Below are 115,343 nucleotides of genomic sequence, written 5' to 3' on the forward strand. Positions count from 1 at the left end.
CCCGGAGTTAGTTTCATCTCAGAAATATTTTTAAAAGTGACTTGGTCATAGATATTTTGACTGTTTCCTTCGCCAGTGAATTCATTATTATCTTGGATCGTAATGGCTTTTAAGTGGATTGGCTCTCCATATACAGCTATCCCGCCTCTTTTTTTCTTGTTCTTTGACGACTTAAGGCTTACATTGGAAACTTGAATTCCGCCTTCTTCAGTTTGTGTAAACCCCAAATAAGCGTCCACACCGTTTACTTGATCAACGATGACCTCTGAGCCTCCTTCAAAACTGGCAGAACTGGATATTAACCTATTATTAATGAATTTGGTGTTGCCCCATGTGACAAAGTTGGTACGGTCAAACTCATTATTTACCACAGTTGCACCATAATAATTGGGATTTATCGAAAACCCCACCCCATCCTTACGATTAGGTCCAAAATAATTATCCTCTACCGTTGCATTTCCCCCATAAGAAAATACCATTTGAATGACGTTTTCCAAAAAACGGTTACCCTTTATTAGAGTATTAATGGCAGGGTAAAAACCTGGCTCAATATCGATGCCGCTTTCAGGAGCCGTTCCTTTGGTATGATGGATTTTATTATTAAGTATTTGAATGTTTTCTGATGCCCCAACCGTAATTCCCTGCCTGCGGTTATAACCAATATCGCAATTCTGAATGGTCATATTTTCTGTTATTGCCACCGTCATCCGATTGACTTTAACACCTTTAGTAGAATGAGCATTAAAAACCACCTTGAAATAATCTGCATCCTCTGGTATATGAGAATACCCCCAAGTGGAATTATATCGCTGATTGCCATCCTTTTTGATAAAGGTATGATCCTTTCGGTAATAAAATAAGTCATATGTCCCCTCTACACCTTCTGGGATCCACATCATTAGATTCCGGAAATGGGGGTCTTGGTAGACAGAATGGTTAAAATTCGATACTTCATAATTATTGGAGCGAATTTTACCATCTTGCGGAATGGGCTGGCCATTTTCGTTTATACCTCCCAGTTCAAGATCCTCTTCTGTAATATATTGGCCAAAGACTGTATTACCTCCAATTTCTATACCGTCTCCTGTGAATTTTTCAATTTTTACACCTTCTATAACCACATCACTGGGCCCAGCTGTTGTAATGCCGTTGCCCCATTCATGTGTACCATCTGTTGCTTCACCTTTTTGAGTATAATCATGGGTATCCCTGTCTCCACGTAATGTACCACCTTTAATTGTCACATTCTTTATATCAGGACCGAGGTAAAGTGTAGAGTAAATTTCAAATCCATTTGTTTCTTTTTGAATCACTGCTTTATCATCCAGCAAGAATGTCATATTCGATACTAGATTTATTCGAGCGCTGGCATCAAAATCTGACTTTCCTTTTGTAATCAGATAGATGCCTTCTGGAACATAAAAGGCCGTATACCCCTGATTACTGGCCCATTGCAACGCTTTGTTGATTCCTTCTGTTGTCTCCTTTGAATGGGTCCCATCATTGTGAACACCCCATCTATGTAATTCTAATGAATATTGGTTTCCTTTTTTAGGAATTGATTTTTCCTTTTCTACTGATTTTTGTGCAGGAACCCGTTCTGACTGTTCTTTATCTTTGGTTATTTTCGGAAATTTACATGCACTCAGAATGAGAAGAAATCCTAAGACGATGATGAGGTATGCAAGATTTTTATTCATTTTAATCATATCATCATCCTTTTTATTAAATAGTCGACCTGCACCATCACCTTATGCCTGAAACCTGTTCCGATACCGGAGGATTTTTAAAATCATCACTTTAAAAATGGATGGAATTTCCTTCATAATCACATACCTTAGCCCATTGCTAAAATTTTGCGCAACTAAATAATAATAATGGGATACGATAAAAATAATTAGTGTGAGTACTAAATTAAATACAAGATGGCTGCGCAGCTTCTGTAAATCAAAAAAATGTAAAGTTAAATAAGACATACTGATAAAAAGGATATGTGTAACATAAATACCAAAAGTATTAGCCCCAATACTAGCCATAATGGTACTTTTTCCGAAGTTTTTGTTTTTTAGAAGTAACGTAAATAAACTAACTGTTAATGGAATAGTGGAAAGATAATAACCGATTCCTCCTTGTGTTCCATTAAGCATTTTTACAGTTACATAGCTTTCAATCATTTGTAATACACAAGAGAATAAGAAAAGATAGAGTAAAGTCATCGATTTTACTTTATCTATAATTGGCTTTATTCGTTCGAAATGTTTCGAGATATAAGAACCCAAAGATACGTAAAATACCCCAAAAAAAAGCGCATCTCTAGTATCTATCGGCAAATGAAATATTCCAGAATAAGTCTGGCCAAAGAGCCCTAGTAAATTTAGGACAAAGCTGATAAATAGCAAAAGATGCAGTTTATTTATGGAAATAAATAAAAATAAGATTCCTATTGACCATATGAGTGCGGTTAAAAACCATAAATGATAAGCAGTATCACCAACTCCGTAATAAATCACACTTAAATCTGGAAGTGATTTTATATAGTCTACTGCCGCCGCTTTAACAGAGTTTCCTCTCACCAAGGCAAAAACGATCCCAATTACAAGGTCGTAAAAAAGATAAAAGATGTACCAGCCAACAAATAATCTTATTAGGTTAAACGTATAGGATTTAAAATAATTAAATTTCTTTAAATTTGTCTTTACCTTTTCTCCAAATAAAAATCCTGAAACAATAAAAAAATAGGGAATAACAAACCTAGGAAAAGCTAATAACGAAAAACTTATCTCCTCAGATTGTGCGGCATTAAAAGTGACAGTGTGAAAATAGACAACTATTAATATTGCAATACATTTCATTGAATCTATGGAGTAGATTCTTCCCAAGCCTTTATCCTCCTTTAGGATGTGTTTAGAATTGGAGTTAGTGTGAAGATGTGTTTGATTTCATACTCTTCACTTATTGAATAAAGCCTATTTTTTCTCTTATATAGTTTTCTAAAAAATTTTTGTAGTCAACCTGCTGTGACAAAAGATGATCTATTGCTTCTCTTACAGCTCCCATTCCTCCCTTAGATTTACACACTAAGTTTACAGTTTGTTTAACAATTTCTGCACTATCATTTGGTGCAGCTGAATATCCTACTTTTTTTATGATGGGCAGATCATTAATATCATCCCCCATATAAAATACATCAGTTAAATGAATACCCAGTGAGATAAGGATTTCATTTAACACTTCCTCCTTATTTCTAATTCCTTGATAAACATAATCAATATTCAACTCGCGGCACCGAATATCGACTGATTCTGATTGTCTCCCTGTAATAATTGCTACCTTTAATCCACAATATCGGGCAAGACTTATTCCCATTCCATCCTTTACATGAAAACTTTTAAACTCTACTCCATTTGAACCAATTATTAATCTTCCATCTGTCAGCACACCATCTACATCGAGTACTATTAATTTAATTTGAGGTATGGCTGTCATACTAAAAACCTAACTTCGTAATATCGTGTAAGTGGATCATCGCGATTGGTTCATATTGCTCATTAATCACAGGCAAAACATTTATCTTTAAATTTTCCATCTTATTTAATGCCTCCACAGCTAGAGTAGCAGGGGTCACAGTAACAGGCTGCCTATTATATAGCTCCTGAACAGTAAGGTCCATTATGTTATCGCCTTTAGCTAACATTCTCCTAATATCGCCATCTGTAATAATGCCAACAAGTTTGCCGGTATCATCAATAATACTGGTGGCCCCTAAACCGGATTCTGTCATTGTAAAAATGATATCTTTAACGGTACTTGTGTAGACTGACTTCGGATTTCTCTGAGTAATATCAATAATCGTTTCAACAGAGAGCAATAATCTTTTACCTAGCGATCCCCCCGGATGATAAACCGCAAAATGTTCTGAGGAAAATTTCCGTGCCTTTAACAGCGCAATGGCTATTGCATCTCCTAAAGCAAGCATTAACGTAGTACTTGTGGTAGGTGCCAACCCAAGCGGACAAGCCTCTTTCACCTTTCCTATACAAATGATTTGGTCAGCTTTATTCCCTAGAGTAGAGGTTTGATTTCCAACCAATGCAATAAGCTTTGCACCAATACGTTTAATCGATGGTATTAATTTGATGACCTCCTCTGACTCTCCACTATTTGAAAGTGCTAAAATGATATCTAAATCTGTAACCATCCCCAAGTCTCCATGAAGCCCCTCCGCAGGGTGCAAAAACAAAGATGGAGTTCCTGTACTGGCGAGGGTAGCAGTTATTTTTCTGGCAACGATCCCTGATTTTCCAACGCCAGTTAAAATCACTCGTCCTTTACACTGAAGAATAGTCTCAATTACCTCAGAAATTTCATTATCTAAATATACAATTAAATCAAAGATAGCCTGACCTTCTTGCTTTAATACCTCTTTGACAGTGGTGATATGGTTATTAACCTTAAATAAACTTTTAGCCATGTAATAACCCCCAGTTTTTTTAGTCAAAAACTCTTCACAACTCGATCAATTTCAATGATGGGTTTTAAGAATTCCTCAAGTTCATCAAGTTTTATCATATTAGGACCGTCTGACATTGCGTGGTCGGGATCAGGATGGGTCTCGATAAACAATGCATCAATCCCAACTGCTGCCGCCGCCCGGGCTAAATAAGGAGCAAACTCCCTTTTACCACCGGTGGTTGTACCCAAGCCTCCTGGTATTTGAACACTATGGGTTGCATCGAATACTACTGGTATATCCAATTCTCTCATTATTGGGAGGGAACGCATATCCACAACTAAATTGTTATAGCCAAATGTAGTGCCTCTTTCGGTTAACAAAATTTTATTATTTCCAGATTCCTTAATTTTCACCACCACATTCTTCATATCCCCTGGGGCTATAAATTGGCCTTTCTTTACATTGACAATTTTATTTGTTTTTGCAGCACTTACTAATAAGTCAGTCTGTCTACACAAAAACGCTGGAATTTGAATAATATCGACAACTTCTCCAACAATCTCGGCTTGACTTGGCTCATGGATATCGGTTGTAATAGGCAGTTGAAATTCCTCTTTTACTTTATTTAATAGTTCAAGGCCTTTATTAATTCCAGGACCTCTTTCTGAATAAATGGAAGAACGATTCGCTTTATCAAAGGAGCCTTTAAAAACTAAAGACAGATTATGTTTTAAGGAGATTTCTTTAAGTACATAAGCAGTTTCCATGACAAGTGATTCACTTTCCAACATACATGGTCCTGCAATCAAGACAAATGGGCGGTTCCCCCCCAATTTAATCCTATCGTTTAAAACTAGTTCATTCGCCATAACATTCAGCTCCTATAAATATCCTAAATTTCTTGCAGCCTCTTTTTGTTGTCCAATATTTGTTGTGCGAAGTCGTAATCTTCTCTTGTATCAATATCAATCGCTTCAGTATCGTCTAATTCTTGAAAGTATGGTTTGAATCCGATTCTTCTTCCATATGTCAAGAAATGCTCCTTCTTAAAGATGTAAAATCCACTTGTCTCAATATATACGGGTTCAATATCTTGCGTCCTCGGAACATCATGAAGGTTATAATTCAATGTTTCTCCTTTGTACCAGACAAAGGTTTGTTTTTTCTGCACGCTTAATGCAGAATCGTAACTTTGGTTTAATACATTACTTAGGGCATTATCTACTGAGTGTCTTGTCATGAATGGTGATGTTGTATGTGCCAGCAAATAAATATCACTATCCACAGTCTCAATAAAAGATTGATAGATTTCACTTCCTTTTACCAAGTCCCCATCAAGACAACTATCTCTTTTAACAAATTTGACTCCTTTTGGCAAATAGCTCATAATCTGTTCATCACTACAGAACACACACACCTCATCGATCTGATTAATTTGCAATAGAGTATGAAAGATGTACCAACTAAGCGAATATTCTCCTAATGGCAGAATATTTTTATGAGGTAATCGTTGGCTATTTAATTTTATAGGCACAAAAGCAACTACTCTCATTCATTTACACCCCAATTCCGTTCGCAATAAAGAACTTTAGAATAAAAAAAATGTTGATACCTGTTTTATTTATCCAATTAATTTTGTGCTTACCTTTTTAAAAGATTCAAGTATGCTATTGATTTTGTGCATTAGTAAACTGAAATGCTTGTGTTGATATGCCTCAATCAAATTTTTATAAAGCATTGACTTCAAAGAATGGTTATAGAAATCAAATTTGACATTAAACCTTTCTTGTGTCGCCCAGTTTTCTTTATAACCTTCATCCCCACGGAGAAAATCTACTGCTTCATACCCTTCCTTACATGCATCTTGTATCAGATAATATGCTAATAAACTCCCTGGTGAATATTTTCGATAATGAATATTCATGGCATGAAGATATAAATAACTCCGCTTCCCGTCTGTCATTCCTATATGAACGACAACAATTTCATTATCATGGCTAATATACGCCAAGTATAAAGAGTTATTTTCAAACAAGTTTTTAGCTGCCTCTAGAACCTGCTCTTTTTCTTCCTCAAAGCGAAATTTGCTGGGTGTATCCGTATACGACCATCTTTCACAATGAAGATCAAAAAATTTATTCAAGATAGGCTCAATTTCTTGTTCCTTAGAAACCCTCCTAAAAACAAGCTTCCCTTCACTATTTAGTTTTCTTTCTTTATATAGAATCTCTTTTAAAAACCTTTTATTAAATTTATTTTTTAATTCTTCAAAATCAGAACTTAAAGGTAAATAGGGACAAACATCTGTCCTTTCTCCTTTTATCAGTGAAGACCTTGATTGCTTTTGTTTTCGAATAAAGTTTGCAAAGAAGGAGTATTCCGGAATATCCCCCCACTCTATTCGGTCCCAGCTAGATTTATCCCTATATAACTTGTTAAAAGCGACATTTAATATTTCATCGGTTTGATAGTTTTTTGAAATAATCGGGAGGATGTAATCAGATAATTCAGAACCAATCGGTTTCAAAGTTCGAAATATTATTTTCGCTAGTCTTGTACGGAAAATATAAAATGGAACAACGCCTACAGTTTTATTCTGATCTTTTATTTCAATAATATAAGGAGTTATTTCCATTTTTTTACTTTTGTAATTCCACCAGCTTTTAAACCATCCAACATCCTGAAAAACTGTAACCTCATAAAATTCATTTTTTAAGATATCCCACTCCGGTATTATTTTTTCAAGACAATTTATATCCCGATGAATTATTGCTTCCATATCATTCACCCAGCCCTTGATTTAATTTAAAGTAAAAGAATTATAGTAAGGTGGTCACACCTGCTGAAGTAAAAGGCTGTTCACTGCCGCTCTCTTTCAACAAATCATCTAAATTGACTCGTTCAAATACCTCGAGCATTCCTCCCCTCGTTGCATTATAAATTTTAATATTATTTCGATCCGCATATTTTTTTGCTACTTTATAAGCACTAATCATCATCTCTCCTGCTGACAAATAAGTTGGATCAACATGGCCATACTCCTTAAAGTGGTGTTTCATATCATTTGAATAGTTACAGTCTGTACCAATTAAATAAATTTCTTTAAATCCCATGTAAACGGCTATTTGTATGAGAGAGTATGTAACCGTATAACCATTATAAACAACCGCAAATGCATTATTGCTAAACCTTGTATTATACTTATGATTTTCAATATGATGGTTTAACATATCCATCGGAAAAATATAGTCATTATTAGTTACTGCAATATTGAGCCTTTCTAGGATCGTATGACTAATAAATTTACATTCAACATCAAGGCTTTCAATTTGCCCACGAAGTCGAGCATAAACATTTTCGTCTTGTATTCCATAATATGTCGGCCGCCAATCCGTTTCATCGAACGCTAAACAGATAGAGTTCATTCCAATTGTGATTTCATCCTTTAATTTTTCCAGATCTTCAATCGTCAGACTTGGTCCAGTGGCAATAATGAAGCATCGCTCACCTTTATGTTTATCTTTTATTTTCTTCAATCTTTTATATGGATTTTTCCGGTCAATTCCAAAAATCCGGAAATATTTCTTCATATTAAAAACAAAAGTTGTTTGCAGGTAAGGATAATAGGAGAATTGAAATTTTCTGATTTTTTTAATACCTGAATAAATAAAGGGATTAGCTTTTAATTTTTCTTTAAATTCCATTCTGCTCACCTAGGTTTTAAGGATAATAGCTCTTTAATATATGGGCCGATTTTATCAGCTATGATGAAAATTAGTGCCGCCATTCTTAAAATCTTCTTCAAGCAGTAAGAATGGACAAATAACTGATTTTTCATTTTCTATTAGTTTGACAGAACCTTTATTCAAAAAATTGGCAAACAAAGAGTCCCCAGGAACATCATCCCATTCTATAACCCACTTCGTCCCTTCCCTTAAAATTTGTTATCTTGGACGTGAAATTGATGATTAAGAGCCAGCATATACAATTTTCATATGTTTGTTCCCACACAATACTTGATCAAGTTCCACTCTTTCAAATACCTCAAGCATGCCTCCTCTAGTCGCATTGTATATTTTAATATTGTGTTCATCGGCAAATTTCTTCGCTTCTTTGTAAGCACATATCATTTTATCTCCAGCCATTAAAAAGGCTGGATCTACATGATTATAATTTTTAAAATGATGATTCATGTTACTGGAATAGTTACAATCAGCACCAAGCAGATAGATTTCTTTAAATCCCATATAAACTGCTATTTGGATGAGGGAGTAAGTTATAGAATAACCATCATAAACAACATAAAAGGGATTCTTGCTAAATTTTGTTCTATACTTTTTATGCACAAAATTATGGTTTAACAAATTAAGCGGATAACTAAAACAATTTTCAAAATGCTTTAATGGCATTGTTATTGTATCACCAATAAACTTACCTTCACATTTTAAGTCAAAGATATGATTTTCAAGTTTTTTAAATACCCCTTTATCTTGTATTCCAAAATAGGTAGGTCTCCAATCAGTTTCACCAAATGCAAGACAGATAGAATTCATACTGAATGTAATCTCATTTTTTAATTTATTCAAGTCTTCAATAGTTAAACTTGGACCTGTTGCAACAATGAAACACCTTTCTCCCAAATGTTTATTTTTTAATGATTTCAGTTTTTCATATTGACTATTCCTTACCAGTCTCGTTACTCTCAATATTTTTTTTATTTGGAAAACAACATGAATAAATAATAAGGGAATATAAACATATTGAACATTTCTTATCAGTAAAATCAAAAAATGAATCCCTTTATATTTTTTTAACGAATTTTTCACACTCAAAATATTCACCGCTTATTAATGGAATAAATTAATTAACATCCAAAAAGAGATATTCTTTTTTTAGTCCCTTTTTCGTTCTATTTAAAGAACAAACCATAACAAAAAAATAACACTAAATACTAAGAGTGTCAATCAGAAATTCTAACCCAATAAAAAGATTGCCTTTCAATCCTATTAAGAAAGAAAGTGCGGTAATTTTCTTAGAATACCCATTATTATTTTTGAAATTTTTAATGAATGGCTGAAGTCTTTTCTTTGAAATTTGACAGTATTCCTTTAATTCATTGTCCATTTGGGATGTATCTGCTTGACGGATAGCCTCACCCATCATATAGTATTGTTCTACATCCTGCGATTGGTGGCACTTTAACATTTTTCTTTTTAAACTTCTCTCCTCTTCAGAAATATCAATACTTATTTCTTCAGAACTAGTGTTGTCTGTAGACAAAAATCTTACGTCACTCGTACCAATGGGCTGTATAGGATTATATTCAGTCCATTCAAAAACATTTTGATAACCTATCTTATGACACACAGACTTAACAACATAACTAGTTAAATCATGATCTCCATGTCCGCCTTCAATACAATGAACATATACACGTCCCGGATTTAATTCTTGGAGAAATGTATGAACGTCTTTTGATATATGCTTTAAGTAGCGTTGAGTTCCGCCATCAGGAAAGCCCAAGCTAAAAATATTTTCTTTAGGTATATTAATGATCGATAGAGCTTGGATAGCCTCAAAGTATCTTATATCAAATTTCTTTTTTGCCTGATCAGCTTTAATATACCAACTTTCAGAATCCCTTCCAGTACCATTTGTAATAAACACTATTTTTATGCTTTCTCCATTTAAACTGTGACGAAGTAAAGTTGTCCCCAACCCAAGTACATCATCATCAGGGTGAGCAGCAAAAACCAATACGTCTGTTTTTTGATTTTTACTATATATTGGGCAATGCCGTCCCAACATTTTGGGATATCTATATAAACCTCTTGTGTATTCCACCGTTTTAATTAACTGATCATTTTTTTGAATATGACTTATGATATGGGACAGCAAGAACAGCTTGATTTTCATAATAGTCCTTTGAAGTGTCTTTTTTTTAGATTCCATTAACCTCGATCCCTTCCAACAAAAATAATTTAACCTACACAGTCAAACAACTTCTTTATTTCATTAGTCGTCGTTACATTGCTGCGTTTTAGGTTACTTTCAAATTTCAAGCGTAAATCTTGATGATAAATAAGCGTCTTAACGGCTCGATATATTTCATTTGCATCAAATTTGACAATAAATCCATTCTCACCTGTTTCAATCTGCTCCCTTGCTCCAACAAAATCAGTTGTTACAATGGGTTTGTTAAAAGCCCTTGCTTCTGCCAATGAAATACAATATCCTTCGTGCCTTGATGATTGAACATAAATATCACATTGCCTAATAAAGTTGTATGGATTATTTTTTGTTCCTAAGAGAATGAGGTCATCCTGCAAACCATACTCTGTGATTAATTCTTCTATTTTTGGCCGGCTGTCACCATCTCCCAAGCAGTACCACCTGACATGCATTCCTTCAGACTTTAGTTTCTGTAGAACTTCAGGAATTATATCTTGGCCTTTTTCTGGACTTAATCTCCCAACAGTGAGAATCCGTAACCCGTTATAATGATCAGTGAATCCTTCAACCCTTTTTGAAAGTAAATCCATTTGGTTTTTATCAACAATATTATAGAAAACGGATGTTTTTTCTTTTAGGTGTGGAAAAAGTTCATTAAAGTGTTTCATTGCATACTTGGAAACACAAAATACTTTGTCATATACGTCATAAAAGTCTTTAAATGGCTCCAATTGTTTAACGTAATTAAATACATCTGAATGAATCCAGGCAATTTTTGTTTTTGCCTTAATATTTTCATTTACAAAGACAACAGGTAACGAAGCTGGTACATGGTAAGCGATTGCAAGGTCATATTCAGTTTCAATCGGCGGCACCCTTTTTGCATAATACCATTCTTTTTTAAACTTGCTTTTTGTCATGTTGGCCAAGGCTGTATACCAACATATTTTCATTACTTGAATAAATTTTCCACTCTTTGCAGCATTCCAAAGCCTTTCTTTGACTGTTTTTTCACAGCCATAAAGGGGCAATATTTTTACATGTTTCGGAATTTCTGATTCAAGCTCACCGCCTGTTCCCATTAATAGAACAGTGATTTCATACTGATCCTTTGGAATAGCCTCAAGCATGGAAATAAGCGCTTTTTCAATCCCTCCCATCACCATTTTCCGCGTAACAATTATAATTTTTTTCAATTATTCCTCACCCTTTTTAATCAATAATGAGAATTAGAGGTATTACTTTGAATATCTCATTGATAAAATGGAAAACTGCTTTATTTAGTTGTAGTGATCTGTATGGCAACTTTCTTTTCTCTATGTAAAGATAAAATTCATCAATTAAATAACTCCAGTCTTCTTTAGGTACCCGAGAATAGGCAATAAGCTCTTCCTTAAGATGTTTTACTTTTAGCCCGCCTGATGATTTCTCCTTGCGTATACGCACCTTCTACATTTTGTGATTGATGGCAAGCTAACATTCTCTTTTTTTGTTTGCGTTCTTCATCTGTTAACTCAATAACATATTCTTTACTATGATGATGTTCAAGAGGCGATAAAAATTTCATTTTCTCTGTTCCTATCGGGTACAATGGACTATACTCAGCCCATTCAATAACATTTTGGAACTGTAAATAATTACAAACAGATTTAACCACCAAACTTACAAGGTCATGATCATTATGCCCGCCTTCAATGCAATGAACATAGATTTTTTGGGGCACCGCTTGATTAATTACGAAATGTATATCATTTGCCATTTCCTTTAAATATCGATGTGTTCCACCATCGGGAAATCCCAAACTTAAAACATTTTTTTCAGGTATATTCAAAATTGATAAGCCTTGAGTCCCCTCTTTATATCTTGTTTCTGCAATTTTTTGTGAGAGATGTTTTTTTCTTCTCCAACTATCCTCCCCCCTTTTAGAACCATCCGTAACATACACAACTGTCACCTTTTCCCCATGTGCTAGATGTCTACTCATCATCGCGCTTAAACCTAAAACCTCATCATCTGGGTGAGCAGCAAAAACTAAAACATCCGTTGGATGAATTGATACTTTTCTTCCAATCATCGCGGTTGGATATCTGTATAGTCCTTTCATATATTCTTTGAATTTAATCGTCTTCTGGACACCGACAAATAATTGAAATAACTCTGTTATTTTCTTTTTTACTAAATGCAAAATTATCACCCGCCTATATGATAAATAACGTTACTCCCCTGAAATCTAATAAAAAACTGCTTCTTACAGAACGAAATATCAGCTTATTTTTTCGACAATACGATAAAACTTTTCCATTTCATTTATTGTGTCGACAGTTTCAGCACTTAGATTTTTTATTAATTTTTCTTTTAATAGTTGATCATCTAACAACCGTTTTATTGCTTCATATATTTGATTATCATCGAATCCGACAATTAACCCTGTTTTTTTATTTGCAATCTGTTCGCTTGCCCCAGTATTCGTAATTATTATAGGTTTGCAAAATGCCCTTGCTTCAGCAACTGTTATACAATATGCTTCATGCCGGGATGGTTGAATATATAGGTCACATTCTTTTATATAAGGGAATGGATTATCTTTTGTCCCTAGCAAAATCAAATTATTTACAAGGTTATACTCCTTGATGTTCTCTTCCAGCTGCAGGCGAATAGGTCCTTCTCCAATACAGTACCAACGAACATTATATCCATTGGACAATAATTTAGATAAAACACTTGGAATTATATCTTGACCTTTCTCCTTAGATAATCTTCCGACAGTTAGTATTCGAATCCCTTTAAATTGGTCATTATAACTTCCATCTTCCATTGACATAAGCTCCATTTTCTTTTTATCTAGAATATTATAAAAAACGGAAATATCATTAGGAAGATCTTGAAAAACTCCCGTGAATTTTCTAAATGCATGGTGAGATACACAAAAAATATAGTCATAAATCTCGAAATATTTTCTAAGCTTCCTTACAAGTCTAGAATGTATCGGATTAGCTAAGTCACTCACATCATTATGAATCCAGGCAATCTTTTTTTTGGCGTTTATATTATTGGCTACAAAGACTAGCGGAAGTGTGATGGGACTAGAATATGAAATTGCCAAATCATAATGGGCTTCATCGATATTTCTTATTTTAGAGTAGTATCCAAATTTTTCAAATTCGGATATTGATCCCCACTTAAGCAGCACCGAACTTAAAATGACATTGAAAGCTGAAAGAAATTTACCCCTTTTTGTATAATTCCAAACCATACTTGCAATCCGCTCACGATTATCAAATATACTCTTTACATGAACATGACTAGGTATTTTATCAATAAGTTCCCCCTTTGGATGCACTACAAAAAGACTCACATCATATCTATCTTTTGGAATTTGTTCCAGCATTGAAATTAATGCTTTCTCTATTCCTCCCATTATCATTTTATTTGTTACAAAGACAACTTTTGTTTTCATCAACCACACCAACCACTCATTTATTATGGCGAACGATAAGCTTTGGAAAATTAACTTTCATTGATTTTTCTTCCAGCGATGTATTCATTTACATAACCGACCGCTTTACTTTATTCTCGAAACCCACTAATCTACCTTTATTTAATTTAAAAACAATGTCACAGTTCTCAATTGTGCTTAATCTATGAGCAATAATAATCATAGTTTTTTCTCCTCTCAACCCATCTATTGCCTTCATGATTTCCTTTTCTGTCTCGTTATCTAATGCCGATGTTGCTTCATCCATAAATAATATTTCAGGATTATGATATAATGCTCTGGCAATTCCAATACGTTGACGTTGGCCGCCAGAAAGCCTAACTCCTCTTTCACCTACCTTTGTTTCTAACAGATCAGGTAAAGATTCAACAAAATCCTTTAACTGTGCCTGCTCTAAGGCTCTCCACACTTCATCATCGTCAATCTTTCCCTCTTCAATCCCAAAAGCAACATTACTTCGGATTGTATCGTCCGATAAATAGATAGTTTGTGGGATATAACCTATTTTTCGCTGCCACATGGCTTTTTGCTCAAATAAGTTTTTGCCATCAACCAAAACACATCCATTTTCAGGTTGAAAAAGCCCAAGGATAATATCAACGAGTGTCGTTTTGCCAGCCCCTGATTCTCCAATAATAGCAACAGATTGACCAATTGGGATTGTTAATGATACATCAGCCACTGAATATTCCCTTTGATTCGGGTATCGGAATGATACCCCCTGCAATTTAATGGAATCAGTAAAAACTCTCCTATTCGTATCTAATAATTTGGCACCAAGTCTTGTATTACCTTTATAAAGAGCAGTTCCTTTATTTTCGAATAAATCCTCATAAACAACTACTAATGCCGGTTTACTATAACGTATAGTTGTAATTAATCCGATCACACGATTAATGGACGGCATTAATCGGAAAGCTGCCATTGCAAATAATGCCATGGTAGAAACCAATTGGGTTGTATTTAATCCTTCAAAAACAATAATTAACATTGTAACCAAAACGACAGTTACCATTAGGGTTTCTATAAAGAGCCTTGGCAAAAGGTCTAACATGCTCATATATCTACTATTGTTTGCACTTATTTGGCTCTGCCGTGTGTATGCCTTTATAAAAAAATCTTCTTTTCCAGATACAATGACCTCTTTACTTGCACCTAAACCTTGATTTACCCATTTAATCATTTCACTGCTTACCTTTTGTTGTTCTTTTCCTAAATAATTTATCTTTTTGCGGAAAAATTTAAAAAACAAAAGAACACTCCCACCCAGCAGAATAGTTGCAGTCATTGTTGCTAGTGGAGCCTGCGTTAGTAATAGAACCAAAATAAATGTTATGGCTAATAATTCCGTAAACAATTGGAATCCAGCTATTACAAGACCATTAAATACTCTTGATACTTCATTATTTACATTTCTAAGTAATTGTGCTGAATTTCGTTGAATATGAAAGGTAAATGGCTTTGTTAAATATTCTTTAAAAAGGCGACTCGACAATTTTACTTTTTGGTTTAAATTTACCTTCATCTGAACAAAGTTATAAAAAAACAAATAAAGGTTCTTCAACACAAAAACCAGCAATAGAAAAATAACTGAAAAGACGATAAAAATAGAAGTGGATGGGAAGTTAAACATCCTATAGATAAAGGATAATACCGGCTGTTCATGGATTATCTTAGGATTGGTTAATATCCCTACAATCGGAATGATTAAACCAATTCCAATTGTTTCAAATAACGCTGCTACTATCATCATTGCAAATATTAAGATTAATTTTTTTTTATCTTTTTTATCAAATAGCTTTAAAAGCTTTTTTATTGTGTCCATTATGTTCCACAACCTTTCCTGGATTACCATTTAAAACCACTTCTTTTAATAGAGGAATTTTCTCTAAAAGGCGGAAATCAGTAATATTGTTATTTGCAAGGTTTAGCTTTTCTAAACTCAGAAAATACTGTATGCCATCCAAGTGGGAAATGCCACAGTTGCTTAAATCCAACTCTTTAATCATAATTAGGTCTGAGATTTTTAACCATTTGCTTTCTGTAGATTTAAAAATTATTTTTCTAACTGCTGCTTCCAAATTCTCATCCAAAAAATTGGCAACTCCAGCTAATTCTGATGTAGTGTAAAATTCCATATCACTATTCCTTGCTTCATTTATTATCGTTTGGATTAGTTTTGTTGTTACGGCCCATTTTCCCCACCTATCAGCCTTCGCTCCTTTTGTAACTCTCGCATCTTTAACCTTTTCTGGGATTATGGAGTGGCAAGTAAAAATGACATTTTTTCCATTTTTCTTGGCTAATTTAATTATTTTCTTTAAATAATGAACATTGCATGAGTAAAATCCATCTAAACAAATAGATGGAGCAAATCCTTCATGATTAAATGAGATTAAATTATCCTTATCAAGGTGACCTCTAGTGATTTTAAAATAATGGGGCGTTATTTTTCTAATATGTTCTTCATCATAACAAAAATGAGGAAAGGCAAATGAAACTGTTTTTTTAAATTTTTCTTTTGTCAGTGAATGTGATTGCTTATCCATCCAATGTAAAAGCCTTTCTATCTCATCTTCAATCCAACGATTCAAGCCATATTTTGTTGAATAATCTGTTGCTCTCACATGCTTAAATCCATGGTGGGCAATTTCATGTCCATTTGCCTGCAAGTCTAACAATTTATCAACTTCTTCTTGCGTATGTTTACGATCTTCTAAAGGATGAATACAGTTGATATTGAAGGTTGCTTTAACATCATAGAAACCTAACAGATTTTTTCCATATCTATGCCATTCATCGATTCTATAGCTATCGTCAAATGAAAGTGCAATCCCTGGTTTATTAATAAAAGGAATAAGTTCTTGACTTGTTTTTTGATTGTTTTCCCCCAAATGCTTAACCATTTTACGGTATAAATACGACCAATACCTCCATTGGTAGAATGTTTTTTTTAGGGAGGAAAAACCATTAAACTTCATATTGATACCACCTTAAATTTTCCTGTTAACTAAAATAGGATCGTTATGATGTAAAGTATTTATGCCTTCTTTCGAATAAATACTTTGACCATATACGATCCAGTTTCCAAACAAGGTAACTCTTTTTTATTAATTTATGCCCATCTACTGCTACAATCCAATCATGATCTTCTAATTTTAATTGATCGATTGTGTGCATGCCATCCTTATTCCACTCTTTATTTTTATTGGAACCGTTTAAAACCAAACCCATTGGTTCTTCTTCATACTCAAATTCTGTTAGCTTTGTAATATTAAATACTCTTACGGCACTTCCATAATTCGGTTTAGTTTCTTGAGTGTAACGGTAAATTTTATCGGTATCAACGATCACTCTTCCCCCAGGTCTGGTAATATTATAATTATTCATAATAAGTGGACTCTGGGGATGTTCCTTCCAATTACTGTCAAGCGTATCAGAATAAAATAAATGTAATTTCCCGCTCTTTCCTGCATATAACCACCATTTATCATTGAAATAAAAAATACTGGAATCAACATAATTGCCTTCAACTAAAACAGAAACCTTTTCCCATTCATAGGGAAAGCTTTTTGCCCTATACAAAATGACTTGGTTTGCTTCACTTGACTCCGGTATCATAAAAAAATGATTTTTAAACTTAAATACATATGGATAAGATAAGTGAAATTTTTCCTTTAAAATCGCTCGATCGTACTTCCAATTTTCCCCATCTTTACTTCTGGCAACACCTACTATCCCTTTGCCTGTCGTTTTATCTAGTATTTCAAAAAACATATAAAAAAGTGATTTATGAGAAAGAATGAACGGATCAGCAATAAACTCTGCAGGTACATCTGTAACATCAGCAGCCTGTAAACTAGGTTTTTTTAGAATTTTTTGGTCAGGCGTTTTGTTAATCAATGAATTAGATCGAAATACTGTAATGGCCCAAATCCCCACAAGCATTTTTTTCTAAGTGTCATCGCTATTGAGACAAAAAACATTAGTAAAGCTAAGGAAAGAAAAAAATACATATAATCACCTATTTTGAGTTTAAATTCATGAATTTGCATATTTAAGGATTTTATTTATTTCAGGATTGCCCATCATGCTTGTGTCTTGTAAATTCTCAGTAAACTTCTTTTGCATCGCTTTATTATTTATTAATTTCACGATCCCATGGTAAAGTTCTACTTCATCAATCCCCACTATTAATCCGTTTTCTCCATTTCTTATTTGTTCTTTAGCAGCTGTAAATTCTGTTGTAACAATTGGCTTTCCTAAACATCTTGCTTCTGCGAGAGTAATGCAAAACCCTTCATGTTTAGAGGGCTGTACATATATGTCACATTGGTCAATGTATGGATATGGATTAGCTGTGGCTCCTAACAGGATAAATCGATCTTGTAAATGAAATTTTGTTATTAAATGCTCATAATGTTCTCGTGCATTGCCTTCTCCAATACAATACCATTTCGCATTATATCCATCTTTCACTATACGTTTAAATGCATGGATAGCTAAGTCTTGGCCTTTTTCTATAGACAATCTTCCTACTGTTAGGATTCTTATTCCATTAAATTGGTCTAAAAAGCCGGTCCCTTTTTTGGCGTGGGCCTTTATTATTTTGGGTGAAGATATATTGAAAAAAACATTGGTATTTTTTTTAAGTTTTGGTACCAATTCAATTAACTTGTTTTTTGCCTCATATGATACAACAAAAATTTTATCAAATTGGCTGTATACCTTTTCAGCAAATGTTATATTGAATCCTATTTTAGTAATATCAAAATGAATCCATTGAATTTTCTTTTTAGCCTTTATCTTCTTCAAAACAAAATAGCTTATGAAATCCATTGGACCATCATAAGCTACCGCAACATCATATTCTTCATCAAGAATGGGATACTTTCTTAAAATATATTTAAAATACAAACTTCTGTTTTTTAATGTTCGTGTTAATATATGCAAAAAAATAATCATAAAAGCTTGTATAAATTTGCATTTTTTCAACAGGTTAATAGAACTTAATTGAGGAGGCTTGTTAAGGAGATCTTTAATATCCTTATAGCCCGAAAAATATTTGACATGGACTCCTTCAGGAATAAAAGTCAGAAAACCGCCATACTCTTCTAACATAAATATAGTTACGTTATATTTATTAAGGGGAAATTCATTTATCATATTAAGTAAAGCTTTTTCAGTTCCACCAATGTTCATATTTATTAACATGAATAACATATTTTTCTTCATATGCTTTACACTCTTTCCAAATATTTATCCAATTAACTCGTAAAATTTGGTTAACTCTTCAACATTCCCTTTTTTTTCTTCTTTTAAATATTTTATAATCTTGTTTCTGAGTTCGTTATCATTAATCAAATGAAGAATTCCTTCAAAAACAGCATTGTCATTCATTTCTACAACAAGCCCATTTTTCCCATCCAGCATTTGGGAATATACAGCATCAAATTTTGTTGTCACAACCGGCTTATTAAGCATGCGGGCTTCTGAAATCGCGAGCCCAAAGCCTTCAAATCTAGATGTTTGAACATAGATATTACAGTCTTTAATAAACGGGTATGGATTTGAAGTAACACCTAATAGAATAAAATGATTTTGAAGATCATTTTTTATTACATATTCGTTTATTTCCGCTTTAAGAGGCCCTTTTCCTAGTACATACCATCGAAAATCCACCCCTTTTTCCTTTAGTCTTTTGCAAGCTCTAAGAGCAATATCATAGCCTTTTTGATGGGCAAGACGTCCGATCGTAAGGATTCTTATTCCTTTGTAATCATCTTTAAAACTTTCACCTAGACCCGCCATATTTTCAATGAAATCAGGATCAGTAATATCATATATAACTTTAGATTTATTAAAGTATTGAGGAAATGTTTCTAAGAAAATATCTCGTGCGCTGTCAGAAACTGCCACAATGTTTTTGTAAGTGTCGTAATATTTTTTTTGGAAAGCAGCTTCTCTTTCATCTAATCGATAACTTACATTTACCCATGCAAATTTTTTATCAGAAATGATTTTTTCTGCTACATAAAATGTAGGCACTCCTTGAGCATAACTAATGGCAATATCATATTTTTTAGGATTTTCTTCAATTACACTTGAAACATTCTCCCAATATAACCGAGCTTTTTGCGCATTGCTGCATTTTTTCATTCGGATGTTTATGGAGTATTTTAATCGCGCCCTTAGCATGCTCATGTTGTGTTTTTTTATTGAATTAATCAAAGCCCCTTTTAAATTCAGTTTTGAAAAATTGGTAAATGATAGAGGGGTTAGAATATTCACTTCTTTCGGAACCAGCTCTTCCAGCAATTCTCCATGTGCAAACAACATTAAATCCACAGAATACCTTTTATAATCTAATAATGACAATAAAGTTATTAAACTTTTTTCTGCCCCTGCCCCTACTAATGAATCAATGACAAAAAGAAGTTTTGTTTTCTTCATATTAAATCTTCCTATCTTCAACATTTATTATTTAATGTTCCTATATGTTATTGGTTATAGACCCCAGATTTCTGATTAACAAGAAGTTCATAGATAATGGGGTTAATCATAAAGGCAAGCACCGCCAATTTTTGTTTCCAGCTAAAAAATGGATTGTTTAACAATGATTTAACACTACCATTTAATGTTTGTTTAAGTAACCTTAATTCCAATCTACTATTTGAAAGTTGATTTTTAGCTAAGTAGTAATTCCAAAAGAATGTATCTAAATAAGATTTATATGCTAAGGAATGCAGCTTCTTTTCCTTTATTTTCGAAAAAAAATCCACTCTATCCTTTAGTGCATATACTTTATCCAATCTCTTTATCGAGTATGAAGTATTCATAATACTATTGGGCCTTTGGACGTAATAATAGAGTTGATTAGAGACTGCGGTTATCTTTTTGCTATTGTATAATAATTTATGAATGATAAACTCATCCTCACAAATTCTTCCTTCATTAAATCTTGCACCTTGAAAAATCTGCCTTTTATATATCTTATTCCAGACTACCACCCACTTTGTATTATTGCCTGCATTGGTAATATAAGAATTTTCATCTCTAAAAAATAATTGATGCAACGCCTCAATATTAGAGTAATGTTTAACTCTTCCATTTTTGCAGGAGCTGTTTACATTTACATATTGATTCTCCTTCACTTTTATAAAGTCACAAACTACGATATCTGAAGAATGCTGCCGTGCATTTTCCAATAATATTTCAAACATCTTTTCATGTATATAGTCGTCGCTATCTATTAGTCCAATGTAATCACCTTTTGCCACATCTAATCCTGCATTTCTAGCTGACGATAAACCGCCATTTTTTTTGTGAATCACTTTCACTCTAATATCACGTTCAGCATAATGGTCACAAATAGCGCCACAATGATCAGGAGACCCATCATTTACTAATATCAATTCAAAATCTTTAAAAGTTTGGGACAGGATGGAATCGACACATTTATTTAAATAAGATTCCACGTTATAGACCGGAACGATAATGCTTAATTTTGGATTCATACAACTTTTCAAATCCTTTTTATTTCTTTTTTAAGAAAATTGTTTTTATTTCTTTAGAGATAATTAACAATCGAAAGTTTATCATTAACATAGTCATATAATATTTATAAAGCAGCGGAATTGAATTAATCCTTAAGATATACCTGTAATGACTTCTCATATTTTCTTGAATTTTACGCAGATAAGAATTCCTATCCTTGCTATCGTTTACTTGATGCAGAATATAAAAGACATTGTCAATAGACCAAAATACAAAGCATCGAACTACTTCCTCATAGATCTCAGGATAATATTTATTCATAAAAGGCAGAATTTCTTCCCAGCCAATAAAAGCATCCATTCTTCTTTTGTTAAAAGCAGAGGTTAATATACTGTTTTGTCTTTTTACATATATATAACCACTATAGTTTGTGTAAGTTGCCTTATTGGCGTTCGAAAAGAGTTTATATGCTGTAGATAAGTCCTCATGTATTCTTCCTTCTGGGAATGACACATTTTCAAAACAATGCTTCCTAAACAACTTGTTGCAGAGAGAGAAGCGATACAGTTTACCGATAAAAAGCTGTTTCATTGCTTCAATATTATTCATTTCTTTCATGAATATATTGGTATCCACGTTAATGATTTTGCCATCCACTTCTCTAGCCAATTTACATATGGCAATATCACTATTCGTTTCAATACAGATTCGATGCAGTTCTTTGTACATATTCTTATCAATATGATCATCACCGTCTACAAAGCCGATAAAATCACCTTGGGCCAAGCTGATACCTATGTTTCTAGCCGAACTAACTCCCTCAAAATGTTTGTGAATTACCTTGACTCTTGTATCTCTTTTTGCAAATTCATCGCATATCGCACCGCTCTTATCCGTTGAACCATCATTTACAAGCAACAATTCAAAATTTATAAAGTCCTGTGTAAGAATACTATTTATACAATCTTTAATATATGGTTCCACGTTATAAACAGGTACTATAATACTAATAACAGGATTCATAATTTAGGTTTTCATTCCCTATATATTTATTTTTTGTTTCACTAGCGTTGAAGATACTCCTGGGGTATAAGGGAAATAAACAATATTGACACCGACTTCATTTAATTTTTTCTCCACTTCATTAAAGAGGGCGTCTCCTTTCCAATCATCTCCCACAAACATTGCATCAAATTTAAATTTCTCCCAAGCCGCGAATTTGTCTCTGTTTATTTGAGGAACAACCCTATCAACATATTTAATCCCCTCCACAATCTCCACTCTCTCTTGAAAATTGATAACAGGATGTTTCTTTTTATACTCCATTACCAGTTCATCTGTACTTACACCAACAATCAAATATTCACATTGCTCTTTTGCTCTCTTCAAAATATTTAGATGACCAACGTGAAACAGGTCAAAAACACCAGTTGTATAACCAATATTATATGGCTTCTGTAGCATAGCTTCTTTTCCTCCTCTTATCGCTAAAGCAAACTTCATTAATTAGTTTTACTAAATCCTCACTTGCCTTTCCATTTTCGAAAGATCCGATTGTTGATAAGAAATCATTTAATGATTCCTCATATTGGGCATAATGAAAGCCGGCGATTTTGCCAGCTAAGTCCTTGTTGCTATAGGCACAAATAAAAGGAAGATCCTTAACATCAAAGTATAAATTCCGCTCATTTTTTTGATAATCTAAAATATCTGGAATATATAAAAAGCACGGACGTTTCGTAATGGAAAAGTCAAACATCAATGATGAATAATCTGAAATTAAAATATCCGAAATGCATAAGAGTTCTTGTATATCATCATAGGAAGTTACATCCAACACATTTTTCCCGAACTTTAATTGATCCGACTTTGACAATAAATGCGGATGTAATTTAATTAAGAAGATCCAATTCCCACCAAATCTTTTACTTAGCTCATCTGAGATCCATTCATAATCTAGGTCATAGACCTCCAGGCTGCCATCTTTTCTAAATGTAGGAGCATATAGTACCAGCTTTGAATCCAGAGAAATATTCAATTGTTTTAGAATTTTCATCCTAACTTCGGTATTGAGTTGAAAAAACACATCATTCCTTGGGCTCCCCTTCTGAAAAATATTGCCCTTATACCAAAATGCCCGTCTAAAAATATCTGTACTAACCTCACAACCTGATAATAGTAAATCGCACTTTTTGGAATCATTCTTTGCCAATTGTACATAGTCAGCAGTCAAAGAATCCTCCGCATCCTTTTCTATTTTTTTTAAACGCAATGAACTATGCCAGGTCTGAATATAAAATTGGTGCTTCCTTTTTATAAATAGGTCAGTAGTCCGAAAGTTAGTAACAATAACCTTTGAGGTGCATAATTCATAAAAGTATCTTAAAGACATCGTCTTAACTTTTCTAAAACCAGTTAAGTGCTTTTTACTTCCTAAATCATGAAAGGCCCATACAATATCAAAATAACCTTTAGGATAATTTTTCATTATATATTCAGAAATATACTTGGGATTGCATCCATACTGGCTGCCATAGTAACTAACCATAAAGATCTTATTATTTTTTATTGGCAAACAATTGAAAATCCATATAATGATCAGGGAAATGAATTTTTTAACTTTTTCTTTATTTAATAACATAAACACGGCTTCCCCTTTCTTTGGAAGAAGCATTGTAATAATGTATTCCGCCCATTTTGCTCCGATTTCATTACAAATTAATTTTCTCAAGCTCGAATGATTTGGTATTAACGGCTATTTTTCTCATTGCCTTTTGCAGTGCTAAATACGCTACATTTAAATATGGATGGATCGAAAATAACATAAGCTGTTTTCTTAAATGTCTGTCATTTTTTACTGCTTTTTTATATTTGATATAATTCTTCCGGATATCATTCCGCAGTTCCTTCCTGAGGACCCCTCGGTGATCCTTCTGTTTACTAATCAAAAGCAAATTGTAATGAATAAACATAGTTTTTAACAAAACCTTATAAGATTCATCTGTTAACTCTCGATAATATTCTTCAATGAAACATTGTCTTTCCTTTAACCCTTTTATAATATCTAAATTCTTGGCGGTATAGCTTGAAACAATGCTGTCGCCTCGTTGAAAATAATAGTACAGGGGCTGGTGGAGCATGACATATGTTCCGACCCTTTGCATGACTTTATGTGCCCAAAACACATCCTCATATAACACACCTATTTTAAAAGGGATATCTTTGACGATATTCGTTTTATACAATTTCCCCCACGCAAAGTTTTTCACCCGCTCGTTGATGACCAATTCAGCCATTAACTCTTTGTTATTCAGTACAACTGGAGGATCATCCTGTTGAAAATATCTATTATCAAATAACAAATAATCAACGTAAGCATAATAAAAAGCAGTTTGCACAATGTCTGCTTTAAATTTCAAACTATTTTCAACCAATTCCGCAATCATATGTTTTTCTAACCAATCATCACTATCCACAAATAGTGTATAATCTCCCGTAACATGCTGCACCCCAAAGTTTCTTGCATCCGATAGACCCCCGTTAGATTTATGAAATACTTTAATTCTATCGTCTATCTTTTCATATTCCTTTGCTATTTCTTGACATCTGTCAGGAGACCCATCATTGACTAATACTATTTCTAGGTTAGTGTATGTTTGACTAATTATTGATTCGATACACCTGCTAAGGTATTTCTCTACCTTATAAATAGGAACAACAATGCTAATTTTATAGGGTTCCATTTAATTTTTTTCTCCTAAATGTTCGTTCTTCCATTTAATAAATTCAATCAGTGTTCTGTATTCTTGTATCTGTTCTTTACCAGCGCCAGCTTCTTTCAATTCATTCACAAACTTGATCCACTCGCCGTCCAATTGAGTCTCAACAGCCTTAGTTTTTTTAAGATTTAATAAATCCCTAACATCTACTTCTAAAACCATTGCCAGTTTCTTAATGATGTGAATGGACGGATTATGATTAACATCACGTTCAATATTGCTCAGATAGGACTTAGAGATATTTGCCTTTTCAGCTACCTGTGTTAAAGTTAAGCCCTTCCTCTTTCTGATTTCCTTTATTTTTCTCCCTATCATAATTTTACCTATATTTATCCCTTCAACTAATATGGATAATATCCCTTTCATTCTTATTCTGATTGATTAAATCCTTTATGCAGCCAATAACTCTAAGTTGGTCTCTTTCATGAAGATTCGACCCTGACGGAAGGCATATTCCTTTCTCAAATAAATACTCAGAGTAACTGCCGTTATTTATATGAGAGAAAAACTTTACTCCTTTAAAGATCGGCTGTAAATGAAGCGGCTTCCAAACAGGACGAGCCTCTATATTCTCTCTTTCAAGGCAGCACAACACTTCCCCCGCTGATATCCCTAATTCCTTTTCATTTATAGTAATAGTTGTCAGCCATCTATTTGACTGGGTGCTTTCTAACTCTGGCATAAAGGATATTCCAGGGAAATGAGATAGTTCTTTGCAGTACCTTTCAAATATTAGTCTTCGTGCTTTTACCCGTTCATCTAAAATTTCTAATTGCCCTCTTCCAACACCTGCCAAAATATTGCTCATCCGGTAGTTATATCCTACTTGGCTATGCTGATAATAGGGTGCAGGATCACGTGCTTGGGCAGCTAAAAACCTTGCTTTTTTTAATGCTGCTGTATCGTTTGAAACAAGCATGCCTCCTCCTGAAGTTGTGATGATTTTATTCCCATTGAAGGAATAAATTCCAAATTTTCCAAACGTTCCGCTTGCCTTTCCATGGTAGGTAGCTCCCAGTGATTCTGCAGCGTCCTCAATAATCGGTACATGATATTCATTGCAAATAGAGAGAATTTCCTCCATCTTTGCACTTTGGCCATATAAATTGACCACAATCACTGCCTTTGGGAGTCTTCCTTCATTCAGAGCATCTCGAAATGCTTGTTCAAGCGCTGATGGCGACATATTCCATGTATCAGGTTCCGAGTCAATGAACACTGGCTGTGCTCCCTGATAGATGATGGGATTGGCACTTGCCACAAAGGTTAAGGTTGAGCAAAAGACAATATCACCTTTTTGAACATTTAATAAAGAAAGAGCCAAATGAATTGCTGCGGTTCCAGAACTGACCGCAACCGCTTCATTGACTCCGACATACTCAGCTATTTCCTTTTCAAAAGCATCCACGTTTGGCCCCAATGGAGCAACCCAATTGGTCTCGAAAGCTTCATCGATGTATTTCTTTTCGTTTCCACTTAAATGTGGAGGGGATAAAAATATCCTATTGGTTTTCAATATACTTCCCCCTCTTAGTAACATACAGTTTTCTTTTTCAAATCTCCGCGATAACTGGGAAAGTAATTCTCATCAAAAGTATATTGTAAACGCAAGCAATCAATTATTTCATTATATTTTTCTTCATTGTGAATCTTCTTGCCTAGGAAGTAATTATAATGATTATGATTCGTGAATGAGGACTTGAATTTAAATAATCCATCATCCTCCTGGTAGCCGCCTCCGAGATGCAGCATACTTGAGCCCTTACATTTACAAAATTCAATCATATAATCAAATAGCAAATTATTTGGTTTTAAATCCAAATACTCAGTTCTTGAAGCACCAAGATGATAGTGGGAAAATTCCTTGCCCACGAGTATTAATACTCCTGCAATTATCCGATTATTTAATTCTGTAAAAAGTAAATACGTTTCACTGATTTCCGTATTTTTTACTTGTTCAAAGAAATATTCATCATCGAAATAGTAATAACTAGATGCCTTATTCCGGTCCATCGTTTCTTTATATAAATCTATAAAATTTTTTATATTTTGCTCATTTTTTTCAGCTATAAAGCAGTGTAAATTGTTAGCCCTAGCTTTCCTTATATTTCGTTTATTCATGGAAGAATAGTTATTTCTTATTTCATGCATCGGAACAGTTAAGTCCACTCCCGTTGTCTTCCTGATGTATTCAATCTCAAATAATTCTTCGAAGACTTTATAATTGTCATAAAAAGGGTGGAATCTGATCGTTTCTGTAATGATGTGATGGGACTGACAATAAGAGCCAAACATTTCATAGAATTCATAAACCGATTGACAGCTTCCCTGAATGAATGGCCCGCCATAGCCATATGGTGTAACAATGTCGTATAATTCCTCTTCGATAAAGGGAACCTTCCTTTTTATAAATGGATAGAAAATTTTAGCGTTGTCATCCTCATAATATGCTGCATATAATTTCCCCATTTCGTTCTTAGCAAATAAATTCCCATACTCATAGGAATAGTAGCAATCAATCGTTTCGAAATTTTTCAATACCTCTGACCATATATCGTTTTGACTAATAATATAGAGCTGCTTCATCTCATCCACCACGACCTCTAATTAACATTCAAAGCCCCTGATTCCCCTGAATTTTCTCCGCTGCTTCCCTTAAACACCGGCATTGTAACAGAATCACTATTCTGGATTCCATCTGATTTTATTACCTTAATTAAGGTAATAAATAATATCTTAAGATCTAAGAAAAAACTTTGGTTCTCAACATACCAGACATCTAATTGGAATTTTTCTTCCCAAGTAATGGAATTACGGCCATTTATCTGAGCCCAGCCTGTTATTCCTGGCTTTACCAAGTGGCGTTTAAATTGCTCTGCATTATACAATGGCAAGTACTCCATAAGCAGCGGTCTCGGACCAACCAAGCTTAACTCACCCTTTATTACATTCCATAACTGGATCGATTCATCCAGGCTATATTTTCTGATAAATTTCCCAACAGGTGTCAGCCGCTGATCATCTGGCAATAATTCACCGCTGCTATCGCATTCATTAGTCATGGTGCGAAACTTATAAATATAAAAAGGGGTTCCATAAAGCCCTGGCCTCAGTTGTTTAAAAATAATTGGAGTTCCCAATTTCCATCGTACTAAGATAGCCGTGCAGACCATGATTGGGGAAAAACTTATGAATATAAGAATCCCTGTAAACAAATCAAATATTCGTTTCACCATATCCCCCCAATTCTTCTTTTGTAAAGTTGATTTTTCCTTTTTACTCATGCCCATTTTCATTTAAATTAATAATGGTTAAAACTTTATCCTTCATGTCCTCAATAATTTCTCCCATTTGGATATGGTCTTCTTCATTTCCTTTCGTATAGGCGGCCATTAAGATCTTCAATAGTTCTTGCTGAGACAGTTTCTCATAAATATCCATTGCACTAATCCCCTTTGTTCCCTATTTCAAAAAAATTTCCCTTTCATTTGAAGATACAAAGGGAAATTCTTGCTCCATTATTTGAGGAGCTTTCTCATATCCATTCGGGTTATTCGTTTGCCAATGCCAAGCATCAGCACACATTTGGTCAATTCCTCTTTCCGCCTCCCAATTCAGTTCCTTTTTAGCTTTCTCGGGATTGGCAAAGGATACTGCCACATCTCCAGGTCTACGCTCAGTAATCTTATAGTTTATTGATCTTCCAGATACTTTTTCAAACGCCTTAACGATTTCTAATACACTATAGCCTCTTCCAGTTCCAAGATTATAGGTATTAATTCCTTTCAATATCATATTTTGATTGAGCGCTTTTACATGTCCTTTTGCCAAGTCCACAACATGGATATAATCTCTCACACCTGTTCCATCCTTAGTTGGGTAGTCTACGCCAAAAATCTGCAGTTCCTTTAATTCACCAATTGCCACTTTAGAAATATATGGGATTAAATTATTGGGAATGCCGGCAGGATCCTCTCCCATCTTCCCGCTCTCATGTGCCCCAATAGGGTTAAAGTATCGTAGAATGGTAATACTCCATGAATTATCAGATTGATACAGGTCAGTAAGAATTTCTTCTATCATTAGTTTTGTTCTCCCATATGGATTGGTCGCATTCAGTGGAAAATCCTCAGAAATGGGAACTTTATCTGGTGCACCATAAACGGTTGCAGAAGAACTGAATATTAAGTTTTTTACGTTATGCCTTTGCATAGTTTGACAAAGGAGAAGTGTTCCAGAAACATTATTATGATAATATTCAAGCGGAAATAAAACCGATTCCCCCACAGCTTTGAAACCTGCAAAATGTATGACTGCCTGTATTTTATTATGTAAAAATACATCCTCCAGACCCTCACTATCCAGGAGACTCGTATTATAAACTTTTATTTCTCGACCGGTGATTTGAATTGCCCGGTTTATCGATTCGGGATTGCTGTTAGTAAAATTATCGATGACAATGACTTCAAATCCCTCATTCAGCAATTCTACAATGGTATGACTCCCTATATAACCTGCTCCTCCTGTAACTAAAATGGCCAAATTGCTCTCCTCCCTTTCATCCCAGTCAGGTCAGCCCTCTATCAATCGATAAAATTTACTTAATTGTTCACCGTGTCTTCCAGATGTCCTCTTTAAATTCATGGTTAATCTTCCCCTTAATTTTCTTGACTCGATTAGTCCCTTGATCCCTTCTGCAATTCCGCTCGGATTGGATTCTACAATTAGTCCATTCTCCATATGTTGAACCTGCCCTTGGAAAGCGGGTATATTCGTGACCACAATTGGACGGCATAATGCCATTGCCTCTTCTACAGCAACACAATGTGCTTCTGTTTTTGAGGGCTGGACATAAATATCACAGAGTTTCATATATGGGTATGGATTATCTTTTTCTCCCAGTAGAATAAAATGATCTTCGATGCTGAATTCACTGATTCTTTTCTCTAGCTCACGATACAACGGACCTTTGCCAATCAGAAACCATTTCAAATCTATTCCATGGTCAACCAGGATTTTGCATGCCTCCAACGCAAAAAAGACTCCTTTTTCATCGACAAGTCTAGCGACTGTTACTATTTTTATTTTTTGAATTTTTCTGATGACCCCATTTATTTCCTCTTCCCTCGCCATTGAACGAACGGTGTTTGAAGCAACCCAATTCTGAATAACACGCATCTTGTGTGAATATTCAGGAAAATGTTGTTCTAGCGATTTCTTCGAGGACTCAGCCACGGTAACAATATAATCTGATGAAGAAAAGCTTTTTCTTTCCAATCTGGGGCAAGGCCAGCCATTTTTTTTACTATAGGTATAATCCATGTGATTATAAACAATTTTTCGGTCGGCATTCACTTTTTCTGTTATATAGTAGTTACAAAAGAAATCAATATAACTGATTGCAACATCATAATATTTTGGTTGTCTAGGCAAAATTCTGCGATACACTTCCCATCTAATTCCCGTGCCAATTCCCGGTGTGAATTTCGACAAACCCGCGGCTAACAATTTTCCAATCAAAATATTATATTTTCCTGATTTTATTAATTCAGGAGCTGCTCTAAAAAACGAAGTAGAGAAAGTTTCAAATAACGGCGGCAGTATATTCACCTGTGGCGGAATCATTTTGTATAACATGCCGCTATGATCAAACAGCAGCAGATCCACTTCATATTGGCGGTAATCCAAATGAGAGAGAAGTGTTAATAAGCTTTTCTCTATACCACCTGTGTGAAGGTATTGAGTAACAAATAGCAATTTCTTTTTCACTTCTCAAACTCCTTCTTATAGATTAAGAGTCAACCTGTTTCCTTCTTCTGTATTATTTAGATTATATAAGGATAACCAGTAAGGAATATTGTCCTGAATGCTGAAGCCTCTCTTGATAATATTGGCACTTATCTCCTTTGCTGGGGGACGTTTTTTTAACGCAGCATGGAAAATGGCCTGAACCCATACATTTACATCCTCTTCCAAGTCAAGATAAGTTACTAAATTAAGTCCCATATCCGTTATGAATGGGACTCTGTCCGACACCACACAAGCTGTTCCCACGCATTGTGCTTCCAATGTGACAATCCCAAACCCCTCAAATAAAGAAGGAAAAATAAAGACATCAAAGGCTTTTATCAACCTCGGTATATCATCCCGTTTCCCCAGAAATCTGATATTTTTCATCAGACCCATTTTTTCGGCCTCGATTTCAATCTGTTTTCTTAATGGGCCTTCCCCTGCTAAGAGAGCGACAAAGTCCGGATCAAGCTCAATAATCTTCCTTAAAACCTTTAGGATAAACCTATGATTCTTAGACTTAGAAAAATGTCCCACGTGACCTATAATCTTGACCTTTTCCGGCAAATTCAACTCTTTGATCACGCTTTCTCTGCCATTCTGTTCATGTTGAAATGGGGTCAAATCAATTCCATTTTTTAAAATAATTACTTTTCCTCGGCTAATCATTTTTTTCCCAAACAAAAATTCAGCAGCTTCCATACTGCAGCTGCAAAAGTCAGTTGCCGCTGCCTTCATCAGTCTCTGCAGAATCTTTAAAGTGATCTGAGCCTTGAGATGATTGCCAAGAGGCCAATTATTGCTATGTGAATGGCAAATTCTCTTTTCAATTCCAGATATTTTTGCCGCTAATGCAGGAACCCCGCCTTGATAGTCGGTGTGTGAATGAACAGCTGCATATTTGCCCCGTTTCATTATTTTAACTAGCTCCTTTATGTAGCCAACTAGACCTGATTCGCCAAGACTGGGAATCTTGTAAATGACTCCCCCCAAGGAGTTGATTTCGTCATCAAAGTCACCTTTTTTGTTCGTGTGAGTGACAAAATCAAATTGAAGCAATGTCCTATCGATATTTCGATAAATATTCATTAAAAGGGTTTCTGCTCCGCCCCGATCCATGACACTGACAATATGCAAGACCCTTACAGGATGATCCATGTTTTTCACCTCCCATTATTGAAAGAATGGGTCCCAAAAATTACTCCGATAAATGATATTTAACGTTATGACACTATCGTAATAATGGTAAATGACATACAAAACGAGAACCCCAAAGTACACCAGTTTTTGGCTATTCTCTTTAAAAAGTTTCACTGCCCAGGAAAGCAATATAAATTGATATAAACTAAAATAAATAGAAAACCTGGCAAATATCCAGTTTTGGGTTGAAATAATCATAAAGACTAAACTAAGCAAAGCCATATTTACGATTATGTCACTATGCGGCATTATCGATCTAAGTTTCTCTCTTCCAAAGAACGCAATTATTAGAGGGGCCCCCTCAACTGCCACTCGAATGACATTTGCTCCGCCTTCAGAGAAATTTTGATAGTCTCCGTATTGAGTACCTTGAATGACAGTAAATAAAAGTTCGGAAAATATGTTAAACCCTAGGACAATCACGATCGCCAGCAAAATTAGTAATAAGGTTGCTTTCGTCCACGCTCTTCTCCTAACAATAAAATATATAGGAATCAGCAATAATGCTGTTTGATGGAAGGTGGAAGCTAAGACAACTGCTAAAAGATACTTCTTAAAGTTCCCCTCAATGAGAAACTTTGTTGCGCTAAAGGTAATTGCTGCCGCTAGACATTGCCTTATTCCATTCATAGTGGTAATAAAATATCCACTTGTAATATAGACAAATAGAGTCAGCTCAATCATTCTGGAATACTTATAAAACCCAATAATAATTAATAAATTGGTTATGAACGCGGTAACGAATAACATGGACTGGGGATCATTTGTATACTTTTTTAAAACCATTTGAACGATTCCAAATCCGATATCCTTTTGAGCAGCAATATAATCCCAAGTAAAATCATTTGTGATAAAAGCATATTTGTAGGCACCTGTGTCCCCTATATTTGATCTGAGTCCAGAAACTAATACCAAACAAAGGAATACACCCAAAATCAACATTTTATTGGGTTTTATAACAGGGATTGACTGAGGTGAATCGACTGCTAAAACAGCGTAGTACCTGGATAAAAAGGACAGGATAAAAACAAAGGCAAGATTAATCCAAAGTATCGTCATCTTTTATTCCTTTCCCCAAAATAAAAAGGACTTAAAAGTTAGGTTTTCGGTAACTTTAACAGTCCTTGTTTTTGCTGAATGAATAAATATAGCAATAACCCAAATGGGATGGCCAACATGGTTAGCGCTTTATTGGGTGTCTCATGTAAAAATCGCTTGTTATTGGATAAAAAACTGCTTGAAACATAGTGAATCGCCTGGCGAAATTTAAAAGACATACCTGCAAAGGGCAATTGCATTAATTCTTTCCGATAAAAAGCAAATCCCTTCGGATTATTTTTGTATTGATTGATCATATTTAATGATGAACCATCCGGCAGATATTCGACACAACAAAGGATTTCATTTAAAAGGAGCATTTCATATTGTTTATCCAGCATGTAATACTTATAAGCCAAACCAACATATCGTTCATTATTGATAATCGGGTATGGGAATAATCTTGTTAATTCCGTACGATATACTAACTTTTTATCCCCTTTTCCTCCATATTTATAATATAGATTATACAAGGTAGAGCTTTTTAGATTTTTCGGTAATTCCGTTCCAATGACGGTTTGATCATGATAAGAATCTAACCCGATAATTCCACTGTACCGGTCACTTCCATGCTTCTTCCAAAACTCAACAATCCTTTTTACAGCCTGTCGTGGCATGGTATCGTCTGAGTCAATACAAACGTTCAATTCAGTAGTTATCAGTTCATAGGCCGTATTATGGGCTCCATGCATTCCTTGATTCTCCTGGTAGTGATATCTAATTTCAATTAGCCCTTCCACCATCCACTTATCCACTAATTCTTTAGTGTGATCTGAAGATCCATCATCAATAATTAACCAGATAAAGTCTTTACATGATTGATTGAGGAGACTTTGATAGCAATTTTCTAAACAATAAGCTCGATTATAAGTTGGCGTAAAAACCGTTAATAATTTCAATCGATCATCACCCCGAAATGGAATAATAATATTCTTCAATGGAAGCGGCTATGTTCCGAATGTCAAAGCCCTTTTGAATCATTCGGCTAGTTACTTCATCCCTTTTAGCAGGCATGGAACGAATCTTTTTTATTTTTTTGATCCAAACGTCTATGCTTACTAACGAGGAATAATGAATGAGATTCAATCCCATATCCACTTCATTAGAAATATGGTCTGATATTAAACATGGCAATCCTGCTCCTTGAGCCTCAATAAGCGAGACAGGCAATCCTTCGTGTAAAGATGGAAAAATAAACAGGTCAAATGCTTGCAGCAGATCTGAAACATCACTTCGGACCCCAAGTAAAAGTACCTTATCCTCCAACTTTAAATCCCTTATCTTTTTTTGTATCCCAAGGCGAAGCTCGCCATCCCCTATCAGAATTAATACAGTCTCAGGAATCTCTTTGTTCACTTTTGAAAATACATCTAATAAAAAGAAATGGTTTTTTTGATGATTAAAACGGCCTACATGACCAAGGACAAATTTCGAACTGTCTATTTTTAATTTATTTCTAACTGTTTCTCTGACTTCCGGTGAATACTTAAATTTATCAACTTCAATCCCATTCCTTACTATATTTGAAGTTTGCCAACGGTCTTTAAACAACCATTTAGCGGCATCCATTGAACAGGCCACATGATGTGTGGAATTATGGCGGATTAAACTTCCAACAAAAGATTTATAAACTCTTGCGGCCATTCCTCCCTCACTTCTTGTATTATGGCTATGTGATATCCTTATGGAAATTCCAGCCTTTTTCGCTGCTAGAAGGACAATCCCGCTCATTTTATCAAGGTGAGAGTGGACTATTCGATAGTGATTGTTTTCCCTAAAAAAATGAAGTAATTGTTTCTCGAAATGAAAATGACCTACATCGCTAATGTAGGGGATCCGGTGCATAATTCCGCCTAACTGTTGAATTTCCATATCAAACTCTCCTTCCTTACAGGTAAGGAAATCGAATTGAATTTTTGAACGGTCTATATTTCGATAAAGATTCATAATCAGGGTCTCCGCCCCGCCACGATTCATATTGACCACAACATGCAATACTCTTAATGGACCGCCCACTCCCTTTCCTCCAATTCCTCCATTAACATGGAATACAAAAGTGATTTTTCTTTTAGCGTTTTTTCTATTGAATAGGTTTCTTCGATTATTTTCCGGGACATCTTTCCAAATCGGCTTCTCAATTCTTCATGTTGGACCAGGATTTTTATTTTTTCTGACATTTGTCCTACATGATCCGCTTTTATCAGCCAGCCATTTTTGTCATTGATAATTAGTTCCCTATGCCCCCTATTGTCAGAAGCTAGAACGGGCAGCCCACTTGCCATTGCTTCCATAATATTTACTGGCAGTCCTTCACGGTAACTGGATGCTACCGCTAGGTCACTAATTTTAAGAAATTCGTCAATATTCAATCTAAAGCCTAAAAAATGAACCATATCCTTTAATCCAAGTTTTAGTGCAAGCTTCTTGCAGTTTTCCAGCAAAGGTCCATCTCCTGCTAATAATAGCTTGGCATTAGGCACCTCTTGTTTTATATTTGCCACTGCTTTTATAAGCATTTGTTGATTTTTATTTTTATTAAATTCTGCTGCATAAAACAATAGGAAATCTTCCTGTTTATAACCGTGCTTCTGTCGTAAGACTGCTTTTTGAAGTGGTTCAATTCTTGAAAAGACTTCCGTGTTAATACCAACACCATGAACATGTTTTATATAGTCTGCTTTAAATTGGCGGTTGTTCGCCAGATAAAAATCTTCCTTATTTATAGTAATCAAACAGTCTGTATATTTAGCCAGCATTTTTTCAATTGGATAATATAATGCCCAGTTTATTAGTGGAGCTCCTTTAAAAAAGTGAAAACCGTGCGCAGTATATAGCACCTTGGAGCCAAATTTCCGCTGATTTCTTGCAGCAATCCTGGTTAAAACCCCACCCATTGGTGTATGGCAATGAATCATTTGGTATTGATTTTGATTGATAATCTCTTTTAGTTCTTTATACGCTTTAATATTCTTAAGACTAAACGGAGACCTCTGAATCGATAGATTAAATTTTTGGTCAACATAAGGCAATGAGACATTTCCATTTGCAGCGACATGGACTCTCCAGCCTTGTTCCTTAAACCACTTTAAATAAGGGATATGGAAAGATTCGAAGTGATGATCTACAGTTGCACAAAACAGTACCTTATTTTGCATTTTTATCGTCACCTTATATGTTTCAATTCTTTAATCCGTTCATTTCTGGCTTATATTTCTATCATTCTTTTAAACAGAGATAGACAATTTCGGTTTAGATAGTTTATTATTGGCAAGCTTAATTAGCCTGTCCCTAATCTCCTGTTTGTCTAAATTTGAATAGGTTGAAATAATATCCTCTATTTCATGGATGAACAAATCAGAGGTTTTTCCGATATAAATTTTCGGATAGATTTGTTCTTCATGAACTTCATCTTCCGTTAATAATTCTTCGAACAGCTTTTCACCTGGTCTTATCCCTGTAAATTCGATACCGATTTCCTCAATCGAGCAGCCTGATAATTTAATCAGGTTTTTTGCCAGATCAACGATTTTTACAGGATCTCCCATATCTAAAACAAATATTTCTCCTCCTTGTGCAAGTGCACCAGCTTGGAGGACTAACCTAGAGGCTTCAGGTATGGTCATAAAATAACGGACCATATCCGGATGGGTGACGGTGACTGGCCCCCCCTTTTCAATTTGCTTTTTAAATAAAGGAATGACACTGCCCCTGCTTCCCAAAACATTGCCAAAACGAACCGCAACAAATTTTGTATGGCTTACACTGTCCATATACTGGATGATCATTTCTGCCAGTCTTTTGGATGCTCCCATTACACTCGTAGGATTTACTGCTTTATCAGATGAAATCATGACGAACGTTTTTACGCCATACCAACTCGCAGCTTTTGCTGTATTCATCGTCCCTATTATATTATTTTTCACAGCTTCTTCTGGATTGGCTTCCATTAAAGGAACATGCTTATGTGCTGCTGCATGGTAGATAGTATCTGGTTGATACATCCCTATCACTTGCATCATTTTCTTTTCATCCTGAATATCTGCGATGACGGGAATAAAGTTAGTCTTCGAACCTTTAAAAGTTTCCTTTAACTCCATTTCTATCGAATAGATGCTATTCTCGCCATGTCCCACTAATATAAGGGTTTTGGGGTTAAATTTCATTATTTGACGGCATATTTCAGAGCCGATTGATCCCCCTGCTCCTGTAACTAAAACTGTTTTTTTAGAGATATTTCTCGAAATAGCTTTATTATCTAATTCAACAGGTTCTCTGCCGAGCAAATCTTCTACCTTAACATCACGAAATTGGTTAACCGAAATCTTGCCTGTCACAAGATCCTCAAGCAGCGGAAGAATTTGAGTTTTGGCATTCGTTTTCGCGCATTCTTGAAAGATTTTATTCAATTCTTTTTTGCTAAGTGAAGGAATCGCTATTACAATGTTATCAATTTGTTGATCTTTTACAGCCTTTTCAATCATCATGATCCCGCCTAGTACAGGGATTCCTAAAATATCTAGTCTCTTTTTTTTCTCATCATCATCAATAAAACCAACTGGCACTAACTCGGCTCCCTTATTTTTCATTAGCTGCCTGGCGACCATTACACCGGCTGCCCCTGCTCCAATAATAAGTGTCCGCTTTTTATTGCCTGCTTTATTAAGGACAGAATCTCGAAAAATTCTCCAGCAGAAACGGGAGCCGCCAACGAGGGACATATTTAATAACCACGTTACGATTAATAAGCGAAATTGTATTTCTTGAGTAATTATTTTCTGAACCAGCGCAGCAATGAGAATCGAAATGGTTACGGCCTTTAGTATGCTGATTAACTCCCCTACACTTGCATACTCCCAAGCCTTTTTATAAAGATGAAATAAAAATGAAAAGATATAATGACTAACCAATATAACGGCCGAAATTAAAATAATCGAAAAAGTTATCACATCCGTTGTGGCATAAACTAGAAACCTGCTAAAAAATATCGCGGTTAATAGAATACATGAATCAATTATGATAAATAGTGGTAATCTCTGTCGGTAAGTCATACGATCCCTCTTTTCAACATCTTAAATATGGCCAATTGCGATTGGATATTATTTCAACGTGATAGATCATCTCCCATAGGCCATTTTTATCTATTTTTTTGCAAAATATCACTTCCTTAAAAAAATTTAGCTATTTGTTCTTTATAAAGAACATATAGCTAAATTTTTTTATATAATATCGGGCATCTAACCCGCCCTCACATCACACTACCGACGACCTGCGTCTAAGGTCCTAAACCCACAGCATAACCGAGTGCCTCCATAGATAATGGCAAGGAGGCATCGCCTAAATATTAATAGATCCATTTATAACGAACATATTCATTATTGAGAACGAAACATGTAAAATTTTTTTGCTTGTTTCATTCCTGTATAATGACACCAATAAGATTAGCCTTGGCAAATTCTAATACTTTTTTCGCTTGGAGAGCTTCATCACTTAATGTCTTTCCACTTTGAATCACTAATACTACACCATCGCATTGATTTGCTAAAAGCTTTGTATCTGTCAGCTCTAATACCGAATGAGAGTCAATTAAAACTACATCATACGATTTCAAAGAGGAAACCAATAACTCATTCATCATCATGGATGACAGTAACTCAACTGGATTTATTGGAATTAAACCACTTGTTATTACATCCAATCTCCCTACGTCAGTATGATGAACTGCGTTGGATAATGATGATCTGCCAGTAAGAACATCTGTTAATCCTATAGAATTGGGAAGATTAAAAATGATATGCAAAGAAGGATTTCGTAAATTGGCATCTATTAATAAAACCTTTGTCTTCTGTTGAGCCATTGAGACAGCTAAATTTGCTGCTGTCGTCGATTTTCCTTCTCCTTTGTTTGGTGAGGTGATCAGATAAGTTTGTTTTTTGTTATCATCTACTGAGAATTTAATATTAGCTTGAATCATTCGATATTGTTCAGAAATGATAGACTCCGGATATGAGTAAGCAATTAAAGGTCCACGCCTATTTATTCTGCTTTGTCTTTTTTTAATTAAAACCACTAGTTTCCCCCCTTGCTTCCAATTTCACTTCCTTATTAACTCTCTTATTCAAATTTCTTTTACTTTGTTTTGGTACTCTTCCTAAAACAGGCAATTCTAATATTTCTTCAATTTCATTTTCGGTCCTTAATGAATCATCTAACGAATCTAAAAGGAATATGAAACCAACTCCAATGACGATGCCTGCTATTAAACCTATTAATGGCCAACGGTCGCCCTTTTGATTTATTGGCCAAGAATTAACTTTTGCATCAGATAATAACCGAACTCCATTAAATTCCATAATCGTTGGTATAACCTCTTTAAATACTCTTGCAGTGGTGTTGGCAATTTCTGCTGCACGCTCCGGATCTTTATCTGTGACACTAATGCTAACTACTTGGGAGTTTTCAATACTTCCCACTGTAATTTGGCCTGATAATTCTTCAGGAGACTGCGGCAAATCTAGTTCCTTTACCACCTTATCTAACACGGCAGTATCTTTAATAATTACCTGTAAAGTATTTCTGTTTTCTGTGGGAGCCTCGATAATTATTCTGGAGGATGCTTGATAAATGGGTGTATTATTTTTTTGACCATAGTAGGCACCTAGTCCGGTTGTAATAATAGCAATCACTATAATAATCCATAATCTCTTTTTAATTACTCGGATTATTCCTTTCAAATCTATATCATTTGCTCTTTTTTTCTTTTGAGTATCCAATTTGGTAAAACTGCTCAAATTAATCCCCCCTTTTAAAGGATTGTTATGTATATTGTAAATCTATCTTTAGTTTAGTTCTTTAAATAGAACAAGTCAATGTGTTTTTTTGCAATTAATAAAATTTTCAAATATCAATTTGGGCAAATCTGCTGAAAGGAACTCCTTTCATAGTAATCTAATTAGAAGTTTCAAAACATTAATCCAGCAGTATATGGATTATCATATGATAAATTATTAACAATTAGAATTAATAGTACAGAATAAAGCCTATAAAAAGTTCTTTATTAAGAACATTTTATATTAGCTATAATACTGCCCTTGACAATTAGTGTCAACTAAAGATAAAAAGAAAATATTGTACGGCGGATTATCTTATAAGTCCAAATTGACGAAAAACTAATTGACAACTTCATAAATTTATAGTAAATTTTATAAATAATTCAAAAAAATAAATTTCTTATCAAGAGAGGTTGAGGGAAGGGCCCGATGACACCTCAGCAACCTTCAATGGCATTCTCATTGAAAAGGTGCTAAGTCCTGCAAATTACTGAGTAGTTTGCAAGATAAGAAGAATGACAATTGGCCGTATACAAAAGTCTTCTTCTTATAGAAAGAAGACTTTTTTTATTGAGTAAAGCTTTACTGCCTTATAGCGTTAAAGCCTTTGGCTTTCTTAACAAAAATAACAAATTACTTACCAAGGAGTGTGCGTCATGTACAAAATTGATACCAAGCTTGCCCAAATAGGCAACCGCAGTGAAACAGCCACAGGAACCGTAAACCCGCCAGTGTATTTTTCCACAGCTTATCGACATGAGGGAATTGGACGTTCTTCCGGGTTTGACTATATTCGAACAGGAAATCCGACACGACAGCTCCTTGAAAAAACCATCGCTGACCTTGAGGGCGGCGACCAAGGATTTGCCTGCAGTTCAGGGATGGCAGCCATCCTTACCATCCTCTCGCTATTCGAATCAGGAGATGAATGGATTGTCAGCGAAGATTTGTATGGCGGTACCTACCGCCTGCTCGAGCAAGGCTTCAAAAAATGGGGCTTAACCAGCCATTATGTGAATACCTGTTTGCCTGACGAAGTGGAAAAGAAAATTAACGCAAACACCAAGGCGATTTTTCTTGAAACTCCAACCAACCCATTAATGCAGCAGGCTGATATCGCCGCCATCTCAAAGATTGCCAAACAGCACGGCATCTTGCTTATTGTTGACAATACTTTTTATACTCCCGTCCTGCAGCAGCCGATTCAGCTTGGAGCAGACATTGTGATCCATAGCGCCACCAAGTACTTGGGCGGCCACAATGATGTGTTAGCAGGGCTTGTGGTAGCTAAAGGAAAAGAACTTTGTGATGCTTTGGCGTTCCACCACAATGGAACAGGTGCCGTTTTAAGCCCATTTGATTCATGGCTGTTAATGCGCGGCATGAAAACATTATCGCTTCGCATGAAACAACATGAAAAAAATGCGAAAGCAATCGCAGAATTTCTCGGCAGCCATGATGCTGTTACGGATGTCCTCTATCCAGGGCAAGGCGGAATGCTCAGCTTCCGGCTTAAAGAAGAAGCTTGGGTAGATCCGTTTTTACAAAGCATTCAACTAGTTACTTTTGCAGAAAGTCTGGGAGGAACGGAAAGCTTCATCACCTATCCTGCCACTCAAACCCATGCCGATATCCCGGAAGAAAAACGAATTGCTTCAGGTGTCGATAATCGCTTATTGCGTTTCTCAGTCGGCATCGAAGATTCAGAAGATTTAATCAGCGATCTGGCGCAAGCTTTAGCCATCGTTAAAGAAGGAGTGATTGCGTAATGGCTTCTCAAGAGTACAGCTTTGAAACCAAACTGCTTCATAACCAGCATAAAATTGATCCGGTGACCGGTGCCGTCAGCGTCCCCATCCAGCACGCATCTACCTTTCATCAGTTCGATGTTGACAGCTTTGGCAAATATGATTATGCACGCAGCTTAAACCCGACAAGGGAAGCCTTAGAAGATGTCATTGCCGAATTAGAAGGAGGAGTTAAAGGTTTTGCATTTGCATCCGGCATGGCGGCGATTTCCACCGCTTTCCTTCTTCTTTCATCCGGAGATCATATCGTGATTACCGAGGATGTTTACGGTGGAACGTTCCGGATGGTAACGCAGGTACTGACCCGATTCGGAATTGAACATACGTTTGTTGACATGACCGACCTCGGCCAAGTCAGACAGGCCATTCAGCCAAATACAAAAGCATTTTATGCAGAGACACCGTCCAATCCGTTATTGAAGGTGACCGATATCAGGGCCATCAGCCAAATTGCCAAGGAAATTGGCGCCCTTACGTTTGTTGACAACACGTTTTTGACTCCTGAACTGCAAAAGCCGCTGGAGCTTGGGGCGGATATTGTGCTCCACAGTGCGACTAAGTTTTTGGCCGGCCACAGTGATGTCGTTGCCGGTTTAGCCGTCGTCAAGGATGAAGAATTAGCCAAAAGGCTCTATTTCCTGCAAATTTCATTTGGCGCTGTTCTTGGTCCCCAGGATGCTTGGCTTGTTCTTAGGGGAATTAAGACGCTTCATGTACGGTTGGAACAATCACAGAAATCCGCTTTAAAAATAGCTGAATTTTTGGCGGAGCATCCGCTGATTGAAAATGTGTATTATCCAGGATTAACCGGCCATCCACAGAAGGAGCTGCAGGAATCGCAGGCAAATGGGGCCGGAGCAGTATTGTCCTTTGAATTGAAGGATGAGACAGCACTTCGCGAGTTTGTCTCACATGTCGAGCTGCCTGTCTTTGCGGTCAGCCTAGGGGCTGTGGAATCGATTCTTTCCTATCCGGCAAAAATGTCACACGCGGCTATGCCGCAGGATGAGCGGGAGAAGCGCGGCATTAAAAACAGCCTGCTCCGCCTTTCCGTAGGACTTGAAAATCCGGATGATATAATCAACGATTTTTCTCAAAGCTTAGAAAAGCTTCAACATAATCAATTTGCCTTCCACCAAGGAGAATAAATAATGAGCTTTCTCGAAAAATTAAAAAATCAGATCCTAATCGCTGATGGTGCCATGGGCACCCTGCTTTATTCGTTTGGTGTGGATTCCTGCTCTGAAGAATTAAACTTATCCCATCCTGAGCAGATTCAAAATATTCACCGGGCTTACATTGACGCTGGAGCCGATGTGATTCAAACCAATACGTATGCAGCCAACTATTTAAAGCTGCAGCGCTACGGGCTGGAAGACTCGGTAAAAGACATAAACAGCGCGGCCGTACGTCATGCCAAACTGGCAGTGGAAAATAAGGCCTATATCCTCGGGACAATGGGCGGCAATCGCGGGGTGAAGCCCACTTCCATTTCTTTGGAAGAAATAAAACGAAGCTTCCGTGAACAATTATATTGCCTTCTTCTGGAAGGGGTTGATGGGATTCTGCTTGAAACCTTCTATGACTTTGAAGAGCTCGAAACAGTCCTTGCCATTGCCAGGAAGGAAACCGGACTGCCTATAGTCGCTCAGGTTTCCCTCCAAGAGCCGGGTCTTCTGCAGAACCACACTCCAGTAACGACCGCTTTGAAACGTCTGGAAGAGCTGGGTGCTGATGTGGTTGGACTTAATTGCCGGCTGGGACCGCATCATATGCTGCAGACTTTGGAGCAAATTGAACTGCCTAAACACGCCTATTTATCAGCGTATCCAAATGCCAGCCTTCCTGCCTATACGGACGGCAAGTTCCATTACGAAGGGGATCCTGAGTATTTTCGAAAATCAGCAGAAGAATTTCGAAATCAAGGAGTCCGGCTGCTGGGAGGCTGCTGCGGGACCACTCCTGACCATATTCGAGCATTCGCTTCCGAATTAAAAAATCGGAAACCGGTGACTGAAAAAATCATCAAGCAAACACGGGCAGCTGTGATCGTAAAACAGCATGAGCCAAAACGGGACTTTGTCCCCCTTCAAGACATTGCAAAGGAACGGCCATCCGTGATTGTTGAATTGGATACACCAAGAAAGCTGGATACAAGCAAATTTTTCGAGGGAGCCAAAGCTTTAAAAGAAGCCGGAATCGATGCCATAACCATGGCTGACAATTCATTGGCACAGGTTCGAATTTCCAATGAATCATTAGGATATTTAGTCAAAAAAGAACTAGGGATCAGGCCGCTGATTCATATTTCCTGCCGTGACCGCAATATTATCGGCCTGCAATCCCATTTGATGGGGCTGCACACTTTAGGTATGCATGATGTGCTGGCAATAACGGGTGACCCGGCCAGAGTCGGCGATTTCCCAGGAGCATCCTCCGTTTATGATGTGTCTTCCTTCGAGCTCATTCATATGATTAAACAATTGAATGAGGGCTTATCCTATTCTGGAAAGGACTTAGGGCAAAAAACGGCCTTTAGCATCGCGGCAGCGTTTAATCCAAATGTCCGCTCGGTAGAAAAAGCGGTAAAACGGCTGGAGAAAAAAATTGAACACGGTGCCGATTATTTTATCTCCCAGCCCGTCTATTCCGAAGAAAAGCTGATCGAAGTCTATGAAACTACGAAACATCTAAAAGTACCGATTTATATTGGCTTGATGCCGCTGACCGGAAGCCGGAATGCCGAATTTCTCCATAATGAAGTCCCGGGAATCAAAATTACCGATTCCATCAGGGAACGGATGGCCCAGCTAAAGGACAATCCCGTACAGGCCGCACGTGAAGGAGTGGCTATCACCAAATCCTTAATTGATGCAGCACTTGATTTATTCAATGGAATTTATTTAATTACACCATTTTTACGCTATGAGCTGACGGCGGAACTGGCGAATTATGCCCGTCAGCGTGCGCATGAACGGAGGGGAAACAGCTATGTCGAAACCACCATTTACTGAACAGCTGAAGAAGCGGATTCTCGTCATGGATGGAGCCATGGGAACCATGCTGCAGCAGGCTGGACTTTCTGCTGCAGACTTTGGCGGAGAGGCCTATGAGGGCTGCAACGAAAACCTAAATTTAACTGTGCCATCCGTTATTGCCAAGATTCACCGGGAATATCTAGAGGCTGGTGCTGATATCATTGAAACCAATACTTTCGGTGCCACCAGCATTGTTTTGGATGAATATAATCTTGGGTATAAAGCTTATGAAATCAATAAACAAGCAGCAGTCATTGCCGTGACCGAAGCTGAGAAGATATCGACAGAGGACTGGCCGCGTTATGTAGCCGGTTCTATGGGACCGACGACCAAAACCTTAAGTGTCACCGGTGGAACAACGTTTGATGCGCTGGCTGAGGCTTATGAGGAACAGGCACTTGGATTGATTGATGGCGGCGTGGATTTGCTTCTTCTCGAAACGAGCCAAGACATGCTGAATGTCAAAGCCGGCTTTACCGGGATTGAACGAGCCTTTGAAAAATCCGGAAAAAAACTGCCGTTATTTATTTCTGGTACAATTGAACCGATGGGCACCACGCTAGCCGGGCAGTCGATTGAAGCATTTTATATTTCTGTAGAGCATATGAACCCCATCGCAGTTGGCTTAAACTGCGCGACAGGACCTGAATTTATGCAGGACCATATCCGTTCCCTTGCCAGCTTATCCGGAACAGCTGTCAGCTGCTACCCAAATGCCGGTCTTCCCGACGAGGAAGGGCATTATCATGAAACACCAGAAACTTTATCGAAAAAATTAGCTGATTTTGCCGCCCATGGATGGTTGAATATTGTCGGAGGCTGCTGCGGGACCACACCAGCCCACATTCAGGCAATTAGTGCAGCTGTCAAACCCTATCCGCCAAGGGAATTCCATCACAAATCCATCCATATGGTCTCCGGTATTGAACCGTTTATTTACGATGATCCCACACTACGGCCAATCATGGTTGGTGAACGAACCAATGTCATCGGGTCGCGTAAATTCAAGCGGCTGATTGCCGAAGGGAAATTCGAGGAGGCGGCCGAAATTGCCAGAGCACAGGTTAAAGGCGGTGCCCATGTAATCGATATCTGCCTTGCTGACCCGGATCGCGATGAGCTTGCCGACATGGAGAATTTCATTAAAGAAGTAGTAAAAAAAGTAAAAGTCCCGCTTGTCATTGATTCCACAGATGACAAAGTGATTGAAACAGCACTTAAATATACCCAAGGGAAAGCGATCATTAACTCGATTAATCTGGAAGACGGCGAAGAACGATTTCAAGCTGTTGTTCCGCTAATCCATCGATACGGCGCAGCTGTTGTTGTTGGTACGATTGATGAAAAAGGCATGGGCGTTACGGCTGAGAGAAAATTAGAGATTGCCAAACGTTCCTATGATTTACTTGTAAATCATTACAAGTTGAAGCCTGAGGATTTAATTTTTGACCCATTAGTTTTCCCTGTAGGCACTGGTGATGAGCAATACATCGGATCAGCACAGGCAACTGTTGATGGCATTCGCCTGATTAAAGAACAGCTCCCGGGTGTCCAGACCATTCTCGGGATCAGCAATGTGTCTTTTGGCCTGCCGCCGGTGGGAAGGGAAATATTGAATTCGGTGTTCCTCTATCACTGTACACAGGCCGGTCTCGATTATGCGATTGTGAATACGGAAAAGCTTGAGCGATTTGCATCCATTTCGCAAGAGGAGGCTGAACTGGCCGAGAAGCTTTTATTTCACACCACTGATGAGACACTGGCTGTTTTTACAGATTTTTACCGTGATAAAAAGAAAGAAGCAAAAGTGGCCGTCTTGAATTTAAGCCTGGAAGAACGGCTTGCCTATTATGTTGTCGAAGGGACAAAGGAGGGACTGCTTCCTGATTTAGACCAGGCACTCTCCTCCTACTCTGACCCGCTGGATATCATTAATGGGCCGCTAATGGACGGGATGAAAGAAGTTGGACGGTTGTTTAATGATAACCAGCTGATTGTTGCAGAAGTCCTCCAAAGCGCGGAGGTTATGAAAGCAGCTGTTTCCCATTTGGAGCCCCATATGGAAAAAGGCAATAACGCTTCTGTCAAAGGCAAGGTCCTGTTGGCCACAGTGAAGGGGGATGTTCACGATATCGGAAAAAACCTTGTTGACATTATCCTTAGTAATAATGGTTACCAAGTCCACGACCTAGGAATCAAGGTTACTTCTGCCGAATTAATCAAAGCGATTCGCGAAGAACATCCTGACATGATTGGTTTATCAGGACTGCTTGTAAAATCTGCCCAACAAATGCTCTTGACAGCACAGGACATGAAGGAGGCCGGCATATCTCTGCCGATTTTGGTGGGCGGTGCGGCTCTTTCCCGCAAATTCACGGATACCAGAATTGCCAAAGAATATGACGGACTTGTGCTTTATGCGAAGGATGCGATGGCTGGTTTAGCCCTCGCCAATCAGCTGCAGACCCCTGAGGAACAGGAAAAGCTGCTTATCGAGAAGCAAGAAAAACTGGCTGCTGCCCAAATTCCAAGAGACCTGCCAAGCAGGACCACCAGCTCAGTAGCCGTGAAAGTGAAACCAACTGTTTCCATTAAAGTGCCCGTTTTTGTTCCGAAGGATACGAAAAGGCATGTATTAAAATCGTACTCCCTTTCCCATGTTGAACCCTATATCAATATGCAAATGCTGCTGGGCCACCATCTTGGGTTGAAGGGGAAAATCGCGAAACTAGTGGAAGAAAAGGATGAAAAGACTCTTAAGATTAAAGAAGTAGTTGATCAATTAATTAAGGATGCCGGCACGAATCATTGGATTACTCCAAGGGCCGTCTATCAATTTTTCCCTGCCCAATCGGATGGAAACAAAGTTTATATTTACGACCCAGTAGATCATAGTCAAGTGATTGAAACCTTTGATTTTCCGCGTCAGGAATCCGAACCATTTTTATGTCTGGCAGATTATTTGAAAACGGTCGGCAGCGGCGAGATGGACTATGTTGGCTTCTTTACCGTCACTGCCGGCCGTGGAATCCGGGAAAAAGCGGATGAATTCAAAAATCAAGGGAGATTTTTGGAAAGCCACGCACTTCAAGCATTGGCTCTTGAGAGTGCAGAAGGCTTAGCCGAATTAATCCATCGGCAGATGCGCGACCGCTGGGGGTTTCCGGACCCGATTGATTTTACGATGCAGGAGCGGTTTGCCGCGCATTACCAAGGACAGCGTTATTCCTTCGGATACCCGGCATGTCCGGATTTAGAGGACCAAAAGAAGCTATTTAAGCTCTTATCCCCTGAGGAAATCGGTGTCCAATTGACCGAGGGCTGCATGATGGAACCCGAGGCCTCTGTATCAGCCATGGTATTTGCCCATCCAGAAGCAAGATATTTTAACGTAATGAGATAGTCTTTTTAACAAAAAGCCGCGAAGGAATCAACAATCTTCACGGCTTTTTGCTGCGTTAAAAATGTGAATATTCCTTGACAGTTTCCTATTTTTGTCTTATAGTTACCTAGGTAACTATTTTATTATTTGGAGACATTTTATGATCATCCACGAACTATTTCATACTCTTCACCAACTTTCCCGCCATCTCACCAACAAACTGAACGAAGCCTTGAAACCTGCCGGACTGTACAGTTCCCAGTGGGCTGTTATATATGTTCTTAAAACAAAAGGTTCGATCACCCAAAAAGAACTGTGTGACTACCTTTCAGTGGAAGCACCGCCAATGACCCGGACCATACAGCGGCTCGTTAAACAAGGATATGTAAGGCAGCAGACCGGCCAGGATAAACGGGAGAAACATGTCCAACTAACGGATGAAGCCCTGGCTCAGTACCCAGAATGGGAAAAAATTGTATCTGAAGTGAATAACCGCTTATTAAGCCAGTTTCCTGAATCCTCTCAAAAAGAGCTATTATACTTACAAAAAAACTGGTTGAAACAACTTGATTAAAGGAGTGCATCGAATGAACAAACCAAAATTATGGACGAAAGATTTCATCAGTATTTCATTAAGTAACTTTTTTGTATTCTTATCATTTTATATTTTGCTGGTCACTCTTCCCAGCTATGCATTGGATGATTTGCACAGCAGCGCTTCACAAGCAGGATTAATGACGACTATCTTCCTATTATCCGCTATTATTTCCCGTCCTTTAGCAGGGCAATGGCTGGAACGTGCAGGCAATAAAAAAGTGCTGATGACCGCTTTAATTCTATTTGCTGCTGCATCGCCGCTTTACTTTATTCCAGAAAAAATGTTTGGATTTCTCCTGATTCGTTTGCTTCATGGAGTTGGTTTCGGAATGGCTACAACAGCTGTCGGGGCCATCGTTGCTGATATCATCCCTGCTTCACGCAGAGGTGAAGGAATGGGATATTTTGTTTTATCCACGAACATGGCAATGGTTTTAGGACCCTTTGTCGGCTTGATGACTATCCAGCAATGGGGGGCTAAAACAGTATTTGCTCTCAGTGTTGTGGTTGCTGTTGCTGCCATGTTTACGGGTTTAAGTGTAAAAATTCCAAAATCTGAAGCACCTGGCCAAATTGAAGTTCTTTCCACTTTTTCATTTCGCGGACTGTTTGAAGCATCAGCTGTACCTATCGCCATTGTCGGCAGTTTTTTTGCAATTGTCTATTCAGCTCTTCTTTCCTTCGTATCGATTTATGCGATTGAGATTCATGTAGAGCAAGTGTCCAGTCTATTCTTTGTTGTTTATGCAGTCATCCTATTATTGTCACGCCCGTTTACAGGAAAATGGCTGGATCAATATGGCCCTAACGTGCTCGCCTATCCGTGCATCATTTTGTTTGCCATCGGCATGCTATTGTTAAGCAAAAGCTCTGGCCCGGTGCTGTTTTTAGTCTCTGCCGGATTAATCGGCTTAGGCTGGGGAACCTTATTCCCAACCTTCCAAACTATCGCAATCCAGGATGCCGAACCTAGGAAAAGAGGATTGGCCACAGCCACCTTTTTATCGATCTATGATATTGGCGTCGCCTTAGGTTCCTTTTTAGTAGGGTTAATTGCTGCAAAAATGAGCTACAGCTCTTTATATTTCCTATTTGCTTTCTATATCCTTATTGGCATCATCCTTTTCTACTTTTTGCATACTCGAAAAAAAGCAGCCCCTGTCCAAGAAAAGGAGCAGCAGTCATCCAAAATGCAAGAAATATAATTTTTCCTCTTTCAATCTCCTTCAAATGGTATATAATGGAATGAAACCATATTGGAGGAGTGAAATCTAAATGGCAAAATCACAAGCCAAAAAACTTCGTGACAAACTCTCACGTGAAGGAAAACTAAACCCGGAAACTAAAAGAAGCCCCTTTGTTTTTACAGATATGCGAACCAGAACGACAAAAACGAAAAAAGATCAATTATACCGGCAAAAGCACAAGAACCGTCAAATCCCAGATGGAAATGATGGTTCTTTTTATTTTTTCCTAAATGTTATGTTTTGAATCTTCTGCCCCTTCTTCTTCCTGAATCTGGAATTGGAAACAGCCAAATCTATTTCGCCTTTCCAAAGTTTTGAATTAGGCATATCATTTTACTTTCTATTGCGGCAGGGAGATAATATTACTGTTAAACAATTATTTTAATGGAGGTAATCAGCATGTATGATGTAGTAATTGTTGGTGCCGGACCTGCCGGTGCAAGTGCAGCTATTTTTACAGCAAAGGCTGGTAAACAAACATTAGTTATCGACAATGACAAGAGCGTTACCAAACGGGCTTGGATTGAAAACCATTATGGAGTTAAAGAAGTGGCTGGACCTGATTTGGTTCAAACAGGCAAAGATCAAGCTGCCAAATTTGGTGCAGAATTTGTACAAGCTACCGTGACGAATATCAGCAAGACTGAAACCGGCTTAAAGGTTGAGACCGATCAAGCAGTATATGAAGCAAAACATGTTGTGATTGCTACAGGTATGCTGGCTGACTTAGCTGAAAAAGCTGGGTTAAATACTAAACCTGGCACTGAGCCAAGAGTGAAAACCATTCTTGACGTGGATGCCAATGGAAAAACGAATGTTGAAGGCATCTGGGCAGCTGGAACGATTGCTGGTGTCAGCATGCACACCATCATTACTGCCGGTGACGGTGCAAAAGTTGCCATCAACGTCATTAGCGAATTAAACGGCGAACGTTATGTTGACCACGATATTCTAAAAGCTTAACGTTATTTCAAGGCTGAATTTATGAAAATAAAGGCACTATGTCCTATTAGGACCAGTGCCTTTTGTTATTTTTCAACTTAAGTTATTTAGCCCCAAATCGGATTTAAACTTCGATATCTCGCCCCGCATCCACAACATGAAAAATCAGGTGGGCTAAATGATGGATGGGACCATATTCCGCTTCGTCTTCCTCGGTTTCCTCTTGATAATTGAGGTCCTGCAAGAACAAAGCCATAAATTCATAAAAGTCACTTAGCTGAAAGGCGTAGCAGCCTGCCGGATCCTCATTGCCTTCCTCATAATGGAGAATCATGTAGGAAATCGCTCCATCCTTGTCTGCACCATCAAAAAATACAAATAGCCCAATATTCGTATCAAGCTCAAATAGATGTCTTGTGCCGCCTTCAGTGGCTTTTTCGAAGTCATCCTCGCTTAATTTTTGGACTAGCATTGCATCGACATGATCTTCTTGATGAAAACTTACTGAAAATGATTGCATCGTATCCTCCTTAATCCTTTGCCATACATTATTATGGATAGTGTCTCCCTAAAAATCAATTCTCATGATCCTTCGTATCCTCTTGATCCTGCTCGTTTAAATAGGGATTTTCCGCAGCGGTGGCAAAGCTGACGGACAGCAGGCTCATTTCTGGGTCCAGTCCATACAGCCCCTTCACCCTATTATCTTCAAATTCGCCGCCCTGAAATTGCGGTTCCTTCTTAATCTCCATCATCTAATCACCTCATTCACAAAGTATTATGCACAAAAAAATCCCTGACATGAGTCAGAGATTTTTTTATTATACTGGAGGCAGTATAGGGATATTTACACCTTTAGTTGCAACAAATAATGCAAGGGCTGAAATAGCAAATAAAATGGCTGTTCTCTTTTTCATTATAAAATACCCTCCTAAATAATTTTATGTAAATATTTAACTGCAGCAAAAGCCATCCCTTTTTGGGTATAGTGTTCTGCTAGCAATTTGTAAAATTGGCTCATATATTCCTTTAATTCTTTATTCTCCTCAAAATAAGGAATAACTTTTGTTTCTAAATGCTTAATCGCCTTCTCCGGGGAGTTCATTTTTAGTAAATAAAAATCAGACAATAAAATAAATTTTCTAATTTTGCGTTCCCTGGAAATTAAATTAACTTCTTGAAAACACGACTCAGCCCTTTGAAATTCTTCGTTACTATAGTGGAGTTCTCCGATGGAGTAAAGCGTAAACAGATAGTGCTGATTCACTTCACTTTGTAACGAAAGGCTTTTTTCATAGTAGTACAAAGCTTCTTTGTAGTTGTTTAATTTAGTTTGCAAATGGCCCATATTATGATAAATCTGAGGAAGTAATTTTTCCTCCTTTAGTATCTCTGCATTACGGATCGAATGCTTATAGCATTCAAGTGCTTCTTCATAAATATTAGAATCGGTATAACTAATCCCTAGAAGCATTAATGTATGAAGCACCCTGATAAAATTGTACTGATTTGAATAGATTTCCAATGCCATTTTGCCAAAATGAATAGCATGACTGGATTCATCCAGTGACACTTTAACAAGTGCTCTGTGATAGAGGAATTCACCGCTGAGTGATTCATAATGAAAATCATTATAAAGACTTTCTAATAATTCATCAGCTTCCTTATATTGGTTCTTCAATATTAAAAATACCGCATTATAATAATGAAATAAATACTCTTCGTATTGGGAAAAATTTTTCTTTTGTTTATACAATAGGTCCTTTTGTACTTCGGCTTCAGCCAGAAATCCTTTGAATAATAGATACCTATATTTGTATAATTCATATGTATACATATATTTTGAGAACGGAATAATATGCTCTATTTCTTTAAGTTTAAAGTAAATGCCGTCTATTTCATCTATCAAGAAATAGTTAATTTTATCACTAAACTGTCCTAACAGTAATTGTATTTCTCCCTCTTTTTCTTCTATCTCTTCAAAGCTGATATTCAGTCTGTCAAGCAGCAGATCAATCGTATCTTTATTTGCTTCTTTCGAATTGTTCTCAATTTTGCTTAGATGCGGAACAGAGCATATCCCTTTAGCAAGCTCCGCCTGTGTCATTCCCTTTTGTGTCCGATAGAATTTTATCAAGGCTCCAAATTCCATGATTACCACCAGGCTTGCCTTTCTTTTTTCCTTAATTTTACTACAAAACCGCTTTCGTTGACATTATTTTGGCTGATTATTTTTAAAATAACGACAGTTCCAGCCATTAAGTATGGATATTGGGAAAATTTTCAGTTTTCCGTCGTATTTCATAAGAAAGGTGCAAATTTTTTTATGAAAAATAAGCAAAATTGACGATTGTCATCCTTAGATTTCATAAAAATACCAGCCTTTCAAAGGCTGGCATTCTAGAAATATTTCTTTTTCCAAAAAACAAATCCTGTTATCGAAGACAAGACCAAGCATATCAGCAAAGCGATAATAAACGCATGCGGACTATGCTGGAATGGCAGCTCCACGTTCATCCCATATAAGCTGAATACCATGGTTGGGAACGATAGAATAATAGTAATCGAGGTTAAGAATTTCATGACAATGTTCAGGTTATTAGAAACAATGGATGCGAAAGCATTCATCATCCCCGTTAAGATGGTATGATAGGTTTCCGCCATCTCAATGGCCTGGGTTTTCTCGATAATAACGTCCTCTAATAAATCCTTATCTTCCTCATACATTTTTAAATAGTTGAACCGCAAAATTTTATCAAGCACAACCTTGTTAGATTTTAAGGATGTTGTAAAATAGACCAAGCTCTTTTCTAACGACAGAAATGCATAAAGTTCTTTATTTTTTAATGATTCGTGAACAACGCGCTCAATTTCATTTGTTTTCTTATTAATTTGTTTCAAATAACGGAGATAGTAAGAAGAGATCACAAAAAGAAGCTGCAACGCGAAGCGTGTCTTCTTGAACGTAAAAAATTCTTTTACACGATTTTTTCTAAATTCATCAATAATCGGAGAATCTTTTAGTGAGACAGTAATAATGTTATCTTCCGTTTGAATAATGCCGATTGGAATTGTTTCATAAACCTCAAGTCCGTTTTCATCATGAACGATATAAGGAAAGTCAACGATGATATAGATCCTGCCCTCATCACGTTCAATCCTCGGGCGTTCTTCGTCGTCCAAAGCGTCTTTAATAATGTCGATATCGACTTGAGCATCTGATGATACTCTTGCAATTTCCTCTACTGTAGGTGCATACATATTAACCCAGCAGCCTTTTGAGATCACGTCCACTTTTTCCAATACCCTTGTTTCGGTACTTTTAAAAATTTCCAGCATTGCAAAAACCTCCTCACTTACTTTGTTCGAGGAAGCCAATTACCTTTTCTTAGAGTTGATATTATTGCAGTAACCAAATCCATCAATTGAAAGAAACTATTGACTTCCCCTTGACTACTGGGGTCCGGGTCCATAGAGTAACTCAACAATATCAACTCCTTTACGATATTATTTCCACTCCTATCATAAACCCTTATTTCGGAAAGTACAAACCAGTTTTTTTGGAAATTATTTTTCTTCCGGAAAATAAGGGTTCAAATGAATGAGCACTTCCCGGATATTATCATGCTGGTCCATCAGTTTTCGCTTGATGGTTCTTGCAAGGTCATGCCCTTGCTTAATCGTTTTAAAGTGATCAATGGCAATCCGCAAATCAACCAGAATGTAATGGCCATGCTCCCTTGCCCGGATACGGTCAATCCGTCTAACCTCAGGAAACTCACTTATAACAGCAATATATTCTTGAATTGTTTCGGTGTTAATATTCCGTTCCAGTAAAATGTCAAATGCCTCAGTCAACATTTCTTTGGCAATTTTAAAAATCAAATAGGCGACAAAAATACTAGCGGCTTTGTCTCCGTACAGTAGTATATGGATATCCAGCTGCCGGCCGATTATCGATAAAATGACACCGATACCGGCTGCGATGGAGGCAGCAATATCGGCTTTATGGTCAAACGCAATCGCTTCAATCGCCTTACTGTTATTTTGTTGAGCAACTTTTAATGAACTGCGGTATAAAAAAACTTTCGCGGCATAGGAAAATATCGCCACCCACATCGCAAGAATGCTCGGTGATTCCGGTCTTTGAAAGAACCCGATTAGTCCTTCATACACAACATAGAGGGAGACTAAGAAGAGCAGGATCCCCACAATCCCTGACACAATGACTTCTGCCTTGCCGTGCCCATAAGGATGTTCCTTGTCTGCGGGCTTATTGGCGATTTTAATGACAAGCAGGACGATGACCGATGCAAATACATCTGCTGCTGAGTGTATTCCATCGGCAAAGACAGCATCACTGTTGCCATACCAGCCAATGATGATTTTTCCTAATGTAAGGATGATATTGCTTATGACGCTAATCCAGGCAATCTTTTTTGCCAAAGCCTCTCTTGTTCCCATAAAGACCACCTTCACATTCAAACTGCCTTACTCTTCATTCCCTTGTTTCTCCAGTTTTAACCGTTCCACTTCCTCCACCACTGATATTCGATTAATTTGATCATGGAGGTAATGAAACGCCTGGTCTAATTGTTTGCGAGTGGGAAATCTTTTTTTACGATTCATTCTGTTCCTCAGCCTTTCAATAAAATTTTTAGAGTAATCCTTACGTAAATTGAAAAAAATAGCCTTGAATCACATTATAAAAGGAGTGGTAAAATTGGCCAAAAAAAATCAACCAAATGCTTCAGACATTGCCGGACGTGTTTATAATCATGAGGATTCCCAAAAAGGTGACGCTCTCGCCATCACGCATGAGCAGGTCATGGACTCCTATATGGAGGGTGAAATTGGCGGTGTCATGGATCAAGTAGCCGGCAAAGATATTCCGCTTGGGCAAGACGACGCCGAGTAAAGCAGTAAAATCAGAGAAAACAGCTCTCAAAGTGAAAGCTGTTTTCTTTTTTTAATGTGAATCTGAATTATGGCCTTTGATCCACTCTATTAGGATCATGAGGCTCTATATAATTGTCAGCCTCTTCCACGTATGGATCATGTTCAAAAGCGGGCAAGTCACCGAAACTGGTCATAATCCCTTCTTCATCAAGCGCCTCTTCATACCGTTCATGCTGCGGATTCGGATAAACAGTAATATTTTTTCCATACATATCATTTCCGACGAAATTTTCATAGTCCTCCACATAGCCTTCGCTTTCTTCCGCTTCAGTAGAAACATCGTTATAATGGTCTTTCGTATAAAAGAAGTCGGATGGAGATTCACTTGTGCCCCACTGGGAGACGACTTGCCAGGCATCCTCGGCATCAAAGGCGACATTTTCATCCTGTTCATCCATGTCAAATTTGCCAAATGGCGGCATCAACACGCCCTCTTCCAGCGGCCGTTCACGGGAAATCACTTGATCCGGGCTATGCTCGATACAATGAGTTGTGTTTGGAATGGCCTGCAGCCGTTCTAACGGAATCTCTTTCCCGCAAACCTCACATTTCCCATATGTGCCCTTTTCCATTGCCGCCAAGGCACGGTCCACATTTTTCAGCTCCAGTTCATAATGTTCCTTTAAGGCAATGTCTTTTTCCCTTTCATACAGCTCTGTTGCATCGTCAGCTGGGTGATTATCGTAACTGGATAATTCACCTGTTGATTCATGGGAATGCCCCCGTTCAAGACCGAAATAATCATTTTGGTCAAGCCTCGCCTCTATATCACTTTTTTCCTGCAATAATTGTATCCGCAAATCGGCCAATTGCTCAGTTGTTAACATTTTGCATACCCCTTTCATTTAGAAAAGCGCGGTTTGTCATCTTTAGGCTGATTTTTTATATAGTTCTTTTATATTGTCATTGTTTTTACGGATGAATATGTAATAAAGTGATATTTCAAAAAGTGGGAAGTTTTTCCCGTAACATGAAATAAAATCCCAATATTCACCTTTTCCATTCTGAATAAGTTTAGATTGTCCGTGTATCTTAAAAATGAACACAGAAGGAAATGAGGAGATATCGATGGTAAATGAAAACTTTGATAAATTCAGGCAAGTTCAGAGCAAGCATCAGTCAACGTATTTAGGAACTGGCCGCAAGCAGCAGCCCGGCTTGAATGATAGAGACTATAATAACCAAAGCAACACCGACAAATCAATCGGTGCTGCCGGAAGAGACCTGTAGTGGAACAAGGGTTGGGGTGCGCCTCAACCTTTTTTAACGACAAAGCTACTCAAAAAGGAGAATGTTGATGGGTCACTCAAAGACAGGGGCACAGGAGGGTCAATTAAAGTGGTGGCAGCTTTCTTTATTTGGTGTAGGCTGCACAATTGGCACCGGCTTTTTCCTTGGCTCCAGTTTAGCAATTAAGATGGCAGGGCCATCCATTTTGATTGGTTATATGATTGCTGCGCTTGGCACCTATTTTGTTTTCGATGCCCTTTCCAAAATGACAGCCAAGGAGCCTCTTGAGGGCGGTTTTCGTTCCTATGCCAAAAAAGCTTATGGAAAATGGGCAGGTTTCAGCAGCGGCTGGGTTTATTGGTGCTCCGAAGTGCTGATTATGGGAAGCCAAATGACAGCCCTTTCGATTTTTTCGCAGTTTTGGTTTCCAAAAGTGCCTCTTTGGCTATTTGCTGCGGGCTACGCGATCCTTGGGCTGGGAATCATTTTGATTGGTGTTGGCGTTCTAAATAAAATCGAAAATATTTTAGCTGTATTAAAAATATCGGCTATTCTGATGTTCATCGTGCTGGCCTTTCTTGCCATTTTTGGCGTGATTGATGGGGATCGCCCGATTCAATATCCGGATGAAACGCGGGACTTTTTCCCTGGGGGATTTACCGGGTTGTGGTCAGCTGTCCTATTTGCCTTTTATGCATTTGGCGGAATCGAAATTCTTGGATTAATGGCCAAAAATTTAAAAAACCCCAAGGAAGCACCGAAAGCAGGGAAGGTTATGCTGTTTTCCCTGATGATCATCTATGCCCTCTCGATTGGCCTGGCTGTGATGATGGTGCCCTGGGATCAATTCAATACGAAGAAAAGCCCGTTTGTGATTGCCTTAGATGCCTATCATCTTGCCTTCGTACCTCATTTTTTTAATGCTGCCTTAATTATTGCCGGATTTTCGACGATGACTGCCTCACTGTATGGGGTGACAAGCGTTCTTGTTACCCTGGCAAAAGAAGGAGATGCCCCGGCCAGCTTTGCAAAGGAGGGAAAGTTAAAGGTTCCGCTGCCAACTTTGCTGATTACCGTAGCAGGCATTACCTTCTCAGTGCTGGCAGCACTGTTGATGCCCAATCGGATATATGAATATATTACAACCGCTGCAGGTCTCATGCTGCTTTATAATTGGGTATTTATCCTGGCATCATCGAAAAAGCTTTTGGAACTAAAAGCTAAGGACAAAATCAAATATACCCTAGGTGCAGCCTTTATTTTTACAGCTGTGGCCGGCACCCTGTTCCACGCCACAAGCCGGCCAGGATTCTTCATTAGCCTGGCATTTGTCGCAATCATCGCACTCATCACCCTGCTAATGAACATAAAATGGAAAAAAACAGAAAAACAAAAAAGAAAAAGCATCCTTAAGCCATGGCCAACAGCATAGGGGACAGTCCCCCGGCACTTTACAGCATTAACGGAGTGGGGGACTGTCCCCATGTTTAAACGCCTTTGAAGTTAGGCGGGCGTTTTTCTTTGAAGGCTTTTAGGGCTTCGGTTCGGTCTTTTGTTGGAATGATGACTTCGTATGCTTTTGTTTCAATGGCAAGTGCTGTTTTGATGTCCACATTGGCGCCATGGTTGATGGCGTATTTGGCTTGGATCACAGCAAGGGGGGCATTCCGGGTAATTTCTTGTGCCAGTTCGATGGCAGCGTTCATCAATTCCTTCCGTTCCACCACTTTATTGAAGATTCCCAGTTCATATGCTTGAAAAGCGTCTATTTTTCTAGCAGTGAGGATTAATTCTTTCGCCTTAGAGGTGCCAATTAACCGAGTTAGCCGCTGTGTCCCCCCGGCTCCCGGGATAATTCCCCAGCTTACCTCCGTCAAGCCTACTACCGCTTCCTTTACGGCGATACGAAAGTCACAAACAAGAGCAAGCTCCAATCCGCCTCCAAGGGCATAACCATTGATGGCCGCAATCGTTGGCTGCGGCAGTTCTTCAATCAAAGTAAAAACATCCCGGATCATCCTGACATTTTTGAGGACTCCTTTTTCGTCTAAAGTGCTGCGTTCCTTTAAATCAGCACCTGCACTAAATGCTTTCTCACCCGCTCCAGTAATAATAACAGCCCGTACCTCTTTATCTAATTTCAGCCCTTCTACAATCTCTTTCAGCTGGCCCAAGCTGTCCGAATCAAAACAATTTAGTTGATTGGGACGGTTAATCGTAATAATGGCCAATGAATCATCAATGATCAACTGTACTTTACTCAAACTATTCCCTCCTCGTATTCTAGGAAACTTCAAGGATAAAAATGATTCGCAAGACAATGGTATTTTCTTACATATTAATAGGAGCGTTTTTTACCTGTCAAATAAAAGATTAAAAGCTTGGAAGCCAAAATAGATACCAAACCCGATTAAGGAAAGTCCGGAAAGAAACGAAATCACCACCAGCAGTTTAGAAGTTAAAAAATTGCGGAAGCTGCTTGCTACACTAGCCATCGTAATGTCCCAAATGAACAGCCCGATAAAAATAGCGCTGCTGTATAGCACTAATTGACTTGTTTCATAGGTCGCCGCTGTCTTAGCCAGAACAGACCCATAGATTCCCAGCCAAAACAAGATGGTCAGCGGATTGGAGATGGACATAAAAAATCCGGTGAAAAAGGATTTTATCAAGGGTTCTTTTCCCCTGGAATGCTCCAAAGATATTTTTCCGGCATTGATCAAAGTCTCCACTCCTGTATAGATGAGGACGAAAAACCCAAACAGCCAGAGAAAAGTCTGGACCATTTCTGCTTCTAGAAACCTAACGACCCCTATGTAAACCGCAAGCATATAAATGCCATCAGCCATCACTGCCCCCACTCCAATTAACCATGAATGCATAAAGCCGTTACGAATGCCTCGGTCAATTTGTGCTGCATTAATTGGTCCAATGGGAGCAGCCAGCGATAGCCCTAACAGGATATAACTTAAAAATACATTCATTTTCCTCTACTCCTCCCCTAAAAGCCTGTCTACCCATATTTATTCAGGCAGGGAGGGTTGTACGACAAAAAAATAAACAGGCTGACCTGGAAATCAGCCTGTTTATTAAAACCGAATCGAAGAATTATTGATTCGTTTCAGAAACTTTATGGTGATCAATTTGGTAGATTTCATCCTCTCCCATTGAATTTAATAAATGCCGCCTCGGCATTGGAAGATTTAATGTATCGATGTCGATGATATATTTAGGCCGCTGCTTGGCCTCCTTATAAATTTTGCCGATATATTCGCCGATCACCCCAATGGCAATTAATTGCAGACCTCCGATTAGCCATATTGAGATAATTAAGGACGTCCACCCCGTTTGGGTTGCTCCAAGAAACTTTAATGTGACAAAATAACTTCCGAATAGCAGGCTGGCCATGAAAGAGACCAATCCTATGACTAACACAAACCGGATCGGTGAAATCGAGAAAGACGTAATCCCGTCAAAGGCAAACGCAAGCATTTTCTTCAGCGGGTATTTTGTTTCACCAGCTTGTCTTTCCAAGCGGTCATAATAAACGATATCCGAACGGAAACCAAGTAATGGAACAATTCCTCTTAAAAATAAATTGACCTCCTTAAATCGTGCCAGTTCTTGCAATGCCCTTTTACTCATGAGACGGAAATCTGCATGGTTGTATACAAGGTCGACTCCTAACTTCTGCATCAATTGATAAAAGCCTTGAGCCGTGCTTCGTTTAAAGAATGTATCAGTCTCACGGCTTTTTCGGACACCATATACAATGTCACAGCCTTCCTGGAATTTTATGATAAAATCCCGGATGACGCAAATATCGTCCTGAAGGTCTGCATCAATTGAAATAGCACAGTCCGAAACATCCTTCGCTGCCATTAGTCCTGCAATCAAAGCGTTTTGGTGCCCCACATTTCGTGCTAATTTCAACCCGCGAACGATTGGGCTGTGTAACCCTTCCTTGTAAATCAAATTCCAGGTTTGGTCCTTGCTTCCGTCATCCACAAACAAGATTTTGCTTCTATCAGAAATCAGCCCTTCCTTCATCATTTCTCCCAGCAGCTGGCTAAGCTGGGCAAATGTTTCCGGCAATATGGCTTCCTCATTATAGCAGGGTACTACAATCGTAAGAATTGGTTCGATCATCTGCGTCTTTACCCCCGGTATCTAAAATGTCCTGTATAAGTAAATTTTCCAAGCTGAAGCTTTCGAATTAAACACCCTTTCCAGCTTCAATTGGTTCTGCTCCGCATTATCAATGGGCAATGCAGAAAAGATGTAACGGCCGCCCATTTCCTTAAAAACTCCAGTATTGAGTTCCAGGTTTTTCAAATGCCGTTTTGAATCTTTTTTAATCATGTACCGTTTACCGAGCTGGGCAGTAAACAAATAACAGCGCCCACCCCATTTATCAAAATATTTACGGATTGTGCTATTTTTCTCCAGCTCTTTTTCAATGATTTTTCTAAACTGATGTTTATAGCTCAGCGGATAAAAATTATTATAGGTATCAAGCGTATAAAACCCATTATATTGGGCAATCGCCGGATGAATCCCAATGCTGGCGACCCGGTAATTCTCTGGCGGCTGCCCAATATATGCCTTAATATCATGAAATAGCTCTTCGGCATAGAATTCTTTGACCGTTGGTTTATCCCGGTAAATGATTTCATCGTTAAATAAACAAAGAAGCAAAATCTGCAGGGCTGCCAGCCATTTCGCTGTTTGAGACCAACTGAATCCCTGCAGCGAAATTATCTTTAAGGCAAGAGCAAAACTCGCATAAATTACCATAGGCCTCAAAAAATGATAGCGGGCAAAGTTAAAGGTATTCATAAAATGGAATTTTTCCGTTAACGGCTGCCAGCCTTTGTAAAACCAAAACGCATACCACAACGACAAAAGAAAATTCAGCACGAAGAGGAACACGAAGGTTCGTTCCTGCCGCCATAATTTTTTGGAATATACAAAGTAGAGGGCCAGAAACGCTGCTGGAACAATAATAAATGTATGGACCGTCATGACATGCGTGTGGCCAAGAAAGTAATTTTTGAAGGTCAGCCGTACCGAATGCCAGAAAGACAGCTGGGCGTGAAAATATTCATCCCGGCTGTTGGGCTCTCCCTTGACGAAAAAGGAGTAAACCAGCCGATACTCGACTAGCATAAAAACAAAGGCCATATACATAATGGAAAATAAGAACCGGTAATTCCAGCCCTTTCGCCTCACTGCATCTGTTAGCCACAAGATTCCCATTGCAGATAGGAAAAAGAAAAATCCCAATACAATACTGGCATAGAACGGAAGGAAGGTCAGAACCGCATAATTTTTTAACGACTCCTCCCCCTTGCGTATGTTTAAGAATGCCCAAAGGGCGAGAGGCATCCCCAATGTGCTCAGCATTCCAGACGGCCAGAACGGGGTTAAGGCAAAAGCAAGGGAAGCAGCAATATTAAGGGAAATCCACTTTTCTCCTGAAAGAAAATGCTTTCTTAATAAGAGATACATGCCGAAAAATGCAACCACTCTGGTTAACGCCTGGTTAATCCCGTAGGCAACCATAGTCGGAAACAAGGAAAACAGCCAGACGATGATACTATATTCCGTTCCAAATGCATTCCTCGGGAGGTACCCGTTGATGATTTGCGGGATTACCCCTGAAATACCTCCAAACATCTGGCCGCTGTGTGATAGCACTTTGTACCATGCCAAATTGGAATCTAAATTGTCATGGACCCTGATATGGGCATTTTCCTGCAGGATAAACAATGGCAATAAGTAGATTGCCAGAACGAGCAGGGCAAAAAGGACATATCTTTTCTCTTTCTTTGATACCATCATCACTTATCTGCACCTCAAAAATGGCAATTAATGGGCTTATCCCCTCTTAAAGTCTGCATTAACACAAAAGTTTATTCCTTTTCCATATTTAATTGTTTTTCAAGAATGATAAGAACCCATTATTAGATGATAATTTTTCGTAAATAATAAGATGTGCGAATCGAAAAAGAGGTGAAAAGGATGCCCAACCGAATGTTTATCAGCTTTCTGCGAATGCCGCTGCTTGTACGAATTTTGTTCATTGCCTTGCTGGTGTTCTTTACATTTGGTGTCTCCATCCATCTTTTGGAGCCGGACACCTTTCCATCGGTCTTTGACGGCATTTGGTGGGCCATTATAACGGCTTCAACAGTAGGGTACGGTGATTATGTCCCACATTCCCTTTTGGGGAGAATTACCGCGTTAATTTTAATTTTATTGGGGGTGGGATTTGTCTCTTCCTATTTTGGAACGCTGGCTGCCGCAGCGGTAACAAAGCAGGATGCCTTTTTGGAGGGTAAAATCGCCTTTAAAGGGACAGGCCATATTATTATCATCGGGTGGAACGAAAGATCAAAAGAAATCATCCACAAGTTAGTCCAGATGAAGCAGTCAAAAATGATTGTCTTAATTGACGAAACCTTGGAGGAAAACCCAGTGCAGTCCCGGTATCTCCATTTTATTAAGGGAAAGGCCCATGTCGATGAGACGATTATAAAAAGTGATATTCAACATGCGGAGAAAGTGCTGATTACAGCCGACAGGGGACATGATGAACTACAGGCAGACATGAACAGTATCCTAACATTGCTGACAATCAAAGGGCTCTGTCCGGAGGTAAAATGCATCGTAGAAATTTTGACGGCAGAACAAGCCATAAACGCAAAACGGGCAGGTGCAGATGAAGTGATCCAATCCAATAAGCTTACCAGCATTGTGATGATGAACAGCATTCATGCTAATGAAGATGGACTTTTATCGACCATTGTTCACCTGCTGCAGGAAAATCGATTATCTACCTTTATTGCCTCCAATTCCGATATTGGAAAAACCTATCAAGAGCTTAGCCAAAATAAAGCCAATCACGGGTGCCTTTTGATTGGCATAAAAAGAGGAGAGGAAACGCTGCTGAACCCTCCCCGTTCCATACAAATTAAGGAAAACGACCTGCTATTGGCCTTGCAGTAAATTAATCTGGAAGCAGCAATGATTCCAATTTTGAGACAAGTGCTTTCCCATCCTCAACACATTGGCTTGGAATGCTGTCATCCTTATCCACCGGCTCTTGAAATTGATTAAACGAAGCAGAAAAGTTCCCCGCCTCACCTTGTACATCCACCCCTGCTTCATATTGGTGTGAAAGCAAGAACGGTCTCCCCAGCTTCACGGTACAATTGCTGGCATCTAACTGGCTGTCAACTGCTGTAAACGGCAGTCTAAGGAACTGATAGCCCTGTTCATCATTCAGTTTGTAGTCAAAACAGCCATGATCATAATCCCAATTCCCGCCAATCGAATATCCGATTGGTTTTAATTTTTGCTCCAGATCATACAAATCAAACTGCTTTCCCTCAACTTTTGATGGCAATTCAATCATCATCATTCCCCCTTTTATCCATTCCCTGTTAGTTTCTCCAATGAGGCAAATTCCATTAAAAAAGAGGCTGGCCAAAAAGCAAAGGGGTCAGAACACTTTATGGACAACCCCAAAATTCATTTTTTCTCCTGATTTCGGTCACGTAGAAGCTGCCCCCCCCAAAAAAACAAAAGCAGGCGGAGAAAAAAGACTGTTTTTTCTCCACCTGCTTTATTTTTTAGGACTTACTAGTCAGTCCCTTTAATCACATTATTTTAAGCGTTTTTCAAGTTCCGCTTTGATCTCTTCAAATCCAGGTTTTCCTAATAGGGCAAACATGTTCACCTTATACGCTTCAACACCTGGCTGATCAAATGGGTTAACTCCAAGCAAATAACCGCACATGGCGCAGGCCTTTTCAAAGAAGTAAACAAGATAGCCAAATGTATACTCGTCCATTTCAGGGATATTCACAATTAAATTTGGAACCCCGCCGTCGGTGTGGGCAAGCATCGTTCCTTGGAATGCTTTATTATTAACAAAGTCAACCGTTTGGCCCGCCAGGTAATTTAACCCGTCCAGGTCATTTTCAAATTCTTCAATCGTCAATTCATGGCGCGGCTTTTCCACTTTTATAATCGTTTCAAATAAATCACGGCGGCCTTCCTGAACATATTGGCCAAGCGAATGCAGGTCAGTTGAGAAATTGGCTGAGGAAGGATAAATCCCTTTTTGGTCTTTCCCTTCGCTTTCCCCAAACAGCTGTTTCCACCATTCTGAAAAATATTGCAGCCCTGGCTCATAGTTAATTAACATTTCAATGGTTTTTCCTTTATTGTAAAGGATATTTCGAACAGCAGCATATTGATAGGCGGCATTTTGTTCCAATTCCGAGCTGTTAAAATCATTTTGGGCCTGACGGGCTCCAGCCATCATATTTTCAATGTCTGCACCGCTCACAGCAATCGGCAGCAAACCAACAGCTGTCAGGACAGAATAACGGCCGCCAACATCGTCAGGAATCACAAATGTTTCATAGCCTTCTTCGTCAGAAAGGGTTTTTAGTGCCCCTCTTGCCTTATCCGTGGTGGCATAAATTCGTTTGCGGGCTTCCGCTGCACCGTATTTCTCTTCTAACAGCTTGCGGAAGATCCGGAAGGCGATAGCTGGCTCCGTTGTCGTGCCTGACTTGGAGATGACGTTGATGGAGAAATCTTTTCCATCAAGCAAATCCATCACATCTCTCATATAAGAGGAGCTAATATTGTTCCCAACAAAAATAATTTGCGGCGTTTTCCGCTTTTCTTTAGGCAGGGCATTGTAAAAACTGTGCTGCAGCATTTCAATGGCGGCTCTTGCCCCCAAGTACGAACCACCGATTCCAATGACAAGAAGAACATCTGAATCCGATTGAATCTTTGCCGCTGCTTTTTGAATCCGTGAAAATTCTTCTTTATCATAGTTGGTTGGCAGGTCGATCCAGCCGATAAAATCACTTCCTGCCCCCGTCTTTTCATGCAGGGAATGATGGGCAACCTTTACTAGGTCCCGTAGGTATGTAATTTCATGCTCTCCAAAGAAGGCAAGAGCTTTCGAGTAGTCAAAACGAACGTGTGTCATCGATACTCCTCCAAAATTTTATTTTCACTAATCACTTTAACGAATGATAACCAGAATATCAAGGTTGTGCTTATGATGTAAGCGTGCCCATTTTGGATAATTTTTTTGCACTCCGCAAAAATTGGATTTCTATTGGATGACAAATGAAGAACCCGGACCAATCGATCCGGGTTCTTGTTCATTATAATGAAGCCCGATAAATGGCTAAAACATCTTCATGATTCAACTTGGCAAATCGGCCAAATTCGCCATTTGCCATTGCCCGGTCCGCCATTACATCCAGTTTGCTGTCATCAATATCATAGTCTGCCAAGCGGGATGGTGCCCCTATGCTGTTCCAGAATTCACGAAGTTTCCGAATGCCCTCCATGCCTGCTTCTTCTGCTGTTTTTCCATCCGGATTGACTCCAAACACTCTTACAGCCAATTTTTTAAAGCGCTCCGGCTTCACACTTAGATTATGCTCCATCCAGTGCGGGAATAAAATGGCAAGTCCGCCGCCATGCGGGATATCATACACGGCTGAAACAGCATGCTCAAGATTATGCGTTGCCCAATCTCCGTTATAGCCCATGTTTAACATGCCATTTAATGCCATGGTCCCACAGTAAAGAATCGTGGCACGGTGCTCATAATTTTCAAGGTCCTCCACCAATTTTGGCGCAGTCTCCATCACTGTCAAAAGCAAGCCTTCACACATGCGGTCCTGAAAATCTGTGTTTTCTTCATGATGAAAATAGTGTTCGAACACGTGTGACATCATATCCACAATTCCGTAAATGGTTTGATTTTTTGGTACCGAAAAGGTATGTACCGGGTCCAAAATGGAAAATTGCGGGAAGGTAAATGGACTGCCCCAGCCGTATTTTTCATTTGTTTCCCAGTTGGTAATGACGGAACCTGAGTTCATTTCAGAACCAGTAGCAGCAAGCGTTAATACCGTACCAAATGGAAGCGCCTCTTTAGCGAATGCTTTTTTTGTCACAAGCTCCCAAGCATCGCCTTCATATTTTGCACCTGCAGCAATAAGTTTCGTGCAGTCAATGACGCTTCCGCCTCCCACTGCAAGCAATAATTCAATTCCTTCCTGCTTACAAATTTCTATCCCTTTGCGTGCTGTGGTGACGCGCGGATTCGGCTCCACACCGGAAAGTTCAAAAACCTCCGCCCCAATTTCCTTTAACAGGTTCATAACTTTGTCATATAAACCGGTCCGTTTAATACTGCCGCCTCCATAGACAAGCAAAACTTTTTTGCCAAAGCGGGGGACCTCTGTTTTTAATTGGTCAAGCTGGTCTTTTCCGAAAATTAATTTAGTCGGGTTATTAAAGGTAAAATTTTGCAAACTCCAGCACCTTCCTTTCCAGTTTCATTATAAATATAGTCTGTTATTTTGCCAAAAAAATTGGTTCATTCTCAGGGGGGGACCGATTTTTTCACCCCATTACTTTGCGAATCCGCTCAAGCGCCCAATCCAATTCTTCCTTCTTAATAACCAATGGCGGAGCAAACCGTATAACATTGTCGTGAGTCTCCTTGCATAACAAACCCAGCTCTTTTAATTGTTCACAATATTTTCGCGCAGGTTCATTGAGAACCATGCCGATAAACAATCCCCGTCCACGCACTTCTTTTATCAGCGGATTTTGTATTTCTTTTAGTTTCTCAATAAAATACTCTCCAAGCTCCAGTGACCGTTCAGCAAGCTTTTCCTCTTCCAACACCTGGAGCGAAGCCATAGAAACCGCACATGCCATTGGATTTCCCCCAAAGGTGGATCCATGTGAACCTGGATTAAATACACCTAAAATATCTTTGTCCGCCGCAACACAAGAAATAAGAAATACCCCGCCGCCCAGTGCTTTCCCCAAGATATACAGATCCGGCTCAATCCCTTCCCAGTCACAAGCAAACATTTTACCGGTTCTTCCTAGACCTGCTTGGATTTCATCAGCCATAAATAATACGTTATGCTGTTTACACAACTCATAAGCAGACTCTAAGTATCCTTCCGGCGGAATGACAATTCCGGCCTCCCCTTGAATAGGCTCTACTAAAAACGCCGCAGTATTCGGGGTTATCGCTGCTTTTAGCGCTTCCAAATCACCATAAGGGACAAGCTTGATTCCAGGAAGCATGGGTCCAAATCCGCGTTTATACTCTTCCTCTGAAGATAAGGATACCGCTGTCATTGTCCGGCCATGGAAATTGCCTGCACAGCCAATAATTTCGGCTTTGTTTTCTTTAATCCCTTTTACATCATACCCCCAGCGCCTTGCCGCTTTTACCGCTGTCTCTACCGCTTCGGCACCTGTATTCATGGGCAGTACCATTTCTTTATTCGTTAATTGGCAGATTTTCTCACACCATGGGCCTAGTTGATCATTATGGAAAGCACGTGATGTCAATGTTACCCGATCTGCTTGCTCCTTTAGTGCTTGAATGATTTTTGGATGGCGGTGTCCTTGATTGACTGCCGAGTAAGCACTTAGCATATCCATGTATTGGCTGCCTTCGGGGTCCTTTACCCATACCCCTTCGGCATAAGCAACCACAATCGGCAGCGGGTTATAATTTTTGGCCCCATACTTTTCAGTTACTTCAATAATTTCATTGGTTTTGTTTCTTACGGATGACATAGCCGTTCCTCCCCAAATCAATTAGTAAGTAAAAAAATAAGGACTAGTACAAACAAAGAATATGCAAGTCCTAGACCTTATTATGGTTATTTTTTTATTGCGCCTTCACGCTGGGACTGGTCAATCCACTCCTGCAGCTTCTCTTTTAATGTGTTGAATCCCTGTTGTCCCTCGACCTCTGGAATAATGGCGGCTGCTTGGCGCTTACGAGGCTTCTTGGCCTTTAGAGTTTGGGCAGGTGCTTCTTCAGTCGCTTTAATCGAAAGGCCGATTTTTCCAGCATTCTCATCAACGGATAACACTTTTACCTTAATTTCATCGCCAACCTTAAGGTGATCATTAATATCCTTTACATACCCGTGAGTAATTTCCGAAATATGAACAAGACCTTGTGTATTTTCGTCTAATGCCACAAATGCTCCATATGGTTGAATTCCTGTTACTTTTCCTGTTATGATACTACCTGGTTCAAATTTTTCACTCATGAAAACACTCCTAAATATACAATTTAATTTTCCTATTTATATGCAATAAATAATTATATCATAATTAGATCTCCGAATCAAAAAAGTATCCGCATCATTTGTGGGATTAACATTAAAATCCATGGATTTGTAACATAATTGTCAATTCAAAACTCAATATGAAGTTCATTCCATGGTAAACTAAGGTTGAATAACCATTCAAAAAAAAGAGGTGATCAGTATGAGCCGTTCAATGGGCCAAACCATTAAAGACGCACGGGAAATACGGAAGATGACTCTGGAGGAGCTTGCAAAAAAAATGAGAGTAGGGATCCATACGATTGAAAGATATGAATCCGGGGAGCAAATTCCTAGCAAGGAAACCATTTTAAAGCTGTCCACAGTATTGGATATCCCAGCTTCTGTCCTTAATGACAGCCAGAAACATCATACAGCCTCCTCACCAGAAGATTTTTATCAAATATAATAAATGAGAATAAGCTTGACCAAATATCCTAAGGATTCTCTGCATTCTCAATCATTTTTTCTTGGAAATAAGTATAAAGGCGGGAAGAACTGGATAACATGATTCTATAAGCTTTCTAGTATTCCCCCCCTTTTTGAGCGGACAACTTTTCAAAGTTGTCCGTTTTTTTTGGGGAAAGCGAATGCTAGATGGCTCTGAACCCTTTTCTCATTATATAGAACAGGATTGGTCCGCTTTAATTTCCAGCAGCTTCAAGGCAATATGACAGCAACTTTCCTGCGGAATGACCCTTTCAAACGAGAATTCATAAATAGATTGGATTTGTTTCGCAAGTTTGGCAGGATCATCCATTACATGAACAGCCTGAATAACATCTGCAATCTCTGTTTCATAACCTCCCGCACGTAAGCCGAAAGGATCCCATTCGTTTAAAACGTCCACATAATTTAAGTTGGTTTGAACTTCTTCTCTCATGTTTCCACCTATCGTTTTTCTTCTGTCATTTTTTTGCCAAAATGCCTTATTTCAGCACATAGGCTGCCAGGACACTTTGGAGTTCATATATATTTAAGTTCTTATTGAATTGCTTTTGCAGCGGAAGAGCGTTTCCCGAAATCCAAATTTTCAATTCGGCATCCAAATCAAAGTTTCCCGCCGTTTCGATACTAAAGTGGGTGATACTTTTATACGGGATGGAATGATACTCCACTTTTTTTCCGGTCACTCCCTGTTTATCGACTAAAATTAACCGTTTATTTGAAAAGAGAAACAGGTCGCGGATCAGCTTATACGCCTTTTCAATTCTTTCATTTGGCGCCAAAATTTTAGCATATTCTTTTTCCACTTCGGCCACATTGATTTCAGAGGCATTTCCCATTAAGCCGTCAAAAAAACCCATACACATTCTCCTCATGCTTTGATATTTTTTAGTATACCTATTGCCCTAGAGATAGAAAACGGAAAAGACTATTTTCCAATATTTATTTTAAATGTGGAGAGCTATTTGTTGGATCGAGTCCAGCAGCTTCTCACCTGTCATTATTGCTTCTCCTCCGCCCTGGGCAAAGCGGTCATTGCCTCCGCCTTTTCCATTAATAAGCCGGAGTGTTTTCTCTAGAATTTGTTTCATACTTTCATGTCTTGCTTCTCCTCGCGCGCATACTAGCTGGAGACGGTTTTCATTCTCTGATATGAGGAAAACTGCCGTTTGAGTATTTTCTGCCGTCACCTGTCGGGCCAATTGCTGAAGCTCTTGAATGGTACGGTTTTGAAAAACAGCTCCCACAAGGCGATGGCCGGATTTTTCGAGAAGTTCTCTTGCCTCATTCCTAAGCATAAGCTCCTGATGTTTTTCCAGCTGTTTTTCGGCTGCTTTTATACTTTCAAGCATCCTGATAACAGCTTGCTCCATATCCTGTTCAGGGGCATTTAATAATTTGGCCAATTTCAGAAGAACTTTTTGCTTTTGGCCAAACTGGACCAAAACCCGCTCCCCACAAATAAAGCTTAGGCGGACTTTTTTCTTTTGCCGTTCCCAATTCAATATTTTAATCGCGCGAACCTCTCCTGTAGCTTTAGGATGGGTTCCGCCGCAGCCATTGTAATCAAAGCCGGGAATAATCACTAACCGAATATTGTCCTTTACTTTCGTTTCTTTCCTAAGAGGGAAATCTAAAAGCTCAGCTTCCGTAATCCACTTCGTCTCAATATCCCTGTTCTCGAGGATGATTTGATTGGCCAAACGCTCAGCCTCTGCTGCCTGTTCATCAGACAGCTGTTCCGTCTCCAAATCAATAGTAACCGCCTCATTCCCAAGGTGAAAGCCAATTGTTTTATACTCAAATAAGTGATCAAAGGCAGCGGATAAAATATGCTGGCCTGCATGCTGCTGCATATGATCGAACCTGCGCTCCCAATTAATCGTGCATGGGACCGGCTCATTTAGATCATCTAAAGGTAAAGGGCTGTCAAGGTAATGAAAGATTTCCCCTTCCGCTTCTTCGACATTTAGGACCTGTTTATTGGCGATCATCCCGGTGTCGTTAGGCTGCCCTCCTCCTGTAGGATAAAAAGCGGTCTGATCCAGCACTGCCCGCCACTTGCCCTCCTTGTCCTGCTCCTGTCTTAAAACATGTGCTGTAAACGACGTTATGTATGGATCTTCGTAAAAAAGCTTAGTAGCCAATTTAAACACTCCTATTTTTTTCAAACCTGCTAACCACATATCCTCAGTATAGTAGAACAAGCCCAAAATGAAAACCTGCCCTTTCATGAAAGGCAGGCTTTTGGAATAGTAAAAGGAAAGGAAATGATATCCTTAACAAACACATGCGGTTGAATGTTTTTAGTTTTTGGTATCTTTGTCCTTTCTATATCCTCCAAATTGGCCGAACTGTGGATATCCCCCCATTTGCGGATAGCCTCCCATTTGCGGATGGCCTCCCATTTGCGGATGGCCTCCCATTTGCGGATAACCTCCCATTTGCGGGTAGCCTCCCATTTGCGGATAGCCTCCCATTTGCGGATAGCCTCCCATTTGCGGATGTCCTCCCATTTGCGGATAACCTCCCATTTGCGGGTAGCCTCCCATTTGCGGATAGCCTCCCATTTGTCCAAGAAGACTTTGCAGCCCACCGGAATATTGCCGTTTTGTCATCGTGATCGCCTCCTTTTTGCCTCAAGATAGAGTATGTCTTTCTATTTGGATTAGCTTAGATATTCACCTAATTCTTTTAGAATCAACACCCAATTCCAATAAAAATGGGTTATTTCCCCGCAAAAAAAGAACAGCACAGGTCAGCTGTTCTTTTGCTCGGTTTGATTATTTCTTAAGCGCTCTTCTAATATTTTCGCCTTCTGTTCTTCCCGTTTAGATATCTTTACAAAAATACGCATGGCAATAAGGGCTCCCGCCATAAAAATCACCAGCGATACAACTGCGGGAAAGTATTCGGATTTATCCTCCGGAAAATATAAAAACAACGACAAGACCAATGATTGAAACATTTGATATTCTCCCTTTCTGCAGAGAGCATGTACTAATACCTAATTATAGCAATATTACATGTTTCATTCCAATCATCAGCCTATTTAAGGACCTTAATTCCTTTTATGGTGACATCGTTTTGTGGTTTATCCTTTGCATCCACCGGCGTGCTGGCAATGGCATCGACCACATCCATTCCTTCAATGACCTGTCCAAAAACAGTATGCCGGCCATCCAGCCATGGGGTGCCGCCATTTTGGCCATAGGCATTGATTATTTCATCAGGGTAGCCCGCTTTTTTCATTTGTTCCTTCATCGAGGGGTCAAGCTTCGTGCTTTGGACGATGAAAAACTGGCTGCCATTTGTATTGGCACCTGCATTCGCCATCGATAACGCGCCGCGGATATTAAACAGATTTTGGGAGAATTCATCCTCAAACGGTTTCCCCCAGACACTTTCCCCTCCCGTGCCATTTCCATTTGGGTCGCCGCCTTGAATCATAAAATCCTTAATCACTCGATGGAAAATGAGCCCATTATAATATCCTTGTTCGCTATGTGTAATAAAATTTTCCACTGCTTTAGGAGCGTATTCCGGAAAAAGTTTGATTTTAATCGTTCCCATCGATGTCTCCATTTCCACAAGGCGCTCATTGTCCGAAACCTCATTTGTCAGCTGAGGATAAACGCGGTTTTCCACTTGGCTGTCTCCTTCCTTCTGCTCAGTCTTCGATTTGGAAGCTTCTTGCTTTGCTTTGTTATGACTTGTCCCACAGCCAGTGAGGCTTAGGAGCAGAACCAATGACAGGCATATTAGTATCATTTTCATATGGTTTCTCATACTAGCTTTCCTCCAATATTTCACTTTTATTAAAATAGGATTGCACTATATTTTTAATTTAGCTTTTTTCATAATAAAATGAAAGAAACAAATCTTGCTGGTTAAGGAGCGATCGTAGTGGAAAACATGAAGGAAGGCACTATTGTAACGGGAATCTACAAAACAGGGAAATATATCGGGGAAATTACAGAAGTCCGGCCACTGGATTATTTAGTAAGAGTGTTAGCCGTAATCAAACATCCTATGCAGGGTGATTTGCATCATCCAAAAGAGGCTGATGTAGCGTTTTTCCATGAACGGCGTGCCCTAAGCTATAGGGAGCAGGCCAAAATCCCTAAACAGATGGTCAAGCCTTTTGACGGGGAAGTGCCGGGTTACCGTGAATCCTTGATAGAGGCGATTCACAAAATGAAAGAGGAACTAAAGGAAAAACCATCCGAATGGGCTGAAAAAAGTCTGCAAATGATTAACTCATTAGAACAGGATTATTTCAAAAATTAATGATAAAAGGCCAAATCTGTTAAGAGGATTTGGCCTTTTACGCGAATTCATTTAATAGCTTGGAAAAATCAATGCGATCACCTATGGTGGTCGGTTGTGGCTTTTCTAAATATCGTTTATCCTTTTCTACCAGCTTAAAGATATTATAGGTCGTCAAAGCATCGTCCAAGGCCCGGTGATGCCGGCCAGTGCCCTCTTTGCCATATTCTTGAACAGCTTTCCAAAGTCCCGTTTGATTTTGGTCTCCAAAGAATCGCTTGTACTCCATAGACAAATCTAATTCATGCGCATGAAACGGGAAAGGAACTCCCGCTGCCAAACAATTTTGCCTTAGTACCTTCATATCCATATTGCCCCAAGTAACAATAGTGGTGTCCAGTTTATTTTTTGCAAAATCCTCCAGTTTACGAATGAATTCAAAAAAGGATAAGCCTGTGTCTACTTGCTCCTGCGATATATGTAAGAACGATTTGCAGCGTTCCGATAATTTGGGGAATTTTAGCGGAGTGACAAAGGATGAAAACTGCTCCATTATTTGATCATTGATCACAGCAACTATTCCAACCTCAATAATTTCTGCAAAGAAATCCTTCGACCGGACATTTCGCTCCGGCATAGTAAACTCAAAGTCAATAAATAGATACTGTTTCTTTATGGCCATTAAATTCACCACCTTTTCATTCATCTGTAATACATTATATAAAAAAACTGTACTAGATAATTGTGCTTATATCTTACATTATAGCATGAATTCCCATTAAATTTTTTAAATTTTGAATAAACAGAGCTAAAAAAAAGGATAGAAAAATCTATCCTTTTCCCATTTGCAGCATCAATCTTTCTTTTTAATAATGGCCATTGTACATCTGGAAACACAAATAAGCCTATCCTGTTCGTCCGTTATCTTAATATCCCAAACCATGGTTGTTTTCCCTTTATGCAATACGGTCCCCACGGCAGTGACCATTCCGTCCGGCTTTGGCCGGACATGGTTCGCATTAATTTCCAGCCCTGCCACGACTTCGGTTTCTTTGTCCACTAATTCATAAGCCCCTACACTTGCCACTGTTTCAGCCAATGCTACAGAGGCTCCCCCATGGAGAATGCCGAATGGCTGCCGGGTTCGGCCATCGACCGGCATGGCGGCGATTACTTTTCCTTTTTCAATTTGGACCAATTCAATCCCCAGTGCCGCAATTAACGTATCTTGCATGTTTTGTACTTCCTTTCTTAATATGTAATGGTTATTAAATCTAATTATTCTATCTATTCTGGTAATATCCTTTATATTTTTTGGAAATCCCTTTCGATCTCATGGAAAAACAGCCCATTTTACGAGCTGTTTCTACGATCCTAATAAAATCCCGGATATCCGAAGGCCGGGTTTCCAAAGCCTGGGTATCCCCCAAAACCAAAACCAGGATATCCGAAACCTCCATAAAACGGCCGTGCTGCAGCAGCTCCTAAACCGCCTCCAATGAGTCCTCCCAAAAAGCTAAGCCCGCCAATTGCTAATGGCAAGCCCCATCCCCAGCCGAGAAACCTTTGATCCTGAACTGGGTAGGGACTTCGATAATAAGGGTACATCGAGGACTTCCCTCCTTTTCTTTAAGGTTCTATTTTTTTCTATATTATTTCATATGCAATAAGGCAGGGAATGGAGTGGGCTGGCATAGTGCTGCCTTTTTCTCCTTAAAAAGGCTGACCCGTTTTTGAGTCAGCCCCCACTAATCATTTTTTAATAGGTTCAAAACGTTCAACAAATAAGGCAAGAGTCCGCGTCATGACGCCAGTTGCGCCAGCTGGCCCAAGATCATATTCTTTCTTGGATGTTGCTGTACCGGCGATATCCAAATGGACCCATGGCGTTCCTTCAGCAAACTCCCCAATAAAGGCTCCAGCTACAATAGCGTGGCCTTCACTCCCAGGAGAATTATTTAAATCCGCTACAGGACTGTTTCGAACCCGCGCTTTTTCCGACTCAAACAATGGCAGCTGCCACATTTGCTCTCCTGCTTCCATTGAAGCCTCCAGCACCTGTTCATATAATGGTTCATAATTCGTCATGGCTCCTGTGGTATTCACGCCCAGCGCGGTAATGACGCCTCCGGTCAATGTCGCTACATCCACAAGGTAGCTGGCACCATGATGTTTGGCATATGTAATCGCATCAGCTAAGACCAGACGCCCTTCGGCATCCGTATTTAAGACTTCTATGGTTTTTCCGCTCATTGATGTAATCACATCGTCTGGTTTAAAGGCTTTGCCGCTAATCATATTATCTGTAGAAGGAATTACCGCAACGACATTTTGTTCAGGTTTTAATTCACCGATAATCTCCATGGCGCCAAGGACTGCTGCTGCACCGCCCATGTCGGTTTTCATGCCGACAATTCCAGCCTTGGTCTTAATGGAATATCCGCCTGTATCAAAGGTAATTCCTTTACCGACTAAACCAATAACATCGGTCCATTCCTCTTTACCTTGATATTTTAAAACAATCATTTTGGGAGGTTCAACAGACCCTTGATTAACGGCCAGGAAAGCGCCCATGCCAAGCTTTTCAATTTCAGGTTTATCCAATATCTCCGCTTCAAATGGATACTTGGCAGCCAGATTTGCCGCATAATCGGCCAAATCCGTTGCCGTTAGCAGATTCCCTGGTGTATTGACAAGGCTTCTTGCCGAATTGGTTCCCTTGCCAAACGCATATCCAACTGTTAGCGAAGCGCGCACATCTTCTTCCACGGCCCCTTTACTATACAGGGTCAGTGTTTCTATTTTTCGTTCCGGCTCATTAGACTTTTGCCTATAGCCTTCGAATTGGTAGGAAGAAAGTGCAAACGCTTCACCTACTGCATGAGCGGCATCAAGACTGTCCAGCTCTTCTGTCAAAAAAGAATCCAAATAGACGGCAGCTTCGGTCAATTTACTTCCATTGATCTCTTTAAAAACCTTGCCAAGGACATTTCTTAATTGGTCAAAGGTTAACTCCTTTTCCTTGCCTAGTCCGACAAACCAAATTCGTTTTGCCCCCATTTTCCCTAAACTATGTAATTTACTGATTCGCTTTAGCTTGGCTGAGACATCCCCTGCTTTCACCAGATCAGTCAGCTGGCCATCAAACGATTCATCGACTATTTTCAGCGGTCCTGCAAATTTTTCTGGACGGTCAAACAATCCAATAATCAAACCTTCGTGTTTATCTGCTGCTGAAAACTCATTTTTATATTCAAACAATATTCTCCACCTCCACAAACTTCAAATTTTATTATATCTGAAAAAAATATTTATTTCGACTTTCTAATCATCCTCTAAGTACAAGAACAGCTGAGGCAGCTTAGGCAATTGATCCACTTTTTCAAACGAAACACGATCAATCTTTTGCGGAAAAACGGCTAATGCCTGTTCAATGAATGGATACACCTTCTCCAAGTCGAGCCCCCAAAACCTGGGACGGTAGGCTTGCAAATACTCGTAAGCCGTTCTCATCATCGCTCTTGCGCCTTTAACATTGCCATACTCATAATGGTAAATCGCCACACTCATTTGCAATAGTCCCTTTAAAAACAAATTATCCTTTTCCGTCATCCACATCTCTTCGAGCAGGTCATGGCATGTATAATAATCCCCCTCATTAAAACTGACAAAAAACTCATAGTACTCAATTGGGTAGTCCGCCATGTTCTCCTCCCTTTTTCCTTTCAGTCTTACCTATATTTTATGGAATAGAGGAAGGTTTTGTCATTTAACGAGCAAAAAAACAGGCTGGATCGGCCTGTTTATCGATTTTCCGAGTGAATATATTGCTGTCTAAAAACCTGCAGCGATTTATCTTCGTTTAAGGCTTGCAGTTCTTCCTCCGTTAATTTACCCGTCCCTTTTTGGACAATATAAACATCAACTGTCCTTTTGCCCCATTTCTGATAAACATCTTCTACTGTTTCGTAATAGAGATCCAACCGATTTCCTTTAATGGCTCCCCCTTTATCGGCTACCACGCCATATCCATAGTCGGGAATAAATAAAATTGTTCCAATCGGGAAAACCGATAAATCCGCTGCAATGGTCGAAAATAAATCCCGCTTTACTTTAACCCCTGAATAGGTTATTCCATATTCCGGGTGGCCTTGCTGTTTTCCTGTCGATTCCACTCCGGCCGTATAACCGGTAGCGGTTACTGTCTGTTTTGGATATTTAGACCAATCAAAAGCATCTTCCAATGATGATGATGAACTGGAAACGGCGCTGCTGTGAGACAAACCGTTGGCCATCTTTGTGATCAATGTATGGGCATCAACGCCTGATATCGCTTGGAATGTAACGAAGAATGCCATTAAGAAAAGGCAGGTCATAGTAAATCGTTTTATCCCATTTTTCATTTTTTTCATTAAAAATTTCACTCCTCCCAAAATATTCATTCCCAAGAAAAAAGGAATTATTCAGGAAGGAGGTGGAAATTTATAAAAATAGACCAATCCCATTGGGACGGCCTAAAACATTTGATATCCACTTTTTCGTAATTGCTTTATAGTAAAACCGGCCGCAATGGCCCCCGCCAGTCCGCTCATGAGGATGAGAATATCTGCTGTAGCTAGAGAACCCAGCCGCTCTCCCAACTCCTGAAATGAATGTCCACTGTTCGTAAAGTACTCAACAAACCGTACCTTGTCTACAATGAAAATCGCCACGATCGGATAAATGAACGCCATGATCCATGACATACGAAGCAGCATATTCAGAATAAAAGCGATTCCAAAAAATAACACAAAAAATAGTACAATCGATATAATTAAGACAACTATATTCATTTGTTGCATGGAAATTCCCCCTTTGCATCAACTTTTAGTGTACTGAATGTCAAAAAGGGAGTCAACAAAAACAGGCAGGTATTTTCAGATTGGTGATGAGAGAAAGAGGATTTTTTCATTCATCCTTTTTCTTGCCAGTCCCTTCACAGGAGGAACAAGTTTCCGATCCCCCCAGCAGTAATTGGAAATAGCCAGCACCCAAACAATATTCACACGGTTTTGTCTCCACAGCCTTCACTGTCATCTTACTCTTCCTCCTTTTATTATCTTAATTTTCTGATAATATATCATAAATGCTCAAAAAAGAAAAGTCCGAAATATTTTTCATAAACAGGTTTATAAAACAGAAAAGAACAGGTTTCCCTGTTCTTTCCACAGATTAAAATACTTTAAATTTTCCTTTTTTCAGAAGGAGTCCTGTGCCGCCAATCATGAATAAAGAGCGGTTATCAATTACCTTTTTCATAAAGGAAGCTTTGGCACCTGTTAATTTTTTGCCGAAAACGACGCCAATTGCATCATTTTCACCAAGCGAGCAAACGGTACCTTTGTTATCAAATTCGAACGGCTCCAGATCTTGATTGTTGCGGATCAATTTGGCTAAATTCTTTGCCACATTCTCACCTTGCTGCATAGAAATTTGTGCAGTTGGAGGATATGGACGGTTAATCTCTTCATTAATGACAAGAGAACTATCACCAATAACAAATACATCCTCGTAACCTGGAACGCGAAGTTCTGGAGTTACCTTCACCCGGCCTCGCATCGCTTCAAATCCTGATTTTTCAATAATGGCATTACCGCGGACACCTGCTGCCCATACGACCGTTCCTGCTTTAATTTCGTATGGCTCTTCATCACCTTTTGCAACGAAGATTCCCTCTGGCGTGCATTCCTTAATGGCTGTACCGATTAAGAATTCTACCCCTTTACGCTCTAATTGAGACACGGCATATTTCACCAATTCCGGATCAAATCCTGGCAGAACTGTTGGCGCAGCCTCTACGCAAACGATTTTTACTTTATGAGGATCGATGTCGTATTCACGGCATAGCTCAGGAATACGGTTAGTTAACTCCCCAAGAAACTCAATTCCGGTAAAGCCGGCACCACCGACTACAATGGTTAACCGGGTATCATTTTTCTCTGCTTCCATATTATAGGTAGCAAATTGATATTCAATATGCTCACGCAATTGGCGTGATGAATTTACATTGGTGATACCAAAAGCATATTCTTTTAAGCCTTGAATACCAAAAGTTTCAGGCTCGCCGCCAAGTGAAATGACTAGATAGTCATAGTCCACTTCACCATTTTCCAAAATGACCTTTTTCTCATCTTTTTTAATTTCCACTACCGTGTCTTGAATAAAATCAACTTTGCTTCGATCAATCACATCACGGATATCATAGCGGACCCTGTCATGATGAAGAGTACCAGCTGAAGCTTCATGGAGCCAAGTGGTTTCATAATGATAGTCATTTTTATTTACCAATACAATATCAGCTTCATTTACTCCAACTTGCTTTTGCAAGCGTACAGTTGTCATTAGCCCGCCGTATCCGGCACCGAGAATTACAATCTTTGGCTTTTTCAAAGTGATCACTTCCACCTTTTAAGTATATTTTTTACTCCTTACTAATTTGCGCACTTCTTGTGCTGCTATTATTCTTAATAATAAAAAGTATGTGATAAAATTCACGAACAAGAATATAAGAAAGGAGTATTTCTGAGCATTGGCTAGAAATTGAATACATTTTTAAATTGTCATAATAATGTACCTATTTTGTCACACAATGTTAACAATATATCCACATTACATGATATGCCAGTTGGTGCGGAATATCAAGTAATTTTCTTCAAATTCCTTTTCCCAAATTTTAATTTATTTGCAGTATGGATATATTATCAATAAAAGTTTAATTAGTATGGGTTTTTAGAAAAATGTGAGTAAATAATTAATTTATGATATGATAATGTGTGGAGTTGTTACTACTAGTTAGGGGGATATCGGAGTGCAAGAAGATCAAAAAGTTTTTGACATAACGATCATCGGTGGAGGTCCTGTCGGTCTCTTTACTGCCTTTTATGGAGGTATGAGACAAGCGTCCGTGAAAATAATTGAAAGCCTGCCCCAATTGGGCGGCCAATTGTCCGCACTATATCCAGAAAAATACATTTATGATGTGGCCGGATTTCCTAAAATTCGGGCACAGGAATTAGTAAATAACCTAAAAGAACAAATGGCTAAATTTGAACCAACCGTCGTCCTGGAGCAATCCGTGGAAAAATTGGAAAAACAGGAGGATGGCACATTCAAACTTACGACCGATAAGGAAGCGCATTATTCGAAAACCGTCATTATTACAGCCGGAAATGGCGCATTCCAGCCCCGCCGCTTGGAGCTCGAAGACGCAGCACAGTATGAGAAAAAAAATCTTTATTACTTCATTGAAGATTTAAATCAGTTTGCCGGGCAAAAAGTAGTAGTATTTGGCGGCGGAGACTCAGCCGTTGACTGGGCATTAATGCTTGAGCCCATTGCTGAAAAGGTAACGATTGTTCATAGACGGGATAAGTTCCGCGCCCACGAACACAGTGTGGAGAATTTAATTCATTCAAAGGTCGATGTCAAAACTCCATATGTTCCAGCACATTTAAATGGGGATGACACTGGAATTAGCCAAGTTGTCCTAAAGAGCGTTAATGGGGAAACGACGGAAACCCTTGATGTCGATGCGGTTATTTGCAATTACGGCTTTGTTTCCTCTTTGGGTCCAATTAAGGAATGGGGCCTAACGATTGAAAAGAATGCCATCGTCGTTAACTCCAAAATGGAGACCAACATTCCTGGAATCTACGCTGCTGGTGATATTTGCACCTATGATGGCAAAGTTAAATTAATCGCCTGCGGTTTCGGTGAAGCGCCTACTGCAGTAAACAACGCTAAGGCATTTATGGATCCAAAAGCACGAATTCAGCCATTACACAGTTCTTCTATGTTTGATAAATAAAAGAGGCGCATTTGAGCGCCTCTTTATTATTAGCATTCTTCTGGTGTTCCCGCTGCTATTGCGGTACGGAATGATGACCCGCAGCCGCAGGAAGCGATGGCATTGGGATTGTCAATGGTGAAGCCCCCGCCCATCATGGATTGCTTATAATCAATCTTTGTCCCTTGTAAAATAGGGGCACTTTCCTTATCAACAAGAACTTTTATGCCATACTGCTCAGATTGTAAATCGTCTTCCTTGACCTCGTGGTCGAAACCCATGCCGTAGGATAAGCCGGAACAGCCGCCGCCTTTTACCCCTACACGCAAAAAGGCTCCTTCTTCTTCATTATGCTTCATCATATCTTTAATTTGTAATGAAGCTGCTTCAGTCAAGATAATGACATTATTATTCATATGGTACTCCCTCCTTTGTATTGAGGTTTTATCTATAGTATATACACAGACTGGAAATGACTCAACTTTTTAAGCTCCATTCTATTATATGAACAATCTATCATAACGAACCGTACTAGTCCCGCTTTTCATAAACAGAATTTTTCTCCAGGTACTGATAAATGTGATCCACCAATTCATCTGGTGTGCCCCCCATTACAGCCTTGCCATCGACCAGTGCATACAGACATCGTGCACATTTGCCACAGTTACTGAGACAGCCATATTCAATAACATCCAAGTTAGGATCCTTTTTTAATTTTTCAAATGCCCGCTGTGCCCCATTTGCCAAATTGCTGACACAAAATTCGATGATTATCTGGATCATTGTTTCACCTTTCCGCAAAATATTCAGCCTGCTCCAAACAAATGGCCCAGTCTCCAGACAGGCAATGCAACAGCTGAATCTAAAGCGGCTGGCTCCAGCTGTGCCAGCTGCTTTTTCCAATTACTCTGCTTTGTATCCATGTTTTTCTAGTTCGCCAAATATGGTTTTTAGCCGTGGATTTCCTTCTCCAACAATTTTCCCCCCAATGACAACAACAGGATAAAACATCTCCTCATCAATCACTTTTTGGGCAAAATCTATCTTCTCTCTCTCACCTGCCGGCTGATAGATATCCACGTAAGTCATTTTGACGGCCTGGCCGGGAAACTTTCTGGCAACGGCTGCTTCCAGCCACTCAAATGTTTCTTTTGAGGACGGAAGGTTTACACAGCTCGGGCATAGTTGTTCAGCGCCATAAAGAACGATTTCAACCGGTTTACTTTCCATTCAACCATTCCTATCATTTTTCTTTCATTTTATCAATATGGTTCAAATGATGCCAAATGCCAAGCTCCCATTTGCCCCACTATTTCTGCTGAATCACCCATGAAAAAATTGTCCTTCCTTTGGCATTCCTCCGTTTCTAGGAATAGATTTTTAATGTAAATACCATTATAATATAATTAGGAAAGGAGTCGATTAGTTTGGAAGATAAAGAGATGTTTGAACAAGTTCAAGATGTACTGGATAAATTACGCCCATTTCTTCTTCGCGACGGTGGAGATTGTGAATTAGTTGATGTGGAGGACGGTATTGTAAAACTGCGTTTGCTTGGCGCATGCGGTTCCTGCCCAAGCTCGACGATTACACTTAAAGCCGGCATTGAAAGAGCTCTTTTAGAAGAAGTTCCTGGCGTAATGGAAGTAGAGCAAGTTTTTTAATATGATAAGGTTCAAGCGATTGCCACTTTTAGCAATCGCTTTTTTGTTTATTAACTGACCACGCCATAATATTTTTAAAAAGTGCCCATTTAATGATACAGCCATTCAAGCTGCGGCAGGTTCAGCATTTTGACTGGTGCACCTGTTAACTGGAAAAATTGGGCTAAAAACCGTTCATATTCAGAAGATTGCTTGAGGATTTTCCCCATTCGTTCCTCCAGTACCTTCTTCTCCTGCTCGGATTGAGTAATATAATAGCCTTCCACACACTCAAAATAATGAAGCGGAAAAATTAACCTTGAGTATAATAACCGCCATGTGAACGAAGACAACGGGGCGGCACTTTGATATTGTTCGAAAAAAAGCCTGACATCCATGTCATAGGTTTGAATATTGTGCAAATACCTCGCCCTTGTCCACTCTGCCAAATCACGGCTCCGATGATCAAATACCCAATCGAACGGAAATTTAATTGAGTAGCTCCCAGAAGAAGAGGCCCACGTATTTTGGGTAAATCGTTCATGGCAGACAGTCCCGCTGTCTATTTCTAAAGGATCATCATCAAGCTCGGTATCCACCAAGTATTGAATGGCATTCTCCGTTAATCCCATATAATAGGGGAACGATTCGATAAACATTCTTTCAAAATCATCTTCAGGTGTTTGGAACAGCAATCCATTCCAGACTTTCTCCATCTGCTCCAGCCGCTGTTCCCATAGGCGTTTCCATTGTCCGACCCGGCTAATCCGCTGAATCTGGAACGGCACCCTTCTGCCCCGTTCATGAAATTTGGCGAGCTTTCTGCCTAACCTCGGGCGTTTCCGATTTTCTTCCGTTTGCTGGCTGGCAAGGACACAATATTGCTTTTGTTCCCATTCAGCCATCCAGTTTCCATTTTTGTCAGGCAAGAAAATCGGGACACCTTGATCCCCTAATTGATATAAATGCTCCGCAATCTGGGCTAATTCTTGAATGTCTGCAGCCTCTCTTCTGCCGGGATTGGCAATTAAATAAATCCAGCCATTTCCTTTAAGGGCAGGGTAACGATTGACTTCGATCGGTTCCCCTTCTGCTTGTATCCCATATAGCTGCTCCAGCATATTTTGAAACATCCCTTCACCACCTCTTACATGTTTATTTACATCAAGTATATGTACCTACACCAAGAAACTTGTTTTCGGGTTGGTTTTGTTTGGCTGTATATGGTAAAATTGCATATATTATGGAAATCCAGTATATATATAGTGAAAATTGAAGAAACAGGTGATAAGATGGCAGAGAAAAATATGGACATTGTGGAAGAGACCGCCAGAAAATGGCTAAATCAAAGAGGAGTTACGATTCAAGACATCGCCGAGTTAGTATTTTACCTGCAAGAAAAATATCATGAAAACTTACAAATGGAAGACTGCATTCAAAACGTGGAACGGGTACTTTCCAAACGTGAAGTTCAAAACGCCATTATTACTGGCATTCAGCTCGATATGCTTGGAGAAAAGAAAATGCTGGAAGAACCGCTGCAAACGATTATTGCCACCGATGAAAGTCTCTATGGGGTAGATGAAATATTAGCATTCTCGATTGTAAATGTATACGGCTCGATCGGTTTTACCAATTATGGCTATATAGATAAACAGAAGCCTGGAATATTAGCCCGTTTAAATGATAAATCCACAGGTGAATGCCACACGTTCTTAGATGATATCGTCGGAGCCATTGCGGCTGCCGCCTCCAGCCGGCTGGCACATAGAGCTGAGGGGGTAAATAAGGATGACTAAAAGAAGGGATGGAATTTTTCCATCCCTTGTTACAGCTCCCATTGGTCGAGTGAATCAACTGAATAGGCAGGCTGCTGCTTATATCCTGACAGCATGTCTCTGGTGGTAACTCCCGTATGGACCAGCAAGGTATCGACTCCAGCATTCATGCCAGCCATTATGTCTGTATCATAATTGTCGCCGACCATTAACGTTTCTTCTTTTGGCGTCCCCAATACCTTTAATGCCTGTTCCATAATGATCGCTTCAGGCTTTCCAATAAACACTGGCTTTGTTTGCGTGGAAACGGAAATGACTGAGGTTAGAGCGCCATTTCCAGGCAGCAAGCCTCTTTCAGTGGGTAACGCAATATCGCCATTCGTTGAGATGAAAACGGCGCCATTGCGGACAGCCAAGCAGGCAGTTGCCAATTTTTCATAGCTGATTTCGCGGTCAATCCCGATGACAACAAAGTCAGCCGTTTCTCCAGCTGCTTGAAAACCTTTTTCTTTTAAAGCAGTGTGCAAACCCTCTTCACCTATGACATACACCGTGCCATTTGGTTTTTTTTCATAAATATAATTAGCTGTAGCCTGACTAGTAGTAAAGACTAAATTCTCGTCGGCAGGAATATCAAATTGGCGAAGTTTTTCTGCAACCTGTCCTGGTGTCCGGGACGAATTATTGGTTACAAACAAATAGGGAATTCCATTATCTTTCAATTTTTTCACAAAATCTGAAGCTGCCTCAATTTGTTCAGTGCCCCGGTACATTGTACCGTCTAAGTCAATTAAATAGCCTTTATATTTTTTCATTTGCCTACCTCCGATTATGTACATATAGTACCCAAATACTTCTTGTTAAAAAGAAAAGACCGTAACATATACGGCCGGTTCATCTAATTTTTAAAGGCTGATACAGGTCCTAATTCGCTTTGCAAATAGTCTCGGACATTTTTAGGAAAGACTTTTAATGCCGGCAGCTGCCGTGCGAATTGTTCTTGAAGCTCCAAATGGTCAATTTCGGTATAAAATTGAACGAGCTTTTTGCGGAATGGGATGAGTACTTTTAATCCGCTTCCTGTCTCAGCTGTAATGACCTTTTCATCGATTAAAATCTCAATAATATCCTCGTAGCTTCCCGGATCGCGCATAATAAAGCCATCAATCATGGCGTTTCCGACATCTAATACTGACTCAAGCATCATTTGTGCAACTCTTTCCAAGGCTGCTTTGCTTAACTCATCAAGCCAGTCATACTGCCCCTCAAACAGATTGATTTGTTTTTCTAGATAGGTTAATTTGTTTTCCATTTCATCGCGGTCAACGAAATACATGTACGCCACTTCCTTTAGGAATTTACTAGGTTGCAATTTCCGGCATTAAAACGGTCGGAGGAGAATAGAAAAAGCCTTGAGCCAAATCAACTCGATTCCGCGAGAGGACATAAGCTTCTGCTTCACTTTCGATTCCTTCCGCTACCACTAACGATCCCGCCTCTTTCGCCACTAACATTAACCCCTTTAATATTGATTCTTTCACCGTATTTTTGTCAATATTTTGGATAAGAGAGCGGTCAATTTTAATAACATCCGGCATAATTTCACTAATCGTATTCAAGTTGGAATATCCTGCTCCTGTATCATCTATGGCAATTCGAAATCCCATGATTCGCAGTTTCTTTATATTATAAATAAAATTCTTTAATCCATCGATCGAATCATTTTCAGTCACTTCTATCGTAATTTGTTTCGGTAAAATGGTGCTGAATTTTTGCATTAACTTTTGGATATCCCGTGTAAAGCGAATATTTGCCAGGGTAACGGGAGTGCAATTGATAAAAATGTCCTGCCTGCACCTTGTCGCCCGAATTTGCTCAAAGGTTTTTTCAATGACCATTAACTCCAATTTATATAATGTTCCAGTTTGTTTCGCAACAGTAAAGAGCGATAATGGACTTTCCAATGAGGTTCCTTTAGGGCCGCGGGTCAGCATTTCCCAAGCGCGGACTTCATTAGTTGCCACATCGATAATCGGCTGGGCCATTAATCTAATATTTCTTTGGGAGATAATTTTATGAATCGTATGAATCATGTTGTTATATTTGGATGACTGCCTCTTTTCCGCAATGGCAATGGCCTGCATATGGGCTTTCATAACCGAATCCTGAATGGCGCCAACACGTTTTTCTACAAACATATAACCCGTCTCAAAATGAATTCGGACCGAAGGATAGTGCTTGATTAAAGCGGTTTCCATAGCTTGCACCAATTTTTCCCTAACCCTGTCTATTTCAAAAACTAAATATTGTTCGGAATCTGCCTTTATAAACAGTGTTAGGCCATCACCGTAAAAATCATGTAACGCAATGATGCGGCGCTGATCAATTTCTTTCATTACAGCAGATTGGAAGGACAGTTTTAATGATTTCAACAAACGGTGATATTGGGCTTGATCAAGCTGCTCCGCGAGGGCATTAAAATTCTGGACATTGAAAACAATGACCGCCACTTCATATCCAGCTTCAAATGCAGCCACTACCCCCTCCACCACTGGGTTGCGCACCACAAATTGCGGCGGATAAAAGCGTAAAGATGATAAAGGCAGAAATACTTTGCTCCATTGCATCATGCTTTTTGCCTTTTGTATATATTTCTGAGCCATTTAATCATCCCTTAAGCAGTATTAGTGTTTTAATTGTAGCATAATTTGACAATTTTCGGATTCTTTCTCACTAAGTTTTTCTTGAAATTTATTGAAATTTCCATACTCCCATCATCCGGCTTAATCTGATACTATTAGAGATATGGCAAAATCGAAAATAAAGGAGAATGGAATCTGTGAACGAGCGTTATTTCTTATATGATGATACAGAAAATACTAAAACCAGATTTGTCAGTTTTGTTGGAGATAATCAGCGCTATGATTTAGCCATTGTCCAATCAGACCGGCATTTCGGAAAATATCTTGTGTTAAATATGCAGGGAAATCGGTTTGCCATTATTGGCCCTGATGATCTAGAAGAGGAAGGCTATTTAGAATACGCATTTCAAATGAATGAAGAAGAAGCAGAGGAATTGAAGTCCTTCTTACTTGAAATGATTTAAAAATTCCATGTAAAAAAATAACGAAGGGCATCCATTGAACCCTTCGTTATTTTTTTGCTTTTTTCAATACAAAATAAGCACAGCCAAAATTACAGTATTCATATAGGTACTCACTTAATGTACTAATTTTCGTATCAAAGGTTGCTTTTTGATTTTGATCCTCAAAGAATCCTTTTAATCGAAGCTGCCCATAACCCCAATCACCCACAATATAATCGTATCTGGATAATATATCACTATATCTGGCTTTGATTGCCTCTTCGTTAAAGGCGTTCCTGAAGTCCTGCACTAATTCGTATGACGTATTATTAAGAATAATCATGTTTTCACCTCATTTTGCGGGCCCATCTTATTCCATTATAACCGATTCACCATCAATTACTAAGTAAAAAAATACACCTATTGGCTATTCTAAAAAAAGGAGGTCGATAAAATTGAAAAAATTACTCACAATCCTCGGATTATGTGCCATTACAGCTATGTCGGGCTGTTCGAAAGACAGCGGCAGCCGGGATGTATATGAAGAAAGCGGCAATACCATTAACGTAAATAATAAACGGCATGAACTTTATAATGAAGGGGCCGCCCAGGATCTTCGCAACCCAAGCACGGATTATGGTTTTGTCCGGCATCAAAAAAGCCCGGTTATGAATGATAATGAAGCGGACGACCATTATGCTGCCCTTGACCGGGAACAGGTTGCCAATATCATCAGCAAGCTAAGCACCAGTATGGCAAATGTCAATGATGCCGCAGCACTGGTAACGGACCAGGAAGTTTTAGTGGTCTACAATACCGATACGAAAGATCGCAATTTTACAGCCGATCAAGTCAAAAGGACAGCCATGTCTGTTGTACCTCGCTTTTATCATGTGTATGTATCTGACGATGATGATACACTCATGCGAGAATTAGAAAATTTGGCTCATCTGGATTCTGGCAGTGCCCAAGCAAAAGATCAAGTGGCATTATTAATTAAACGAATGTTAAAAAGCCCGCAAGGTAACCCTGTAGACACTAACGAAGACGCAAATGGACGTACAGCAGATGACAATACCACTAATAAACTTAAATAACCAATAACAACGAGTATTATCCAAAAAGCAAGAGGTCTGACCCACACCTTTAGGTGTGGCCTCAGACCCCTTAATGCTTTCATTTTAGGCTTGTTGGACGTTTTCTTCTCCAAGCATTTGCCGATGCTTGGCGGCAGCATTAACTTGTTCATCAGCATGGTAAGAAGAGCGGACCAGCGGACCTGCTTCGCAATGGCTAAATCCTTTGCTGAGAGCAATCTCCCTTAGTTCATTAAATTCTTCAGGGCTGTAATACTTGACGACTTTAAGATGGCTCTTTGTAGGCTGTAAGTACTGGCCAATTGTCATAATGTCCACGTTGTTGGCCCTTAAATCGTCCATGACCTCTAAAATTTCCTCTTTCGTTTCTCCAAGACCCACCATGAGACTGGATTTCGTTGGAATCGTTGGCTGCATCTCCTTAGCGCGGCGCAGGAACTCAAGTGACCGATCATATTTGGCGCGGGCTCTGACTCTCGGTGTTAACCGGCGGACTGTCTCAATATTGTGATTAAGAATATCCGGCTTAGCATCCATTAATACTCGTAAATTTTCTTCCTTGCCGCCCATATCGGAAGGCAGGACTTCAATGCTGGTAAAAGGATTTTTTCGGCGGATTGCCCGTACTGTTTCAGCAAATACACCAGAGCCTCCATCCTTTAAGTCATCACGTGCTACAGCAGTAACAACTACGTGTTTTAAATTCATAATCTGAACAGAATCCGCCACACGTTCCGGCTCTTTCCAATCAAGTTCAGTTGGCAGTCCCGTTTTAACGGCGCAGAAGCGGCAAGCACGTGTACATACATCACCCAAAATCATGAAGGTAGCTGTCCGTCTTAGTCCCCAGCACTCATGAATGTTTGGGCATCGTGCTTCTTCACACACCGTATGCAGGTTCTTCTCCCGCATTAGTTTTTTTAAACCTGTATACGATTCGTTTGTATTTAGCTTTATTTTTAACCAGTCCGGTTTTCTCAATATTTCTTCATCTTTGCTCATTTGATTGCCCTCCTTGCTACGTCTCTTATGTATAACAAATGAGTGTCTCCTGTCACTTTACCATAATGCAAATGCATCCTCAAGCAAATAGGACGGACACCATCTTAGACTGGTATCAAAAATTCAAACACATTGCCAGCAGGATCAGCTCATTGGATTTTTTTCTTACGATTACCAATTATTAGTGATAATGAATTATGCAAGATTCCATAAACTAAGTTCGTACAATAAATGGGAAGGAGAATTTCCGTGCGGATTGTTCTGATAATTGCAGCATTCCTGCTTGTTAGTTCGCAATGGACTGGCATGGTGTCAGCCAATGAACCGGGAGCAGACCCCTATACGGAAAGAATGAAACTGTATAAAAAAGTGGAAACCGTCACGCAAATTCCATGGTATTACTTGGCCGCTGTTGACCAATACGAACGCAGCATTCGCCAGACCCGCCGAGATTTGCCAAAACCGGAAAGCACCATCGCGATCTATTTTCCTCCTGAAAAATGGGCAGGTTTAACCAATCCAAACCCCCAAGAAGAAAATCCAGCCATCATTCAGTTTTTTAACGGATTTGGGGTAGATGGGGACGGCGATGGGAGAGCAAGCCTAAAAAACGATGAAGATGTCTTATATGCATTTGCAAACTATCTTCTCTCCTACGGGGTGGATCCCGATAATATCAAAATTGGGTTATGGAACTATTACCACCGAGATAAAACTGTCAGCATCATTGTTGGCAAAGCAAAGATTTACCGTCATTTCGGCCGATTGGATCTAGAGAAAAGGGTCTTTCCCGTTCCACTTCGAAGCAATCACAGCTATCGGAGCACCTGGGGTGATGCCCGAGGCTGGGGAGGGCGCAGAGTACATGAGGGAACCGATATTTTTGCAGACTATGGTGTTCCGGTAAGGGCCACCTGTTATGGGATCATTGAAATGAAGGGATGGAATAGGTTCGGGGGCTGGAGAATCGGCATTCGCGATATCAATAATACTTATCATTACTTCGGCCATTTAAGCGGTTATGCTAAGGACATTCATGTTGGCCAAATTGTTGAACCAGGAAAGGTGATTGGCGGAGTCGGAAGCACTGGGTACGGGCCGCCGGGAACCTCCGGCAAATTCCCGCCGCATTTGCATTATGGGATGTATAAGGACAATGGAATTACCGAGTGGGCTTTTGACCCTTATCCGCATTTGGCCAAATGGAAACGGTTAGAAAGAATGAGTCTGCGGAAAAAGTAGAGTGAGACTTCATAAAAAACGCTGTTGACTTAGCCATCAACAGCGTTTTTACTGAAGTTAAATCCATATGAATTTCTAAACAGCAATAGGAAAAGCCTGCGATCAAACAGGCTGTTAAATCATTTTCAGCATGGCATCACGGCCAATCATCCCTTTATGAATCCCCCATTTTTCCGCTTCTGCTGTAACAGACTCCAGAGGGGCATCTAACAGCTGCTCAATTGTTTTGACTCCTACTGCCCGCCCGGCTATTATTTTTCTATCCTTTAATTTTTCATTTAATAACCCGACGTCCAAAGCGCCGCACATGATATATCCTTTATCGCTTGTCACCGCAAGCAAAGTGGTTTTGGGCAGCAAAACCGTGACAGCCAAGAAGGTGTGGCTGCCTATTTCGACCGGTGAAAGATTAATCACTTCTCAACACCCCTTTCCTCAATATCACTTTATGATAAGAGTCAAGAAAGCGTGTAATTCAAGCACCTATAGCTGCTGCAGCTTCCATTTTAAGATGTCTCTTAGGAACTCGGGCAGGAAGTATTGCTTCTGTTTATGGACCAGCACGTCCTTAAAAAAATGCCCGAATGTAAACATATCTGGCAATGCTAACGTGTATGAGGCGTCTGGTTCCAATGCTTTTCCATCCAATCTTAGCCTTTGAGCGCTTACCTCCAGCCCCGCATAGACGAATTTCCCAATCACATTCCCTCTAAAACCAAGCCCCTTAATTTGCTGCTGATGCAGGCTCACATCTTTAGATTGTTCGAAAACTGCGAGCAATTCCCGTCCAGTCAGTTCCACTACGCAAGGATTGATAGGATGCGGGCAAATAGCCAGCAAATCATAATCGGTCACAGAACCCGATAATGGTCCCAGCAACAGCCCAGCATTAATCATCGCACAGTCTGTTTGACACCATTCCTTTACCGCTAGGCACAGAAGCTTTGACAGCTCTGTTTCTGCGAAAGGATCAGCAGGCAATGGCTGTGGTAAAAACGTGATATTCTCGCCCAGCAGCCTTTTGCCTTTTTCAAAATAACCATTTATCTGCTCCGGTTCATCATGGACGGCTGGAAGTTCTTCAACGTTATAGACTACTGCCTGTCTTTGGACGATTTTTTTATCATCATTAAGCTTTAATGCCATTTCGCCGACATAATAGCCAAATTTGCCTGCAGCTCCCAGCAAAGTGTGATGAATAATCTTTCCCTTTTCAAAAACATGATGGGTATGTGCTCCGAGGAGCACGTCTATTTCCGGAAATTGCGCCGCGATCCGTTCGTCATCCCGAATGCCAAGATGGGATAATAAAATAATGATGTCCGTTTCTTTCTTTAAGGGCTTCAGCCATTTCTCAAGCTCGGAAAACGGGTCTGTCACCTTCCAGCCCAGCAATTGATAAAGCTGGGGAAACGGGGCAGTCAGTCCGAGGACACCGATGCGGGTCCCTCGCTTTGTCCGATAAATCGTATAGGGCCTGATCCAATCTGGATATTGGCCATTTTCTAGGTAGAGATTAGCTGTAACGACGTCGAAGCCTGCCTCATCGTATAGATGGTTCAGATTATCATGAGGCAGGTTCACCCCTTCATTGTTGCCGATGGTGACCGCATCATACTGGCAGTCATTCAAAAGGTGAATGCTCCCTTTGCCCATGGTCGCTTCGGTATAGGGATGCCATCGGTCAATAAAATCGCCAATGTCGAAGATAAACACATCTTCCCCATTTTGCCTGTGCCGGCGCGTATTCTGTTTTAAAAACTGTTGGATTCTCGGCCAGTTCTCCAAATGGCTGTGAAGATCATTTGTATGATAAATGTGAATGGTTTCCATTTTAACCTACCCTATTATTCCTTGATAAATTAACCGTACCCCTACGACAATTAAAATTGTTCTGATCAGCAAAACAATGGTTTTGCTTTTTAACCGAGTATTTAACCACACTCCCACATTGGCTCCGATCCACGCTCCTGGCACTAACGCCAATGCATAAAGCCAGTTCACATTTCCTAAAGCGATGTGGGTAATCGAACTAAGGATGGAGGTCGGCAGGATCATAAACATGGATGTAGCGGTTGCCACATGAGGCGGGAAAAAGAACAATAAAATCATGGTCGGCACCATTAATGAGCCGCCGCCAATTCCAAATATCCCTGATAAGAAGCCTACCACTAAGGAAATTACAATGCCAATAATTGGATTAAACCCATATTCAAAGGTCTTGCCGCTGTTATCAGTGAACGTGCGATGAATCCCTCTGTCCTGTTTATAAGGAATCGGTCGTAATTTATTTTTAATGATTAGTACAAAAGATACAAACAGAATAAATACTCCAAAATAAATGCTAAATGAGTCCAGGTCTAATTTTTCTGTTACCCAGGCACCAAGAATGCTTCCGGGTCCGCTGCCGATTAGGAAAATCAATCCGCTTTTATAGTCAATCGTTTTGTGTTTCATGTAGGCCAATGTCGAAGACAGGCCTGTAAATATCATGGTAAACAGGGATGTTCCGACGACGATCTGTGGCGTCAGGTGGCTAAACGATAATGTGAGGGTTGATAAATAAAGCAAGGCTGGAACAACAATGATTCCGCCCCCCATGCCAATCAAAGATCCGACAGAGCTGCCGGCAATTCCTATTAATACCAATAGAATCCATTCCATTTGATGCTTTCACCTTCTGGTCTATATTTGTGCCTTAATGCCCTTTGGCCTATTTAAAATAAATCCAGCTGCCGCGGGGCCAATCCTTGATATTCTATATGTAAGAGGTCTATCATTTGTTTGGCATTGTCTGCTGCATCGCCGCCAGAATTATTATTGAACAACAAATAGATATGCTCACATTGCTTCGCTAGTGTTTGAACATACTCGGTCCATTCTAATAATTCCTGCTGATTGTACCTGTACAAATAGCGTACATCCCGCCAATCATCAGTACTGCGCTTCTGCCTTTGCCAGCCATGAACATTGCGGCCATGAAATCTGACCAGAACTTTATCAGGACGGGTCGTTTGTAAAATAGTTGGAACGGACCCCTCCCCTGCTTGTGGTTCATCACAGATGCTGTGAATCCATTTTTCAGTTTTCAAAAATTCAAGTGTGTTCTCGCGAAATGGAGAGGTAAACCATGACTGATGCCGGAACTCAAGCGCACAAGGGATATCGTCCATTTCACGTTTGCACCAGCGTAAATATTCCACATTCTCCCGTTTGCAATTAAACCAGGGCGGGAATTGAAACAGGACCATGGCCAGTTTATTGTTTGTTATGTAGGGTTCTAAAGAGTCTTTAAAGGCCTGAAACATTTCCCGTTTTGATTCGAAGGGAATCTCTCCTCGCATATGGCCGGTCATTCCTTGATAGGCTTTGACAATAAATTGAAAGCCAGGAGGGGTGTCATGGACCCACTTTAACGCATTGCGCTTTGGCTGAATGGCATAGAAGGCTGTATCCACTTCGACGATGGGAAAATGCCCAGCATATTCTTTTAACCTGTCCCTGGCTGGCATTTTTCCTTGATAGAGACTATCATGGTCTCCCCAGCCAGTTAAACCAATGTAAATCACCCTGTTCACCTCCCATTTATTAATAATATCATAACCTTTTTTAGCGCGATAACATTGCATTCGTTTAATCCACGATTTTGTCTAACTAATGGTGCAGACAGTTACCGTTTTTTCTATTTCAGCTTGTGCGGCCGGTCTTCCTCTTCTTTAGTTCAGACGGGCTCCGAGAGTGGAAACATGCAAAAAACCCGCCTGCCAAATTAGCAAGCGGGAAATTTTTATATGATGATTAACCGATAGAACCTTCCATCTCGAACTTGATCAAGCGGTTCATCTCAACGGCATATTCCATTGGAAGCTCTTTGGTGAATGGCTCGATGAAGCCCATGACGATCATCTCCGTTGCTTCTTGCTCAGAAATACCGCGGCTCATCAGATAGAACAATTGCTCTTCTGATACCTTCGATACCTTCGCTTCATGCTCAAGAGAAATATTATCGTTCAAGATTTCATTGTAAGGAATTGTATCAGATGTTGATTGATTATCCATAATCAGCGTATCACATTCAATATTGGAACGAGCTCCGTCAGCCTTACGTCCAAAATGGACGATACCACGGTAGGTAACTTTACCGCCATGTTTAGAAATAGACTTCGATACAATTGTTGACGAAGTATTCGGTGCCAAGTGAAGCATTTTAGCTCCTGCATCCTGATGCTGGCCTTTACCGGCAATTGCAATCGATAACGTCATGCCGCGTGCGCCTTCACCCTTTAAAATAACAGCAGGATACTTCATGGTCAATTTCGAACCAATGTTGCCGTCAATCCATTCCATCGTTGCATTTTCTTCACAAACAGCACGCTTAGTAACCAAGTTATACACGTTGTTTGCCCAGTTCTGGATCGTCGTATAACGGCAATAAGCACCCTTTTTAATAATGATTTCTACAACGGCACTATGCAGCGAGTTTGTTGTATAAACTGGTGCAGTACATCCTTCAACATAATGGACATGTGCGCCTTCATCGACAATAATCAGCGTTCTTTCAAACTGCCCCATGTTTTCGGAGTTAATCCGGAAATACGCCTGTAATGGAGTATCCACCTTAACACCTGGCGGTACGTAAATAAATGAACCACCTGACCATACAGCAGAGTTTAGAGCAGCAAACTTATTATCTGTTGGCGGAATCACTTTTGCCCAGTGCTCGCGGAACAGATCTTCGTTTTCTCTTAAAGCGGAATCTGTATCTTTAAAAACGATTCCTAGTGCTTCAAGATCTTCCTTCATATTGTGGTAAACAACTTCAGATTCATACTGTGCAGATACCCCTGCAAGATATTTCTGCTCAGCCTCTGGAATGCCCAATTTATCAAAGGTTGCTTTAATTTCATCTGGCACTTCATCCCATGACTTTTCAGACTTCTCTGATGGTTTAACATAATACGTAATTTCATCAAAGTTTAATGAATTTAAGTCACCGCCCCATTGAGGCATTGGCTTGCTATAGAAAATTTCTAATGATTTCAAACGAAAGTCCAGCATCCACTGAGGCTCGCCCTTCATTTTGGAAATCTCTTCGACAATCTCACGTGTTAAACCGCGTTTTGAACGGAATATGGAAACGTCTTTATCGTGAAAACCATATTTATAATCCCCGATTTCCGGCATCTTTTTCGCCATCGTCGATTCCTCCCTTTCCTAAATGAACAGAACTTGAAGGTCCCGTTCATTTTCATTAATGTTGGCCGTCCTCTTTTAAACCCTTTTCCATGGCCTTCCATGCCAGGGTTGCACATTTAATTCTTGCAGGAAATTTCGATACACCCTGCAGTGCCTCGATATCACCTAAATCGAGGTCTTCATCCACGTCTTTTCCTTGCATCATGTCTGAAAAGATCGCAGCCATCTTTAAAGCATCCTCAATTTTTTTGCCTTTGATTGCTTCTGTCATCATCGATGCGGATGACATGGAAATGGAACAGCCTTCTCCCTCAAACCTAGCATCCTTGACGATGCCTTCATCGACTTTCATCGTCAATTGAATCCGGTCGCCACAGGTAGGGTTATTCATATTGATCGTTAGGCTGCTATCCTCCAAAACTCCACGATTACGGGGCTTTTTATAATGGTCCATTATTACTCTTCGATAGAGTGCATCTAAATTAGAAGACATCGCTGAAATACTCCTTTGTCTTGACAAGCCCTGAAACGAGTCGGTCAATATCCTCTTCCGTATTATATAGGTAAAAGCTGGCACGTGCTGTTGCCGATGCTTTCAGCCACTTCATCAAAGGCTGTGCGCAATGGTGGCCAGCCCGGACAGCTATTCCTTCTGCATCCAGAACAGTTGCCACATCATGCGGATGAACATCTGCCAGGTTAAACGTAACCATGCCAGTACGTTTGGCCGGATCAAGCGGTCCATAAATGGATATCCCCTCAATTCCAGACATTCTTTCCAATGCATAGGCAGCTAATCTTTGATCATGCTCAGCGATTGTATCCATGCCAACCTCATTTAAAAAGTCGATAGCCTCTCCAAGCCCGATGGCTCCAGCTATGATAGGCGTACCGCCCTCAAATTTCCACGGCAGCTCTTTCCATGTAGAATCGTATAATTCAACAAAGTCAATCATTTCACCGCCAAATTCAACAGGTTCCATGTTCTCAAGAAGGTGTTTTTTTCCATAAAGAACGCCGATGCCGGTAGGACCGCACATTTTATGTCCTGAAAAAGCAAGAAAATCACAGTCCAAATCCTGTACATCAATTTTCATATGCGGAGCACTTTGCGCACCGTCTACGACCATAACCGCCCCATTTTCATGGGCAATTTGAGCGATTTCTTTTACTGGATTAATCACACCAAGCACGTTGGAAACCTGCATCACTGAAACAATTTTTGTATTAGATGTAACGGTGGCACGAACGTCGTCCAATGAAATCGTTCCGTCGGCTTGAAGCGGAATGTACTTTAACTTTGCACCAGTACGCTTTGCGGCCTGCTGCCATGGAATAATATTACTATGGTGTTCCATGTAAGTGATGACGATTTCATCGCCTTCTTTTAAATTAGCCGTTGCATAGCTAGCTGCTACCCAGTTCAGAGAAGTGGTCGTTCCTCTTGTGAAAATCACTTCCTGAATGGATTTGGCATTGATAAACTTACGGACTTTTTCCCGAGCTCCTTCATAGGCATCGGTTGCTCTTGTACCTAGTGTATGCACCCCGCGATGCACATTTGAATTATATTCACGGTAATATTTTTCTAAAGTTTCAATTACTCGAACAGGTTTTTGGGAAGTGGCGGAGCTATCCAGGTAAACAAGCGGATGGCCGTTCACTTCCTGATTCAATATCGGAAATTGCCTCCGAATATCCAGGACATTCATTTAGCGCACTTTCCTTTCAATGACCTCTGTCAATTGCTCTTTTACTTTTTCAATTGGCAGCTCATTGACGACTGGCGCAAGGAAACCGTGGATGACTAACCGTTCAGCTTCAACCTTCGGAATTCCCCGGCTCATTAAATAATAGAGCTGAACAGGATCAACACGGCCTACAGAAGCAGCATGTCCTGCCATAACATCATCTTCATCAATCAGAAGAGCTGGGTTGGCATCGCCGCGGGCTTTTTCACTAAGCATCAATACACGGGAAGTTTGCTCTGCATCTGATTTGGATGCCCCATGCTCAATTTTTCCGATTCCGTTAAAAATCAGGGTCGCACTTTCTTTCACTACACCATGATTTAAGATGTTGCCTTGTGTGTGCCGGCCAAAGTGAACCACCTTTGTGGTAAAGTTTTGCGTTTGATCACCGCGGCCCACTGTTACAGTTTTCGTATCTCCATAAGCGCCGTCACCCAATAAATTGGTTGTATTATCAGAGATGGTATCTCCTTCATTCATCAATCCAAGGGCCCACTCAACACGTGAATCTCTTCCAACAACACCGCGTCTGTTGACGTAGGTTGTCATGCCTTTAGCCAAATGGTCAACAGCACCATATTGGATTTTGGCATTTGTATTGGCAATTGCCTCTGTTAAGATATTGGCCAATCCAGTGGATTCTTCCACGGTAGAAATATAGTTTTCTACATAAGTGACTGAACTATTATCCTCTGCCACCACTAATACGTGGTTAAACAAATTCGCCTTCGCATCATCATGTAAAAATACAGCCTGAATTGGTTCTATAATTTCAACATTTTTTGGGACATATAGGAATACCCCGCCATTGATAAGTGCTGCATGAAGTGCTGTAAGACGATGTTCGTCTAAATTAATGGCCTGTGTCATATAATACTTTTTCACAAGGTCCCCATGCTCTTTTACAGCAGTCAAAATATCAGTAAATATTACACCTTTTGCTTTTAAGTCCTCTGAAAGAGAAAGAAAAGCAGGGGTCTGGTTCCGCTGGATATATAAATTGGGATTTGCAGCATTTACATCAATGAGAGCTTTTAAATTTTCTGGAAGATCTCCAATGGAAGAAAAAGCTTCACTTTTTACAGTATGCTGCTCAAATTGAGTGAAATTCCATTTATCAATTTTCGTTTTGTCTGGTCTTGGCATAGGCAGTATGTTAAACTGCTCGAAAGCTTTTATGCGAAGCTCTTCAAACCAAGCGGGTTCGCTGTTTGCTTTTGCAACTGAGCTGACAAACCCTTTATCGAAAGGTAATTTAGTTTCGGTTGTCATGGTTATCCTCCTAACTCTGCGCTTATGCTTCTTGCTCTACAGTTTCATCGACAATTCCAAGCTCTTGCTTAAGTACTTCATAACCTTCAGCTTCTAAGCGTTGTGCCAATTCAGGTCCGCCTGATTTCACAATTCGTCCCTGCATCATGACATGTACATAGTCAGGAGTAATATAGTTTAATAAACGTTGATAGTGAGTGATGATTAAGCAGCCAAAGTCTTCTCCGCGCATTTCATTGACACCTTTAGATACCACCTTTAGGGCATCGATATCTAGTCCAGAGTCAATTTCATCAAGGATGGCAATTTTTGGTTCGATCATCATTAATTGCAGGATTTCGTTACGTTTTTTCTCCCCGCCTGAGAAACCTTCATTTAAATAACGCTGCGCCATATCCAGATCCATTTCAAGAAATTCCATTTGTTTATCCATTTGACGGATAAATTTCATTAAAGAAATTTCATTTCCTTCACCACGGCGGGCATTAATGGCAGAACGCATGAAGTCAGCATTAGTAACCCCGCTGATTTCACTTGGATATTGCATTGCCAAGAAAAGACCGGCACGGGCACGCTCGTCTACTTCCATTTCCAGTACGTTCTCTCCGTCTAAAGTGATGCTGCCGCTTGTTACTTCATATTTAGGGTGACCCATAATGGCAGATGATAAGGTAGATTTACCTGTTCCGTTCGGACCCATGATTGCATGGATTTCTCCGCCTTTAATTTCAAGATTTACCCCTTTTAAAATTTCTTTCCCATCAATAGCAACGTGCAGATCCTTGATTGTTAAAGTTGATCCAGCCATTTTTATACCTCCGTCTATGTTTTGTACACTATAAAAAAGAATCAGTATGATCCTATTCTCAATCTATTCTCATTACAATCTTATAACAAATTAAATTTATTATCAACTTTTATGAAGTAAAAACAGATACTTATTTTCACTCACTTAAGCCTAAATGAGAATGGATTCAGTTTTAATTGAGATTTTAAAAAATAAAATCCTATGTAACACCAATCTGTTAAAAATCATACCGCATTTTTCGCCATTTACCAAGAAAATACTCGTGATTTTCTCATGTATTTTTCACCTAATCCAAGCAATTAATGTACAATAAACAAAAGCCAGTGAATTCACTGGCTTTTGTTCTACTTTAGAATCATTATTCTGAAACCGGTACAACGGCACCTTTGTATTTTTCTTTAATGAAATCTTGGATCTCTTTTGAATGAAGAACCTCGACAAGAGCCTTGATGGCTTCCTTGTTTTCGTCGCCTTTACGAACGGCAATGACATTTACATATGGTGAATCCTGGTCTTCGATGGCAATAGAATCTTCAACTGGGTTCAAACCAGCATCAATAGCATAGTTTGAATTGATTAAAACGGCGTCGCCTTCGTTATTGTTAAAGATTTGCGGCAATAGTTTTGCTTCATAATCCGCATCAAATTCAAGGTTCTTTGGATTTTCCACAACATCTTTAATTTCTGCTTTGGTTTTATCAATGCCGTCTTTTAATTTAATTAATCCTTGTGCTTCTAATAATGAAAGAAGACGTCCATGGTCTGCAACAGAGTTGCTCATAATCAAGTGTGCCCCATTTGGCAGGTCTTTTAGGCTCTTATATTTTTTGGAATAAACACCAATCGGTTCGATATGAATGCCGCCTGCGCTTACGAAATCATAGCCGAATTCTTTAATTTGGGCATTCAGGTATGGAATGTGCTGGAAATAGTTAGCATCTAATTCTTTTGAATCCAGCGCTTTATTTGGAAGTACATAGTCAGTAAAAGTCTTGATTTCCAAGTCAATGCCTTTTTCTTTTAAAAGTGGTTTTGCTTTTTCAAGAATTTCAGCATGTGGTACAGGAGATGCCCCTACAACTAATTTAGTTGTTTTTCCATCATCCCCAGAGGATTTTTCTTCCGAAGTGCCGCAAGCTCCCAGAGTCAGCAGCACAGTTAAAGCAACTAATATGGATAGAATTTTTTTCATTTTATATGCTCTCCTTTTTATCTTTTATCTATTTTAGATGTGATGAAATCACCGATAAACTGAATGATAAATACGATGATTAGAATGATGACAGTAGCCACAAATGTGACATCATTTTGGTTCCGCTGGAAGCCTAGATTGTAAGCCAGATTCCCCAGCCCCCCGGCGCCAATCGCCCCAGCCATTGCTGTATAACCTACAATTGCGATGGCTGTAACGGTGATTCCCGAGATGAGTGCAGGCAATGATTCTGGAAGAAGTACTTTCCAAATGATTGTACCTGTTGTCGCTCCCATGGACCTGGCTGCTTCAATGACTCCTTTATCAATTTCCCGTAAGCCGATTTCCACCATCCTTGCGTAAAACGGTGCAGCGCCAATAATTAATGCTGGCAGTGCCGCCGTTTCCCCAATCATGGAACCTACTAAAAATGTAGTAAAGGGAATCAATAATACAATCAGGATAATAAACGGAATTGAACGAAAAATATTCACAACCGCACTGATGACCGTATTAATCGGTTTGTTTTCCCATAAGTTTCCCTTCGATGTCAGAAATAGCAGCATGCCCAGCAATACTCCAAGGATAAAGGTCGCTATAACGGAAATGGCCGTCATATAAATCGTTTGTCTAGTGGCATCCCACATGACCAGCCAGTCGACATTTTCCATCCATTTGCCGCTGTTATCCATGGCTGACCACCTCCACTCCTACCTGCTGAGAACGGATATAGTCAATTGCTTTGTTGACTTCCGCTTCCGCCCCATCAAGGTGAATAAACAATGTCCCGTAAGAACCGCTGCGAGTTTGGGAAATCTTACCTTGCAGGATATTGACAGTGACATCGTGGTTCCGAATTAAGTTGGTGATCAGCGGCTGTTCGGCCGAGTCACCAATAAAGGTCAGCTGAATCACTTGTCCTGAATGGTACAGTTCCTGTAAATGTTCCGCCGTCTCCGTTGTTTCCTCCGGCACGGTTACCTGTTTGACAAATCGCTTTGTAATCGGCTGCTGCGGATTTTTAAATACATCCAGCACCGATCCCAGCTCTACGATTTCACCGCTTTCCATTACCGCCACCCGATGGCAAATCTTCCGAATGACATGCATTTCGTGAGTAATTAACACAATCGTTAATCCAAGCCGTTTATTAATATCAACCAGCAGATCTAAAATAGAATCGGTGGTTTGCGGGTCTAGTGCGGAGGTTGCTTCATCACAAAGCAGCACTTTAGGGTTATTGGCAAGCGCCCTGGCAATGCCCACCCGCTGTTTTTGCCCGCCGCTCAGCTGGGATGGATAAGCATTTTCTCTGCCTTCAAGACCGACTAACTTGATCAGCTCATCGACCCGCTTTTTCCGCTGCTCACCCTTCACCCCGGCGATTTCTAGTGGAAAGGCAATATTTTCACTAACCGTCCGCGACCAAAGCAAATTAAAATGCTGGAAAATCATGCTGATTTCCTGGCGGGCTTTTCTGAGCTCACTGCCCTTTATTTTAGATATCTCCCGCCCTGCAACATTGACGGCCCCTTCCGTTGGCAGCTCCAGTCCATTCAGCATACGAATCAAGGTACTTTTCCCGGCTCCGCTGTAACCGATTATTCCAAAAATTTCTCCCTCTTGGATATCCAGATTTACTTGGTTAACTGCCTTTAAATCTTTTTGCTTCGAGGAAAAAATTTTACTGACATTTTGGATGGATATCATTCAATCACCTACTTTTTTACCGAGTTCATAAATATAGGGTTTGACAGGAAAGGATTCTTTATTAGAAAAAATAAAAGCCTTTCTGCGCAGGCAGAAAGGCATGAAAAACTAAGTCCTTTCTCCCATCTCTCAAAGCAAATGCTTTGTGTGAATTGGCACCATTTCAATAAAATTGACGGTTGCCGGGCTTCATCGGGCACATCCCTCCACCTCTCTCGATAAGAGCAATCCTATATTCATTTAATTTAATGTCATTTCTGAAATTTAATACAAATGCAATGCTACCACTCTAAAAAGCAGGTGTCAATAAAAATATTCCATCTTTTTTGCTGGATTTTCCTGGTAGAATTAAGCATTTGTTTTTAAGGAGGACAAACCAGTCGCCGCTTCGATCGCTTGCTCTAAATCTTCGATCAAATCCTCGGCATTCTCTATTCCAATCGATAACCGGATTAAATCCTCGGAAACACCGGCCGCTTTCAGGCCTTCCGCATCCAATTGCTGATGAGTGGTGCTTGCAGGGTGAATGATTAAGCTCTTGGCGTCGCCCACATTGGCCACATGCGCCCATAAGGTAAGCGAATTAATCAGTTTGGCTCCAGCTTCTTTTCCGCCCTTGATGCCAAATACAACCATGGAGCCGGCCCCTTTAGGCAAGTATTTTTCCGCTAATTCGCTGTCAGGATGCGATGGATGTCCCGGATAGGAAACCCAGTTGACGGCAGGGTGATTTACTAGGTATTCTACCAGCTGTTTGGTATTGGCCACATGCTCCTTCATCCGCACATGAAGGGTCTCCAGCCCAAGGGTGAACAAGAAAGCATTTTGCGGACTTAAAGCCGGTCCAAAGTCGCGCAATAATTGGACACGTGCTTTGACAATATAGGCCGCTGCCCCTAATGCTTCAGCATATACAAGGCCATGATAGCTGTCATCCGGAGTGGTGAAGCCCGGGAATCTCGGGGAATTCCAATCGAATTTTCCGCCGTCGACAATGATGCCGCCAGTGGTTGTGCCATTTCCTAACAGCCATTTCGTTGCAGAATGGACCACAATATCCGCTCCATACTCAATGGGTCTGCACAGGTATGGAGTAGCGAAAGTATTGTCGATGATCAGCGGTACACCAGCCTCATGAGCAATTTCCGCTACTTTTTCAATATCCAGGATACGCAGGCTCGGGTTTCCGATCGTTTCTGCAAAAACTGCTTTTGTTTTATCCGTAATGGCTTCGCGAAAGTTTTCTGGATTTTCACCGTCTACAAATTTCACGCTTATTCCATATTTAGGCAGGGTCACAGCAAATAAATTATAAGTGCCGCCATACAGATTTGCAGCTGAGACAATCTCATCCCCCGCTTCTGCAATATTGAGAATCGCTAATGTTATCGCCGCCATTCCGCTAGCGACTGCAAGTGCTCCGACACCGCCCTCTAACAGAGCTACGCGATCTTCAAAAACGGTGGTGGTTGGATTATGAATCCGAGTGTATATGTAACCAGGCTCTGCCAAACTGAAGAGGTTAGCGGCATGTTCTGTATTTTTGAATTGGTAGGCATTGTTCTGATAAATGGGAACAGCCCTCGCTCCCGTAACTGGATCTGGTGACAATCCTCCATGGACACTAAGTGTTTCAAACCGATATTGTTTCTCCTTTTCTCCCACAATTCTCGCTCCTCGCCATTTATTTTTATAAAAAAACAACCCCCGCTTCATTAAGAAGAGGGGGCTCTCTTCTTATCTTTCAGAGCAAGTGCTCTGCTGGAATTGGCACCGTGTATTATACCGGTTGCCGGGCATCGCTGGGCCAGGTCCCTCCGCCGCTCTTGATAAGAATTGGTATAGTAATGTCGAAATCTCTTGAATGTTTAAAATTATCTTACATGATGTTTAATTCCGAGTCAATACCTATGATTAAATTATTTTAGCGAGCTGCGGGTCTGCTTTTACTAAATAAAACAGTGATTCAAGCTTGAGAATTGTGCGCAAGGGGGCAGTCACTTTCAATGCGCCGTTTTTTTGCATTATCCGCAGTTTTTCTTTTCCTTCCAGCATGAGCTTGATGGCTTGCCAACTGCCTGTAATCGTAGCGTTCGGCATTTGTGCAGCTTTGTCATTGACCGTATAAATTTCCCCGCCTTTTATCCCCAGCACAGTTGATTGCTGCTCGCTGTTCAGGCTAAACAACAACTCCTCATTATCAATCAAGGGCAGAATATCTTCCCGCTCCCGTACAGCTGTTAAAAAAGTATTTATGGCCTCCCACATCATCACCACTCCGATCTCGTCTATATCATTACTATTCAGCAATAAATGAGGAATTCCTTTCAGAAAGACTCGACAATTAGCGGAGCATCATCGGTGAATCATGTCGGATTCAGAAAAAATTCATATTTTTATCGGGGAATTTTGCAGCTATTCAGTACAATGAATATAGGCTTTTGATTACAATTGCAAAGGATGTGGAATATGGAGACATTGATAAAGACCCGGACTCTGCCTAAAGAATTAAGGTTACTCCGTTTGCTAGCAGCACGGATGGCTTTGCCAGAAAAAGACCATAAGCGTTATGTGAATTTGGAGAAAGGTTATGAGGGAGAGATTTTGTTTGATGCAAGGGCAGAGGTTCTTGCCAAAGATCGGTTGATTTTAAACGATTTGCTGCTGGAAACAAACAATACTTCGTTTCAAATGGATTCAGCCTTTATTTCTCAAGGGACAATTTCCCTTTACGAAGTGAAAAATTATGAGGGAGAGTATTTGTATGACCCCGAATCGGACAAATTCACCTCACAATATGCTAACAATATTACGAATCCCCTTCATCAAGCCGACCGATGTGATATTTTGCTCCGACAGTTGCTGCACAGTAAAGGATATAATGTGCCTATCGTTTACAAGGTGATTTTTATTAACCTTGAATTTACGCTTTATCTTCCGAAGCCACACAAATCAATTATCCTCCCAACCCAGGTGAACCCCTATATCCGCAGGCTTGCTGCAACTCCTGCTAAGTTAACTCCTAATGATAAAAAACTGGCTAACTTATTGGTGTCTCTTCATAAAGAAGATGATCCTTATCCTCGCCTGCCCTCTTATGATTTTTCGCAATTGAAAAAAGGTGTAGGTTGTTGTTCCTGTCTGTCGTTGGATGTGATCGTAAATGATCGGTACTGTATTTGTTTGAAGTGCGGCCGCAAAGAAGGGTTAGATGAGGCCGTTTTGAGGAGTGTGGAGGAGTTTAGGCTGCTGTTCCCTCATATAAAGATTACTACGAATGTGGTGTATGAGTGGTGCGGCGGTGGAATTCATAAAAGAAAAATTAACAGGGTATTAAGAGAAAAATATACGATGGCTGGTTACGGAAGGTATTCTTTTTATGTTTAGGAAGTTGGTCAAATCATAGCGACAAATATTTGGGCTCCTTCACTGGTTTTGGCGCCTTGACCCTTTCATGACGACAAATATTTGGGCTCCTTCACCGGTTTTGGCGCCTTGACCCTTTCATGACGACAAATATTTGGGCTCCTTCACTGGTTTTGGCGCCTTGAGCCTTTCATGACGACAAATACTTGGGCTCCCTCACCGGTTTTGGCGCCTTGACCCTTTCATGACGACAAATACTTGACTCCCCCCACCGGTTTTGGCGCCTTAACCCTTTCATGACGACAAATATTTGGGCTCCTTCACTGGTTTTGGCGCCTTAGCCCGTTCATGGCGACAAATACTTGACTGCACCCACCGGTTTTGGCGCCTTGACCCTTTCATGACGACAAATATTTGGGCTCCTTCACTGGTTTTGGCGCCTTGACCCTTTCATGACGACAAATACTTGACTCCCCCCACCGGTTTTGGCGCCTTAACCCTTTCATGACGACAAATATTTGGGCTCCTTCACTGGTTTTGGCGCCTTAGCCCGTTCATGGCGACAAATACTTGACTGCACCCACCGGTTTTGGCGCCTTGACCCTTTCATGACGACAAATATTTGGGCTCCTTCACTGGTTTTGGCGCCTTGACCCTTTCATGACGACAAATACTTGACTCCCCCCACCGGTTTTGGCGCCTTAACCCTTTCATGGCGACAAATATTTGGGGCACACTCACCGGTTTTGGCGCCTTGACCCCTTCATGACGACAAATACTTGACTGCACCCACCGGTTTTGGCGCCTTAGCCCGTTCATGGCGACAAATACTTGACTGCACCCACCAGTTTTGGCGCCTTGACCCTTTCATGACGACAAATATTTGGGCTCCTTCACTGGTTTTGGCGCCTTGACCCTTTCATGACGACAAATACTTGACTGCACCCACCGGTTTTGGCGCCTTGGCCCTTTCATGGCGACAAATATTTGGACTCCTTCACTGGTTTTGGCGCCTTGACCCTTTCATGACGACAAATACTTGACTGCACTCACCGGTTTTGGCGCCTTGACCCTTTCATGACGACAAATATTTGGGCTCCTTCACCGGTTTTGGCGCCTTGACCCCTTCATTGACGACAAATACTTGACTGCACCCACCGGTTTTGGCGCCTTGACCCTTTCATGGCGACAAATATTTGGGCTCCTTCACCGGTTTTGGCGCCTTGACCCCTTCATGACGACAAATACTTGACTGCACTCACTGGTTTTGGCGCCTTGACCCTTTCATGACGACAAATACTTGACTGCACTCACTGGTTTTGGCGCCTTGACCCTTTCATGACGACAAATACTTGACTGCACTCACTGGTTTTGGCGCCTTGACCCCTTCATGACGACAAATGCTTGACTGCACCCACTGGTTTTGGCGCCTTAACCCTTTCATGACGACAAATATTTGGGCTCCTTCACTGGTTTTGGCGCCTTAGCCCGTTCATGGCGACAAATACTTGGCTGCACTCACCGGTTTTGGCGCCTTAACCCTTTCATGGCGACAAATATTTGGGCTCCTTCACCGGTTTTGGCGCCTTGACCCCTTCATGACGACAAATACTTGACTGCACCCACCTGTTTTGGCGCCTTAACCCTTTCATGACGACATTTCTATAGGCATTTATCTTACTTTTGTCCTAGTGAAATAACAAAAGCAGGCGCCCATCGGCACCTGCTTTTATGAATTCAAATTTAGCTTTATTTTTTCTAACAAATAAGGAATGGAATGAAATGCGTATAGCGTTTCAATGAGCTCGCCATTATTCACAAACAGCAGGCAGGGCACACTTTCAATCTTGAATTGCTCCGCCAAATCCGGGTAATAATTTAAATTCATCTTCCCCATTTCAATATCGACCAATTCCTCAATGACCCGAAGCATCTTTCCTGCTAACTGGCAAGTCCCGCACATAGGAGTATAAAAATAAACCACCCCCGTCGCGCTGCCCTCGAGAAACAAAGCTAAATTACTTCGATTCCATTCATCCATACATCAAGATCCCATTTCTAAATATTCCTTATGGACATCAATATTCGCGCCCAACAAAACAGTCGCCAGATGCTGTACCGGAGCCGTTGCCACCTCACGATACATCCGGTCAATATATAAATGCTCCGCATTCGGGAACTCCCGTTTAAACAACTTGCGGAGCTTTTCACCAGATTCATCTGCATCCACCAGTATATATAAATCCTTGTCCTCCAAGAGCTCAATCCACTCATCTAGCTTAGAATGGCTAATCGTCCCGTTCGTGCAGATAATTTCCAATGGCTCTTTAATAATACTCATAACCTTATTTTTATCTGATTTTCCTTCGACAATAAGAACTTTGTCAACATACGCATCATTCATTTCCATCACCTGTAATAGAAGTGGTTTACTGTTAACATATTCGAAAGGTCTATTATCGTGTGCTTTCTTCTAAGTATGTTAACTATATCATTATTGTCATGTTAAAAAATAGGATTTTGCTCAGATTAGCAATAATTATTCAGTGGCACCAGCCGCCATCACCACTTTTTCCACCTTCCTAAAAGCTTCGTTATATTTAGGTTTCCCATAATAACAGAAGAAAACGTGGAAATAAAAGGCTGGTAACCGCTGAAACAGAAAGAGCACCCGAAATCAGGTGCTCCTACAAATGAATATTAGTCTTCCTTAATCATAGCCTCATATTTTTCTGGTGTTAGCAGCTCGTCAATCTCACTGTTGTTAGCCGGTTCTACGACAATCATCCATGCTTTTTCATATGGGGATTCATTGACAAATTCTGGGCTGTCATTTAACTCTTCGTTCACTTCCACAACCTTGCCGCTGATTGGAGCATAGAGCTCGGAAACCGTTTTAACCGACTCAACGCTTCCAAATGGTTCATTAGCTGCAAGCTCAGTGCCTACCTCAGGAAGCTCCACGAATACGATATCACCTAATTCATGCTGCGCGAAATCGGTAATGCCAATACGGACGCGGCTGCCTTCAACTCTTACCCATTCATGTTCTTCAGAATAACGTAAATCTTTTGGTGTAGCCATTGGATAATCCCTCCATTATAAAATCAATTGATCGATATACATCGATTTCAAATAAAAACATCGTTTATTGTAACCAGACTTTCTCAAAGTCTTCTTCCTTAAAACCTACCGTGACCCGGTTCCCATCGGTTACGATTGGTCTTTTGATTAACATCCCGTCAGAAGCAAGAAGATCAAGCAATTCATCCTCAGAAGCGGTCTTCAATTTGTCTTTTATGCCTAATTCACGGTATTTTAAACCGCTTGTATTAAAAAACTTTTTCAATTCCAGTCCGCTTTTTTGATAGAGCTTTTTTAACTCGTCTCGGGATGGCGGATTCTCCACAATATGTATCGCCTCAAAAGGCAATTGATGCCCCTCTAGCCATTTTTTAGCATTTCGGCATGTACTGCATTTTGGGTACCAGTAAAACGTAAGAGACATTTCGTTCACCGCCTTTTACCTTATTTCTCCTGCAACATTAAAATCTTACCATAATCATTCATAAATTCCTAATGAACAAAGCAAGATTTTCCATTATTTTTCGACATAAAAAAATTAGATCCCTTTCTCATTGGAAAGGGATCTAAAATGATTAAACAACGTAGCGTTCAGCTTCGATTAGCACATCCGCAGCTTCCCGTTTTTTCGCAATCACATTGATTGGGGTGTGGCGGGTAAACTTCCGCAGTGAAGTCAGCATCATTCTTAAGGTGTCGCCTTGCTCCACTGCTACTAATGATTCTTTCGCAATCGCTTCAATATTATTGAAAGCCTCTTGGCAGAAAATCTGGGTATAAAGCAGCTTTTGCTTGCTCTTCTCCACGCCCTCTTTGGCAATTGCTTTTTCAGTCCGCAATACAACAGACTCCATTGCATAGACATAGGATGTAATGTCGGCGATGTTTGCTAAGATTTCTTGCTCCTGCTCCAGCTTTTTGCCATATTTTTGGGCGGCAAGGCCGGCTGCAAGCAAGGTGATTTTCTTTGCATTCCGAAGCAGGTATTTTTCTTGAGCAAGCGGCTCATCCCCTGGCTCTTCCGGCATCATCATCATCAGTTCTTCTTGTAAAGCCATGGCTTTTTGGAATAGCGGCAGCTCCCCTTTTAACGCTTTTTTCACAAGTGTGCCTGGAACAAGGAGACGGTTAATTTCGTTTGTTCCTTCAAAAATACGCTGGATCCGAGCATCACGGTACGCCCTTTCAATCGGATACTCCTGCATGAATCCATAACCGCCATGAATTTGCACGCCCTCGTCCACAACATGGGCTAATACTTCACTGGCAAAGAATTTATTCAGTGAGCATTCGATTGCATATTCAGCAATGGAATTTGCCAGCTTTTTAATGTCCTTTGTTTCTTCAGGGGATAGTTTTCCTTGGTTTTCTTCATATAAACCAATCGTACGGTAAACAGAGCTTTCAGCGGCATAAATTTCCGATGCCAGTGTACCGAATTTTTCTTTTGTTAAATTGAATTGCGAAATCGGCGTTTTGAATTGCTGACGGCCGTTGGCATATTTAATGGTCATTTCCAAAGCTTTTTTAGAACCGCCCACAGCACCAACAGCCAGCTTATAGCGGCCGATATTTAAGATGTTAAACGCAATCACGTGGCCTCTGCCGATTTCACCCAATAGATTTTCTACAGGAACCGGTACATCTTCTAAAATGAGTGTGCGAGTAGAGGAGCTTTTAATCCCCATTTTCTTCTCCTCGGCACCAGTAGATACCCCTGGAAGATCACGGTCCACAATGAATGCGGTAAATTGTTCGCCGTCAATTTTCGCATATACTACAAATACATCCGCAAAGCCGGCATTGGTAATCCATTGCTTTTCCCCATTGAGAATATAGTGAGTGCCTTCAGCATTTAGTTTTGCTGTAGTTCTGGCACCAAGGGCATCTGAACCGGATCCTGGCTCTGTCAGCGCATAAGCTGCTAATTTTTCGCCAGAAGCAAGCTTTGGCAGGTAACGTTTCTTTTGGTCTTCATTACCAAAAAGGACGATTGGCAAGGAGCCGATTCCAACGTGCGCTCCGTGGGAAAGGGCAAAACCTCCGCCTCCAGACATTGCTTCTGTGATAAGAGAAGATGTAACTTTATCCAAGCCCAATCCTTCATATTCCTCTGGAACGTCGGCTGCCAACAGGCCAAGTTCACCAGCTTCTTTTAATAGTTTTACGGTAATGTCAAACTCATGGTTTTCCAATTTTTCAAGTACCGGCTGTACCTCTTTTTCCACAAAATCCACAGCCGTTTTGGCAATCATTAAATGCTCTTCGGTGAAATCCTCTGGAGTAAACAGCTGATCGTAAGTAATATCTTCCACTAAAAAGCTTCCGCCTTTGACAATCTTTTTTGTTTCTGTCATATAAAAGTCCCTCCTAATTTTTTAAAAAATCAGGGGCTCCCCGGGGAACCCCCGTTATGGTTTACAATAATTCAAATACGCCGGCAGCTCCCATCCCGCCGCCAATACACATCGTGACAACACCGAATTGCTGTTGTCTGCGCCTTAATTCATGAAGAAGGGTTAGTGTCAGCTTAGCGCCAGTACAGCCAAGCGGATGTCCTAGCGCGATGGCACCGCCATTGACATTCACCTTTTCTTCATCAAGTCCCAATTCCCGAATGACTTGAATCGATTGGGAGGCAAATGCCTCGTTTAATTCAAATAGATCAATATCGGAAACCTCAAGTCCAGCAAGCTTTAATGCTTTAGGAACAGCGACAATCGGGCCGATTCCCATCACTTCAGGAGGAACCCCGCCGACGGCAAACGATCGGAATTTTGCCAGAGGCTTTAAGCCGAGCGATTCTGCTTTTTCACGGTCCATGACCATCACCGCAGCAGCACCGTCACTTGTTTGCGAAGCGTTGCCAGCTGTTACAGAACCGGTAACCGAGAAAGCTGGCCGCAGCTTTGCTAATGTTTCCAGATTAGTATCAGGACGAACGCCTTCATCTTGTGAAAATTGGAAGGTTTTCTCAACCAGTTTGTTGTCTTTTCCGACAGAGCGGATGGTCACATCAACCGGAACAATTTCATCGGTAAATTTTCCATCCTGAATTGCCTTATAGGCGCGCTGATGGCTTCTGACCGCAAAGGCATCCTGTTCTTCCCGGCTGATGCCGTATCTTTTCGCCACTTCTTCGGCGGTGTGGCCCATTCCCATATAATATTCAGGAGCGGTTTCCACCAATTTAGCGTTTGGACGGATCACGTGTCCGCCCATTGGCAGCATGCTCATCGACTCCACACCGCCGGCAAGGGCCGTATCGGAGTGTCCGAGCATGACACTTTGTGCCGCATAGGCAATGGCCTGTAGGCCGGAAGAACAGAATCGGTTAACGGTGATGGCTGGAACCGTATCGGGCAGTCCTGCAAGGGCTCCAATATTTCTTGCCACGTTCATCCCTTGCTCTGCTTCTGGGGTAGCACAGCCAATGACTAAATCATCGATATTTCCTTCGTAGTTTCCGGCACGCTTTAATGTTTCCTTCACAACCAATGCACCGAGGTCGTCAGGACGAACCGCAGCTAGCGATCCTTTTTTCGCTTTGCCAACCGGGGTTCTTGCTCCGGCAACGATTACCGCTTCTCTCATTTCGTTCCCTCTCTTTCTTTCATGTTAAAAAAATACGAATCTATTTCCCCTTGCTTTTCGGCTAGTTTCTTAAGGGTTTGCCTTTTAACAGCATGTGCTGCATCCGCTGCTGGGTTTTTGGTTCACGGATCAAGCTTAAGAAAGCTTCCCTTTCAAGATTTAACAGATATTCCTCATCCACTTCCGTACCATATGGAACTGTTCCTCCAGCAATCACATAGGCAATCTTTTTGGCAATCTTCATATCATGTTCAGACAGATAGCCGGAAAGCCTCATGCCTTCAGCTCCTAACAGCAGGGTTGCATAGCCTGGTTCGCCGACGACTGGGACTTTCCGGCGGACTCTTGGCTTAAAGCCTTGTTCAGATAAGGCAAGTACAGCCTGTTTGGCATCGTACAATTGATGATCGCTGTTCACACTGATTCCATCAGCTGCGCTTAAGAAATTATTTTCCCTAGCCTCTTCTGCTGAAGTGGACACCTTAGCTGTGGCAATCGTTTCAAATACTTTATTAGCGACTGCCTGCAGATCGACTTGGACTCCATTTGGCAGGCCTTCTAAATGTTTGATGTATAGCTCTTTATTTCCGCCGCCGCCAGGAAGCAATCCAACACCGACCTCCACAAGACCCATATAGGTTTCAGACGATGCTTGAATCTTGGATGCCGGCAGACATACCTCAGCACCGCCTCCGAGTGTCATCGCAAACGGAGCTGCCACAACCGGTTTCGAGCTGTATTTCACCTTCAGCATGGCATTATGAAGCTGACGGATCACCATGTCGAGTTCATCATAATTATCATCCTGAGCTTCCATGAGCATCATCGCTAAGTTGGCGCCGACGCAGAAGTTCTTTCCTTGGTTCCCGATGACCAGACCTTTATAATTTTTCTCCACTTCATCAATGGCAAAATTAATCATTTGGATCGTATCGAAGCCTAGCGCATTATTTGGCGAGTGGAACTCCAGAAGTGCTACATCGTCGCCAATATCGATTAAGCTGGCGCCGCTGTTCTTTTTAATAACCCCTTTTTGCTTTTTGATCTTTTTAAGATCGATTACTTTTGGATTGAATTCAACTAGTTTATATTCACCTTTATCATAGAAATAGAGCTCTCCTGCTTCTTCTTTATAGAAGGAAGTAAAGCCGTTTTCCAACATTTCTAATACCCAGGCAGGAACAGCCACTCCGGAATCCTGCATTTTTTGGATGGATTTCTCGAACCCGATAGCATCCCAGGTTTCAAACGGGCCCATTTCCCAGCCAAAGCCCCACTTCATGGCCCTGTCGATGGCAACGATATCATCAGCAATTTCGCCTAACAGCTTGGCTGAATAAATGATATTTTTCGTGAACGTATTCCATAAGAATTGCCCAGCCTTGTCATTGCTATAAACAAGCGCTTTCAATTTATCAGCTGTTCCTTTTTCCTGTTTAGCCAGCTCAATGGAAAGGGCGGACAGTTTTTTGCGCGGGCCATATTCC

At 39.9% G+C, this 115,343-nt stretch carries 120 protein-coding genes and 3 riboswitches (2 of these 123 cut by a window edge); of the genes, 21 read left to right on the forward strand and 99 right to left on the reverse strand.

Annotated elements, in window-relative coordinates:
• The 38 genes from NFS43_RS04290 to NFS43_RS04475 form a co-directional block, all read right to left on the reverse strand.
• Positions 1 to 1,313 carry the 5' portion of a right-handed parallel beta-helix repeat-containing protein gene (locus tag NFS43_RS04290; RefSeq protein WP_251549826.1) on the reverse strand. 481 nt of this gene lie to the left of the window's left edge, so the window shows 1,313 of its 1,794 coding nt (coding positions 1-1,313); it begins with the start codon at positions 1,311 to 1,313; the stop codon falls past the left edge of the window.
• A gap of 438 nt (positions 1,314 to 1,751) precedes the next feature.
• Positions 1,752 to 2,879, reverse strand: a complete 1,128-nt coding sequence (locus NFS43_RS04295; RefSeq protein ID WP_251549828.1) for an acyltransferase family protein — start codon at positions 2,877 to 2,879, stop codon at positions 1,752 to 1,754.
• A 73-nt stretch (positions 2,880 to 2,952) separates the two neighbouring features.
• Positions 2,953 to 3,486, reverse strand: a complete 534-nt coding sequence (locus NFS43_RS04300) for a KdsC family phosphatase (protein WP_251549831.1) — start codon at positions 3,484 to 3,486, stop codon at positions 2,953 to 2,955.
• A gap of 1 nt (position 3,487) precedes the next feature.
• The gene (locus NFS43_RS04305; protein ID WP_251549833.1) at positions 3,488 to 4,471 is read right to left on the reverse strand and encodes a KpsF/GutQ family sugar-phosphate isomerase; all 984 of its coding nucleotides are present in this window, start codon (positions 4,469 to 4,471) and stop codon (positions 3,488 to 3,490) included.
• A 23-nt stretch (positions 4,472 to 4,494) separates the two neighbouring features.
• Positions 4,495 to 5,322, reverse strand: coding sequence for a 3-deoxy-8-phosphooctulonate synthase (gene kdsA / locus NFS43_RS04310; protein WP_251549835.1), 828 nt, complete (start codon positions 5,320 to 5,322; stop codon positions 4,495 to 4,497).
• A gap of 23 nt (positions 5,323 to 5,345) precedes the next feature.
• Entirely contained in the window at positions 5,346 to 6,005 is a 660-nt protein-coding gene (locus tag NFS43_RS04315; protein ID WP_251549837.1) for an acylneuraminate cytidylyltransferase family protein, read from the reverse strand.
• Between the two features lie 69 nt (positions 6,006 to 6,074).
• Positions 6,075 to 7,232 (reverse strand): GNAT family N-acetyltransferase, encoded by a 1,158-nt coding sequence (locus tag NFS43_RS04320; protein WP_251549839.1) that lies wholly within the window; start codon positions 7,230 to 7,232, stop codon positions 6,075 to 6,077.
• Between the two features lie 40 nt (positions 7,233 to 7,272).
• Positions 7,273 to 8,157, reverse strand: coding sequence for a 6-hydroxymethylpterin diphosphokinase MptE-like protein (locus tag NFS43_RS04325; protein WP_251549842.1), 885 nt, complete (start codon positions 8,155 to 8,157; stop codon positions 7,273 to 7,275).
• Between the two features lie 264 nt (positions 8,158 to 8,421).
• Positions 8,422 to 9,279, reverse strand: a complete 858-nt coding sequence (locus NFS43_RS04330; protein WP_251550128.1) for a 6-hydroxymethylpterin diphosphokinase MptE-like protein — start codon at positions 9,277 to 9,279, stop codon at positions 8,422 to 8,424.
• 118 nt (positions 9,280 to 9,397) lie between these two features.
• The gene (locus NFS43_RS04335) at positions 9,398 to 10,405 is read right to left on the reverse strand and encodes a PIG-L deacetylase family protein (RefSeq protein WP_251549845.1); all 1,008 of its coding nucleotides are present in this window, start codon (positions 10,403 to 10,405) and stop codon (positions 9,398 to 9,400) included.
• Between the two features lie 29 nt (positions 10,406 to 10,434).
• On the reverse strand, positions 10,435 to 11,565 hold the full coding sequence (locus NFS43_RS04340) for a glycosyltransferase (protein WP_251549847.1): 1,131 nt from the start codon (positions 11,563 to 11,565) through the stop codon (positions 10,435 to 10,437).
• Positions 11,566 to 11,798: 233 nt separating this feature from the next.
• Positions 11,799 to 12,590 (reverse strand): PIG-L deacetylase family protein, encoded by a 792-nt coding sequence (locus NFS43_RS04345; protein ID WP_251549848.1) that lies wholly within the window; start codon positions 12,588 to 12,590, stop codon positions 11,799 to 11,801.
• A gap of 78 nt (positions 12,591 to 12,668) precedes the next feature.
• On the reverse strand, positions 12,669 to 13,862 hold the full coding sequence (locus NFS43_RS04350) for a glycosyltransferase (RefSeq protein WP_251549850.1): 1,194 nt from the start codon (positions 13,860 to 13,862) through the stop codon (positions 12,669 to 12,671).
• A gap of 88 nt (positions 13,863 to 13,950) precedes the next feature.
• The gene (locus NFS43_RS04355) at positions 13,951 to 15,726 is read right to left on the reverse strand and encodes an ABC transporter ATP-binding protein (RefSeq protein ID WP_251549852.1); all 1,776 of its coding nucleotides are present in this window, start codon (positions 15,724 to 15,726) and stop codon (positions 13,951 to 13,953) included.
• A complete protein-coding gene (locus tag NFS43_RS04360) occupies positions 15,692 to 16,882 on the reverse strand; it encodes a polysaccharide deacetylase family protein (protein WP_251549855.1) in 1,191 nt (396 codons plus the stop codon). Before NFS43_RS04360 ends, NFS43_RS04355 begins: the two co-directional genes overlap by 35 nt.
• Before the next feature lie 43 nt (positions 16,883 to 16,925).
• A complete protein-coding gene (locus NFS43_RS04365; RefSeq protein WP_251549857.1) occupies positions 16,926 to 17,804 on the reverse strand; it encodes a glucosamine inositolphosphorylceramide transferase family protein in 879 nt (292 codons plus the stop codon).
• 138 nt (positions 17,805 to 17,942) lie between these two features.
• The gene (locus NFS43_RS04370) at positions 17,943 to 19,136 is read right to left on the reverse strand and encodes a glycosyltransferase (RefSeq protein WP_251549859.1); all 1,194 of its coding nucleotides are present in this window, start codon (positions 19,134 to 19,136) and stop codon (positions 17,943 to 17,945) included.
• 24 nt (positions 19,137 to 19,160) lie between these two features.
• Positions 19,161 to 20,354, reverse strand: coding sequence for a glycosyltransferase (locus tag NFS43_RS04375; RefSeq protein ID WP_251549861.1), 1,194 nt, complete (start codon positions 20,352 to 20,354; stop codon positions 19,161 to 19,163).
• 47 nt (positions 20,355 to 20,401) lie between these two features.
• Positions 20,402 to 21,418 (reverse strand): glycosyltransferase family 2 protein, encoded by a 1,017-nt coding sequence (locus tag NFS43_RS04380; protein ID WP_251549862.1) that lies wholly within the window; start codon positions 21,416 to 21,418, stop codon positions 20,402 to 20,404.
• A 19-nt stretch (positions 21,419 to 21,437) separates the two neighbouring features.
• The gene (locus NFS43_RS04385; protein ID WP_251549864.1) at positions 21,438 to 22,421 is read right to left on the reverse strand and encodes a glycosyltransferase family 2 protein; all 984 of its coding nucleotides are present in this window, start codon (positions 22,419 to 22,421) and stop codon (positions 21,438 to 21,440) included.
• Positions 22,422 to 22,439: 18 nt separating this feature from the next.
• On the reverse strand, positions 22,440 to 22,862 hold the full coding sequence (locus NFS43_RS04390; RefSeq protein ID WP_251549866.1) for an FAD synthase family protein: 423 nt from the start codon (positions 22,860 to 22,862) through the stop codon (positions 22,440 to 22,442).
• Positions 22,843 to 24,129 carry a CDP-glycerol glycerophosphotransferase family protein gene (locus NFS43_RS04395; protein WP_251549869.1) on the reverse strand — a complete coding sequence of 429 codons (1,287 nt, stop codon included), beginning with the start codon at positions 24,127 to 24,129 and terminating at the stop codon, positions 22,843 to 22,845. The genes NFS43_RS04390 and NFS43_RS04395 overlap by 20 nt, the downstream gene beginning before the upstream one ends.
• Positions 24,110 to 25,141 (reverse strand): glycosyltransferase family 2 protein, encoded by a 1,032-nt coding sequence (locus NFS43_RS04400; protein WP_251549871.1) that lies wholly within the window; start codon positions 25,139 to 25,141, stop codon positions 24,110 to 24,112. The genes NFS43_RS04395 and NFS43_RS04400 overlap by 20 nt, the downstream gene beginning before the upstream one ends.
• The gene (locus tag NFS43_RS04405) at positions 25,142 to 25,543 is read right to left on the reverse strand and encodes a helix-turn-helix domain-containing protein (RefSeq protein WP_338150589.1); all 402 of its coding nucleotides are present in this window, start codon (positions 25,541 to 25,543) and stop codon (positions 25,142 to 25,144) included.
• Positions 25,515 to 26,717 carry an aminotransferase class I/II-fold pyridoxal phosphate-dependent enzyme gene (locus tag NFS43_RS04410; RefSeq protein WP_251549873.1) on the reverse strand — a complete coding sequence of 401 codons (1,203 nt, stop codon included), beginning with the start codon at positions 26,715 to 26,717 and terminating at the stop codon, positions 25,515 to 25,517. Before NFS43_RS04410 ends, NFS43_RS04405 begins: the two co-directional genes overlap by 29 nt.
• Positions 26,708 to 27,763 carry a GNAT family N-acetyltransferase gene (locus NFS43_RS04415; RefSeq protein ID WP_251550132.1) on the reverse strand — a complete coding sequence of 352 codons (1,056 nt, stop codon included), beginning with the start codon at positions 27,761 to 27,763 and terminating at the stop codon, positions 26,708 to 26,710. Before NFS43_RS04415 ends, NFS43_RS04410 begins: the two co-directional genes overlap by 10 nt.
• 17 nt (positions 27,764 to 27,780) lie before the next feature.
• Positions 27,781 to 28,410: a sugar transferase gene (locus tag NFS43_RS04420; RefSeq protein WP_277613896.1), complete on the reverse strand. Its 630-nt coding sequence runs from the start codon at positions 28,408 to 28,410 to the stop codon at positions 27,781 to 27,783.
• A gap of 43 nt (positions 28,411 to 28,453) precedes the next feature.
• Positions 28,454 to 28,618, reverse strand: coding sequence for a YwzD family small protein (locus NFS43_RS04425; protein WP_251549877.1), 165 nt, complete (start codon positions 28,616 to 28,618; stop codon positions 28,454 to 28,456).
• Positions 28,619 to 28,639: 21 nt separating this feature from the next.
• Entirely contained in the window at positions 28,640 to 29,719 is a 1,080-nt protein-coding gene (galE, locus tag NFS43_RS04430) for a UDP-glucose 4-epimerase GalE (protein ID WP_251549879.1), read from the reverse strand.
• 30 nt (positions 29,720 to 29,749) lie between these two features.
• Positions 29,750 to 30,946: a glycosyltransferase gene (locus NFS43_RS04435; RefSeq protein WP_251549881.1), complete on the reverse strand. Its 1,197-nt coding sequence runs from the start codon at positions 30,944 to 30,946 to the stop codon at positions 29,750 to 29,752.
• Between the two features lie 15 nt (positions 30,947 to 30,961).
• On the reverse strand, positions 30,962 to 32,125 hold the full coding sequence (locus NFS43_RS04440; protein ID WP_251549885.1) for a glycosyltransferase family 1 protein: 1,164 nt from the start codon (positions 32,123 to 32,125) through the stop codon (positions 30,962 to 30,964).
• Positions 32,126 to 32,140: 15 nt separating this feature from the next.
• Complete coding sequence (locus NFS43_RS04445; protein ID WP_251549888.1) at positions 32,141 to 33,226, reverse strand: EpsG family protein; 1,086 nt, start codon at positions 33,224 to 33,226, stop codon at positions 32,141 to 32,143.
• A gap of 38 nt (positions 33,227 to 33,264) precedes the next feature.
• Entirely contained in the window at positions 33,265 to 34,164 is a 900-nt protein-coding gene (locus tag NFS43_RS04450; RefSeq protein WP_251549890.1) for a glycosyltransferase family 2 protein, read from the reverse strand.
• Between the two features lie 7 nt (positions 34,165 to 34,171).
• A complete protein-coding gene (locus NFS43_RS04455; protein WP_251549893.1) occupies positions 34,172 to 35,281 on the reverse strand; it encodes a glycosyltransferase family 1 protein in 1,110 nt (369 codons plus the stop codon).
• Positions 35,266 to 36,420, reverse strand: a complete 1,155-nt coding sequence (locus tag NFS43_RS04460) for a glycosyltransferase family 4 protein (protein ID WP_251549895.1) — start codon at positions 36,418 to 36,420, stop codon at positions 35,266 to 35,268. The genes NFS43_RS04455 and NFS43_RS04460 overlap by 16 nt, the downstream gene beginning before the upstream one ends.
• Positions 36,421 to 36,489: 69 nt before the next feature.
• Positions 36,490 to 38,313, reverse strand: a complete 1,824-nt coding sequence (locus NFS43_RS04465) for a polysaccharide biosynthesis protein (protein WP_251549897.1) — start codon at positions 38,311 to 38,313, stop codon at positions 36,490 to 36,492.
• A gap of 362 nt (positions 38,314 to 38,675) precedes the next feature.
• Entirely contained in the window at positions 38,676 to 39,332 is a 657-nt protein-coding gene (locus tag NFS43_RS04470) for a CpsD/CapB family tyrosine-protein kinase (RefSeq protein WP_251549898.1), read from the reverse strand.
• On the reverse strand, positions 39,319 to 40,053 hold the full coding sequence (locus tag NFS43_RS04475; protein WP_251549900.1) for a YveK family protein: 735 nt from the start codon (positions 40,051 to 40,053) through the stop codon (positions 39,319 to 39,321). The genes NFS43_RS04470 and NFS43_RS04475 overlap by 14 nt, the downstream gene beginning before the upstream one ends.
• A gap of 436 nt (positions 40,054 to 40,489) precedes the next feature.
• A riboswitch (SAM riboswitch) is annotated at positions 40,490 to 40,605 on the forward strand.
• Positions 40,606 to 40,748: 143 nt separating this feature from the next.
• On the opposite strand from NFS43_RS04475, the gene NFS43_RS04480 reads away from it, so the two are divergent.
• The 8 genes from NFS43_RS04480 to NFS43_RS04515 all read left to right on the forward strand — a co-directional run bounded on the left by NFS43_RS04480 (position 40,749) and on the right by NFS43_RS04515 (position 51,127).
• Entirely contained in the window at positions 40,749 to 41,861 is a 1,113-nt protein-coding gene (locus tag NFS43_RS04480) for a methionine biosynthesis PLP-dependent protein (RefSeq protein ID WP_251549902.1), read from the forward strand.
• Complete coding sequence (gene metC / locus NFS43_RS04485; RefSeq protein WP_251549904.1) at positions 41,861 to 43,048, forward strand: cystathionine beta-lyase; 1,188 nt, start codon at positions 41,861 to 41,863, stop codon at positions 43,046 to 43,048. Before NFS43_RS04480 ends, metC begins: the two co-directional genes overlap by 1 nt.
• 3 nt (positions 43,049 to 43,051) lie before the next feature.
• Positions 43,052 to 44,914, forward strand: coding sequence for a bifunctional homocysteine S-methyltransferase/methylenetetrahydrofolate reductase (locus NFS43_RS04490; RefSeq protein WP_251549907.1), 1,863 nt, complete (start codon positions 43,052 to 43,054; stop codon positions 44,912 to 44,914).
• Positions 44,892 to 48,341, forward strand: coding sequence for a methionine synthase (gene metH / locus NFS43_RS04495; RefSeq protein WP_251549909.1), 3,450 nt, complete (start codon positions 44,892 to 44,894; stop codon positions 48,339 to 48,341). Before NFS43_RS04490 ends, metH begins: the two co-directional genes overlap by 23 nt.
• A 139-nt stretch (positions 48,342 to 48,480) precedes the next feature.
• Positions 48,481 to 48,894 carry a MarR family winged helix-turn-helix transcriptional regulator gene (locus NFS43_RS04500; protein WP_251549912.1) on the forward strand — a complete coding sequence of 138 codons (414 nt, stop codon included), beginning with the start codon at positions 48,481 to 48,483 and terminating at the stop codon, positions 48,892 to 48,894.
• Between the two features lie 13 nt (positions 48,895 to 48,907).
• Positions 48,908 to 50,122 (forward strand): MFS transporter, encoded by a 1,215-nt coding sequence (locus tag NFS43_RS04505; RefSeq protein WP_251549914.1) that lies wholly within the window; start codon positions 48,908 to 48,910, stop codon positions 50,120 to 50,122.
• A gap of 70 nt (positions 50,123 to 50,192) precedes the next feature.
• The gene (locus NFS43_RS04510; RefSeq protein ID WP_251549916.1) at positions 50,193 to 50,408 is read left to right on the forward strand and encodes a hypothetical protein; all 216 of its coding nucleotides are present in this window, start codon (positions 50,193 to 50,195) and stop codon (positions 50,406 to 50,408) included.
• A gap of 155 nt (positions 50,409 to 50,563) precedes the next feature.
• Complete coding sequence (locus NFS43_RS04515) at positions 50,564 to 51,127, forward strand: FAD-dependent oxidoreductase (protein ID WP_251549918.1); 564 nt, start codon at positions 50,564 to 50,566, stop codon at positions 51,125 to 51,127.
• 103 nt (positions 51,128 to 51,230) lie between these two features.
• Here NFS43_RS04515 and NFS43_RS04520 read toward each other — a convergent pair whose 3' ends face one another.
• From NFS43_RS04520 to NFS43_RS04545, 6 genes are all read right to left on the reverse strand, one after another.
• Entirely contained in the window at positions 51,231 to 51,626 is a 396-nt protein-coding gene (locus tag NFS43_RS04520; RefSeq protein ID WP_251549920.1) for a cytosolic protein, read from the reverse strand.
• 55 nt (positions 51,627 to 51,681) lie between these two features.
• Positions 51,682 to 51,858, reverse strand: a complete 177-nt coding sequence (locus NFS43_RS04525; protein ID WP_251549922.1) for a hypothetical protein — start codon at positions 51,856 to 51,858, stop codon at positions 51,682 to 51,684.
• Positions 51,859 to 52,037: 179 nt separating this feature from the next.
• Complete coding sequence (locus tag NFS43_RS04530; RefSeq protein ID WP_251549923.1) at positions 52,038 to 53,258, reverse strand: helix-turn-helix transcriptional regulator; 1,221 nt, start codon at positions 53,256 to 53,258, stop codon at positions 52,038 to 52,040.
• 248 nt (positions 53,259 to 53,506) lie between these two features.
• Positions 53,507 to 54,445, reverse strand: coding sequence for a magnesium transporter CorA family protein (locus tag NFS43_RS04535; protein ID WP_251549924.1), 939 nt, complete (start codon positions 54,443 to 54,445; stop codon positions 53,507 to 53,509).
• Between the two features lie 228 nt (positions 54,446 to 54,673).
• Positions 54,674 to 55,570: a cation diffusion facilitator family transporter gene (locus NFS43_RS04540; protein WP_251549925.1), complete on the reverse strand. Its 897-nt coding sequence runs from the start codon at positions 55,568 to 55,570 to the stop codon at positions 54,674 to 54,676.
• A gap of 27 nt (positions 55,571 to 55,597) precedes the next feature.
• Positions 55,598 to 55,735 carry a hypothetical protein gene (locus NFS43_RS04545; protein ID WP_251549927.1) on the reverse strand — a complete coding sequence of 46 codons (138 nt, stop codon included), beginning with the start codon at positions 55,733 to 55,735 and terminating at the stop codon, positions 55,598 to 55,600.
• Between the two features lie 94 nt (positions 55,736 to 55,829).
• On the opposite strand from NFS43_RS04545, the gene NFS43_RS04550 reads away from it, so the two are divergent.
• The gene (locus tag NFS43_RS04550) at positions 55,830 to 56,024 is read left to right on the forward strand and encodes a YozQ family protein (protein WP_251549928.1); all 195 of its coding nucleotides are present in this window, start codon (positions 55,830 to 55,832) and stop codon (positions 56,022 to 56,024) included.
• Positions 56,025 to 56,091: 67 nt separating this feature from the next.
• On the opposite strand, the gene NFS43_RS04555 is transcribed toward NFS43_RS04550, so the two are convergent.
• Positions 56,092 to 56,892 (reverse strand): TraR/DksA C4-type zinc finger protein, encoded by an 801-nt coding sequence (locus tag NFS43_RS04555; protein WP_251549929.1) that lies wholly within the window; start codon positions 56,890 to 56,892, stop codon positions 56,092 to 56,094.
• A gap of 211 nt (positions 56,893 to 57,103) precedes the next feature.
• On the opposite strand from NFS43_RS04555, the gene NFS43_RS04560 reads away from it, so the two are divergent.
• Entirely contained in the window at positions 57,104 to 57,295 is a 192-nt protein-coding gene (locus tag NFS43_RS04560; protein WP_251549930.1) for a hypothetical protein, read from the forward strand.
• Between the two features lie 67 nt (positions 57,296 to 57,362).
• The gene (locus tag NFS43_RS04565) at positions 57,363 to 58,727 is read left to right on the forward strand and encodes an amino acid permease (RefSeq protein ID WP_251549931.1); all 1,365 of its coding nucleotides are present in this window, start codon (positions 57,363 to 57,365) and stop codon (positions 58,725 to 58,727) included.
• A 55-nt stretch (positions 58,728 to 58,782) separates the two neighbouring features.
• Here the strand turns inward: NFS43_RS04565 and NFS43_RS04570 are convergent, their stop codons facing one another.
• The 4 genes from NFS43_RS04570 to NFS43_RS04585 form a co-directional block, all read right to left on the reverse strand.
• Entirely contained in the window at positions 58,783 to 59,559 is a 777-nt protein-coding gene (locus NFS43_RS04570; RefSeq protein ID WP_251549932.1) for an enoyl-CoA hydratase-related protein, read from the reverse strand.
• Between the two features lie 90 nt (positions 59,560 to 59,649).
• Positions 59,650 to 60,279 (reverse strand): LysE family transporter, encoded by a 630-nt coding sequence (locus NFS43_RS04575; RefSeq protein ID WP_251549933.1) that lies wholly within the window; start codon positions 60,277 to 60,279, stop codon positions 59,650 to 59,652.
• A 124-nt stretch (positions 60,280 to 60,403) separates the two neighbouring features.
• Positions 60,404 to 61,444 (reverse strand): glycosyltransferase, encoded by a 1,041-nt coding sequence (locus NFS43_RS04580; protein ID WP_251549934.1) that lies wholly within the window; start codon positions 61,442 to 61,444, stop codon positions 60,404 to 60,406.
• Positions 61,445 to 61,465: 21 nt separating this feature from the next.
• Entirely contained in the window at positions 61,466 to 63,139 is a 1,674-nt protein-coding gene (locus NFS43_RS04585) for a DUF6044 family protein (RefSeq protein WP_251549935.1), read from the reverse strand.
• A 180-nt stretch (positions 63,140 to 63,319) separates the two neighbouring features.
• Here NFS43_RS04585 and NFS43_RS04590 point away from each other — a divergent pair, with 180 nt between their 5' ends.
• The gene (locus tag NFS43_RS04590) at positions 63,320 to 64,306 is read left to right on the forward strand and encodes a potassium channel family protein (protein WP_251549936.1); all 987 of its coding nucleotides are present in this window, start codon (positions 63,320 to 63,322) and stop codon (positions 64,304 to 64,306) included.
• Between the two features lies 1 nt (position 64,307).
• Here NFS43_RS04590 and NFS43_RS04595 read toward each other — a convergent pair whose 3' ends face one another.
• The 5 genes from NFS43_RS04595 to yugI all read right to left on the reverse strand — a co-directional run bounded on the left by NFS43_RS04595 (position 64,308) and on the right by yugI (position 69,438).
• Entirely contained in the window at positions 64,308 to 64,715 is a 408-nt protein-coding gene (locus NFS43_RS04595; protein WP_251549937.1) for a YugN-like family protein, read from the reverse strand.
• Between the two features lie 249 nt (positions 64,716 to 64,964).
• Positions 64,965 to 66,314, reverse strand: a complete 1,350-nt coding sequence (locus NFS43_RS04600; protein WP_251549938.1) for a glucose-6-phosphate isomerase — start codon at positions 66,312 to 66,314, stop codon at positions 64,965 to 64,967.
• 181 nt (positions 66,315 to 66,495) lie between these two features.
• Entirely contained in the window at positions 66,496 to 67,659 is a 1,164-nt protein-coding gene (locus tag NFS43_RS04605; protein WP_251549939.1) for an iron-containing alcohol dehydrogenase, read from the reverse strand.
• A 91-nt stretch (positions 67,660 to 67,750) separates the two neighbouring features.
• Positions 67,751 to 68,953 (reverse strand): ornithine--oxo-acid transaminase, encoded by a 1,203-nt coding sequence (locus NFS43_RS04610; protein WP_251549941.1) that lies wholly within the window; start codon positions 68,951 to 68,953, stop codon positions 67,751 to 67,753.
• An 86-nt stretch (positions 68,954 to 69,039) separates the two neighbouring features.
• Positions 69,040 to 69,438 carry a S1 domain-containing post-transcriptional regulator GSP13 gene (yugI, locus tag NFS43_RS04615; RefSeq protein WP_251549943.1) on the reverse strand — a complete coding sequence of 133 codons (399 nt, stop codon included), beginning with the start codon at positions 69,436 to 69,438 and terminating at the stop codon, positions 69,040 to 69,042.
• A 220-nt stretch (positions 69,439 to 69,658) separates the two neighbouring features.
• Here yugI and NFS43_RS04620 point away from each other — a divergent pair, with 220 nt between their 5' ends.
• Positions 69,659 to 69,904 carry a helix-turn-helix transcriptional regulator gene (locus NFS43_RS04620; RefSeq protein ID WP_251549944.1) on the forward strand — a complete coding sequence of 82 codons (246 nt, stop codon included), beginning with the start codon at positions 69,659 to 69,661 and terminating at the stop codon, positions 69,902 to 69,904.
• Between the two features lie 210 nt (positions 69,905 to 70,114).
• On the opposite strand, the gene NFS43_RS04625 is transcribed toward NFS43_RS04620, so the two are convergent.
• From NFS43_RS04625 to NFS43_RS04650, 6 genes are all read right to left on the reverse strand, one after another.
• Positions 70,115 to 70,378: a DUF1871 family protein gene (locus tag NFS43_RS04625; RefSeq protein ID WP_251549946.1), complete on the reverse strand. Its 264-nt coding sequence runs from the start codon at positions 70,376 to 70,378 to the stop codon at positions 70,115 to 70,117.
• Positions 70,379 to 70,424: 46 nt separating this feature from the next.
• On the reverse strand, positions 70,425 to 70,802 hold the full coding sequence (locus tag NFS43_RS04630; RefSeq protein ID WP_251549948.1) for a PH domain-containing protein: 378 nt from the start codon (positions 70,800 to 70,802) through the stop codon (positions 70,425 to 70,427).
• An 87-nt stretch (positions 70,803 to 70,889) separates the two neighbouring features.
• The gene (locus NFS43_RS04635) at positions 70,890 to 72,089 is read right to left on the reverse strand and encodes an alanyl-tRNA editing protein (protein WP_251549949.1); all 1,200 of its coding nucleotides are present in this window, start codon (positions 72,087 to 72,089) and stop codon (positions 70,890 to 70,892) included.
• 159 nt (positions 72,090 to 72,248) lie between these two features.
• Positions 72,249 to 72,560, reverse strand: coding sequence for a spore coat protein (locus tag NFS43_RS24345; protein ID WP_277613897.1), 312 nt, complete (start codon positions 72,558 to 72,560; stop codon positions 72,249 to 72,251).
• 140 nt (positions 72,561 to 72,700) lie between these two features.
• The gene (locus NFS43_RS04645; RefSeq protein WP_251549951.1) at positions 72,701 to 72,910 is read right to left on the reverse strand and encodes a hypothetical protein; all 210 of its coding nucleotides are present in this window, start codon (positions 72,908 to 72,910) and stop codon (positions 72,701 to 72,703) included.
• A gap of 80 nt (positions 72,911 to 72,990) precedes the next feature.
• A complete protein-coding gene (locus tag NFS43_RS04650) occupies positions 72,991 to 73,719 on the reverse strand; it encodes a peptidylprolyl isomerase (RefSeq protein ID WP_277613900.1) in 729 nt (242 codons plus the stop codon).
• Positions 73,720 to 73,848: 129 nt separating this feature from the next.
• On the opposite strand from NFS43_RS04650, the gene kapB reads away from it, so the two are divergent.
• Positions 73,849 to 74,232 carry a kinase-associated lipoprotein KapB gene (kapB, locus tag NFS43_RS04655; protein ID WP_251549953.1) on the forward strand — a complete coding sequence of 128 codons (384 nt, stop codon included), beginning with the start codon at positions 73,849 to 73,851 and terminating at the stop codon, positions 74,230 to 74,232.
• A gap of 37 nt (positions 74,233 to 74,269) precedes the next feature.
• Here the strand turns inward: kapB and kapD are convergent, their stop codons facing one another.
• The 9 genes from kapD to NFS43_RS04700 form a co-directional block, all read right to left on the reverse strand.
• A complete protein-coding gene (gene kapD, locus NFS43_RS04660; RefSeq protein WP_251549955.1) occupies positions 74,270 to 74,893 on the reverse strand; it encodes a 3'-5' exonuclease KapD in 624 nt (207 codons plus the stop codon).
• Positions 74,894 to 75,064: 171 nt separating this feature from the next.
• Complete coding sequence (locus NFS43_RS04665) at positions 75,065 to 75,445, reverse strand: hotdog fold thioesterase (RefSeq protein ID WP_251549957.1); 381 nt, start codon at positions 75,443 to 75,445, stop codon at positions 75,065 to 75,067.
• Positions 75,446 to 75,585: 140 nt separating this feature from the next.
• The gene (locus NFS43_RS04670; protein WP_251549959.1) at positions 75,586 to 75,819 is read right to left on the reverse strand and encodes a hypothetical protein; all 234 of its coding nucleotides are present in this window, start codon (positions 75,817 to 75,819) and stop codon (positions 75,586 to 75,588) included.
• Between the two features lie 144 nt (positions 75,820 to 75,963).
• On the reverse strand, positions 75,964 to 77,472 hold the full coding sequence (locus tag NFS43_RS04675) for a leucyl aminopeptidase (RefSeq protein ID WP_251549961.1): 1,509 nt from the start codon (positions 77,470 to 77,472) through the stop codon (positions 75,964 to 75,966).
• A 63-nt stretch (positions 77,473 to 77,535) separates the two neighbouring features.
• On the reverse strand, positions 77,536 to 77,916 hold the full coding sequence (locus NFS43_RS04680) for a DUF309 domain-containing protein (RefSeq protein ID WP_251549962.1): 381 nt from the start codon (positions 77,914 to 77,916) through the stop codon (positions 77,536 to 77,538).
• A gap of 98 nt (positions 77,917 to 78,014) precedes the next feature.
• Entirely contained in the window at positions 78,015 to 78,623 is a 609-nt protein-coding gene (locus NFS43_RS04685; RefSeq protein WP_251549964.1) for a 3D domain-containing protein, read from the reverse strand.
• Positions 78,624 to 78,725: 102 nt separating this feature from the next.
• On the reverse strand, positions 78,726 to 79,052 hold the full coding sequence (locus NFS43_RS04690) for a YuiB family protein (protein ID WP_251549966.1): 327 nt from the start codon (positions 79,050 to 79,052) through the stop codon (positions 78,726 to 78,728).
• A 106-nt stretch (positions 79,053 to 79,158) separates the two neighbouring features.
• Positions 79,159 to 79,287, reverse strand: coding sequence for a YuiA family protein (locus NFS43_RS04695; RefSeq protein WP_251549968.1), 129 nt, complete (start codon positions 79,285 to 79,287; stop codon positions 79,159 to 79,161).
• 135 nt (positions 79,288 to 79,422) lie between these two features.
• Complete coding sequence (locus tag NFS43_RS04700; protein WP_420910290.1) at positions 79,423 to 80,640, reverse strand: NAD(P)/FAD-dependent oxidoreductase; 1,218 nt, start codon at positions 80,638 to 80,640, stop codon at positions 79,423 to 79,425.
• 418 nt (positions 80,641 to 81,058) lie between these two features.
• Between NFS43_RS04700 and NFS43_RS04705 the strand changes: the two genes are divergently transcribed.
• Positions 81,059 to 82,057 carry an NAD(P)/FAD-dependent oxidoreductase gene (locus NFS43_RS04705; RefSeq protein ID WP_251549973.1) on the forward strand — a complete coding sequence of 333 codons (999 nt, stop codon included), beginning with the start codon at positions 81,059 to 81,061 and terminating at the stop codon, positions 82,055 to 82,057.
• A 29-nt stretch (positions 82,058 to 82,086) separates the two neighbouring features.
• On the opposite strand, the gene NFS43_RS04710 is transcribed toward NFS43_RS04705, so the two are convergent.
• From NFS43_RS04710 to NFS43_RS04720, 3 genes are all read right to left on the reverse strand, one after another.
• The gene (locus NFS43_RS04710) at positions 82,087 to 82,452 is read right to left on the reverse strand and encodes a HesB/IscA family protein (RefSeq protein WP_251549975.1); all 366 of its coding nucleotides are present in this window, start codon (positions 82,450 to 82,452) and stop codon (positions 82,087 to 82,089) included.
• 115 nt (positions 82,453 to 82,567) lie between these two features.
• Positions 82,568 to 82,819 (reverse strand): YuzB family protein, encoded by a 252-nt coding sequence (locus NFS43_RS04715; RefSeq protein ID WP_251549976.1) that lies wholly within the window; start codon positions 82,817 to 82,819, stop codon positions 82,568 to 82,570.
• 120 nt (positions 82,820 to 82,939) lie between these two features.
• Entirely contained in the window at positions 82,940 to 83,266 is a 327-nt protein-coding gene (locus NFS43_RS04720; RefSeq protein WP_251549978.1) for a YuzD family protein, read from the reverse strand.
• A gap of 212 nt (positions 83,267 to 83,478) precedes the next feature.
• On the opposite strand from NFS43_RS04720, the gene NFS43_RS04725 reads away from it, so the two are divergent.
• Positions 83,479 to 83,700, forward strand: coding sequence for a NifU family protein (locus NFS43_RS04725; protein ID WP_420910295.1), 222 nt, complete (start codon positions 83,479 to 83,481; stop codon positions 83,698 to 83,700).
• 89 nt (positions 83,701 to 83,789) lie between these two features.
• Here the strand turns inward: NFS43_RS04725 and yutH are convergent, their stop codons facing one another.
• Complete coding sequence (gene yutH, locus NFS43_RS04730; RefSeq protein WP_251549983.1) at positions 83,790 to 84,812, reverse strand: spore coat putative kinase YutH; 1,023 nt, start codon at positions 84,810 to 84,812, stop codon at positions 83,790 to 83,792.
• Positions 84,813 to 84,971: 159 nt separating this feature from the next.
• Between yutH and NFS43_RS04735 the strand changes: the two genes are divergently transcribed.
• Positions 84,972 to 85,478 (forward strand): phosphatidylglycerophosphatase A family protein, encoded by a 507-nt coding sequence (locus tag NFS43_RS04735; protein ID WP_251550135.1) that lies wholly within the window; start codon positions 84,972 to 84,974, stop codon positions 85,476 to 85,478.
• 29 nt (positions 85,479 to 85,507) lie between these two features.
• Here the strand turns inward: NFS43_RS04735 and NFS43_RS04740 are convergent, their stop codons facing one another.
• From NFS43_RS04740 to NFS43_RS04750, 3 genes are all read right to left on the reverse strand, one after another.
• Positions 85,508 to 86,272 (reverse strand): TIGR01457 family HAD-type hydrolase, encoded by a 765-nt coding sequence (locus NFS43_RS04740; protein WP_251549984.1) that lies wholly within the window; start codon positions 86,270 to 86,272, stop codon positions 85,508 to 85,510.
• An 83-nt stretch (positions 86,273 to 86,355) separates the two neighbouring features.
• A complete protein-coding gene (locus tag NFS43_RS04745) occupies positions 86,356 to 86,793 on the reverse strand; it encodes a DUF86 domain-containing protein (protein WP_251550137.1) in 438 nt (145 codons plus the stop codon).
• A gap of 25 nt (positions 86,794 to 86,818) precedes the next feature.
• Entirely contained in the window at positions 86,819 to 88,120 is a 1,302-nt protein-coding gene (locus tag NFS43_RS04750) for an EAL domain-containing protein (RefSeq protein ID WP_251549986.1), read from the reverse strand.
• Between the two features lie 176 nt (positions 88,121 to 88,296).
• Between NFS43_RS04750 and NFS43_RS04755 the strand changes: the two genes are divergently transcribed.
• On the forward strand, positions 88,297 to 88,563 hold the full coding sequence (locus NFS43_RS04755) for a DUF3055 domain-containing protein (RefSeq protein ID WP_251549988.1): 267 nt from the start codon (positions 88,297 to 88,299) through the stop codon (positions 88,561 to 88,563).
• A gap of 46 nt (positions 88,564 to 88,609) precedes the next feature.
• On the opposite strand, the gene NFS43_RS04760 is transcribed toward NFS43_RS04755, so the two are convergent.
• The gene (locus NFS43_RS04760; protein WP_251549990.1) at positions 88,610 to 88,885 is read right to left on the reverse strand and encodes a YutD family protein; all 276 of its coding nucleotides are present in this window, start codon (positions 88,883 to 88,885) and stop codon (positions 88,610 to 88,612) included.
• 112 nt (positions 88,886 to 88,997) lie between these two features.
• On the opposite strand from NFS43_RS04760, the gene NFS43_RS04765 reads away from it, so the two are divergent.
• Positions 88,998 to 89,639, forward strand: a complete 642-nt coding sequence (locus tag NFS43_RS04765) for a YhcN/YlaJ family sporulation lipoprotein (RefSeq protein WP_251549992.1) — start codon at positions 88,998 to 89,000, stop codon at positions 89,637 to 89,639.
• An 84-nt stretch (positions 89,640 to 89,723) separates the two neighbouring features.
• Here the strand turns inward: NFS43_RS04765 and lipA are convergent, their stop codons facing one another.
• Positions 89,724 to 90,674 carry a lipoyl synthase gene (gene lipA, locus NFS43_RS04770; RefSeq protein ID WP_277613901.1) on the reverse strand — a complete coding sequence of 317 codons (951 nt, stop codon included), beginning with the start codon at positions 90,672 to 90,674 and terminating at the stop codon, positions 89,724 to 89,726.
• Positions 90,675 to 90,947: 273 nt separating this feature from the next.
• Here lipA and NFS43_RS04775 point away from each other — a divergent pair, with 273 nt between their 5' ends.
• Positions 90,948 to 91,883, forward strand: a complete 936-nt coding sequence (locus NFS43_RS04775) for a M23 family metallopeptidase (protein WP_251550139.1) — start codon at positions 90,948 to 90,950, stop codon at positions 91,881 to 91,883.
• Between the two features lie 114 nt (positions 91,884 to 91,997).
• Here the strand turns inward: NFS43_RS04775 and NFS43_RS04780 are convergent, their stop codons facing one another.
• The 14 genes from NFS43_RS04780 to NFS43_RS04845 form a co-directional block, all read right to left on the reverse strand.
• A complete protein-coding gene (locus tag NFS43_RS04780; protein ID WP_251549996.1) occupies positions 91,998 to 92,300 on the reverse strand; it encodes a YunC family protein in 303 nt (100 codons plus the stop codon).
• 66 nt (positions 92,301 to 92,366) lie between these two features.
• Positions 92,367 to 93,716: a bifunctional metallophosphatase/5'-nucleotidase gene (locus NFS43_RS04785; protein WP_251549998.1), complete on the reverse strand. Its 1,350-nt coding sequence runs from the start codon at positions 93,714 to 93,716 to the stop codon at positions 92,367 to 92,369.
• Positions 93,717 to 93,722: 6 nt separating this feature from the next.
• Complete coding sequence (locus NFS43_RS04790) at positions 93,723 to 94,547, reverse strand: sulfite exporter TauE/SafE family protein (protein ID WP_251550000.1); 825 nt, start codon at positions 94,545 to 94,547, stop codon at positions 93,723 to 93,725.
• 53 nt (positions 94,548 to 94,600) lie between these two features.
• On the reverse strand, positions 94,601 to 95,452 hold the full coding sequence (locus NFS43_RS04795; protein WP_251550002.1) for a DUF72 domain-containing protein: 852 nt from the start codon (positions 95,450 to 95,452) through the stop codon (positions 94,601 to 94,603).
• 229 nt (positions 95,453 to 95,681) lie between these two features.
• A complete protein-coding gene (gene sufB, locus NFS43_RS04800) occupies positions 95,682 to 97,079 on the reverse strand; it encodes a Fe-S cluster assembly protein SufB (protein WP_251550005.1) in 1,398 nt (465 codons plus the stop codon).
• Positions 97,080 to 97,134: 55 nt separating this feature from the next.
• Positions 97,135 to 97,572: a Fe-S cluster assembly sulfur transfer protein SufU gene (gene sufU / locus NFS43_RS04805; protein ID WP_251550007.1), complete on the reverse strand. Its 438-nt coding sequence runs from the start codon at positions 97,570 to 97,572 to the stop codon at positions 97,135 to 97,137.
• The gene (locus NFS43_RS04810) at positions 97,562 to 98,791 is read right to left on the reverse strand and encodes a cysteine desulfurase (protein WP_251550010.1); all 1,230 of its coding nucleotides are present in this window, start codon (positions 98,789 to 98,791) and stop codon (positions 97,562 to 97,564) included. Before NFS43_RS04810 ends, sufU begins: the two co-directional genes overlap by 11 nt.
• Positions 98,792 to 100,102, reverse strand: coding sequence for a Fe-S cluster assembly protein SufD (gene sufD / locus NFS43_RS04815; protein WP_251550012.1), 1,311 nt, complete (start codon positions 100,100 to 100,102; stop codon positions 98,792 to 98,794).
• Positions 100,103 to 100,124: 22 nt separating this feature from the next.
• Positions 100,125 to 100,910, reverse strand: a complete 786-nt coding sequence (sufC, locus tag NFS43_RS04820) for a Fe-S cluster assembly ATPase SufC (protein WP_251550014.1) — start codon at positions 100,908 to 100,910, stop codon at positions 100,125 to 100,127.
• A gap of 358 nt (positions 100,911 to 101,268) precedes the next feature.
• Positions 101,269 to 102,102 (reverse strand): MetQ/NlpA family ABC transporter substrate-binding protein, encoded by an 834-nt coding sequence (locus tag NFS43_RS04825; RefSeq protein WP_251550016.1) that lies wholly within the window; start codon positions 102,100 to 102,102, stop codon positions 101,269 to 101,271.
• Between the two features lie 17 nt (positions 102,103 to 102,119).
• Complete coding sequence (locus NFS43_RS04830) at positions 102,120 to 102,794, reverse strand: methionine ABC transporter permease (protein WP_277613898.1); 675 nt, start codon at positions 102,792 to 102,794, stop codon at positions 102,120 to 102,122.
• Positions 102,787 to 103,812, reverse strand: coding sequence for a methionine ABC transporter ATP-binding protein (locus NFS43_RS04835; protein WP_251550018.1), 1,026 nt, complete (start codon positions 103,810 to 103,812; stop codon positions 102,787 to 102,789). The genes NFS43_RS04830 and NFS43_RS04835 overlap by 8 nt, the downstream gene beginning before the upstream one ends.
• Before the next feature lie 119 nt (positions 103,813 to 103,931).
• Positions 103,932 to 104,037, reverse strand: a riboswitch (SAM riboswitch).
• A gap of 123 nt (positions 104,038 to 104,160) precedes the next feature.
• Entirely contained in the window at positions 104,161 to 105,477 is a 1,317-nt protein-coding gene (locus NFS43_RS04840) for an O-acetylhomoserine aminocarboxypropyltransferase/cysteine synthase family protein (RefSeq protein ID WP_251550020.1), read from the reverse strand.
• A gap of 69 nt (positions 105,478 to 105,546) precedes the next feature.
• Positions 105,547 to 105,648, reverse strand: a riboswitch (SAM riboswitch).
• Between the two features lie 78 nt (positions 105,649 to 105,726).
• Positions 105,727 to 106,122, reverse strand: a complete 396-nt coding sequence (locus tag NFS43_RS04845; protein WP_251550022.1) for an SCP2 sterol-binding domain-containing protein — start codon at positions 106,120 to 106,122, stop codon at positions 105,727 to 105,729.
• A gap of 159 nt (positions 106,123 to 106,281) precedes the next feature.
• Between NFS43_RS04845 and NFS43_RS04850 the strand changes: the two genes are divergently transcribed.
• Positions 106,282 to 107,199 carry a nuclease-related domain-containing protein gene (locus tag NFS43_RS04850; RefSeq protein ID WP_251550024.1) on the forward strand — a complete coding sequence of 306 codons (918 nt, stop codon included), beginning with the start codon at positions 106,282 to 106,284 and terminating at the stop codon, positions 107,197 to 107,199.
• 1,708 nt (positions 107,200 to 108,907) lie between these two features.
• On the opposite strand, the gene NFS43_RS04855 is transcribed toward NFS43_RS04850, so the two are convergent.
• The 7 genes from NFS43_RS04855 to NFS43_RS04885 all read right to left on the reverse strand — a co-directional run.
• Positions 108,908 to 109,219, reverse strand: coding sequence for a thioredoxin family protein (locus tag NFS43_RS04855; RefSeq protein ID WP_251550026.1), 312 nt, complete (start codon positions 109,217 to 109,219; stop codon positions 108,908 to 108,910).
• A 3-nt stretch (positions 109,220 to 109,222) separates the two neighbouring features.
• Positions 109,223 to 109,582, reverse strand: coding sequence for a toprim domain-containing protein (locus NFS43_RS04860; protein ID WP_251550029.1), 360 nt, complete (start codon positions 109,580 to 109,582; stop codon positions 109,223 to 109,225).
• 296 nt (positions 109,583 to 109,878) lie between these two features.
• Positions 109,879 to 110,262, reverse strand: a complete 384-nt coding sequence (gcvH, locus tag NFS43_RS04865; RefSeq protein ID WP_251550030.1) for a glycine cleavage system protein GcvH — start codon at positions 110,260 to 110,262, stop codon at positions 109,879 to 109,881.
• A 64-nt stretch (positions 110,263 to 110,326) separates the two neighbouring features.
• On the reverse strand, positions 110,327 to 110,686 hold the full coding sequence (locus tag NFS43_RS04870) for an arsenate reductase family protein (protein ID WP_251550032.1): 360 nt from the start codon (positions 110,684 to 110,686) through the stop codon (positions 110,327 to 110,329).
• A gap of 151 nt (positions 110,687 to 110,837) precedes the next feature.
• Entirely contained in the window at positions 110,838 to 112,619 is a 1,782-nt protein-coding gene (locus tag NFS43_RS04875; RefSeq protein ID WP_251550033.1) for an acyl-CoA dehydrogenase family protein, read from the reverse strand.
• 61 nt (positions 112,620 to 112,680) lie between these two features.
• Complete coding sequence (locus NFS43_RS04880) at positions 112,681 to 113,856, reverse strand: acetyl-CoA C-acetyltransferase (protein WP_251550035.1); 1,176 nt, start codon at positions 113,854 to 113,856, stop codon at positions 112,681 to 112,683.
• Between the two features lie 61 nt (positions 113,857 to 113,917).
• Positions 113,918 to 115,343, reverse strand: partial view of a 3-hydroxyacyl-CoA dehydrogenase/enoyl-CoA hydratase family protein gene (locus NFS43_RS04885; protein ID WP_251550037.1) — the 3' portion only. The gene runs 959 nt beyond the window's last position; 1,426 of the gene's 2,385 nt are visible here — the last part of the coding sequence; its start codon lies off the right edge, out of view; its stop codon occupies positions 113,918 to 113,920.

It is taken from the genome of Neobacillus muris (assembly GCF_943193175.1).
Lineage (GTDB): Bacteria > Bacillota > Bacilli > Bacillales > Cytobacillaceae > Neobacillus > Neobacillus muris.

Bases quoted from the DNA above. Each gene is read 5' to 3' on its own strand.
- kapD (WP_251549955.1), bottom strand. From the start codon at position 74,893: ATGGCCATAAAGAAACAGTATCTATTTATTGACTTTGAGTTTACTATG.
- NFS43_RS04405 (WP_338150589.1), bottom strand. From the start codon at position 25,543: ATGAAAGGGATATTATCCATATTAGTTGAAGGGATAAATATAGGTAAA.
- NFS43_RS04680 (WP_251549962.1), bottom strand. From the start codon at position 77,916: ATGGCGGACTACCCAATTGAGTACTATGAGTTTTTTGTCAGTTTTAAT.
- NFS43_RS04580 (WP_251549934.1), bottom strand. From the start codon at position 61,444: ATGATCGAACCAATTCTTACGATTGTAGTACCCTGCTATAATGAGGAA.
- sufD (WP_251550012.1), bottom strand. From the start codon at position 100,102: ATGACAACCGAAACTAAATTACCTTTCGATAAAGGGTTTGTCAGCTCA.
- NFS43_RS04830 (WP_277613898.1), bottom strand. From the start codon at position 102,794: ATGGATAACAGCGGCAAATGGATGGAAAATGTCGACTGGCTGGTCATG.
- NFS43_RS04695 (WP_251549968.1), bottom strand. From the start codon at position 79,287: ATGACAGTGAAGGCTGTGGAGACAAAACCGTGTGAATATTGTTTGGGT.
- NFS43_RS04305 (WP_251549833.1), bottom strand. From the start codon at position 4,471: ATGGCTAAAAGTTTATTTAAGGTTAATAACCATATCACCACTGTCAAA.
- NFS43_RS04510 (WP_251549916.1), top strand. From the start codon at position 50,193: ATGGCAAAATCACAAGCCAAAAAACTTCGTGACAAACTCTCACGTGAA.
- NFS43_RS04645 (WP_251549951.1), bottom strand. From the start codon at position 72,910: ATGTTTCAATCATTGGTCTTGTCGTTGTTTTTATATTTTCCGGAGGAT.
- NFS43_RS04350 (WP_251549850.1), bottom strand. From the start codon at position 13,862: ATGAAAACAAAAGTTGTCTTTGTAACAAATAAAATGATAATGGGAGGA.
- NFS43_RS04810 (WP_251550010.1), bottom strand. From the start codon at position 98,791: ATGAATGTCCTGGATATTCGGAGGCAATTTCCGATATTGAATCAGGAA.
- NFS43_RS04665 (WP_251549957.1), bottom strand. From the start codon at position 75,445: ATGCAAGATACGTTAATTGCGGCACTGGGGATTGAATTGGTCCAAATT.
- NFS43_RS04505 (WP_251549914.1), top strand. From the start codon at position 48,908: ATGAACAAACCAAAATTATGGACGAAAGATTTCATCAGTATTTCATTA.
- NFS43_RS04690 (WP_251549966.1), bottom strand. From the start codon at position 79,052: ATGCAACAAATGAATATAGTTGTCTTAATTATATCGATTGTACTATTT.
- gcvH (WP_251550030.1), bottom strand. From the start codon at position 110,262: ATGGCTACACCAAAAGATTTACGTTATTCTGAAGAACATGAATGGGTA.
- NFS43_RS04560 (WP_251549930.1), top strand. From the start codon at position 57,104: ATGAACACAGAAGGAAATGAGGAGATATCGATGGTAAATGAAAACTTT.
- NFS43_RS04410 (WP_251549873.1), bottom strand. From the start codon at position 26,717: ATGTTACTAAGAGGGGGAAGTATATTGAAAACCAATAGGATATTTTTA.
- NFS43_RS04585 (WP_251549935.1), bottom strand. From the start codon at position 63,139: ATGATGGTATCAAAGAAAGAGAAAAGATATGTCCTTTTTGCCCTGCTC.
- NFS43_RS04760 (WP_251549990.1), bottom strand. From the start codon at position 88,885: ATGATTATTCTTAATAATACGTCATACGAATTAGTGCAGGACTTCAGG.
- NFS43_RS04535 (WP_251549924.1), bottom strand. From the start codon at position 54,445: ATGCTGGAAATTTTTAAAAGTACCGAAACAAGGGTATTGGAAAAAGTG.
- kdsA (WP_251549835.1), bottom strand. From the start codon at position 5,322: ATGGCGAATGAACTAGTTTTAAACGATAGGATTAAATTGGGGGGGAAC.
- NFS43_RS24345 (WP_277613897.1), bottom strand. From the start codon at position 72,560: ATGACAAAACGGCAATATTCCGGTGGGCTGCAAAGTCTTCTTGGACAA.
- NFS43_RS04740 (WP_251549984.1), bottom strand. From the start codon at position 86,272: ATGAAAAAATATAAAGGCTATTTAATTGACTTAGACGGTACAATGTAC.
- sufC (WP_251550014.1), bottom strand. From the start codon at position 100,910: ATGGCTGGATCAACTTTAACAATCAAGGATCTGCACGTTGCTATTGAT.
- NFS43_RS04775 (WP_251550139.1), top strand. From the start codon at position 90,948: ATGGTGTCAGCCAATGAACCGGGAGCAGACCCCTATACGGAAAGAATG.
- NFS43_RS04380 (WP_251549862.1), bottom strand. From the start codon at position 21,418: ATGAATCCAAAATTAAGCATTATCGTTCCGGTCTATAACGTGGAATCT.
- sufU (WP_251550007.1), bottom strand. From the start codon at position 97,572: ATGTCTTCTAATTTAGATGCACTCTATCGAAGAGTAATAATGGACCAT.
- yugI (WP_251549943.1), bottom strand. From the start codon at position 69,438: ATGAGTGAAAAATTTGAACCAGGTAGTATCATAACAGGAAAAGTAACA.
- NFS43_RS04355 (WP_251549852.1), bottom strand. From the start codon at position 15,726: ATGGACACAATAAAAAAGCTTTTAAAGCTATTTGATAAAAAAGATAAA.
- NFS43_RS04385 (WP_251549864.1), bottom strand. From the start codon at position 22,421: ATGAATCCTGTTATTAGTATTATAGTACCTGTTTATAACGTGGAACCA.
- NFS43_RS04575 (WP_251549933.1), bottom strand. From the start codon at position 60,279: ATGAATGTATTTTTAAGTTATATCCTGTTAGGGCTATCGCTGGCTGCT.
- NFS43_RS04875 (WP_251550033.1), bottom strand. From the start codon at position 112,619: ATGACAGAAACAAAAAAGATTGTCAAAGGCGGAAGCTTTTTAGTGGAA.
- NFS43_RS04860 (WP_251550029.1), bottom strand. From the start codon at position 109,582: ATGAATGATGCGTATGTTGACAAAGTTCTTATTGTCGAAGGAAAATCA.
- NFS43_RS04750 (WP_251549986.1), bottom strand. From the start codon at position 88,120: ATGGCTCAGAAATATATACAAAAGGCAAAAAGCATGATGCAATGGAGC.
- NFS43_RS04540 (WP_251549925.1), bottom strand. From the start codon at position 55,570: ATGGGAACAAGAGAGGCTTTGGCAAAAAAGATTGCCTGGATTAGCGTC.
- NFS43_RS04300 (WP_251549831.1), bottom strand. From the start codon at position 3,486: ATGACAGCCATACCTCAAATTAAATTAATAGTACTCGATGTAGATGGT.
- NFS43_RS04790 (WP_251550000.1), bottom strand. From the start codon at position 94,547: ATGGAATGGATTCTATTGGTATTAATAGGAATTGCCGGCAGCTCTGTC.
- NFS43_RS04855 (WP_251550026.1), bottom strand. From the start codon at position 109,219: ATGGATGAATGGAATCGAAGTAATTTAGCTTTGTTTCTCGAGGGCAGC.
- NFS43_RS04735 (WP_251550135.1), top strand. From the start codon at position 84,972: ATGGCAGAGAAAAATATGGACATTGTGGAAGAGACCGCCAGAAAATGG.
- NFS43_RS04375 (WP_251549861.1), bottom strand. From the start codon at position 20,354: ATGAAGAAAACAAAACTTCTTTTTGTCATTGATTCATTAGTAGGGGCA.
- NFS43_RS04530 (WP_251549923.1), bottom strand. From the start codon at position 53,258: ATGGAATTTGGAGCCTTGATAAAATTCTATCGGACACAAAAGGGAATG.
- NFS43_RS04625 (WP_251549946.1), bottom strand. From the start codon at position 70,378: ATGAGAGAAGAAGTTCAAACCAACTTAAATTATGTGGACGTTTTAAAC.
- NFS43_RS04745 (WP_251550137.1), bottom strand. From the start codon at position 86,793: ATGTATTTCGTTGACCGCGATGAAATGGAAAACAAATTAACCTATCTA.
- NFS43_RS04515 (WP_251549918.1), top strand. From the start codon at position 50,564: ATGTATGATGTAGTAATTGTTGGTGCCGGACCTGCCGGTGCAAGTGCA.
- NFS43_RS04880 (WP_251550035.1), bottom strand. From the start codon at position 113,856: ATGAGAGAAGCGGTAATCGTTGCCGGAGCAAGAACCCCGGTTGGCAAA.
- NFS43_RS04725 (WP_420910295.1), top strand. From the start codon at position 83,479: ATGTTTGAACAAGTTCAAGATGTACTGGATAAATTACGCCCATTTCTT.
- NFS43_RS04590 (WP_251549936.1), top strand. From the start codon at position 63,320: ATGCCCAACCGAATGTTTATCAGCTTTCTGCGAATGCCGCTGCTTGTA.
- NFS43_RS04610 (WP_251549941.1), bottom strand. From the start codon at position 68,953: ATGTCATCCGTAAGAAACAAAACCAATGAAATTATTGAAGTAACTGAA.
- NFS43_RS04785 (WP_251549998.1), bottom strand. From the start codon at position 93,716: ATGGAAACCATTCACATTTATCATACAAATGATCTTCACAGCCATTTG.
- NFS43_RS04520 (WP_251549920.1), bottom strand. From the start codon at position 51,626: ATGCAATCATTTTCAGTAAGTTTTCATCAAGAAGATCATGTCGATGCA.
- NFS43_RS04480 (WP_251549902.1), top strand. From the start codon at position 40,749: ATGTACAAAATTGATACCAAGCTTGCCCAAATAGGCAACCGCAGTGAA.
- NFS43_RS04370 (WP_251549859.1), bottom strand. From the start codon at position 19,136: ATGAAGAAAAATATGTTATTCATGTTAATAAATATGAACATTGGTGGA.
- NFS43_RS04335 (WP_251549845.1), bottom strand. From the start codon at position 10,405: ATGGAATCTAAAAAAAAGACACTTCAAAGGACTATTATGAAAATCAAG.
- NFS43_RS04315 (WP_251549837.1), bottom strand. From the start codon at position 6,005: ATGAGAGTAGTTGCTTTTGTGCCTATAAAATTAAATAGCCAACGATTA.
- metH (WP_251549909.1), top strand. From the start codon at position 44,892: ATGTCGAAACCACCATTTACTGAACAGCTGAAGAAGCGGATTCTCGTC.
- NFS43_RS04400 (WP_251549871.1), bottom strand. From the start codon at position 25,141: ATGGAACCCTATAAAATTAGCATTGTTGTTCCTATTTATAAGGTAGAG.
- NFS43_RS04325 (WP_251549842.1), bottom strand. From the start codon at position 8,157: ATGGAATTTAAAGAAAAATTAAAAGCTAATCCCTTTATTTATTCAGGT.
- NFS43_RS04825 (WP_251550016.1), bottom strand. From the start codon at position 102,102: ATGAAAAAAATTCTATCCATATTAGTTGCTTTAACTGTGCTGCTGACT.
- NFS43_RS04720 (WP_251549978.1), bottom strand. From the start codon at position 83,266: ATGGAAAGTAAACCGGTTGAAATCGTTCTTTATGGCGCTGAACAACTA.
- NFS43_RS04465 (WP_251549897.1), bottom strand. From the start codon at position 38,313: ATGACTTACCGACAGAGATTACCACTATTTATCATAATTGATTCATGT.
- NFS43_RS04670 (WP_251549959.1), bottom strand. From the start codon at position 75,819: ATGTACCCTTATTATCGAAGTCCCTACCCAGTTCAGGATCAAAGGTTT.
- yutH (WP_251549983.1), bottom strand. From the start codon at position 84,812: ATGTTTCAAAATATGCTGGAGCAGCTATATGGGATACAAGCAGAAGGG.
- NFS43_RS04545 (WP_251549927.1), bottom strand. From the start codon at position 55,735: ATGAATCGTAAAAAAAGATTTCCCACTCGCAAACAATTAGACCAGGCG.
- NFS43_RS04600 (WP_251549938.1), bottom strand. From the start codon at position 66,314: ATGACACACGTTCGTTTTGACTACTCGAAAGCTCTTGCCTTCTTTGGA.
- NFS43_RS04870 (WP_251550032.1), bottom strand. From the start codon at position 110,686: ATGTCTCTTACGTTTTACTGGTACCCAAAATGCAGTACATGCCGAAAT.
- NFS43_RS04460 (WP_251549895.1), bottom strand. From the start codon at position 36,420: ATGCAAAATAAGGTACTGTTTTGTGCAACTGTAGATCATCACTTCGAA.
- NFS43_RS04710 (WP_251549975.1), bottom strand. From the start codon at position 82,452: ATGAATAATAATGTCATTATCTTGACTGAAGCAGCTTCATTACAAATT.
- NFS43_RS04850 (WP_251550024.1), top strand. From the start codon at position 106,282: ATGGAGACATTGATAAAGACCCGGACTCTGCCTAAAGAATTAAGGTTA.
- NFS43_RS04360 (WP_251549855.1), bottom strand. From the start codon at position 16,882: ATGAAGTTTAATGGTTTTTCCTCCCTAAAAAAAACATTCTACCAATGG.
- NFS43_RS04565 (WP_251549931.1), top strand. From the start codon at position 57,363: ATGGGTCACTCAAAGACAGGGGCACAGGAGGGTCAATTAAAGTGGTGG.
- NFS43_RS04500 (WP_251549912.1), top strand. From the start codon at position 48,481: ATGATCATCCACGAACTATTTCATACTCTTCACCAACTTTCCCGCCAT.
- NFS43_RS04425 (WP_251549877.1), bottom strand. From the start codon at position 28,618: ATGGATATTTATGAGAAACTGTCTCAGCAAGAACTATTGAAGATCTTA.
- NFS43_RS04445 (WP_251549888.1), bottom strand. From the start codon at position 33,226: ATGACGATACTTTGGATTAATCTTGCCTTTGTTTTTATCCTGTCCTTT.
- NFS43_RS04715 (WP_251549976.1), bottom strand. From the start codon at position 82,819: ATGATCCAGATAATCATCGAATTTTGTGTCAGCAATTTGGCAAATGGG.
- NFS43_RS04415 (WP_251550132.1), bottom strand. From the start codon at position 27,763: ATGAAGCAGCTCTATATTATTAGTCAAAACGATATATGGTCAGAGGTA.
- metC (WP_251549904.1), top strand. From the start codon at position 41,861: ATGGCTTCTCAAGAGTACAGCTTTGAAACCAAACTGCTTCATAACCAG.
- NFS43_RS04320 (WP_251549839.1), bottom strand. From the start codon at position 7,232: ATGGAAGCAATAATTCATCGGGATATAAATTGTCTTGAAAAAATAATA.
- NFS43_RS04525 (WP_251549922.1), bottom strand. From the start codon at position 51,858: ATGGAGATTAAGAAGGAACCGCAATTTCAGGGCGGCGAATTTGAAGAT.
- NFS43_RS04595 (WP_251549937.1), bottom strand. From the start codon at position 64,715: ATGATTGAATTGCCATCAAAAGTTGAGGGAAAGCAGTTTGATTTGTAT.
- sufB (WP_251550005.1), bottom strand. From the start codon at position 97,079: ATGGCGAAAAAGATGCCGGAAATCGGGGATTATAAATATGGTTTTCAC.
- NFS43_RS04685 (WP_251549964.1), bottom strand. From the start codon at position 78,623: ATGAAAAAAATGAAAAATGGGATAAAACGATTTACTATGACCTGCCTT.
- NFS43_RS04490 (WP_251549907.1), top strand. From the start codon at position 43,052: ATGAGCTTTCTCGAAAAATTAAAAAATCAGATCCTAATCGCTGATGGT.
- NFS43_RS04340 (WP_251549847.1), bottom strand. From the start codon at position 11,565: ATGGGAGGGATTGAAAAAGCGCTTATTTCCATGCTTGAGGCTATTCCA.
- NFS43_RS04390 (WP_251549866.1), bottom strand. From the start codon at position 22,862: ATGCTACAGAAGCCATATAATATTGGTTATACAACTGGTGTTTTTGAC.
- NFS43_RS04440 (WP_251549885.1), bottom strand. From the start codon at position 32,125: ATGGATCATCCTGTAAGGGTCTTGCATATTGTCAGTGTCATGGATCGG.
- NFS43_RS04620 (WP_251549944.1), top strand. From the start codon at position 69,659: ATGAGCCGTTCAATGGGCCAAACCATTAAAGACGCACGGGAAATACGG.
- NFS43_RS04835 (WP_251550018.1), bottom strand. From the start codon at position 103,812: ATGATATCCATCCAAAATGTCAGTAAAATTTTTTCCTCGAAGCAAAAA.
- NFS43_RS04555 (WP_251549929.1), bottom strand. From the start codon at position 56,892: ATGTTAACAACTGAGCAATTGGCCGATTTGCGGATACAATTATTGCAG.
- NFS43_RS04630 (WP_251549948.1), bottom strand. From the start codon at position 70,802: ATGGGTTTTTTTGACGGCTTAATGGGAAATGCCTCTGAAATCAATGTG.
- NFS43_RS04650 (WP_277613900.1), bottom strand. From the start codon at position 73,719: ATGAAAATGATACTAATATGCCTGTCATTGGTTCTGCTCCTAAGCCTC.